Origin of the sequence: Massilia timonae CCUG 45783, from assembly GCF_000315425.1 — a bacterium.
Lineage (GTDB): Bacteria > Pseudomonadota > Gammaproteobacteria > Burkholderiales > Burkholderiaceae_D > Telluria > Telluria timonae.
In genome coordinates this window covers 176,023-286,807 of record NZ_JH992923.1, presented here as the reverse complement: position 1 = coordinate 286,807, position 110,785 = coordinate 176,023, and the positions used below count along the sequence as shown (strand labels likewise).

116 protein-coding genes and 1 tRNA gene (2 of these 117 running past the window's edge) are annotated in these 110,785 nt (G+C 65.5%); 31 read left to right on the top strand and 86 right to left on the bottom strand.

Going from position 1 to position 110,785, the window contains the following annotated elements:
• Positions 1–158, top strand: the end of a protein-coding gene (locus HMPREF9710_RS28515; RefSeq protein ID WP_005666478.1) for a LytTR family DNA-binding domain-containing protein. 163 nt of this gene lie to the left of the window's left edge; the window shows 158 of its 321 coding nt (coding positions 164–321); the start codon falls outside the window, past its left edge; it ends in the stop codon at positions 156–158.
• A gap of 79 nt (positions 159–237) precedes the next feature.
• The gene (locus HMPREF9710_RS11425; RefSeq protein WP_005666476.1) at positions 238–1,458 is read left to right on the top strand and encodes an acyltransferase family protein; all 1,221 of its coding nucleotides are present in this window, start codon (positions 238–240) and stop codon (positions 1,456–1,458) included.
• On the opposite strand, the gene HMPREF9710_RS11420 is transcribed toward HMPREF9710_RS11425, so the two are convergent.
• Positions 1,459–2,046, bottom strand: coding sequence for a phasin family protein (locus tag HMPREF9710_RS11420; protein ID WP_005666475.1), 588 nt, complete (start codon positions 2,044–2,046; stop codon positions 1,459–1,461).
• A gap of 197 nt (positions 2,047–2,243) precedes the next feature.
• Here HMPREF9710_RS11420 and HMPREF9710_RS11415 point away from each other — a divergent pair, with 197 nt between their 5' ends.
• Entirely contained in the window at positions 2,244–3,056 is an 813-nt protein-coding gene (locus HMPREF9710_RS11415; RefSeq protein ID WP_005666473.1) for a hypothetical protein, read from the top strand.
• 48 nt (positions 3,057–3,104) lie between these two features.
• Here the strand turns inward: HMPREF9710_RS11415 and HMPREF9710_RS11410 are convergent, their stop codons facing one another.
• Together HMPREF9710_RS11410 and HMPREF9710_RS11405 are read right to left on the bottom strand one after the other, a co-directional pair.
• Entirely contained in the window at positions 3,105–4,016 is a 912-nt protein-coding gene (locus HMPREF9710_RS11410; protein ID WP_005666472.1) for an ion transporter, read from the bottom strand.
• A 33-nt stretch (positions 4,017–4,049) separates the two neighbouring features.
• A complete protein-coding gene (locus HMPREF9710_RS11405) occupies positions 4,050–4,604 on the bottom strand; it encodes an NADPH-dependent FMN reductase (RefSeq protein WP_005666471.1) in 555 nt (184 codons plus the stop codon).
• 292 nt (positions 4,605–4,896) lie between these two features.
• On the opposite strand from HMPREF9710_RS11405, the gene HMPREF9710_RS11400 reads away from it, so the two are divergent.
• Together HMPREF9710_RS11400 and HMPREF9710_RS11395 are read left to right on the top strand one after the other, a co-directional pair.
• Positions 4,897–5,256 carry an NADH-quinone oxidoreductase subunit A gene (locus HMPREF9710_RS11400; protein ID WP_005666469.1) on the top strand — a complete coding sequence of 120 codons (360 nt, stop codon included), beginning with the start codon at positions 4,897–4,899 and terminating at the stop codon, positions 5,254–5,256.
• Positions 5,257–5,262: 6 nt separating this feature from the next.
• Complete coding sequence (locus HMPREF9710_RS11395) at positions 5,263–5,448, top strand: hypothetical protein (protein ID WP_005666467.1); 186 nt, start codon at positions 5,263–5,265, stop codon at positions 5,446–5,448.
• A gap of 36 nt (positions 5,449–5,484) precedes the next feature.
• On the opposite strand, the gene HMPREF9710_RS11390 is transcribed toward HMPREF9710_RS11395, so the two are convergent.
• The 27 genes from HMPREF9710_RS11390 to HMPREF9710_RS11260 form a co-directional block, all read right to left on the bottom strand.
• Positions 5,485–5,793, bottom strand: coding sequence for a hypothetical protein (locus HMPREF9710_RS11390; RefSeq protein ID WP_005666464.1), 309 nt, complete (start codon positions 5,791–5,793; stop codon positions 5,485–5,487).
• Positions 5,794–5,795: 2 nt separating this feature from the next.
• Positions 5,796–7,076 (bottom strand): MFS transporter, encoded by a 1,281-nt coding sequence (locus tag HMPREF9710_RS11385; protein ID WP_005666463.1) that lies wholly within the window; start codon positions 7,074–7,076, stop codon positions 5,796–5,798.
• A gap of 53 nt (positions 7,077–7,129) precedes the next feature.
• The gene (gene ispF / locus HMPREF9710_RS11380; protein ID WP_005666461.1) at positions 7,130–7,651 is read right to left on the bottom strand and encodes a 2-C-methyl-D-erythritol 2,4-cyclodiphosphate synthase; all 522 of its coding nucleotides are present in this window, start codon (positions 7,649–7,651) and stop codon (positions 7,130–7,132) included.
• 19 nt (positions 7,652–7,670) lie between these two features.
• Positions 7,671–8,408 (bottom strand): 2-C-methyl-D-erythritol 4-phosphate cytidylyltransferase, encoded by a 738-nt coding sequence (gene ispD / locus HMPREF9710_RS11375; protein WP_005666459.1) that lies wholly within the window; start codon positions 8,406–8,408, stop codon positions 7,671–7,673.
• On the bottom strand, positions 8,405–9,118 hold the full coding sequence (locus HMPREF9710_RS11370; RefSeq protein ID WP_040776130.1) for a membrane protein: 714 nt from the start codon (positions 9,116–9,118) through the stop codon (positions 8,405–8,407). Before HMPREF9710_RS11370 ends, ispD begins: the two co-directional genes overlap by 4 nt.
• Before the next feature lie 5 nt (positions 9,119–9,123).
• Positions 9,124–9,681 carry an NUDIX domain-containing protein gene (locus HMPREF9710_RS11365; protein ID WP_040776449.1) on the bottom strand — a complete coding sequence of 186 codons (558 nt, stop codon included), beginning with the start codon at positions 9,679–9,681 and terminating at the stop codon, positions 9,124–9,126.
• 222 nt (positions 9,682–9,903) lie between these two features.
• On the bottom strand, positions 9,904–10,227 hold the full coding sequence (locus HMPREF9710_RS11360; RefSeq protein WP_005666453.1) for a DUF2818 family protein: 324 nt from the start codon (positions 10,225–10,227) through the stop codon (positions 9,904–9,906).
• Positions 10,228–10,237: 10 nt separating this feature from the next.
• A complete protein-coding gene (gene nuoN, locus HMPREF9710_RS11355) occupies positions 10,238–11,752 on the bottom strand; it encodes an NADH-quinone oxidoreductase subunit NuoN (protein ID WP_005666451.1) in 1,515 nt (504 codons plus the stop codon).
• A 6-nt stretch (positions 11,753–11,758) separates the two neighbouring features.
• Positions 11,759–13,261, bottom strand: coding sequence for an NADH-quinone oxidoreductase subunit M (locus tag HMPREF9710_RS11350; RefSeq protein WP_005666449.1), 1,503 nt, complete (start codon positions 13,259–13,261; stop codon positions 11,759–11,761).
• 22 nt (positions 13,262–13,283) lie between these two features.
• Positions 13,284–15,398: an NADH-quinone oxidoreductase subunit L gene (nuoL, locus tag HMPREF9710_RS11345; RefSeq protein WP_005666447.1), complete on the bottom strand. Its 2,115-nt coding sequence runs from the start codon at positions 15,396–15,398 to the stop codon at positions 13,284–13,286.
• A 39-nt stretch (positions 15,399–15,437) separates the two neighbouring features.
• On the bottom strand, positions 15,438–15,746 hold the full coding sequence (nuoK, locus tag HMPREF9710_RS11340; RefSeq protein WP_005666445.1) for an NADH-quinone oxidoreductase subunit NuoK: 309 nt from the start codon (positions 15,744–15,746) through the stop codon (positions 15,438–15,440).
• A complete protein-coding gene (locus HMPREF9710_RS11335; protein ID WP_005666444.1) occupies positions 15,743–16,423 on the bottom strand; it encodes an NADH-quinone oxidoreductase subunit J in 681 nt (226 codons plus the stop codon). Before HMPREF9710_RS11335 ends, nuoK begins: the two co-directional genes overlap by 4 nt.
• Positions 16,424–16,446: 23 nt before the next feature.
• A complete protein-coding gene (nuoI, locus tag HMPREF9710_RS11330; RefSeq protein ID WP_005666441.1) occupies positions 16,447–16,935 on the bottom strand; it encodes an NADH-quinone oxidoreductase subunit NuoI in 489 nt (162 codons plus the stop codon).
• A 10-nt stretch (positions 16,936–16,945) separates the two neighbouring features.
• Positions 16,946–18,037 carry an NADH-quinone oxidoreductase subunit NuoH gene (gene nuoH / locus HMPREF9710_RS11325; protein WP_005666438.1) on the bottom strand — a complete coding sequence of 364 codons (1,092 nt, stop codon included), beginning with the start codon at positions 18,035–18,037 and terminating at the stop codon, positions 16,946–16,948.
• On the bottom strand, positions 18,037–20,379 hold the full coding sequence (gene nuoG, locus HMPREF9710_RS11320) for an NADH-quinone oxidoreductase subunit NuoG (RefSeq protein ID WP_005666436.1): 2,343 nt from the start codon (positions 20,377–20,379) through the stop codon (positions 18,037–18,039). Before nuoG ends, nuoH begins: the two co-directional genes overlap by 1 nt.
• Before the next feature lie 21 nt (positions 20,380–20,400).
• Positions 20,401–21,696: an NADH-quinone oxidoreductase subunit NuoF gene (gene nuoF, locus HMPREF9710_RS11315; RefSeq protein WP_005666435.1), complete on the bottom strand. Its 1,296-nt coding sequence runs from the start codon at positions 21,694–21,696 to the stop codon at positions 20,401–20,403.
• Positions 21,693–22,169: an NADH-quinone oxidoreductase subunit NuoE gene (nuoE, locus tag HMPREF9710_RS11310; RefSeq protein ID WP_005666433.1), complete on the bottom strand. Its 477-nt coding sequence runs from the start codon at positions 22,167–22,169 to the stop codon at positions 21,693–21,695. The genes nuoF and nuoE overlap by 4 nt, the downstream gene beginning before the upstream one ends.
• Before the next feature lie 21 nt (positions 22,170–22,190).
• Positions 22,191–23,444 (bottom strand): NADH-quinone oxidoreductase subunit D, encoded by a 1,254-nt coding sequence (locus tag HMPREF9710_RS11305; protein ID WP_005666431.1) that lies wholly within the window; start codon positions 23,442–23,444, stop codon positions 22,191–22,193.
• Complete coding sequence (locus tag HMPREF9710_RS11300; protein ID WP_005666430.1) at positions 23,444–24,037, bottom strand: NADH-quinone oxidoreductase subunit C; 594 nt, start codon at positions 24,035–24,037, stop codon at positions 23,444–23,446. Before HMPREF9710_RS11300 ends, HMPREF9710_RS11305 begins: the two co-directional genes overlap by 1 nt.
• Positions 24,038–24,055: 18 nt before the next feature.
• Positions 24,056–24,532 (bottom strand): NuoB/complex I 20 kDa subunit family protein, encoded by a 477-nt coding sequence (locus tag HMPREF9710_RS11295; RefSeq protein ID WP_005666428.1) that lies wholly within the window; start codon positions 24,530–24,532, stop codon positions 24,056–24,058.
• A 3-nt stretch (positions 24,533–24,535) separates the two neighbouring features.
• Entirely contained in the window at positions 24,536–24,895 is a 360-nt protein-coding gene (locus tag HMPREF9710_RS11290; RefSeq protein ID WP_005666426.1) for an NADH-quinone oxidoreductase subunit A, read from the bottom strand.
• A 173-nt stretch (positions 24,896–25,068) separates the two neighbouring features.
• Positions 25,069–25,153, bottom strand: a tRNA-Leu gene (locus tag HMPREF9710_RS11285).
• Between the two features lie 301 nt (positions 25,154–25,454).
• Entirely contained in the window at positions 25,455–25,919 is a 465-nt protein-coding gene (secG, locus tag HMPREF9710_RS11280; RefSeq protein ID WP_005666424.1) for a preprotein translocase subunit SecG, read from the bottom strand.
• Between the two features lie 113 nt (positions 25,920–26,032).
• Complete coding sequence (tpiA, locus tag HMPREF9710_RS11275) at positions 26,033–26,779, bottom strand: triose-phosphate isomerase (RefSeq protein WP_005666422.1); 747 nt, start codon at positions 26,777–26,779, stop codon at positions 26,033–26,035.
• A 160-nt stretch (positions 26,780–26,939) separates the two neighbouring features.
• A complete protein-coding gene (locus tag HMPREF9710_RS11270) occupies positions 26,940–27,926 on the bottom strand; it encodes an NAD(P)H-quinone oxidoreductase (RefSeq protein WP_005666421.1) in 987 nt (328 codons plus the stop codon).
• A gap of 72 nt (positions 27,927–27,998) precedes the next feature.
• Positions 27,999–28,949, bottom strand: a complete 951-nt coding sequence (locus HMPREF9710_RS11265; protein WP_005666418.1) for an MYG1 family protein — start codon at positions 28,947–28,949, stop codon at positions 27,999–28,001.
• A 72-nt stretch (positions 28,950–29,021) separates the two neighbouring features.
• The gene (locus tag HMPREF9710_RS11260; RefSeq protein WP_005666413.1) at positions 29,022–29,540 is read right to left on the bottom strand and encodes an Rv1443c family protein; all 519 of its coding nucleotides are present in this window, start codon (positions 29,538–29,540) and stop codon (positions 29,022–29,024) included.
• 241 nt (positions 29,541–29,781) lie between these two features.
• Here HMPREF9710_RS11260 and HMPREF9710_RS11255 point away from each other — a divergent pair, with 241 nt between their 5' ends.
• Complete coding sequence (locus HMPREF9710_RS11255; protein ID WP_005666411.1) at positions 29,782–31,086, top strand: SGNH/GDSL hydrolase family protein; 1,305 nt, start codon at positions 29,782–29,784, stop codon at positions 31,084–31,086.
• A gap of 4 nt (positions 31,087–31,090) precedes the next feature.
• Here the strand turns inward: HMPREF9710_RS11255 and HMPREF9710_RS11250 are convergent, their stop codons facing one another.
• Positions 31,091–31,714: a tetratricopeptide repeat protein gene (locus HMPREF9710_RS11250; RefSeq protein WP_005666409.1), complete on the bottom strand. Its 624-nt coding sequence runs from the start codon at positions 31,712–31,714 to the stop codon at positions 31,091–31,093.
• Between the two features lie 24 nt (positions 31,715–31,738).
• On the bottom strand, positions 31,739–32,527 hold the full coding sequence (locus HMPREF9710_RS11245; protein ID WP_005666407.1) for a GIN domain-containing protein: 789 nt from the start codon (positions 32,525–32,527) through the stop codon (positions 31,739–31,741).
• Positions 32,528–32,803: 276 nt separating this feature from the next.
• Here HMPREF9710_RS11245 and HMPREF9710_RS11240 point away from each other — a divergent pair, with 276 nt between their 5' ends.
• From HMPREF9710_RS11240 to HMPREF9710_RS11230, 3 genes are all read left to right on the top strand, one after another.
• On the top strand, positions 32,804–34,189 hold the full coding sequence (locus HMPREF9710_RS11240; protein WP_229409780.1) for a M16 family metallopeptidase: 1,386 nt from the start codon (positions 32,804–32,806) through the stop codon (positions 34,187–34,189).
• A 10-nt stretch (positions 34,190–34,199) separates the two neighbouring features.
• Positions 34,200–35,609, top strand: coding sequence for a M16 family metallopeptidase (locus tag HMPREF9710_RS11235; protein ID WP_005666403.1), 1,410 nt, complete (start codon positions 34,200–34,202; stop codon positions 35,607–35,609).
• Between the two features lie 118 nt (positions 35,610–35,727).
• Complete coding sequence (locus HMPREF9710_RS11230) at positions 35,728–36,009, top strand: PAAR domain-containing protein (protein ID WP_005666401.1); 282 nt, start codon at positions 35,728–35,730, stop codon at positions 36,007–36,009.
• A 4-nt stretch (positions 36,010–36,013) separates the two neighbouring features.
• On the opposite strand, the gene HMPREF9710_RS11225 is transcribed toward HMPREF9710_RS11230, so the two are convergent.
• Positions 36,014–36,826 (bottom strand): TOBE domain-containing protein, encoded by an 813-nt coding sequence (locus tag HMPREF9710_RS11225; protein WP_005666399.1) that lies wholly within the window; start codon positions 36,824–36,826, stop codon positions 36,014–36,016.
• A gap of 101 nt (positions 36,827–36,927) precedes the next feature.
• Here HMPREF9710_RS11225 and modA point away from each other — a divergent pair, with 101 nt between their 5' ends.
• Genes modA through modC form a run of 3 tightly spaced genes read left to right on the top strand, consistent with a single transcriptional unit; the run spans position 36,928 to position 39,432 of the window.
• Positions 36,928–37,671: a molybdate ABC transporter substrate-binding protein gene (gene modA / locus HMPREF9710_RS11220; RefSeq protein WP_005666397.1), complete on the top strand. Its 744-nt coding sequence runs from the start codon at positions 36,928–36,930 to the stop codon at positions 37,669–37,671.
• Between the two features lie 4 nt (positions 37,672–37,675).
• Positions 37,676–38,359: a molybdate ABC transporter permease subunit gene (gene modB / locus HMPREF9710_RS11215; RefSeq protein ID WP_005666396.1), complete on the top strand. Its 684-nt coding sequence runs from the start codon at positions 37,676–37,678 to the stop codon at positions 38,357–38,359.
• Positions 38,356–39,432 (top strand): molybdenum ABC transporter ATP-binding protein, encoded by a 1,077-nt coding sequence (gene modC, locus HMPREF9710_RS11210; protein ID WP_005666394.1) that lies wholly within the window; start codon positions 38,356–38,358, stop codon positions 39,430–39,432. Before modB ends, modC begins: the two co-directional genes overlap by 4 nt.
• Before the next feature lie 22 nt (positions 39,433–39,454).
• Here the strand turns inward: modC and HMPREF9710_RS11205 are convergent, their stop codons facing one another.
• The 11 genes from HMPREF9710_RS11205 to HMPREF9710_RS11155 form a co-directional block, all read right to left on the bottom strand.
• On the bottom strand, positions 39,455–41,359 hold the full coding sequence (locus HMPREF9710_RS11205; RefSeq protein ID WP_005666392.1) for an ATP-binding response regulator: 1,905 nt from the start codon (positions 41,357–41,359) through the stop codon (positions 39,455–39,457).
• Positions 41,356–42,729 carry an ATP-binding protein gene (locus HMPREF9710_RS11200; RefSeq protein ID WP_229409779.1) on the bottom strand — a complete coding sequence of 458 codons (1,374 nt, stop codon included), beginning with the start codon at positions 42,727–42,729 and terminating at the stop codon, positions 41,356–41,358. Before HMPREF9710_RS11200 ends, HMPREF9710_RS11205 begins: the two co-directional genes overlap by 4 nt.
• Positions 42,730–42,737: 8 nt before the next feature.
• Positions 42,738–43,772 (bottom strand): ATP-binding SpoIIE family protein phosphatase, encoded by a 1,035-nt coding sequence (locus tag HMPREF9710_RS11195; protein ID WP_005666387.1) that lies wholly within the window; start codon positions 43,770–43,772, stop codon positions 42,738–42,740.
• Positions 43,760–44,227 carry an anti-sigma regulatory factor gene (locus HMPREF9710_RS11190; RefSeq protein ID WP_005666385.1) on the bottom strand — a complete coding sequence of 156 codons (468 nt, stop codon included), beginning with the start codon at positions 44,225–44,227 and terminating at the stop codon, positions 43,760–43,762. Before HMPREF9710_RS11190 ends, HMPREF9710_RS11195 begins: the two co-directional genes overlap by 13 nt.
• Positions 44,227–44,583: an STAS domain-containing protein gene (locus HMPREF9710_RS11185; RefSeq protein WP_005666383.1), complete on the bottom strand. Its 357-nt coding sequence runs from the start codon at positions 44,581–44,583 to the stop codon at positions 44,227–44,229. Before HMPREF9710_RS11185 ends, HMPREF9710_RS11190 begins: the two co-directional genes overlap by 1 nt.
• 10 nt (positions 44,584–44,593) lie before the next feature.
• Complete coding sequence (locus tag HMPREF9710_RS11180; RefSeq protein ID WP_005666382.1) at positions 44,594–45,457, bottom strand: STAS domain-containing protein; 864 nt, start codon at positions 45,455–45,457, stop codon at positions 44,594–44,596.
• A 129-nt stretch (positions 45,458–45,586) separates the two neighbouring features.
• Positions 45,587–48,784 (bottom strand): efflux RND transporter permease subunit, encoded by a 3,198-nt coding sequence (locus tag HMPREF9710_RS11175; protein WP_051205102.1) that lies wholly within the window; start codon positions 48,782–48,784, stop codon positions 45,587–45,589.
• Between the two features lie 34 nt (positions 48,785–48,818).
• A complete protein-coding gene (locus tag HMPREF9710_RS11170) occupies positions 48,819–50,009 on the bottom strand; it encodes an efflux RND transporter periplasmic adaptor subunit (RefSeq protein WP_005666377.1) in 1,191 nt (396 codons plus the stop codon).
• Positions 50,006–51,247 (bottom strand): TolC family protein, encoded by a 1,242-nt coding sequence (locus HMPREF9710_RS11165; protein ID WP_005666375.1) that lies wholly within the window; start codon positions 51,245–51,247, stop codon positions 50,006–50,008. Before HMPREF9710_RS11165 ends, HMPREF9710_RS11170 begins: the two co-directional genes overlap by 4 nt.
• Positions 51,248–51,327: 80 nt before the next feature.
• Positions 51,328–51,669: a DUF2946 family protein gene (locus tag HMPREF9710_RS27845; RefSeq protein ID WP_005666373.1), complete on the bottom strand. Its 342-nt coding sequence runs from the start codon at positions 51,667–51,669 to the stop codon at positions 51,328–51,330.
• A gap of 145 nt (positions 51,670–51,814) precedes the next feature.
• Positions 51,815–52,357: a LysR substrate-binding domain-containing protein gene (locus HMPREF9710_RS11155; RefSeq protein WP_267871917.1), complete on the bottom strand. Its 543-nt coding sequence runs from the start codon at positions 52,355–52,357 to the stop codon at positions 51,815–51,817.
• 13 nt (positions 52,358–52,370) lie between these two features.
• Here HMPREF9710_RS11155 and HMPREF9710_RS11150 point away from each other — a divergent pair, with 13 nt between their 5' ends.
• Complete coding sequence (locus HMPREF9710_RS11150; RefSeq protein WP_081589895.1) at positions 52,371–52,970, top strand: SDR family oxidoreductase; 600 nt, start codon at positions 52,371–52,373, stop codon at positions 52,968–52,970.
• Between the two features lie 50 nt (positions 52,971–53,020).
• Here the strand turns inward: HMPREF9710_RS11150 and HMPREF9710_RS11145 are convergent, their stop codons facing one another.
• The 4 genes from HMPREF9710_RS11145 to rpsO form a co-directional block, all read right to left on the bottom strand.
• A complete protein-coding gene (locus HMPREF9710_RS11145) occupies positions 53,021–53,380 on the bottom strand; it encodes a hypothetical protein (protein WP_169331322.1) in 360 nt (119 codons plus the stop codon).
• Positions 53,381–53,403: 23 nt separating this feature from the next.
• Positions 53,404–53,814, bottom strand: a complete 411-nt coding sequence (locus HMPREF9710_RS11140; RefSeq protein WP_005666367.1) for a DUF6973 domain-containing protein — start codon at positions 53,812–53,814, stop codon at positions 53,404–53,406.
• 161 nt (positions 53,815–53,975) lie between these two features.
• Complete coding sequence (gene pnp, locus HMPREF9710_RS11135; protein WP_005666366.1) at positions 53,976–56,078, bottom strand: polyribonucleotide nucleotidyltransferase; 2,103 nt, start codon at positions 56,076–56,078, stop codon at positions 53,976–53,978.
• 176 nt (positions 56,079–56,254) lie between these two features.
• Positions 56,255–56,524, bottom strand: a complete 270-nt coding sequence (gene rpsO, locus HMPREF9710_RS11130; protein ID WP_005666365.1) for a 30S ribosomal protein S15 — start codon at positions 56,522–56,524, stop codon at positions 56,255–56,257.
• A gap of 186 nt (positions 56,525–56,710) precedes the next feature.
• Here rpsO and HMPREF9710_RS11125 point away from each other — a divergent pair, with 186 nt between their 5' ends.
• A complete protein-coding gene (locus HMPREF9710_RS11125; RefSeq protein WP_005666363.1) occupies positions 56,711–57,205 on the top strand; it encodes a hypothetical protein in 495 nt (164 codons plus the stop codon).
• Positions 57,206–57,210: 5 nt separating this feature from the next.
• Positions 57,211–57,696, top strand: a complete 486-nt coding sequence (gene bamE / locus HMPREF9710_RS11120) for an outer membrane protein assembly factor BamE domain-containing protein (RefSeq protein ID WP_005666362.1) — start codon at positions 57,211–57,213, stop codon at positions 57,694–57,696.
• 3 nt (positions 57,697–57,699) lie between these two features.
• Here the strand turns inward: bamE and HMPREF9710_RS11115 are convergent, their stop codons facing one another.
• The 10 genes from HMPREF9710_RS11115 to HMPREF9710_RS11070 all read right to left on the bottom strand — a co-directional run bounded on the left by HMPREF9710_RS11115 (position 57,700) and on the right by HMPREF9710_RS11070 (position 68,056).
• On the bottom strand, positions 57,700–58,620 hold the full coding sequence (locus HMPREF9710_RS11115; RefSeq protein ID WP_005666360.1) for an alpha/beta hydrolase: 921 nt from the start codon (positions 58,618–58,620) through the stop codon (positions 57,700–57,702).
• A 1-nt stretch (position 58,621) separates the two neighbouring features.
• Positions 58,622–59,488: a CDP-diacylglycerol--serine O-phosphatidyltransferase gene (pssA, locus tag HMPREF9710_RS11110; protein ID WP_005666359.1), complete on the bottom strand. Its 867-nt coding sequence runs from the start codon at positions 59,486–59,488 to the stop codon at positions 58,622–58,624.
• A gap of 130 nt (positions 59,489–59,618) precedes the next feature.
• Positions 59,619–60,389 carry an SIMPL domain-containing protein gene (locus tag HMPREF9710_RS11105; protein ID WP_005666357.1) on the bottom strand — a complete coding sequence of 257 codons (771 nt, stop codon included), beginning with the start codon at positions 60,387–60,389 and terminating at the stop codon, positions 59,619–59,621.
• Positions 60,390–60,637: 248 nt separating this feature from the next.
• Positions 60,638–61,654, bottom strand: a complete 1,017-nt coding sequence (gene ilvC, locus HMPREF9710_RS11100; protein ID WP_005666356.1) for a ketol-acid reductoisomerase — start codon at positions 61,652–61,654, stop codon at positions 60,638–60,640.
• A gap of 97 nt (positions 61,655–61,751) precedes the next feature.
• Entirely contained in the window at positions 61,752–62,243 is a 492-nt protein-coding gene (gene ilvN / locus HMPREF9710_RS11095; RefSeq protein WP_005666354.1) for an acetolactate synthase small subunit, read from the bottom strand.
• Positions 62,243–63,970, bottom strand: a complete 1,728-nt coding sequence (locus tag HMPREF9710_RS11090; protein ID WP_005666352.1) for an acetolactate synthase 3 catalytic subunit — start codon at positions 63,968–63,970, stop codon at positions 62,243–62,245. The genes ilvN and HMPREF9710_RS11090 overlap by 1 nt, the downstream gene beginning before the upstream one ends.
• 472 nt (positions 63,971–64,442) lie before the next feature.
• On the bottom strand, positions 64,443–65,318 hold the full coding sequence (locus HMPREF9710_RS11085; protein WP_005666350.1) for an ABC transporter permease: 876 nt from the start codon (positions 65,316–65,318) through the stop codon (positions 64,443–64,445).
• The gene (locus HMPREF9710_RS11080) at positions 65,318–66,157 is read right to left on the bottom strand and encodes an ABC transporter ATP-binding protein (RefSeq protein ID WP_005666349.1); all 840 of its coding nucleotides are present in this window, start codon (positions 66,155–66,157) and stop codon (positions 65,318–65,320) included. The genes HMPREF9710_RS11085 and HMPREF9710_RS11080 overlap by 1 nt, the downstream gene beginning before the upstream one ends.
• Position 66,158: 1 nt before the next feature.
• On the bottom strand, positions 66,159–67,163 hold the full coding sequence (locus tag HMPREF9710_RS11075; RefSeq protein ID WP_005666348.1) for an ABC transporter substrate-binding protein: 1,005 nt from the start codon (positions 67,161–67,163) through the stop codon (positions 66,159–66,161).
• A 17-nt stretch (positions 67,164–67,180) separates the two neighbouring features.
• Positions 67,181–68,056: a TauD/TfdA dioxygenase family protein gene (locus HMPREF9710_RS11070; RefSeq protein ID WP_005666346.1), complete on the bottom strand. Its 876-nt coding sequence runs from the start codon at positions 68,054–68,056 to the stop codon at positions 67,181–67,183.
• Between the two features lie 218 nt (positions 68,057–68,274).
• On the opposite strand from HMPREF9710_RS11070, the gene HMPREF9710_RS11065 reads away from it, so the two are divergent.
• From HMPREF9710_RS11065 to HMPREF9710_RS11045, 5 genes are all read left to right on the top strand, one after another.
• The gene (locus HMPREF9710_RS11065; RefSeq protein ID WP_005666345.1) at positions 68,275–68,847 is read left to right on the top strand and encodes an RNA polymerase sigma factor; all 573 of its coding nucleotides are present in this window, start codon (positions 68,275–68,277) and stop codon (positions 68,845–68,847) included.
• Entirely contained in the window at positions 68,844–69,260 is a 417-nt protein-coding gene (locus HMPREF9710_RS11060; protein ID WP_005666344.1) for a DUF3619 family protein, read from the top strand. Before HMPREF9710_RS11065 ends, HMPREF9710_RS11060 begins: the two co-directional genes overlap by 4 nt.
• A complete protein-coding gene (locus HMPREF9710_RS26565) occupies positions 69,257–70,081 on the top strand; it encodes a DUF3106 domain-containing protein (RefSeq protein WP_005666343.1) in 825 nt (274 codons plus the stop codon). Before HMPREF9710_RS11060 ends, HMPREF9710_RS26565 begins: the two co-directional genes overlap by 4 nt.
• Complete coding sequence (locus tag HMPREF9710_RS11050; protein ID WP_005666341.1) at positions 70,068–70,604, top strand: RDD family protein; 537 nt, start codon at positions 70,068–70,070, stop codon at positions 70,602–70,604. Before HMPREF9710_RS26565 ends, HMPREF9710_RS11050 begins: the two co-directional genes overlap by 14 nt.
• A gap of 91 nt (positions 70,605–70,695) precedes the next feature.
• Entirely contained in the window at positions 70,696–71,697 is a 1,002-nt protein-coding gene (locus tag HMPREF9710_RS11045; RefSeq protein WP_005666340.1) for an SDR family oxidoreductase, read from the top strand.
• Here HMPREF9710_RS11045 and HMPREF9710_RS11040 read toward each other — a convergent pair.
• The 17 genes from HMPREF9710_RS11040 to HMPREF9710_RS10960 all read right to left on the bottom strand — a co-directional run bounded on the left by HMPREF9710_RS11040 (position 71,691) and on the right by HMPREF9710_RS10960 (position 87,428).
• Positions 71,691–73,340 carry a choice-of-anchor I family protein gene (locus HMPREF9710_RS11040; protein ID WP_005666339.1) on the bottom strand — a complete coding sequence of 550 codons (1,650 nt, stop codon included), beginning with the start codon at positions 73,338–73,340 and terminating at the stop codon, positions 71,691–71,693. The genes HMPREF9710_RS11045 and HMPREF9710_RS11040 overlap by 7 nt on opposite strands.
• Positions 73,341–73,407: 67 nt before the next feature.
• Positions 73,408–73,914 (bottom strand): hypothetical protein, encoded by a 507-nt coding sequence (locus tag HMPREF9710_RS11035; RefSeq protein ID WP_005666338.1) that lies wholly within the window; start codon positions 73,912–73,914, stop codon positions 73,408–73,410.
• A 12-nt stretch (positions 73,915–73,926) separates the two neighbouring features.
• Positions 73,927–74,613 (bottom strand): RNA pseudouridine synthase, encoded by a 687-nt coding sequence (locus tag HMPREF9710_RS11030; RefSeq protein ID WP_005666336.1) that lies wholly within the window; start codon positions 74,611–74,613, stop codon positions 73,927–73,929.
• Positions 74,613–75,647, bottom strand: a complete 1,035-nt coding sequence (ltaE, locus tag HMPREF9710_RS11025) for a low-specificity L-threonine aldolase (protein WP_040776425.1) — start codon at positions 75,645–75,647, stop codon at positions 74,613–74,615. The genes HMPREF9710_RS11030 and ltaE overlap by 1 nt, the downstream gene beginning before the upstream one ends.
• A 4-nt stretch (positions 75,648–75,651) precedes the next feature.
• Positions 75,652–76,533: a class I SAM-dependent methyltransferase gene (locus tag HMPREF9710_RS11020; RefSeq protein ID WP_005666333.1), complete on the bottom strand. Its 882-nt coding sequence runs from the start codon at positions 76,531–76,533 to the stop codon at positions 75,652–75,654.
• A gap of 7 nt (positions 76,534–76,540) precedes the next feature.
• The gene (fdx, locus tag HMPREF9710_RS11015; protein ID WP_005666331.1) at positions 76,541–76,882 is read right to left on the bottom strand and encodes an ISC system 2Fe-2S type ferredoxin; all 342 of its coding nucleotides are present in this window, start codon (positions 76,880–76,882) and stop codon (positions 76,541–76,543) included.
• A gap of 77 nt (positions 76,883–76,959) precedes the next feature.
• A complete protein-coding gene (gene hscA, locus HMPREF9710_RS11010) occupies positions 76,960–78,849 on the bottom strand; it encodes a Fe-S protein assembly chaperone HscA (protein WP_005666329.1) in 1,890 nt (629 codons plus the stop codon).
• 74 nt (positions 78,850–78,923) lie between these two features.
• On the bottom strand, positions 78,924–79,439 hold the full coding sequence (hscB, locus tag HMPREF9710_RS11005) for a Fe-S protein assembly co-chaperone HscB (RefSeq protein WP_005666327.1): 516 nt from the start codon (positions 79,437–79,439) through the stop codon (positions 78,924–78,926).
• A gap of 18 nt (positions 79,440–79,457) precedes the next feature.
• Positions 79,458–79,781, bottom strand: a complete 324-nt coding sequence (gene iscA, locus HMPREF9710_RS11000; RefSeq protein ID WP_005666326.1) for an iron-sulfur cluster assembly protein IscA — start codon at positions 79,779–79,781, stop codon at positions 79,458–79,460.
• A 29-nt stretch (positions 79,782–79,810) separates the two neighbouring features.
• Entirely contained in the window at positions 79,811–80,203 is a 393-nt protein-coding gene (iscU, locus tag HMPREF9710_RS10995) for a Fe-S cluster assembly scaffold IscU (RefSeq protein WP_005666324.1), read from the bottom strand.
• A gap of 22 nt (positions 80,204–80,225) precedes the next feature.
• Positions 80,226–81,482 carry an IscS subfamily cysteine desulfurase gene (locus HMPREF9710_RS10990; protein WP_005666322.1) on the bottom strand — a complete coding sequence of 419 codons (1,257 nt, stop codon included), beginning with the start codon at positions 81,480–81,482 and terminating at the stop codon, positions 80,226–80,228.
• Between the two features lie 19 nt (positions 81,483–81,501).
• Positions 81,502–81,978, bottom strand: coding sequence for a Fe-S cluster assembly transcriptional regulator IscR (gene iscR / locus HMPREF9710_RS10985; RefSeq protein WP_005666320.1), 477 nt, complete (start codon positions 81,976–81,978; stop codon positions 81,502–81,504).
• Positions 81,979–82,181: 203 nt separating this feature from the next.
• Complete coding sequence (locus HMPREF9710_RS10980) at positions 82,182–82,964, bottom strand: uracil-DNA glycosylase family protein (protein ID WP_005666319.1); 783 nt, start codon at positions 82,962–82,964, stop codon at positions 82,182–82,184.
• Between the two features lie 175 nt (positions 82,965–83,139).
• On the bottom strand, positions 83,140–84,474 hold the full coding sequence (locus HMPREF9710_RS10975) for an IS4 family transposase (protein ID WP_040775003.1): 1,335 nt from the start codon (positions 84,472–84,474) through the stop codon (positions 83,140–83,142).
• Between the two features lie 85 nt (positions 84,475–84,559).
• Positions 84,560–85,294: a hypothetical protein gene (locus HMPREF9710_RS10970; RefSeq protein WP_005666317.1), complete on the bottom strand. Its 735-nt coding sequence runs from the start codon at positions 85,292–85,294 to the stop codon at positions 84,560–84,562.
• 420 nt (positions 85,295–85,714) lie between these two features.
• A complete protein-coding gene (gene maiA, locus HMPREF9710_RS10965) occupies positions 85,715–86,359 on the bottom strand; it encodes a maleylacetoacetate isomerase (protein WP_005666315.1) in 645 nt (214 codons plus the stop codon).
• Positions 86,360–86,402: 43 nt separating this feature from the next.
• Positions 86,403–87,428, bottom strand: a complete 1,026-nt coding sequence (locus tag HMPREF9710_RS10960; RefSeq protein ID WP_005666314.1) for a fumarylacetoacetate hydrolase family protein — start codon at positions 87,426–87,428, stop codon at positions 86,403–86,405.
• A gap of 96 nt (positions 87,429–87,524) precedes the next feature.
• On the opposite strand from HMPREF9710_RS10960, the gene HMPREF9710_RS10955 reads away from it, so the two are divergent.
• Together HMPREF9710_RS10955 and HMPREF9710_RS10950 are read left to right on the top strand one after the other, a co-directional pair.
• On the top strand, positions 87,525–88,424 hold the full coding sequence (locus HMPREF9710_RS10955) for a LysR family transcriptional regulator (protein WP_005666313.1): 900 nt from the start codon (positions 87,525–87,527) through the stop codon (positions 88,422–88,424).
• Between the two features lie 52 nt (positions 88,425–88,476).
• On the top strand, positions 88,477–89,058 hold the full coding sequence (locus tag HMPREF9710_RS10950) for a gamma-glutamylcyclotransferase (protein ID WP_005666311.1): 582 nt from the start codon (positions 88,477–88,479) through the stop codon (positions 89,056–89,058).
• On the opposite strand, the gene HMPREF9710_RS10945 is transcribed toward HMPREF9710_RS10950, so the two are convergent.
• Positions 89,039–89,605: an AAA family ATPase gene (locus HMPREF9710_RS10945; protein ID WP_229409778.1), complete on the bottom strand. Its 567-nt coding sequence runs from the start codon at positions 89,603–89,605 to the stop codon at positions 89,039–89,041. The two genes, HMPREF9710_RS10950 and HMPREF9710_RS10945, sit on opposite strands and share 20 nt — an antisense overlap.
• Before the next feature lie 186 nt (positions 89,606–89,791).
• Here HMPREF9710_RS10945 and HMPREF9710_RS10940 point away from each other — a divergent pair, with 186 nt between their 5' ends.
• Complete coding sequence (locus HMPREF9710_RS10940; RefSeq protein WP_005666309.1) at positions 89,792–90,409, top strand: DUF5710 domain-containing protein; 618 nt, start codon at positions 89,792–89,794, stop codon at positions 90,407–90,409.
• A gap of 8 nt (positions 90,410–90,417) precedes the next feature.
• On the opposite strand, the gene HMPREF9710_RS10935 is transcribed toward HMPREF9710_RS10940, so the two are convergent.
• The 6 genes from HMPREF9710_RS10935 to HMPREF9710_RS10910 form a co-directional block, all read right to left on the bottom strand.
• The gene (locus tag HMPREF9710_RS10935) at positions 90,418–91,659 is read right to left on the bottom strand and encodes an MFS transporter (RefSeq protein ID WP_307160570.1); all 1,242 of its coding nucleotides are present in this window, start codon (positions 91,657–91,659) and stop codon (positions 90,418–90,420) included.
• Between the two features lie 210 nt (positions 91,660–91,869).
• The gene (locus HMPREF9710_RS10930) at positions 91,870–93,045 is read right to left on the bottom strand and encodes a PA0069 family radical SAM protein (RefSeq protein ID WP_005666306.1); all 1,176 of its coding nucleotides are present in this window, start codon (positions 93,043–93,045) and stop codon (positions 91,870–91,872) included.
• Between the two features lie 58 nt (positions 93,046–93,103).
• On the bottom strand, positions 93,104–93,718 hold the full coding sequence (locus HMPREF9710_RS10925) for a tRNA-uridine aminocarboxypropyltransferase (RefSeq protein ID WP_005666305.1): 615 nt from the start codon (positions 93,716–93,718) through the stop codon (positions 93,104–93,106).
• Positions 93,700–95,082, bottom strand: a complete 1,383-nt coding sequence (locus tag HMPREF9710_RS10920) for an efflux transporter outer membrane subunit (protein WP_005666304.1) — start codon at positions 95,080–95,082, stop codon at positions 93,700–93,702. Before HMPREF9710_RS10920 ends, HMPREF9710_RS10925 begins: the two co-directional genes overlap by 19 nt.
• A complete protein-coding gene (locus HMPREF9710_RS10915) occupies positions 95,079–96,155 on the bottom strand; it encodes an HlyD family secretion protein (RefSeq protein WP_005666303.1) in 1,077 nt (358 codons plus the stop codon). Before HMPREF9710_RS10915 ends, HMPREF9710_RS10920 begins: the two co-directional genes overlap by 4 nt.
• Position 96,156: 1 nt before the next feature.
• Positions 96,157–97,830, bottom strand: a complete 1,674-nt coding sequence (locus HMPREF9710_RS10910) for an MFS transporter (protein WP_005666302.1) — start codon at positions 97,828–97,830, stop codon at positions 96,157–96,159.
• Positions 97,831–98,028: 198 nt separating this feature from the next.
• On the opposite strand from HMPREF9710_RS10910, the gene HMPREF9710_RS10905 reads away from it, so the two are divergent.
• A complete protein-coding gene (locus tag HMPREF9710_RS10905; protein WP_005666301.1) occupies positions 98,029–99,303 on the top strand; it encodes a dienelactone hydrolase family protein in 1,275 nt (424 codons plus the stop codon).
• Positions 99,304–99,467: 164 nt separating this feature from the next.
• On the top strand, positions 99,468–100,661 hold the full coding sequence (locus HMPREF9710_RS10900; RefSeq protein WP_005666300.1) for an esterase/lipase family protein: 1,194 nt from the start codon (positions 99,468–99,470) through the stop codon (positions 100,659–100,661).
• 3 nt (positions 100,662–100,664) lie between these two features.
• Here the strand turns inward: HMPREF9710_RS10900 and HMPREF9710_RS10895 are convergent, their stop codons facing one another.
• Positions 100,665–101,216: a DUF2325 domain-containing protein gene (locus HMPREF9710_RS10895; protein WP_005666299.1), complete on the bottom strand. Its 552-nt coding sequence runs from the start codon at positions 101,214–101,216 to the stop codon at positions 100,665–100,667.
• Between the two features lie 97 nt (positions 101,217–101,313).
• Positions 101,314–103,221 (bottom strand): hybrid sensor histidine kinase/response regulator, encoded by a 1,908-nt coding sequence (locus HMPREF9710_RS10890; RefSeq protein ID WP_040776106.1) that lies wholly within the window; start codon positions 103,219–103,221, stop codon positions 101,314–101,316.
• 237 nt (positions 103,222–103,458) lie between these two features.
• Here HMPREF9710_RS10890 and HMPREF9710_RS10885 point away from each other — a divergent pair, with 237 nt between their 5' ends.
• Positions 103,459–105,702 carry an ATP-binding protein gene (locus tag HMPREF9710_RS10885; RefSeq protein ID WP_005666297.1) on the top strand — a complete coding sequence of 748 codons (2,244 nt, stop codon included), beginning with the start codon at positions 103,459–103,461 and terminating at the stop codon, positions 105,700–105,702.
• A gap of 11 nt (positions 105,703–105,713) precedes the next feature.
• Positions 105,714–106,169, top strand: coding sequence for a response regulator (locus HMPREF9710_RS10880; RefSeq protein ID WP_005666296.1), 456 nt, complete (start codon positions 105,714–105,716; stop codon positions 106,167–106,169).
• Here the strand turns inward: HMPREF9710_RS10880 and HMPREF9710_RS10875 are convergent.
• Complete coding sequence (locus tag HMPREF9710_RS10875; protein ID WP_005666295.1) at positions 106,151–107,800, bottom strand: response regulator; 1,650 nt, start codon at positions 107,798–107,800, stop codon at positions 106,151–106,153. The two genes, HMPREF9710_RS10880 and HMPREF9710_RS10875, sit on opposite strands and share 19 nt — an antisense overlap.
• Before the next feature lie 189 nt (positions 107,801–107,989).
• On the opposite strand from HMPREF9710_RS10875, the gene HMPREF9710_RS10870 reads away from it, so the two are divergent.
• From HMPREF9710_RS10870 to HMPREF9710_RS10855, 4 genes are all read left to right on the top strand, one after another.
• Positions 107,990–108,280, top strand: a complete 291-nt coding sequence (locus HMPREF9710_RS10870; RefSeq protein ID WP_005666294.1) for a hypothetical protein — start codon at positions 107,990–107,992, stop codon at positions 108,278–108,280.
• Positions 108,281–108,340: 60 nt separating this feature from the next.
• A complete protein-coding gene (locus HMPREF9710_RS10865) occupies positions 108,341–108,781 on the top strand; it encodes a YeeE/YedE family protein (protein ID WP_005666293.1) in 441 nt (146 codons plus the stop codon).
• A complete protein-coding gene (locus HMPREF9710_RS10860; RefSeq protein WP_005666292.1) occupies positions 108,778–109,221 on the top strand; it encodes a DUF6691 family protein in 444 nt (147 codons plus the stop codon). The genes HMPREF9710_RS10865 and HMPREF9710_RS10860 overlap by 4 nt, the downstream gene beginning before the upstream one ends.
• A gap of 484 nt (positions 109,222–109,705) precedes the next feature.
• Positions 109,706–110,683: an IS481 family transposase gene (locus tag HMPREF9710_RS10855; RefSeq protein WP_005666291.1), complete on the top strand. Its 978-nt coding sequence runs from the start codon at positions 109,706–109,708 to the stop codon at positions 110,681–110,683.
• Here the strand turns inward: HMPREF9710_RS10855 and HMPREF9710_RS27105 are convergent.
• Positions 110,639–110,785, bottom strand: the 3' portion of a protein-coding gene (locus HMPREF9710_RS27105) for a PAAR domain-containing protein (protein WP_005666290.1). It continues 135 nt past the right edge of the window; only the last 147 of its 282 coding nucleotides appear in the window; the start codon falls outside the window, past its right edge — the gene reads right to left on this strand; the stop codon is at positions 110,639–110,641. The two genes, HMPREF9710_RS10855 and HMPREF9710_RS27105, sit on opposite strands and share 45 nt — an antisense overlap.

The following is a 110,785-nucleotide window of genomic DNA, read 5'->3' as shown; positions in this document are numbered from 1 at the left end:
ACCGGCGCGCGGCGGTGCGCCTGTCGGCCATCGTGCGCATCGAACCGCTCGACAAGGGCGATTGCGAACTGGTGCTGCGCAGCGGCGCGCGGGTGCCATGCAGCCGCCAGCACCGCCCCGCCCTGCTCGCACGCCTGGACCCGGCTCGCCCCACGTAAGGCCCGGTTCGCCCCCTGGCGCTGGCAGCGATCCCGCCTGCGCGCGATGCTGGCGTCTCCATCATCACCAGAGCGCGCCATGCAGCCAACCACTTCCGCCGGCAATCACCGCCTGTATTTCCTCGACTGGGTCCGCATCCTGGCCTTCTTCGTTCTGATCGCCTACCACGTGGGCATGTACTACGTGAGCTGGGGCTGGCACGTGAAGAGTCCGCATGCCGGCGCCGGTCCGGAACCGTTCATGCTGCTGTCCTCGCCGTGGCGCCTGAGCCTGCTGTTCTTCGTGGCCGGCGCGGCCTCGCATTTCTTGCTGCGCAAGATGGCGCCGGGGACCTTCGTGCGCCGGCGCAGCCTGCGCCTGCTGCTGCCGCTGCTGTTCGGCATGCTGGTCATCGTGCCGCCGCAGCCCTGGCTGGAGGTGGTCGAAAAGCTTGGCTACGCCGACGGTTTCATGGCGTTCATGCGCCTGTACCTCGTCGGCTACGGCGGCTTCTGCCAGGACGGCTGCCTGGTCTTGCCGACCTGGAACCACCTGTGGTTCGTCGCCTACCTGTGGGTGTACACGCTGGTGCTGGCCGCCTGCGCGGCATTGCTGGGCAACGCCCGCATCGAGGCGCTGGCCGCGCGCAGCGCCGGCATGGTGCGCGGCTGGCAGCTGATCGCGCTGCCGGCGCTGTTCCTGGCGATCGTGCGCATTTTGCTGGCCGACCGCTTCCCGAGCACCCACGCCCTGGTCGACGACTGGTTCAATCACGCCACCTACCTGCCGATGTTCCTGCTCGGCGCCCTGGTGGCGCGCAGCCGCCCGGTGTGGGAACACATGGAGAGCGTGCGCTGGAGCGCCCTCGGCATTGCGCTGGCCGGATGGGCCGCACTCGTGGCCTGGCACGCCGCCCCGCACCATGAACACAGCGCGCAGATGATGGCGTTCTGGGTCCCCGTGATGCGTTGCGTGTATGCGCTGTGCGCCTGGAGCGCCATCCTCGCCGCCTGCGGTTTCGCGCGCCGCCACCTGGACCGCGACGGGCCGGCGCGCCGCTACCTGACCGATGCGGTGTTCCCGGTCTATATCGCGCACCAGACCCTGATCGTCGTGATGGCCCATGCTTTCAAGCCGCTGGGCCTGGCGCCCGGCGTCGAGGCCCTGCTGCTGATGGTCCTGACCGCGACCGGCAGCTTCGCGCTGTACGAAGCCGTGCGCCGTATGCGCTGGGTGCGCCCGCTGTTCGGCCTGGCGCCAGAGGCGAGAACGGGAGGCATGCCGCCCCTGGCGCACGGCCAGGCGACGGCGCCGCGCTGATCAGTGTGTCGCCAGCGCCTGGCGTCCCTGCTGGCCGGCCTGGAGCGCCTGCGTGGTCTGCTGGGCCGCCTGCTGGCTGGTCTGCTGGGCCGGCTGCGCCGCGCCGTCGGCGCGCGCGTTGCCTGCACCATCGGCGCGCGTGAACGGGTCGGTCATGGTGCGCAGCGCCTCCTGCTGGCTACGAATGCCGCGCTCGGTTTCCTCGGCCGAGGTGCGCGCCACCTCGTCGACCACGGCGCGCGCGGTGCGGGTGGTGGCCTGCACGTGCTGCTCGGCCACGCGCGCCAGCTCGACCTGGGCGTCGGTGGCCAGGCGCGAAACGTGCTGCTGGTAGGCGCGCAGCTTTTCGGTGGCCGGCTGGGCCCGCGCCGAGGCCGCGCCCAGCAGTTCGGACTGGCGGTCGACATTCAGCACGTGCTGGCTGGCCAGCGTGGTCTCCTCGAGCATGGTCTGGGCCAGCTGGATGTTGAGTTCACACATCTGCTGGAAGGAACGGAACAGGGATTTGGACATGTCGTTGACGAAGGCGGTCTGGGCGTCCAGGTGGGTGCGCACGGCCGGCGTCACGGATTGCGGAAACGGATACATGCAAAGCCTCTCTTTGAGTGGAATTGAACGTGAAATGAATGAGTCGCGTGCCTGGGCACGAACAACGAACATTAAAGCGCTACCGTTCCTGCACAGTTGAGGTGCACCAAACGTGCAGGCTCCCTGATATTCGGGCTGGCCCGATCCTTGCATGTCAGAAAGCACCCTGGATTCCAAGGGCTTTGTGGGAGGTAAAGATGATTGGACAGAACGATGTAGTCGAATTCGCGGGCACGCCCGGGCGCACGGTCCGCGTGCTGTGGATCGACAAGCCGCGGGCGCTGGCCTGGACCTATCAACTGGGCAGCCATGCGGCCATGCCCGAGCCGACGCCGCTGGCGGTGCTGGAAGAAGCGCTGGCGTCCGGCCAGGCGCGGCGCCTGCTGGTCGACCCGTTCGCGGCGGCGCCGCCGCGCGAACCGGTGCCGCAGGGCTACCTGAACCTGCAGGCCAAGGCCTGGTCGGCCGTGCGCGCCCTGCACGCCGACCGCCACGCACTGTACGATCCGCGCCAGCGCGCCACGCTGATGGCCGCCTACGCCGCCGCCCACGGCATGTCGAAATCGAGCATCCTGCGCTACCTGCGCCGCTACTGGGAGCGCGGCCAGACGCCCGACGCCCTGCTGCCGGACTACGGCAATTCGGGCGCGCCGGGCCGCACCCGCGCGGTCACGGCCGGCATCAAGCGCGGACGCCCGCGCAAGGGCGTCGGCACCGGCACCAATGCCGACGAGCGGATGCGCGCGATCTTCCGCGCCGCCGCCGCGCGCTATGCGGCCAGCCATGACGGCTTCTCGCGCCGCGCCGCCTATCGCCAGATGCTGGAGGACTTCTTCCAGGACGTCGACGCCGGCGCGCTGCCCAGCTTCGGCCAGTTCAATTACTGGCTCGAGCGCGACGCCGCCGTCCCGCCGCCGGTCACGCTGGCGCGCCCGGCGCCGCCGCGCCCACCGGTGCATGCACCGATGCATGCACCGTCGCGGTTCACGCAGCACGCCGCCATGGCCTGAGCGATCGCGGTGCACCGCACGCCGTCATGGTGCGCGGTGCGCGTAGCGCTACCCTTGCGCCGGCGCCAGCGGCGCGCCGCAATCCTTGCAGAAGTGGGCGCGCGGATCGTGGTCGCCGCTGCCGCAGGCGCCGCACTGGCGCGGCGTGCCGCGCGGGGCGTGGCGCGACATCTTCTGCGACGTCATCTCGGCCGAGACGATCCCCGTGGGCACCGCCAGGATGCCCCAGCCCAGCAGCACCATGAACGAGGCGATCGCCTTGCCCACCGGCGTGTGCGGCACGATGTCGCCGTAGCCGACGGTGGTGATGGTCACCGTGGCCCAGTACATCGACATCGGAATGCTGGTGAAGCCGTTCTCCGGCCCCTCGACCACGTACATCACGGTGCCGAGGATCAGGATCAGCATCAGCACCACCGACAGGAACACCATGATCTTGCGCCGGCTGGCGACCAGGGCTTCGCCCAGGCGCGTGTATTCCTCGATGTACAGGGTCAGCTTGAAGATGCGGAATACGCGCAGCAGGCGCAGGATGCGCACGTCCAGGAACACCTGGCTGCCGGGCAGCAGCAGCGACAGGTAGGTCGGCAGCACCGACACCACGTCGATGATCCCGTAGAAGCTGCGCGCATAGCGCAGCGGGCGCTGCACGCACACCAGGCGCGCGATGTATTCGATCGTAAACAGCAGCGTGAAGCCCCATTCGAGCACCGAGGTCACGCCTGAATACTGGCTGTAGATGGCCGGCACGCTGTCGAGGATCACGACCAGGATGCTGAGCAGGATCAGGATCACCAGCACGATGTCGAAGCGGCGCCCGGCCGGGGTGTCGGTGCCGAAGATGACGTCGAACATGCGCGCGCGCCAGCCGTCCGGCGGTCGGCCCAGCAGCGTGGGCAGGTCGCGCGGCGGCGTCGGCACGAACTTGCTGTCGATCTTGCTGTCGGTCGCGCGGATCATCTGGGGTCGAGTCCCGCCGGCGAAGGCGAACCCTTATCTGGCATGCTGCTCCACCCAGGCGGCAAAGGCGGCCATGAATTTCTGGAAGAAGGCGCGCGACGATTCGTCGACCAGCTCATCCCCCTCGTACTTGCCGGCGACGCCGCCGACATAGGCTTCCGGCGCCGGCATGGTCGGCATGTTCAGGAACGGCAGCATCTGGCGCAGGTGGTGGTTGGCGCCGAAACCGCCCAGCGCGCCCGGCGAGACGCTGACGATGGCGCAGGGCTTGTCGGCGAAGGCCGCCTTGCCGTAGGGGCGCGAGCCGACGTCGATCGCGTTCTTCAACGCGCCCGGCACCGAGCGGTTGTATTCCGGGGTGCAGAACAGGATGCCGTCGGCCTGGCGGATGGCGTCGCGAAAGGCCGCGAACGCGCTTGGGGGCGGATCGGTCTCGTCGTCCTCGTTATACAGCGGCAGGTCGCGCAGCTCGACGATCGCGAGCTCGAGTCCTTGCGGCGCCAGCGCGATCAGGCTATGGGCGACGCGGCGGGTGTACGAGTCCTTGCGCAGGCTGCCGACGAGGACGGCGATTTTTTTCGAGGCCATGATATTCCTTTATGGGATGAGGTCGTTTTGCCAACCTCCGATGATAGCGGCTTTCGTTCGCGCGGTGCGTCGCACACGGAAAACACCTGTAAATACCCTCGTAAACACAGCAACTGCATGGTAACTGCACGGAAATGCCTGGTTGGCAACAGGATCATATCCAGTTAGAATCGGGCCCGACCTTGCCCGTCGGGGCCGCATGCGATGCCGGACCGACACGGCGCAGCGTTCCAGGAAGGAACACCGCACTACCGACTTTATCAACCCACGCGCCTGATCGCGCAGCAGAACCATGAACCTCGAAGAATACTTCCCCGTCCTCATGTTCATCATCATCGGCATCCTGGTCGGTGTCGCGCCCCAGGTCCTGGGCCGCGTCCTGGGGCCGCATCGCCCCGATGAACAGAAGCTGTCCGCCTACGAGTGCGGCTTCGAGGCCTTCGGCGACGCCCGCATGCAGTTCGACGTGCGCTTCTACCTGGTCGCGATCCTGTTCATCCTGTTCGACCTGGAAGTGGCCTTCCTGGTGCCGTGGGCGGTCGTCGTCACCGATATCGGCTCGACCGGTTTCTGGGCCATGATGGTGTTCCTGGGCCTGTTGACCATCGGCCTGGCCTACGAGTGGAAAAAAGGCGCGCTGGACTGGGACTGATCGGCCATGGACGCCATGCTGTTCGTGAACCTGGTGATCGGCATCGGCCTGCTCGACGCCGCCTGGCGCTCGCATAAGAACGCCAGGCCGCGCACGGCGGCGCTGCTGGCGACCATCGCCGGCGCCGGCATCGCCCTGAGCCTGTTCGTGCTGGCCACCGGGACCGGCGTCCCTCCTCCCAGCGTCGACTAGACCGCGACGGCCGCGCTCCGCGGCCTTTTTTTTCGCCTACAGCCGCAGGCGCCGGTACATCTCCAGGAAGCGCTTCACCTGCGGCTTGCTCATGACGGCCACCGGGTCGCCATGCCAGGCATACAGGAAAGGCTCGCCCCCCTGGCGGTCGGAGATGCGCACCGACAGCAGGAAGCGCGTGCCCAGGGGATAGCGCGCCGTATCGAGCAGGCTGCGCGAACACTGCACCCGCATATCGGTCGCGAAGGCTTGCCCCGACACCGGCCGGATGCGCGGCTTGCCGGTGCGCGCATCCAATGCCGATTCGACCGCCACCTCGCGGTAAGCCCAGGCGTCGCGCGCCACGCCTAGGCCCCCGCCAGCTTGGGCGGGCGCACCACCGCCGCTTCGCGGATCGGCAGGTTCACCAGGGCCGCGGCCAGCGCCAGCGCCATGTCTGCATACCACATCCAGCTGTAGTCGCCCGTGTGCACGATGGCCAGGCCGCCCAGCCAGGCGCCGAAGAAGCCGCCGATCTGGTGCGACAGCAGGGTCATGCCGAACAGCGTGGCCAGGTAGCGCACGCCGAACAGCTTGCCGACCAGGCCGGCCGTCGGCGGCACGGTGGCCAGCCAGGTGGCCCCGAGCGCGGCGGCGAACAGGTAGAAGGTCCATGCGGTCTTCGGCGCCAGCAGGTACAAGGCGACCAGCACGGCGCGGCTGGCATAGATCCAGAACAGCAGCGACTTCATGCGGTAGCGCGAAGCCAGCATCCCGGCGCCCAGGCTGCCGGCGATGTTGAACAGGCCGATCAGCGCCAGGGCCGTGGCCGAGACGCTGGCCGGCAGGCCGCACAGCGCGACCTCGCCCGGCAGGTGGGTGACCAGGAAGGCGATGTGGAAGCCGCAGGTGAAGAAGCCCAGGTGCAGGCAGATATAGCTGCGGTCGCGCATGGCCTGGCGCAGCTGCTGGCCGAGCGAGACCGAAGGCGGAGCCGGCTGGGACGCGGCAGGCGCGGCGCCGGCAGGACTGACGGGAGAGGCAGCGGCGGCTTTCCTGCCGCGCAGCGGCCAGGCCAGCGGAATGGTCAGCAAGGTGGCGGCGGCCATGGTGAGCATGGCCCAGATCCAGCCGGCGCCGGCGATGATGGCGCCCATCAGCGGCGCGAACACGAACTGGCCGAAAGAGCCGCCGGCGTTGATGAAACCCGAGGCGAAGGCGCGCCGCTCGGCGGGCAGGCGCTGGGCGGTAGCGCCGATCAGGATCGAGAAGCTGCCGGCGCCGGCCCCGGCCGCCGAGAGAAAGCCCATGGTCAGCAGCAGCGCCCACTGCGAATCGACGAAGGGCGTGGCGGCGGTGCCCGCCGCCAGCATCAGGCCGCCGAGGGCGATCACCCTGCCCGGCCCGTACTTGTCGGCGACGGCGCCGAAGACCGGCTGGGCCGCGCCCCACATCAGCTGGGCCACCGCCATCACGAAACTGATGCTGGCCACGCCGAGCCCGGTCGCGGTGTTCAGCGGCGACAGGAACAGGCCGCTGGTCAGCCGCGCGCCCATCGTGATCATCATGATGGCGCTGGCGACCAGGATCAGGGTCCAGGCCGCGCGCGGAGAGGGATCGAACGGCGGTGTCGGGTTGGCGTTGGTCATCAGGCAATTATAGATTGCCTTTTCGACCTTTGCCGAAGCCCGTCAATACCGCTTCAAGACGCCTCGTTGGCGGCCCGGATCAGCAGCGCGGTCGAGTGCGCCGCCATGCCTTCTTCGCGGCCCAGGTAACCCAGCTTTTCGTTGGTCTTGGCCTTGATGTTCACCTGCTGCGGCGACACGCCCAGGTCTTCGGCGATGCGCGAGACCATCAGCGGGATGTGCGGCGCCATCTTCGGCTGCTGGGCGATGATGGTGGCGTCGATATTGCCGATGGTGTAGCCCGAGTTCAACACCCGGTGCGCGACTTCGCGCAGCAGGGTGCGCGAATCGGCGCCGGCGAACATCGGGTCGGTGTCCGGGAAGTGCTTGCCGATGTCCCCCAGCGCAGCCGCGCCCAGCAGCGAATCGATGATCGCATGCAGCAGCACGTCGGCGTCGGAATGGCCCAGCAGGCCCAGGCGGTGCGGAATGGTGACGCCGCCGACGATCAGCTTGCGGCCTTCGACCAGCGCGTGGTTGTCGTAGCCGGTGCCGATGCGAAACGGAGGATGGGGGTTGTAGGATGCGAGTGCCATGGTGTGTGGTTCGTGTCGGTCAAATGGTGGAATCGAGCGCCAGGTACATCTCGGCGATGCGGATGTCGGATGGCAGCGTGACTTTCAGGTTGCGCGGATGGCCTTCGACCAGTCGCGGGGCCAGGCCCAGCGCCTCGACGGCGCTGGCGTCGTCGGTGATCGCGGCCGGGTCGAGCGCCGCGTCGAGCGCGCGGCACAGCAGCGCGTAGGAAAACATTTGCGGGGTCTGGGCCAGCCACAGCCCGTCGCGCGGGACGGTGGCGACGCCGTCGTCGCCCCGGCGCTTGACGGTATCGACCACCGGCAGCGCCAGCAGGCCGCCGGCCGCGTGGTCGCCGGTCTCGACGATCAGGCGTTCGATCAGCGCGGCGTTCAGCCCCGGCCGGGCGGCGTCGTGCACCAGCACGCGGTCTTGTGCGCCGAGCACGCCGGCCAGCGCATGCAGGCCGTTGCGGATCGACTCCATGCGGGTGGCGCCGCCGCAGCGCAGCACGGTGACCCGGCTGCCCGGCTCCCTTGCGTCGGGCAGCACGCCGTCGATGAAGGGGTCGTCCGCGCTCACCACCACATAGGTGTGGGCGATGAGCGGGCTGGATAGAAACGCGTCGACCGTGTGACGCAGCATGGGCTTGGCGCCGATGGCCAGGTATTGCTTGGGACTGCCGGCCGCCATGCGGGCGCCGACGCCGGCCGCCGGAATGAGGGCGACATGCTGCTGCACTGCCGTGTTCGTTTCGTTTGCTTGTTCGGTGGTCATGAACTGCTTCGTGATGCCTGTCTAAGCAAAGACTGTACCTCACCTGCGCAAACCTTGCCCAGGCGGGCGTATTCCTGCGGCGTATCAATGGCCGCCTGCAATACTTCGACTTTTTCCATCTCACGTTTAATGTAGGGCATCCAGCTGCGGTCGACTTCGCGCTGGAGCAGAGATCGTGCCTGGCCGATCGGCGCATACAACGGCTTGCCGGCGAAGCGCGCCGCCAGGCGGGCGCGCACGATGGCTTCGGCCTTCGGCAGGAAATCCTGGTAGGTCTGCAGGTGGCGCATCTCGTGGGCCAGCACTTCCCGGTACGAACACGATCCCGGCGGAAACTCGCGGCTGACATAGATCACGATCGGCGCGTAATACAGGTTGACGTCCATGCGCGGCGCCACGCATTCGTAGCCGCTGGCCCCGTCCGTCAACATGCGCCCGCCGACCTTGATGCTCACCCGGGCCTCGGTATGCGTCAGGCCCAGCACCCAGGACCCACGGCGCACGCTGCCTTTCAGGCGGGTCAGGTCGAAGTAGGAACGCGTGTTGTCGATGCGGTAGCCTTCGCTGCGGCTGGACAGGACCGAGATCGTCTCGCCGATGGTGTCCTCGCATTGCGCCTGGAACGGGGTGCGGGCCTGGGCTACTGCCGGGGCGGCGGCCAGAATCCCCAACGCGGCCGACAGCAAGGCCAGGCTCCGACACGGCCGCATGATGGTCAGGCAGGCGTCCAGTCGCCGGCCAGGATCTTCTCGAGCCAGAAGGTGCCGATGATCGTTTTCACGTCCGTGATCTCGCCCTTGCGCACCATCTCGAGCAGCTCGGGCACGGTGGCGCTGAAGAGCTCCAGGAATTCGCCCGCGTCGAGCTGCTGTTCGCCCGCGCTCAGGTCTTCGGCCACGAAGATCTCGAGGTGCTCGTCCGAATAGGCGATCGCGTTATGGATGGTGCAGACGAAGCGCCAGCGTCCCGCCGTGTAGCCGGTTTCTTCCCTGAGCTCGCGCTTCGCGCATTCGAGGTGGTCTTCGCCCGGGTCGATCTTCCCGGCCGGGAATTCGATGAAGACCTGCGAGTTCGGATAGCGGAACTGGCGCTCGAGCAGCACCCGGCCGTCGGGCAGCAGCGGCAGGATCACGACCGCACCAGGGTGACGGAAGAACTCGCGCTGGCTCTCCGAGCCGTCCGGCAGGCGGATGCGGTCTTTCTCGACTTTCAGGAAATGGCCGTCGTAGACGACGCCGCCGTCGATGCGGGTTTCTTTCAGATCCGACACTATGGACTCCATACGATACGCAGATAGTGAGAATCATAAGCCAAACGCACTGACAGCGGAGCCTGCACTGCTTCCAGATTCGTTGGCCCAAAAACGTCTTTTTTGGCACTGCAAAAAAAGACTTCCCGCGGAGGCGGGAACCCAAGTGTGCTCGCGTTATCGATACGCTGACAAACTTAGGTTCCCGCCTGCGCGGGAACGACGTGCTTGCTTTACCTAACTAATCTAGCGCCGCTTGCGCATATACCGCAGCACGAAGCCCGGAAACGCCAGCACCAGGAACATGCAGCCGGTGACCGCATAAAACTCCCAGGTCTGCACGAACACCGAACCGATGCGCGATTCCAGCAGCTTGGCGACCAGGCCGACCACGAAGTACAGCACCACCAGCTCGAGCAGGCGCAGCGCGAAGACCTTGTTGCGCGGCTCCCCTGCCCCCTTGCCGCCGGGGACCGGCACGAGCCCGAACAGGCGCTCGTTCACGAACGGCAGATTGGCCCCCGCCAGCGCGAGGGCAATCACCAGCAATGCGGCCAGCGAGCTATCCATATGGCCAGCCTCAGTTCGCCAGGGTCGCCTGCATGGCGCTGTAGCAGATCGCCAGCAGGCCGCCCGGGACGATGCCCAGCACGACGATGGCGACGCCGTTAAGCGACATGATGACGCGCATGTCCGTCGGGGTCGAGATGGCGGCGGTGTCCACCGCTTCGTCGAACCAGATCGTCTTGACGATGCGCAGGTAGTAGAACGCGCCGATCAGCGAGAACATCACGGCCACGACGGCCAGCCACACCATGCCGGCGTTGGCGACGGCCTGGATCACGGCGTACTTGGCGATGAAGCCCACCATCGGCGGCACGCCGGCCAGCGAGAACATCAGGATCGTGGCGACAATCGCGAACCATGGGCTGCGCTTGCCGAGACCCTTGAAGTCGCTGATCAGTTCCGCCTCGTGGCCGGCGCGCGCCAGCATCATGATCAGGCCGAAGGTGCCCACCGTGGTCAGCACGTAGATGATGGTGTAGTACATCGCGGCGCTGTAGGCAGCGGCGGCATTGGTGGTGTCGCCGTCGACGTTGCCGACCACCAGGGCCAGCACCACGAAGCCCATCTGCGCGATGGTCGAATACGCCAACATGCGCTTGATATTGGTCTGCGCGATCGCGGTGACGTTACCGAAGGCCAGCGACAGCACGGCGACCACCAGCAGCATCTGCTGCCAGTCGAAGGCCATCGACGGCAGCGCTTCGGCCAGCAGGCGGATCACGATGGCGAAGGTGGCGATCTTCGGCGCGCCGCCCAGCAGCAGGGTCACGGCGGTCGGCGAACCCTGCACGACGTCCGGCACCCACATGTGGAACGGCACCACGCCCAGCTTGAAAGCCAGGCCGGCCACCACGAACACCAGGCCGAACACCAGGATGGTGCGATTCGCGCCTTCGGCTGCGGTGATCTGGGCGATCGCATTGATGTCGAGCGAACCGGTCGCGCCGTAGATCATCGAGATGCCGTACAGCAGGAAGCCCGATGCCAGGGCGCCGAGGATGAAGTACTTCATCGCGGCTTCGGTCGAGACCGCGTGGTCGCGGCGCAGCGCAACCAGCGCGTACAGCGACAGCGACATCAGTTCCAGGCCCAGGTAGATCGACAGCATGCTGTTACCCGAGATCATGATCATCTGGCCCAGCATCGAGAACAGCGCGAGCGAATAGAACTCGCCGCCCAGGTTACCCGACATCATGCCGCGGTCGCCGGCGTACTGGCGCGAGTAGACGATGGTCATGGCCGTGGCCAGGTAGGTGAACAGCTTGAGCAGGTTCGACATCGGATCCGACACGTACATATGACTGAACGTATAGACAGTCGCGCCGCCGTTGAAGTCGATAAAGGAAAAGATCGCGCAGCCGCCGATCGCCAGCAGCGACAGGCCATAGGTCAGGTTGCGCTTGCCTTCCTTCAGGAACAGGTCGATCAGCAAGATCGCGGACGTCGCGATCAGCAGGAAGATTTCGGCATAGACCGGCGCCAGATTGGTGTCGGCAGCCGATAACAGGGTCGAGTTCATTTCATTCATGGCGTTTTATTGAGGCACTTTGCTGACTGCGACGTGCTGAAGCAGGTCGGTGACCGACACTTGCAGGGTCTCGGCGATCGGCGCCGGGTACAGGCCCATCGCCAGGGTGGCGATTGCCAGCACCGACAGGATGGCGAACTCGCGACCGTTCAGGTCGGTCAGCTCGGCGACTTTCTTGTTGGCGACAGGGCCGAACACGACGCGCTTGACCATCCACAGCGAGTAAGCCGCGCCCAGGATCAGGGCGGTGCCCGATGCGACGCCGGTCCAGAAGTTGAACTCGACCGCGCCCAGGATCACCATGAACTCGCCGATGAAGCCCGAGGTCGCCGGCAGGCCGGCATTGGCCATCGAGAACAGCACGGCGAAGGCGGCGAACTTCGGCATGGTGTTGACCACGCCGCCGTAGTCGGCGATTTCACGCGAGTGCACGCGGTCGTACAGCACGCCGATGCACAGGAACATCGCGCCCGACACGAAGCCGTGCGAGATCGCCTGCATCAGGCCGCCCTGCACGCCCAGGTCGTTGAACATGAAGAAGCCCAGGGTCACGAAGCCCATGTGCGCGATCGACGAATAGGCGACCAGTTTCTTCATGTCTTTCTGCACCAGGGCCACCAGGCCGATGTAGATCACGGCCACCAGCGACAGACCGATGACGACCGGCGCCAGGTATTGCGATGCGTCCGGGGTGATCGGCAGCGAGAACCGCAGGAAACCGTAGGCGCCCAGCTTCAGCATGATCGCGGCCAGCACGACCGAACCGCCGGTCGGCGCTTCGACGTGGGCATCCGGCAGCCAGGTGTGCACCGGCCACATCGGCACTTTCACGGCGAAGGCCATGAAGAAGGCGATGAAGATCAGGATCTGCTCTTTCATCGTCAGCGGCAACTGATGCCAGGCCAGGATGTCGAACGTTTGCGACTGGGTGTACAGGTAGACGATCGCGACCAGGGTCAGCAGCGAACCGAAGAAGGTGTACAGGAAGAACTTGAATGCCGCATACACCCGGTTCGGGCCGCCGAACACGCCGATGATGATGTACATCGGGATCAGGGTGGCTTCGAAGAAGAAGTAGAACAGCAGGCCGTCCAGCGCGCAGAACACGCCGATCATCAGGCCCGACAGGATCAGGAACGAGCCCATGTACTGGGCCACGCGCTCTTCGATCACCTGCCACGCCGCCAGCACCACGATGATGGTGATGAAGGCGGTCAGCGGCACGAACCACAGCGACAGGCCGTCCACGCCGAGGCGGTAGAAGACGTTGAAGCGCTCGATCCAGGCCGCCTGTTCATAGAACTGCATGCCGTGGGCGGCGTTGTCGAAATTGGCGATCAGCGGGATCGTCGGCAGCAGGCTGACGACGGCGCCGACCAGCGACATCATGCGCACCATCCCGGCGTTCTTGTCGCGGCCGATGGCCAGGACCAGCACGCCGAACAGGATCGGGAGCCAGATCGCCAGGCTCAGGTACGGTGGAAACGTAGAAATTGTTGACTGCATCATTTTTCTTTATCTCTGCCTGTGATTAACCGCGCCAGAACGGGAAGAAGTACAGCATCGCTGCCAGTACGCCGACGATCATCACGAACGCATAGTGATAGATGTAACCGGTCTGCGCGCGCTTGGTGATGGTCGAGAACCAGGCCACCAGTTTGGCGCTGCCGTTGACGACCAGGCCGTCGATCAGGCCGCGGTCGCCGACATTCCACAGGCCCTTGCCCACGCCGAGTGCGCCGCCAGCGAAGAACTTCTGGTTGAACGCATCCATGTAGTACTTGTTGTCCAGCAGGGTGTGCAGCGGCTTGAGCTTGGCGTAGAACCAGGCCGGCACGCGCGGATTGACCATATAGCAGTAGTAGGCGGCAACGACGCCTGCCAGTGCCAGCCAGAACGGTGCGGTCTGCAGGCCGTGCAGGGCCATCGCGCCGGCGCCATGGAACATCTCGCCCAGTTCCGCCATCGCAGGGTGAGCAGGATTGACGGTGATCACGCCATCGAAGAAGTTACCGTGCAACATAGGACCGATCGCCAGGTAGCCGACGATGACCGACGGGATCGCCAGCAGGATCAGCGGCAAGGTCACGACCCAAGGCGACTCGTGCGGCTTCTGGCCCGGGGCCAGACCGTGGTGGTGATGGTCGTCGTGCGCGTCTTCCTCATGGTGCGCGCCCGAATCGTGCAGTGCGTGCGGATCGGCGTGGTCGTGCGCGGCGGCTTTGGCATGCGCATGATCGTCATGATGATCGTGTGCATGTGCCTTGCCAAAACGCTCTTCGCCATGGAACACCAGGAAATACATACGGAACGAGTAGAACGCCGTGACGAACACGCCGGCCAGCACCGCGAAGTTGGCGAAGCCCGAGCCCGGCAGGTTACTTGCGTGCACCGCCTCGATGATCGAGTCCTTCGAGTAGAAGCCCGAGAACAATGGGGTACCGATCAGGGCCAGCGAACCGATCAGCGAAGTGATCCAGGTGATCGGCATGTACTTGCGCAGGCCGCCCATGTTGCGCATGTCCTGGTCGTGGTGCATGCCGATGATGACCGAGCCGGCGCCAAGGAACAGCAGCGCCTTGAAGAAGGCGTGGGTCATCAGGTGGAAGGCGGCGACCGAGTAGGCCGACACGCCCAGCGCCACGGTCATGTAACCGAGCTGCGACAAGGTCGAGTAAGCGACCACGCGCTTGATGTCGTTCTGGATGATGCCCAGGAAGCCCATGAACAGCGCGGTGATCGAACCGATGACGATGATGAAGGAGAGTGCGCCATCCGACAGCTCGAACAGCGGCGACATGCGCGACACCATGAAGATGCCGGCGGTAACCATGGTCGCGGCGTGGATCAGTGCCGAGATCGGGGTCGGGCCTTCCATCGAGTCAGGCAGCCACACGTGCAGCGGGAACTGCGCCGACTTGCCCATCGCGCCGATGAACAGGCAGATGCAGGCGGCGGTCAGCAGTGGCCAGTCGGTGCCCGGCACGGTCATGGTGGCCAACTGGTCGGCTTGCGCGAACACTTCGGTGTAGTTCATCGAACCCGACGCGGCCAGCAGCAGGCCGATGCCGAGGATGAAGCCGAAGTCGCCGACACGGTTGACCAGGAAGGCCTTCATGTTGGCGAAGATCGCGGTCGGACGGGTATACCAGAAGCCGATCAGGAGGTACGAGACCAGACCCACCGCTTCCCAGCCGAAGAACAGCTGCAGGAAGTTGTTGGACATGACCAGCATCAGCATCGCGAACGTGAACAGCGAGATGTACGAGAAGAAGCGGTTGTAGCCGTCGTCTTCCGCCATATAGCCGATCGTGTAGATGTGGACCATCAGCGACACCGAGGTCACGACGCACATCATCATCGCGGTCAGGGTGTCGATCTGGAAGCCGACGGCGAGCTTCAGCGTGCCGACCGTCATCCAGGTGTAGATGTCTTCATTCAGCTTGAAGCCGTCGAGCGTGGCCATCAGGGTCTGCACCGAGATGATCAGCGCGATCAGCACGCCCAGGATGGTCGCCGTATGCGACACCTTGCGACCGACCACATTGCCCAGGAACTTGGTACCGAGCAGGCCGGCGATCGCCGAGCCTGCCAGCGGCGCCAGAGGCACCGCCAGTAAGAGTGAGGTTGAAATTTGCCCCGCCATGTTGAACCTTATTCGTTATGTGTTATCGAGACGAGCTCATCAGCCTTTAAGGCTGTCGAGGTCTTCCACGTTGATCGTGTCCAGGTTACGGAACAGGACCACCAGGATTGCCAGGCCGATTGCGGATTCGGCGGCAGCGACGGTCAGGATGAAGAACACGAAAATCTGCCCCGCCGCGTCGCCCAGGTAATGGGAAAACGCGATGAAGTTCAGGTTCACCGCCAGCAGCATCAATTCGATGGCCATCAGCAGGATGATGATGTTTTTCCGGTTCAGGAAGATGCCGACCACCGAGATCGCGAACAGGATCGCGCCCAGGATCAGGTAGTGTGCGAGCGACAAGGTCATTTTGGCTCCTTCGGTTCTGCGGCGGCAGCGGCAGCAGCAGCGGCTGCGGCGGCCTTCTCGACGTTCGCTGCGTCGATGGCGCGCTGGTTGACCGTTTCGACCTTGACGATCTTCAGGCGGTCGTTACGCTTGACGCGAACCGCTTGGCCCGGGTCGATGGCTTTGGTGTCCTTGCGCTTGCGCAGGGTCAGGGCGACGGCGGCGATGATCGCCACCAGCAGCACCACGGCGGCGATCTCGAAGCCGTAGATGTACTTGGTGTAGATCTGCAGGCCCAGTTCCTTGGTGCCGCCAATGTTCAGGGCGGCCGCTTCGGGCGTCTGCTCGAAGTCGACGAAACCGCGCCACAGCACGGCGGCCATCTCCAGCACGATCAGGGCGCCGATGCCGGACGCCAGGGGCAGATAGCCCCAGAAGCCTTCGCGCATGCGGTCGATATTAATGTCGAGCATCATGACGACGAAGAGGAACAGCACCATGACGGCGCCCACATAGACCAGCACCAGCACGATGGCGAGGAATTCGGCCTTCAGCAGCAGCCAGATGCCGGCCGCGTTGAAGAAGGCCAGCACCAGGAACAGCGCGGCGTGGACCGGATTCTTGGCGGTGATGACGCGCAGTGCGGCCAGCACCATGATGGCCGCAAACACGTAGAACAGAACAGTTGTAAATGTCATGACTTACCCAGGACCCTTATGTTTTAGCGGTACTTCGCGTCCGCCTCGCGGGCGGCGGCGATGTCGGCTTCGTAGCGGTCGCCGACGGCGAGCAGCATCTCTTTGGTGTAGTAGAGATCGCCGCGTTTCTCGCCGTGGTATTCCAGCACGTGGGTTTCCACGATCGAGTCGACCGGGCACGATTCTTCGCAGAAGCCGCAGAAGATGCACTTGGTCAGGTCGATGTCGTAGCGCGTGGTGCGGCGGGTGCCGTCATCGCGCTGCGCTGATTCGATCGTGATCGCCATGGCCGGGCACACCGCTTCGCACAGCTTGCAGGCGATGCAGCGCTCTTCCCCGTTGGGGTAGCGACGCAGCGCATGCAGGCCGCGGAAGCGGTTCGACATGGGGGTCTTTTCTTCCGGGTACTGGACCGTGATCTTGCGCGACAGCGCATATTTCCCGGTCAGGGCAAGGCCCTTGATCAACTCGGTCAGCATCAGGCTACCGAGGATTTCTTTCATTCTGGACATTGTGCGTTCCTTACTTCCAAATATTCCACGGCGTCTGCATCCAGACGGCGACGACGACCAGCCAGATCAGGGTCAGCGGGATGAACACTTTCCAGCCCAGGCGCATGATCTGGTCATAGCGGTAGCGTGGGAAGGTACCGCGCACCCAGATGAAGAAGGTCACGAACAGGAAGGCCTTCAGGAACAGCCAGAAGAAGCCGATGAAGCCGCCAATGGTGCCGCCCACTTCGAGGAAGGCGAACGGCGCCGACCAGCCGCCCATGAAGAACAGCGAAGCCAGGGTACCGATCAGGATCATGTTGCCGTATTCGGCCAGCATGAACATCGCGTACGACATGCCCGAGTACTCGACCATGTGGCCGGCCACGATTTCCGATTCGCCTTCGATCACGTCGAACGGGTGACGACCGCACTCGGCCAGGCCCGACACGAGGTAGATGATGAACAGCGGGAACAGCGGCAGCCAGTTCCACGACAGGAAATTGATGCCCATGTCGGCGAACATGCCCACTTGCTGGCCGGCGACGATGCCCGACAGGTTCAGGGTGCCCGACACCATCAGCACGACCACCAGCACGAAGCCCATCGGGATTTCGTACGAGATCATCTGGGCCGAGGCGCGCATCGCGCCCATGAACGAGTACTTCGAGTTCGAGGCCCAGCCGGCGATGATGATGCCGTAGACTTCGACCGAGGTGATCGCCAGCAGCAGCAGCACGCCGGCGTTGACGTCGGCCAGCGCGAACTGCGGGCCGAACGGCACCACCGACCAGGCGGCCAGCGCCGGCATGATGGTCATGATCGGGCCGATGACGAACAGGTTGCGGTTCGCCTTGGCCGGGATCACGATTTCCTTGATCAGCAGCTTCAGGCCGTCGGCCATCGGCTGCAGCAGGCCGCCAGGGCCGACGCGGTTCGGGCCGATACGGATCTGGATCCAGCCGATGAATTTACGTTCCCACAGGGTGGCGTAGGCGATCGCGATCATCAGCGGCGCGACGACGGCGACGATCTTGATGATGGTCCAGACCAGCGGCCAGACCGGGCCGAGCAGGTCGGCGCCGCCGGCGTTGAATGAATCGATGTAACCGGGCGTTGCCATTACTTGCCCTCCCCTGCTTTTTCAACTTGGATGGAACCGAACATGGCGCCCAGGCCGCTCACAGCCGGATGGCCGGCGGCGACACGCACCGCGTTCGACGGCAGCGTCTTGTCGATATTGGCGACCAGGACGGCCGAGCCGCTACCCTGGGTGACCTTGACCTTGTCGCCGGCGTTCACGCCGATCGATTCGGCGACGGCCTTCGACAGGGTCACCAGCGGCGCATTCGCGTCGGCGGTGCGCTGCAGCGGCTCGGAGCGGCGGGCCAGCGCATCGGTGAAGTACACCGGCACGTCGGTCAGGCGCTCGAGCTGACCGGCCGGGGCATAGCTGCCCGCGGTTGGCGCCAGGCTCGCCTTGTTGCTCAGCTTGGCCGACAGGTCGGTATTGCCCTTGCCGAAGGCTTCGTCGCGGATCGATTCCGAGGTCTCGTAGTCGAAGCCGGTCAGGCCCAGCAGGTTGCCCAGCACGCGCAGCACTTTCCAGGCTGGACGCGCGTCGCCCAGCGGACGCACGGTGCCGTTGAAGCTCTGTGCGCGGCCTTCGCAGTTGACAAAAGTGCCCGAGGTTTCCGAGAACGGCGCGATCGGCAGCAGCACGTCGGCGTAGTCCATGCCGTGCTTGAAGGCCGACATCGCGACCACCATTTCGGCCTGCTGCAGCGCGGCGACGGCTTGCTGCGGGTTGGCCGCATCCAGTTCCGGTTCCGCGTTCAGCAGCACATAGGCTTTCTTCGGCGTCGCGAACAGCGATTCCTTCTTGCCCGAGGTGGCGCCCACCAGGTGGCCGCCGACCGAGTTGGCGGCTTCGACCAGGTAGCCGAACGAGCAACCGGTCTGCTCGGCGATCCATTGCGCCGCGGCGTGGATCTTCGAGGCTTGCGGGTGTTGTGCGGCGGCGTTGCCCAGCAGGATCGCGCCCGGCACCTCGACGTCACCGACGACGACCAGCGAGGCGGCGATGGCTTTCGCCTGCTCCGACGCTTCGATGTTCTCGAAGCCGGCCGGGACGGCGATGTTCTTGTCGGCGGCGATGGCGACCACGACTTCCGACAGGGCGACCAGCCAGTCGCTCGGTGCGGCGACCAGCTTGTGAGCGACCTTCATCAGCAGTTCTTCATCGCTGCCACCCAGCACCGACAGACGCAGGCCGGCCTTGGTGGCGGCGCGCAGGCGGGTGGTGGCCAGCGGGTGATCCTTGCGCAGGAAGGAACCGATGACCAGCGCGCGCTTCAGCGTCGACAGTTGCGCGATCGGCATGCCGAGCCATGGGGTCACCTGGCCGTCCAGTGCGAAATCGCTCTGGCGCAGGCGGAAGTCGACGTTCTCCGAACCGAAGCCACGGAAGGCCTTGTTCAGCAGGTACAGTTCTTCCACGGTCGAGTGGGCGGTGGCGACGGCCGCGAGGCTGTCGGCGCCGTGCTCGTGGCGGATATTGCGCAGGCCGTGGGCGACATATTCAAGGGCGGTCGACCACTCGGTCTCGATCCACTTGTTGTCCTGCTTGATCATCGGCTTGGTGAGACGATCGGCATTGTCCAGCGCCTCGTACGAGAAACGCTCCTTGTCCGACAGCCAGCACTCGTTGACCGCTTCGTTCTCGAGCGGCAGCACGCGCATCACCTTGCCGCCCTTGACCTGGACGATCAGGTTGGCGCCCAGCGAATCGTGCGGCGACACCGACTTGCGGCGCTGCAGTTCCCATGGACGTGCCGAGTAGCGGAACGGCTTGCTGGTCAGCGCGCCGACCGGGCACAGGTCGATCATGTTGCCAGACACTTCCGAGTCGACGGTCTTGCCGACGAAGGTGGTGATCTCGGAGTGCTCGCCGCGGCCCAGCATGCCGAATTCCATGACGCCGGCTACTTCCTGGCCGAAACGCACGCAACGGGTGCACTGGATGCAGCGCGACATCTCTTCCATCGAGATCAGCGGACCGGCCTCTTTCGGGGCCACCACGCGTTTTTCTTCTTCGTAGCGCGAGCCGCTCTTGCCGTAGCCGACGGCCAGGTCCTGCAGCTGGCATTCGCCGCCCTGGTCGCAGATCGGGCAATCCAGCGGGTGGTTAATGAGCAGAAATTCCATCACCGACTTCTGCGCCTGCACGGCCTTGTCGCTGTGGCTGCGCACGACCATGCCCGGCGAGACCGGGGTGGCGCAGGCTGGCAGCGGCTTCGGCGCCTTTTCCACTTCGACCAGGCACATGCGGCAGTTCGCGGCGATCGACAATTTCTTGTGATAGCAGAAGTGCGGGATGTAGGTGCCGAGTTTGTTTGCGGCGTCCATCACCATGGAACCTGGTGGGACTTCGACTTTCTTGCCGTCTAATTCGATTTCAACCATTTGATCGTTACCTGACCTGGTTTAAAGGTATGCGGGCACGAGGCAGTGCTTGTGCTCGATGTGATATTCAAATTCCTGGCGGAAGTGCTTGATCATCGCCTGGACCGGCATCGCTGCCGCATCGCCGAGCGCGCAGATGGTGCGGCCCTTGATGTTGTCGGCGATATTGTTCAGCAGGTCCATGTCTTCCGGACGGCCCTGGCCATTCTCGATGCGGTGGACCATGCGGTACATCCAGCCGGTGCCTTCACGGCACGGGGTGCACTGGCCGCACGACTCTTCATAGTAGAAGTACGACAGGCGCAGCAGCGACTTGACCATGCAGCGGGTCTCGTCCATGACGATGACGGCGCCCGAACCCAGCATCGAACCGGCTTTCGCGATCGAATCGTAGTCGAGGTCGGTCTGCATCATGAGGTCGCCCGGCACCACCGGCGCTGACGAACCGCCAGGAATCACGGCCTTGATCTTCTTGCCGCCGCGCATGCCGCCAGCCAGTTCCATCAGGGTCGCGAATGGCGTGCCCAGCGGGACTTCGTAGTTGCCCGGACGCTCGACGTCGCCCGAGATCGAGAAGATCTTGGTGCCGCCGTTGTTCGGTTTGCCCAGCGCCATGTAGTTTTCGGCGCCGATGTTCAGGATGAACGGGACGGCCGCGAAGGTTTCGGTGTTGTTGATCGTGGTCGGCTTGCCATACAGGCCGAATGAAGCCGGGAATGGCGGCTTGAAGCGCGGCTGGCCCTTCTTGCCTTCGAGCGACTCGAGCAACGCGGTTTCTTCGCCGCAGATATAGGCGCCGTAGCCGTGGTGCGCATGCAGCTGGAAGCTGAACTCGCTGCCCATGATGTTATTGCCCAGGAAGCCCGCCGCGCGCGCTTCTTCCAGCGCTTCTTCGAAACGCAGGTAGTCCTGGAAGATCTCGCCGTGGATGTAGTTGTAACCCACGGTGATGCCCATCGCGTAGGCGCCGATGGCCATGCCTTCGATCAGCGCATGCGGGTTGTAGCGGATGATGTCGCGGTCCTTGAACGTGCCCGGCTCGCCTTCGTCGGTATTGCAGACGAGGTATTTCTGGCCCGGGAACTGGCGCGGCATGAAGCTCCACTTCAGGCCGGTCGGGAAGCCGGCGCCGCCGCGGCCACGCAGGCCTGAGGCTTTCATGTCGGCGATGATCTGTTCCGGCGTGATCTTTTCTTCGATGATGCGGCGCAGCGCCGAATAGCCGCCACGCTTGACGTAGTCGGCCAGGTGCCAGTTTTCGCCGTTAAGGTTGGCGAGGATCAGCGGTTTGATGTGACGGTCGTGCAGGCTGGTCATTTCTTGAGTTCCTCTACCAGGGCGTCGATCTTGGCGTCGCTCATGAACGAACACATGCGATGGTTATTCACCAGCATGACCGGCGCGTCGCCGCAGGCGCCCATGCACTCGCCTTCGAGCAGGGTGAACTGGCCGTCTTCGGTGGTGTCGCGGTAGTCGATGCCCAGCTTGTCCTTCAGGAACTGGCCGGCGCGTTCACCGCCCGACAAGGCGCATGGCAGGTTGGTGCACACGGTGATCTTGTGCTTGCCGACCGGCTTGATGTTGAACATATTGTAGAAAGTCGCCACTTCCTGCACGGCGATGGCCGGCATGCCGATGTAGTCGGCGATCTCTTGCATGGTGTCAGGCGACAGCCAGCCCAGTTCGACCTGGGCGTGGGCCAGCGAAGCCATCACGGCCGACTGGCGTTGATCGGCTGGGTACTTGGCCAGCTCGCGATCGATTTTTTGATAGCACTGCGCGGATAACATAGTCTTCTCTCTGCCCTCTTTTTACCGGTCGATACTGCCGAACACGATGTCCTGGGTACCGATGATGGCCACCGCGTCAGCGATCATGTGGCCGCGTGCCATCTCGTCGAGGCTCTGCAGGTGGACGTAGTCCGGAGTGCGGATTTTCAGGCGGTATGGCTTGTTGGCGCCGTCGGAGACGATATAGATGCCGAACTCGCCCTTCGGGTGCTCGACCGCGGCATAGGCCTCGCCCTCGGGGACGTGGAAGCCTTCGGTGAACAGCTTGAAGTGGTGGATCAGCGATTCCATATTGGACTTCATGTCCATCCGGCTTGGCGGCGCGATCTTGTTGTTGTCGATCATCACCGGGCCCGGGTTGGCGCGCAGCCAGGCCAGGCACTGCTTGATGATGCGGTTCGACTGGCGCAGTTCTTCCACGCGCACCAGGTAGCGGTCGTACGAGTCGCCGTTGGTGCCGACCGGGATGTCGAACTCGACCTTGTCGTAGGCGGCGTACGGCTGGTGCTTGCGCAAGTCCCAGGCGATGCCCGAGCCGCGCAGCATGGCGCCGGTGAAGCCCATGGCTTTCGCGTCTTCCGGCGACACCACACCGATGCCGACGGTACGCTGCTTCCAAATCCTGTTATCGGTCAACAGGGTCTCGTATTCGTCGACATAGCCGTCGAAGCGCTTGGTGAAGGCGTCGAGGAAGTCGATGACCGAACCCTGGCGGTGTTCGTTCAGCTCGGCGATCGCCTTGGCGCTCCTGATCGGCGACTGCTTGTGCTGCGGCATGGTGTCCGGCAGGTCGCGATACACGCCGCCCGGACGGTAATAGGCCGCGTGCATGCGCGCGCCCGACACCGCTTCATACACGTCGAACAGGTCTTCGCGGTCGCGGAAGCAGTACAGGAACGGGCCCATCGCGCCGATGTCCAGCGCGTGCGCGCCCAGCCACATCAGGTGGTTCAGGATGCGGGTGATCTCGTCGAACATGGTGCGGATGTACTGGGCGCGGATCGGCGCTTCGATGCCGAGCAGCTTTTCGATCGCCAGCACGTAGCCGTGCTCGTTGCACATCATCGACACGTAGTCGAGGCGGTCCATGTAAGGAACCGACTGGAGGTAGGTGCGGGTTTCGGCCAGCTTCTCGGTACCGCGGTGCAGCAGGCCGATGTGCGGGTCGGCGCGCTGGATCACCTCGCCGTCGAGTTCCAGCACCAGGCGCAGCACGCCGTGCGCTGCCGGGTGCTGCGGACCAAAGTTCAGGGTGTAGTTCTTAAGCTCAGCCATTATTTCGTCCCGTAGGTCTCTTCGCGAATCACGCGCGGGATGTTCTCGCGCGGCTCGATCGTGACGGGTTGGTAGATCACGCGTTTCTGTTCCGGGTCGTAGCGCATTTCGACATAGCCCGAGATCGGGAAGTCCTTGCGGAACGGGTGGCCGATGAAGCCATAGTCGGTCAGGATGCGGCGCAGGTCGCCGTGGCCGTCGAACAGGATGCCGTACATGTCGAACGCTTCGCGCTCGAACCAGTTGGCGGCGCGCCAGATGCCGGTGATCGATTCGACCAGCGGCATGTCGTCGTCCGGGCAGAACACGCGCACGCGGACGCGCCAGTTCTTCGCCAGGGAAAGCAGGTGAACGACGACCGCGAAGCGCGGACCTTCATAGGTGCCTTCGCCATAGGTCGAATAGTCGACGCCGCACAGGTCGATCATCTGTTCGAACGCCAATTGCGGATCGTCGCGCAGGGTGGTCATGGTCTTGATGTAATCAGTTGCCTTGACCACCACCGTCACTTCGCCCAGCGCCGCCGAAATGGCAGCGCCCTCGCCCAGTGCATTTTTCAGGGCGAGTTCAAGGGTCTCGAGTTTTGTCGTCATGGAGTACGCCGTCCGTTTTTAGCGCGCGATGGTATTGGTGCGCTTGATCTTGTTCTGGAGCTGCATGATGCCGTAGAGCAGAGCTTCGGCAGTCGGCGGGCAGCCTGGCACGTACACATCGACCGGGACGATGCGATCGCAGCCGCGCACCACCGAGTAGGAATAGTGGTAGTAGCCGCCGCCGTTGGCACAGGAACCCATCGAGATCACCCAGCGCGGCTCGGCCATCTGGTCGTAGACCTTGCGCAGCGCCGGCGCCATCTTGTTGCACAGAGTGCCGGCGACGATCATCACGTCGGACTGACGCGGCGATGGACGGAACACGATGCCGAAGCGGTCCATGTCGTAGCGGGCCGCGCCCACGTGCATCATCTCGACCGCGCAGCAGGCCAGACCGAACGTCATCGGGAACATCGACCCGGTACGCGCCCAGTTGATCAGCTTGTCGGCTGTGGTGGTGATGAAACCTTCGTTTAATACGCCTTCAATTGCCATGGCTTATTCCCAATCAAGGGCACCTTTCTTCCAGATGTACCAGAAACCGACCACGAACTCGGCGATGAACACCATCATCGTGATGAAACCGGTCCAACCCAGCTCGCGCATCGAGACGCCCCATGGGAAGAAGAATGCCGTTTCCAGATCAAACAAAATGAACAAGATCGCGATCAGGTAGTACCTGACGTCGAACTTCATGCGTGCGTCTTCGAAGGCTTCGAAGCCGCATTCATACGGGGACAGCTTGGCTTCGTCGGGCTTGTGCGGGCCCAGCAGGCGGCCAAGCACCTGCGGGGCGACACCGACGCCGATGCCAACCAGGATAAAGAGAAGAACGGGGAGATAGTTTTCGAGGTTCACAGCTGAAGCTTCCTGAACGATCGGTTAATGAAATGCTGCGTAGGGATGCAGCACCGAATCGTGCGAACCTGGCTTCAAGCCTGCCACCAGGACCGGACGACGATCCTCGTAAAAAAGCCAGCTCAGGCATGAGGAAAAACTCGTGCGCCCTTGCTGGCTTTCTTTCTAAATTTTGGTGCCGACGGCGAGACTCGAACTCGCACAGCTTGCGCCACTACCCCCTCAAGATAGCGTGTCTACCAATTTCACCACGTCGGCTGGAGACCAGTATTTTACCCTGCCTTAGCATTACTTATCAATGCTCAAATTGCGTAATCACAAGGATATTTGCGATTTTTTTGAATCACGTCGCCGATTATTCGATGAGCCGGCAATTACTTGCCCACTCCTGGCGACATTCTTCCCGCAGGTGCGCGATCAATGTCCTAGCCGCACTCACCAGCGGATTCGGCAAGTCCATTCACGCGCCGCAATATTCTACGCCCAAAAAGACAAACGCGCCGATAAACGGCGCGTTTGCATGTTCTTATTGTGGCGCGTTAGCCGCGCCGGGCGATAATCACTTCGCCGGAGCTGCCGGCGCCGGCGCTGCCGGGACCTCGGTTGCCGGCGCGGCCGGGGCCGGGGTGGCTGGAATGGCTGCGGCCGGTGCGGCATTGTTGGCCGGCAGGGTCGGCACGTCGGCCGGCGCGGTCTGGGCCGGTGCGCCGCCAGGGATGCCGGTAGCTGGCGCCTGGCTCGACGGCACGGTCACGCGGCCCATGACGCCGCCGCCGCTTTCGCCGCTGCCGCTGTTGCCGATATAGGCCAGGGCCAGGGTCGAGCCGAAGAAGATGGCGGCCGCCACGGCGGTCGACTTCGACAGGAAGTTCGACGAACCCGAGGCGCCGAACAGGCTGCCCGATGCGCCCGAACCGAAGGCCGCGCCCATGTCGGCGCCCTTACCGTGCTGCATCAGCACCAGGCCGATAATGGCCAGGGCCGAAACAACCTGCACGACGATAATCAAATTGAACCAGATCATTGCAATTCCATTCCAAGTTTAAAACAACGTTTTTAAATTTCTTATATTTTCAAAAGATTCGAAAATTCATGATGCTTTGAAGCAGGTTTTATTCAGCTTGCTTAGCGCTCCGCCTAAGCGGCCCGAATAATCCCGAGAAAATCACTCGACTTTAATGCAGCCCCACCGATCAGGCCGCCATCGATATCCGGCTGCGCCATCAGATCGCCTGCATTCTCCGGCTTCATGCTGCCGCCGTAAAGGATTTGTACGTTTTCGGCCGCCTCGGCGTTGCGGCTGCGCAATTTATCACGCAAGAAGGCATGCACTTCCTGCGCCATCGCCGGCGTCGCCGTCTTGCCGGTGCCGATCGCCCACACCGGCTCGTAGGCCAGCACCAGCTTCGGTACGGCATCCGCGCCCACCACTTCCAGCACCGCGTCGAGCTGGGCGCCGACCACGTCCTGCGTGGCGCCCGCCTCGCGCTGGTCCAGCGTTTCGCCGACGCACACGATCGGGGTCAGGCCGGCATCCAGCGCCGCCCTGGCCTTGCGCGCGACGAGGTCGTTCGATTCGCCATGGTAGGCGCGGCGCTCGGAGTGGCCGACGATCACGTAACGGCAACCGAAATCCTGCAGCATCGAGGAACAGACTTCGCCGGTAAAGGCGCCGCACGGCTCGGTCGCGACGTCTTGCGCGCCCCAGGCCATGGCACTGCCTGCGAGAAGTTGTTCACACTGGAACAGGTAGGGAGCGGGGACGCAGACGGCGCTCGCGGCGCCCGCCTCGTTCAATCCAGCGAGAATACCTTGCAGCAGCTGTGCATTGGCTGCACGGCTGCCGTTCATCTTCCAGTTACCCACGACGAGTTTGGGACGCATACTACCCCATGTCAAATAACCCGCTATTCTAGCGGTCGATCATATGGCGGTCAAACAAAGGCTGAGCTGTTCAGCTCGCTGATTTTTGCCTGGAAACCGCCGCCACTGCGTGCCCGCGAGGCCTTCCTGGCCCGGCCGGCACGCCCCTTTTTCAACTGTGTCAGCCTGGCTGCACCTGCAGCACGATCTTGCCGACGTGGGTGCTCGACTCCATCAGGGCATGCGCCTGAGCCGCCTGCGCCAAGGGGAAGACCTGATGGATCACCGGCTTGATCTTGCCCTGGGCGAACAGCGGCCAGGCGTGCTCGCGCAGCTGGCGCGCGATCGCCGCCTTGAAGTCGACCGGCCGCGGACGCAAGGTCGAGCCGGTGACCGTCAGACGGCGCCGCAGCACCTGCCCCATGTCGAGGTCGGCGCGCGCGCCGCCCAGCAGCGCGATCACGACCAGGCGGCCATCGTCGGCCAGGCAATCGATCTCGCGCGCCACATAATCTCCCGCGACCATGTCCAGAATTACATCGACACCTTTGCCGTTCGTGAGTTCCTTGACCACGGCGACGAAATCCTCGTCGCGGTAATTGATGCCGCGTTCGGCGCCGAGCGCCTCGACGGCGCGGCATTTGTCCGCGCTGCCGGCGGTGGCGAACACACGGTGGCCCAACGCCTTGGCCAGCTGGATCGCGGTCACGCCGATGCCGGAGCTGCCGCCCTGCACCAGCAGGCTCTCGCCCGCGGACAGGCGGGCGCGGTCGAATACATTGCTCCACACCGTGAAATACGTTTCCGGCAAGGTGGCCGCTTCGAGCGCGCTCAGGCCTTGCGGCACCGGCAGGCATTGCGCGAGCGGCGCGGCGCAGTATTCGGCATAGCCGCCGCCCTGCACCAGCGCGCACACCAGGTCGCCCTTCTTGAAATCGCTGCCGTCCAGGTCGCCGTCGACGATCTCGCCCGCCACCTCCAGGCCCGGCAGATCGGAGGCGCCGGGTGGCACCGGGTATTTACCCAGGCGTTGCAGCACGTCGGGCCGGTTGATGCCGGCCGCATGGACCTTGATGAGCACTTCGCCGGCTTTCAGGGCCGGCGTCGGGCGCTCGCACAGTTGCAGGACTTCCGGCTTGCCGGGCTGGGTGATCTCGATGGCGCGCATGGTTGCTCCCGTGTTAGCAAAACCGTAATTGTACGGGAGTCGGGGCCGGCTTGCGCGCCGCCGTGCGCGTTGCTAGGCCCCCTGCTCGACAGCCGCCAGCGCCTGGCGCGCCATGCTGAGGGCGCCGGCATAGGTCCGGGCGGCGGCGATGAAGCGGCCGGTGTGGCAGAACACGGCGTCCTCGACGCCGGTGACGGCCGCCAGCTCGGCTTCGCGCAGGCCGGCCCAGGCTTCCGGCAGGTCGGCCCTGGCGTCGAAGCTCTCGGTGTCGACCGAGACCGTGTGCAGCATGTAGCGCTGTTCGGTCAAGCTGTGGCTGATGACAAACAGCACCTTCGGCATTTCCTTGCGCACCACACTGCTCCAGGGCAGCGCGGCGTTCTTCAGGAACAGGAGCCTGCAGTCTTCGAGCACCTCGGCCTGGCGCACCTGGGTCACGGCCAGCATCGCGCCGACGCGGTAGCGCACGGCGTTGCCCATGATGTCGGTCAGGAACTCGACGGCGCGCATGAACTGGCCCATGCGGTAGACCTCCACCGCCTCGCCATAGCCCAGGCGCTGCTCGTCGAGCCAGCCGGGATTGAAGCCGGACACCACTGCCGACAAGCCATAGCTGCCCGGCGCATTCTTGGCCACGCCGACGTCCGACAGGTCGAGGTATTGCACGATGTCGGCGTCGATCGCGTAGGCGATCTGCTGGGCCGTGTCGTCCGCCAGCCGCTCGCCGGTATGGCGCTCGGCCAGGGCGGCGACGCAGCGCGCGCCATACTCGCGCCAGACCAGGCCGGCGCTGGCATAGGGCACGCCGGATGCGCGGGCGCCGTCGAATTCCTTCTGGTGGTGGTCGAAGCGGCCAGTGGCCGGGTCCCAGACCCCGCCGACGTCGATCGCGAAGTCGGCGGCATCGATCCTGGCCTGTTCGCGGGTGCGGACGACGTCCGCCTCGGGGAACAGCACCTTCAGGACGGCGACCGCCCACGCATCATCCGCGTGGAATTTGCCGCCGTGAGTGGCAATCAACATACATGCTCCAAATGGTCGCCGCGCCATTGCCACTGTATTGACAGGCGCGCGCGAGTGAATCGAAGCCGAAGCCTACCACGCGGACCTGTCCCGGCGCGCCCTTCCATCGCTGTTTTGGGCAATTTCCTGGCTTTGCGCGCCCAGCGCGCGCGCCAGCATCTTGTGCCGGTGCGCGAACAGCAGCTTGACCATGGCGCGCACGACCGGCGTGGCGAAACGGGGAGAAAACGCCAGACGGTCGGTGATCAGGGCGCCGCGGCCGTCGGCCGCCGGCGTGATCACGCGCTCGTGCCGCCAGGTGTGCATCGAGAGCAGTTGCGACTGCTCGACGAAGCGGTGGCCCGGCACGATCTCGGTAAACGTCAGCTTCGACATATCGACCGGAAACAAGCCGAACAGCAAGAACTGGCACCGGCCCAGCGACTTGCCGAGCATCGTATTGGCGCCGATATCCGTCATCCCCTTGGGAAACACGAGCTTCAGCAAAGGCCGCATCTCGGCGCGCACGCTCCGGAGCGAAGTCGACCAGGCCCAGGCTTCCTGGGTCGAGACCGGCACCTGGGTCGTCATCGTCAATTCAACATCCGCCATCGTCATCTCCTCATCGATGTATCCAGCCTCATGCTGGACCGCATCGGCAATCTGCTCAGTTCGCCAGATCGCTTACCGCCAACTTTAGATGGTCGGAATTTTCTTGCTGGAATCGCAATCAAAGTGGCCTTCGATTTCGCGCAACGAACTGGCCGCTTGCCATCTTTTCCACATCGCCCGACAAGACTAGATTGTCATTACGAGCTCATGCGTATCGCATGGGCGCCCGATGGAGCAGCACATGAACCGTTTCCTGTCCGCCCTCGCCGCGGCCGCGCGCCGGCTATTGCCGCAGGTTTACCTCACACCCGCATTGCGCCGCATGCTGCTGGCCAGCGCCATGCTGGCCGCCGCCATCACCCTGGCCGGCCAGCCGGCGGCAGCCCAATCATGGGACACCAGCCACTGGACCGCGAGCTGGGGCGCGGCGCCGGCCGGACCGCCTGCGGACGCCAGCCCGCACACCTTCACTGACCAGACCCTGCGCCTGGTCGTCCAGTCCAGCGTGGGCGGCAACCGTGTGCGCATCCGCCTGTCGAACGAGCTGGGGTTGACGCCGCTGCGGATCGGCGCCGCGCGCATCGGCCTGCGCGCCCAGGGTTCGGACGTGGCGCCCGGCACCGACCGCGCACTGACGTTCGGCGGGCGCGCCGGCGTGACGATCCCGGCCGGCGCGCCGGCGCTGTCCGACCCGGTCGAACTGCACCTGCCGCCGCTCGCCCAGGTGGCCGTCAGCCTGTACCTGCCGGGCGCCGTGCAGGCGCCCACCCTGCACGGCCAGGCGCGCCAGACCAGCTATGTGTCGTCCACCGGCGACCATACCGCCAGCGCCAGCCTGCCGGTCCAGCGCACGATCACGGCCTGGCCTTTCCTGACGGCGCTGGAAGTCGACGGCATGCGCGGCGCCATCGTCGTGCTGGGCGACGCGCTCACCGACGGCGCGCGCAGCACCAGTGACGCCAACCGGCGCTGGACCGACGTGCTGGCGCGGCGCCTGCAGGCCGAGCGCGACGCCGGTGCGCGTCTTGGCGTGATCAACCGGGGCATCGCCGGCAACCGCCTGCTCGGCGACAACCCGGCCAACCCGCTGGCCGGACGCAACGCCCTGGCGCGCTTCGAGCGCGACGTGCTGGCCACGAGCGGCGCGCGCCAGCTGGTGCTGATGGTCGGCATCGAGGATATCGGCAACGGGTCGGCGGCCAATCCGGTCACGCTGGACGACATGGTGGCCGGCTATCGCCAGCTGATCGCGCGCGCCCGCGCCGCGCGCATCGCGGTGATCGGCGCGACGCTGGCGCCGTTCGAAGGCGCGGCGTCGCATTCGATCCAGTATTCGGTCGAAAAGGAAACCTTGCGCCAGGCGGTGAATGCCTGGATCCGCAGCAGCGGCGAGTTCGATGCGGTGTTCGACGCCGACCGCGTGCTGCGCGATCCGGCGCGTCCGAGCCGGCTGTTGCCGGCCTATGACAGCGGCGACCACCTGCACCCGAACGACCGTGGTTACCAGGCGCTGGGCGAGGCGATGCCGCTGCCCAATACCCGCTGAATGCCTACAGGTTGGCGCCGGTCTTCGACGCGACCGGCAGGGCCGTGCCCACTTTCCAGGTGCGCGACAAGGCCTGCGCTTCTTCAACCTGTTCCTGCGTCATTTTCTTGGCGATCGCGGCGCGCTGCTCGACGGCATTGCGGTGGCCGCCGGCCGCGGCCAGGTTGTACAGCATATAGGCCAGCACCGCATCCTGCGGCACGCCGGCCACGCTGTAGCGGTACATCAGCCCGAGCGCGTGCTGGGCGTCGGGGTTGCCCTGCTCGGCCGCCTTGCGGAACCAGCCCACGGCGTGTTTCTGGTCCTGCGGCACGGCATTGCCGGTGTAATACATGGCGCCGACCACGTACTGGGCGTCGGCCTTGCCCTGCTCGGCCGCCTTCAGGTGCCAGGCGAAAGCCTGCTTGTAGTCGCGCGTGACGCCGCGGCCCATGTAATACATCAGGCCCAGCAGGTGCTGGGCGTCGGGATTGCCGGCCTTGGCCAGTGGACTGATTTCTTTCAATGCCAGTGCATAGTTGCGGGCGTTGTAGGCGCTCGCGCCCTCCGCAAAGCCGGCCCGGGCGCTCGTCTGCAGGCCGAGTTGCAGGCCGATGGCAAGCAGCGTCACAAGGAGTATTTTTTTCATGTCTCGTGCACAGAATCTGGATCGTTATTTCCAGTTGACCTTGCCCAGGCCATCGAGGGCGACCTTGCGATTGGCCGGCTTGCCGAACACCGTCACCGATCCCATGCCCGACAGCGCGAGGTTGGCGCTGCGCTGCGCGTTGACGGTGGCGTTGCCGAGACCGGACAAGTCCAGCGTGACCGCCTCGACCGTGCAGGCCTGGGCGTCCAGCCCGCCCAATCCGCCGAGTTCGGCCCTGAGGTTCTTGCTGCGCCCGCTCAGGGTCACGTAGCCGGCCCCGCCCAGGCTCAGGTCGACGTGCTCGCTATTGACGCCCTGGATCTTGAGGTTGCCGACGCCGCCCAGGCTGGCCTTGATGGTGCGGTATTCCGACGATGATACATACATCGAGCCCGCCCCATCGAGATTGATGTTCAGCGTCTCCCCGGCAAACCCGCTGACGACGGTGGAACCGACGCTTTCCGACGACACCGCCTGCAGGTTCGGCAGCACCAGTTCGGCCTGCAGGCCGGACGAACGGCCGAAGCTGAAGCCGGCATTGCGGCCCTCGGTCTCGATGTTCAGGGTATCCCCTTTCTGCGACGTCGTGGTCCGCGACAGCAGGCGCGCATCGCCGGTGAGCACCAGGGCCGGGGTCGCCCCCTGCCGGATCCTCAGGTCCCCCACCCCCTCGAGCTTGACGCGCACCACCCGCGCGTCGATCGGACGGGTCTCGCTGCTCGTCTCCGGCGCGGCCTCGGCGACGCCGATCGCCGCACAGAACAAGGCGCACGGCACGGCAATGGCGGCGCCCAGCTTGATCAGGTGGTTCATCCATTCTCTCCAGTAAATTCTTGCGCCGGCCTCGCGCCGGGACTTGTCATGTTGCAACTATAGCCTGAAAGCCAGGCGGGTCGATGGCCGATGCGACGAACTGCACGAATCGCCGCCCGAAATGCACACGCCGGCGATGGATGCCGTCTGCATGACGTCAGCATAAGATGCGATGGCACAATAAAAAGACCACTTAACAACATGCCATTGCGCTAAGATGAGCCGCCGACGGCTCGCCGCCGTCGTCCTACCATTCATCATGAGGTCTCCATGCGCATGCGCCAATTACCTGTCCTGATGGCCGGGCTCACCCTGTCGATCTCGGCCTTCGCCGCCCCGAGCGACCAGTGGACCCTGCCGGTCAATACCAAGAAGCTCGACAACGGCCTGACCGTCATCGTGTCCGAAGACCGCAGCTCGCCGACCGTCGGCGTCTCGGTCGTGTATCACGTCGGCATGCGCCTCGAGCCGAAGAACCGCACCGGCTTCGCCCACCTGTTCGAACACCTGATGTTCCAGGGCACGCCGAACGCGCCGAAGGGCGTGTTCGACACCACCATCACTGCCGGCGGCGGCTGGAACAACGGCTCGACCCGCCCCGACTTCACCAATTACATCGAGACCGCCCCGGCATCGAGCCTGGAGCCGATCCTGTGGCTGGAAGCGGACCGCATGAAGACGCTGGACTTCAACCCGACCACGCTGAAGAACCAGCAGGACGTGGTCAAGGAAGAGATCCGCGTCAACGTCAAGAACCAGCCCTACGGCGGTTTCATGTGGATCGACATCAGCCAGCACGCCTTCCAGAAATGGGAGAACAACCACGACGGCTACGGCAGCTTCGAAGACCTGGAAAACGCCAGCCTGGACGACGTGCGCGCCTTCCACCGCGACTATTACGGCCCGAACAATGCGGTGCTGGCGATCGCCGGCGACATCACGCCGCAGCAGGGCTTCGCGCTGGCCGAGAAATACTTCGGCGGCATCGCGGCGCGCCCGGTGCCGAAGGGCACCGATTTCTCGGAGCCGCTGAACACCGCCGAAAAACGGCTGGAGCAGAGCGACGCCCTGGCCCAGGTGCCGGCCATCGCGGCGGCCTGGAAGGTGCCGGAACGCGGCAGCCGCGACCAGGCGCCGATCGCGGTGCTGGCCGAGCTGCTGGGCGGCGGCGACGCCTCGCTGTTCTACCAGGGCCTGGTGAAGGGCCGCGAGATCGCCCTCAACGTCGACACCATGTTCGGCCTGACCAGCCCATGGGAATACAACGGCCCGACCCTGATGACCGTGTTCGCGCTGTACAAGCCGGACAGCAGCGCCGACGCCGTGCTCAAGGCGATGGACGAAGAGATCGCCAGGATCGCGAAGGACGGCGTCGACGATGCCACCCTGAAGCGCGTCAAGACGCGCATGCTGGCCGACTGGAACAACAAGCTGGAAAGCTTCGTCAACCGCGCCGACACCCTGGCCAAGCTGCAGACCCTGTGGGGCGACGCCAACGTGGTCAACAAGATCCCGGGCTGGATCGAGGGCGTGACCTCGAACGACATCCAGCGCGCGGTCAAGACCTACCTGGTGCCGGCCAACCGCACCGTCATCGACCGCAAGCCGGCCGCCATGATCGAAGCGGCCAAGACCGCCTCGGCCACCACCAACACCAAATAAGGAGCGCATCATGAACAAACTGATGCTCGCACTTGCCGTTTCTCTCGCATTCGCGCCGGCGGCCCATTCCGCCGACGCCGGGACGCCGTCCGGCATGCCCGCCTACGGCCAGGAAAAATCGATCCCGGCGCCGAAGATCGCCAAGCAGACCCTCTCCAATGGCCTGACCGTGTGGGTCGTGCCGCGCCAGGGCCTGCCGCGCGTGGACTACGTGCTGGCGCTGCGCGGCGCCGGCTTCGCGGCCGACGCGCCGAACCAGAGCGGCTTTGCCGCCATGCTGGCCGGCATGCTCAACGAAGGCACCGCCAAGCGCGACTCGCGCGCCATCGCCGAAGCGGCCCAGGGCATGGGCGGCGAAGTGGCGGCCAGCCCGGCCGCCGACGGCATCATCCTGTCCGCCAACGCCCTCGCCTCGCAGGCGCCGGCCATGCTGAACCTGATGGCCGAGATCGCGCGCCAGCCATCCTTCCCCGAGAACGAAGTGGCGCTGGCCAAGGCCAATGCGCTGCAGTCGCTGCGCGTGTCCGAGACCCAGCCGGGATTCCGCGCCGAGCGCGCGATCAAGAAGGCCGTGTATGCCGACCACCCGTATGGCCGCACCGACCCGACGGTCGAGTCGATCAACGCCGTCAGCGCCGAAATGCTGCGCGCCGAGCACGCGAAGCGCTTCCGTCCCGACCGTGCGCTGCTGGTGGTCACCGGCCGCATCAGCGAGGCTGAGGCCATGAAGCTTGCCAGGGCTGCCTTCGGCGACTGGAAGGCCAGCGGCGCAGCCCTGCCCGACACCCCGGCAGCCAGCGCCGGCGTCAAGCCGGCGCGCATCCTGCTCAAGCGCGACGGCAGCGTGCAGTCGACCTTGCGCCTGGGCAGCCCCGGCATCGCGGCCAGCGCGGCGGACCAGATCCCGCTGCGCCTGACCAGCACCATCCTGGGCGGCGGGTTCTCGAGCCGCATCAACACCAATCTGCGCGAGGAAAAGGGCTATACCTATGGCGCCTCGGCCGGCGCGCGCATGAGCCGCGCGGGCGGCATGATGGTGGGCGGCGCCGACGTGCGCAATGAAGTCACCGGCGCTTCGCTGGAAGAGTACTTCAAGGAATACAAGCGCCTGGGCGCCGAGCTGGTGCCGGCCAAGGAAATGGACATGAACAAGCGCTACGTCGCGGGCGGCTACCTGCTCAGCAACCAGCTGCAGCGTTCGGTCGCCAGTACCCTGGCCGCCAACTGGCTGGTCGGCCTGCCGCCGGAATTTTTGGGCGAATACGTGCCGAAGATCCAGAAGGTCACGCCGGAGCAGGTGCGCACCGTGGCAAGGAAGTATTTCTCGCCCGAGAACCAGTCGATCGTGGTGGTCGGCGATCCGTCCAAGCTCGAGGAACAGCTCAAGCCGTATGGCGCGTTCACCGTGACGGACAAGTAATCCAAAGGCACATCCTGGCCCGAAGGCCCCGCGACCCTCGCGGGGCCTTTTTATGAGTTGTCAAGACCGGCTTCCCGGTCCATCCTTATGCTGCAGCCTTGCATACAAGGAGTGAGACATGGCAACGCGCTACTACATCACGCTTGGCGCCTCGACCACGGCCGGCGGCACCGTGACCTCGGCCAGCTCGCTGCTGGCGCTCGACGGCGTGAAGGTCGCGCTCGAAGGCGACCAGGTGTCCTGTCCCGTCTGCGGAACGACCGGCATCATCGGGCTCGACGGCCCACGCCTGCCGGCGCGCCACGACGGCCGGCAATACGCCCTCGACGGCGACCTGTGCCTGTGCCGCTGCGATCCGCCGCCGCGGCTGGTCGCGGTGCAGCATCTGTGCGGCCAGTAGACGACTAGTCCGGCACGCCCAGGATCACGCTCGAGGCCTTGAACAGCGCGGTTGCCGCCGCGCCCTCGGCCAGTTCGAGCGCATCCACGCTTTCATTGGTGATGGTGGCCGCCACGCTGCCGCCGCCCGCCAGCGCGATCACGACCTCGGAGTTGACCGCGCCGCGCATCAGCCGCGTGACCTGGCCCTGCAGCCGGTTGCGCGCCGACAGCCGCGCGCCGTCGCCGGCCGTCATCACGATCACCGACGACGATTTGACCAGCGCGAAGGCCTGCCGGCCCGGCGCCAGCCCGAGATTCTCCGCGCTCTCGCGCGTGACGATGGCGACGATCGTCTGCCCGCCCGCGATCTCGAGCTCGACCTCGTCGTTGACGGCGCCGCGCGCCACCCGGGCCACCGTGCCGAAGAACTGGTTGCGTGCGCTGGTCCTCATCTTGAACCTCGTAAAAAGTGCCAGGTCGTCGACCACGTCGCCGGCCTGGCGGTTGAGTCGGTCGAGAAAGTCATGGTGCACCTGCTCGATCATCCTGAAATTGTCCACCAGCTGCCGGCCACGCGCCGTGAGCCGCGTACCGCCGCCCCCCTTGCCGCCGGTGACGCGCTCGACCAGCGCCTCGCCCGCGAGATTGTTCATCGTGTCGATCGCATCCCAGGCCGCCTTGTAGCTCAGGCCGACCGCCTTGGCCGCACCGGTAATGGAGCCGAGCTGCCCGATCGCCGCCAGCAGTTCGACCCGGTTGCCGCCGCCGAGGTTCTCGCCGCCGACCGTCATCCAGACCTTGCCGTCGAGGCCGATGCGCTTGTCATCCTTGCTCATCTATTGTCGCCTGCCGTTTCGTTATATACTTAAGTAAATAGCGCTTGCTCATCAGACCAGCAGGCTACCACGATGTTCCCATCCTTATCTGGAGAAATGACATGAAACGCCTTGCCAGCCTGATCGCCATACTGACTGTCATGGGGACGGCGCACGCCGGCGAGGTGCAGGTCGCGGTCGCCGCCAACTTCGCCGGTCCGATGGAAAAGCTGGCCGAGCAATTCCAGCGCGACACCGGCCACAAGGCCGTCGTCGCCACCGGCGCCACCGGCAAGTTCTACGCCCAGATCCGCAACGGGGCGCCGTTCGAGGTGCTGCTGGCGGCCGACGACGACACCCCGGCCAGGCTCGAAACCGAGGGCCACGTCGCGGCCGGCAGCCGCTTCACCTACGCGGTCGGCCGCCTGGTGCTGTGGTCGGCCAGGGGCGGCGTCGTGGATGCCGGCGGTAATGTGCTCAAGACCGGCAGCTACAAGCACCTGGCGATCGCCAATCCGAAGACCGCGCCGTACGGCGCCGCGGCGGTCGCCACCCTGCGCAAGCTTGGCCTGTACGAGAGCGTGCAGCCGCGCATCGTCCAGGGCGAGAACATCGCCCAGGCCTGGCAGTTCGCCAGCACCGGCAATGCCGAACTGGGCTTCGTGGCCCAGGCCCAGGTCTGGCGCGACGGCAAGTTCACGTCGGGTTCGGGCTGGATCGTCCCGGCCACCATGCACGAGCCGATCCGCCAGGACGCGGCGCTGCTGGCCAAGGGCGCCGGCAACCCGGCGGCCCAGGCGCTGCTGCAATACCTGCGCACCGACAAGGCGAAAGCGCTGATCCGCACCTTCGGCTACGAAGTCTGAACGGATGCTGGATGGTTCGGATCTCGCCGCGATCTGGCTGACGCTCAGGCTGGCCACGGTCGTCACCCTGCTGTTGCTGGTCTTCGGCACGCCGCTGGCCTGGTGGCTGGCGCGCACCCAGTCCAGGCTGCGGCACGCGGTCGGGGCGGTGGTCGCGCTGCCGCTGGTGCTGCCGCCGACCGTGATCGGCTTCTACCTGCTGCTGGCGATGGGCCCCGACGGTCCGCTCGGCCAGTTGACCACGGCGCTGGGCCTGGGCACGCTGTCCTTCACCTTCACCGGCCTCGTCATCGGTTCGGTGTTCTATTCGCTGCCCTTCGTGGTGCAGCCGCTGCAGAATGCCTTCGAGGCGGTCGGCACGCGCCCGCTGGAAGTGGCGGCCACGCTGGGCGCCACGCCCTGGGACGCCTTCTGGTCGGTGGTGGTGCCGCTGGCGCGGCCCGGCTTCGTCACCGGCGCCATCCTCGGCTTCGCCCACACCATCGGCGAGTTCGGGGTGGTGCTCATGATCGGCGGGAACATCCCCGACAAGACGCGCGTGGTCTCGACCCAGATCTACGACCACGTGGAAGCGATGGAATACGCGCAGGCCCACTGGCTGGCCGGCGGCATGCTGGTGTTCTCGTTCGTGGTGCTGCTGGTGTTGTACACGCTGTATCCGCAATCTGTCAGGGGGACGCGCCGATGAGCGGCATCCGCATCAAGGCAAGAATCGATCGGGGCGCTTTCACCCTCGACGCCGACCTCGACCTGCCGGACCACGGCGTGAGCGCGCTGTTCGGCCATTCCGGCTCGGGCAAGACCACGCTGCTGCGCATCCTGGCCGGACTGGAACGGGCGCCCGGCGCCGTCATCGCCGTGGGCGACGAAACCTGGCAGGACGATGCGCGCGGCGTGTACGTGCCGACCCACCGGCGCGGCATCGGCTACGTGTTCCAGGAGGCGAGCCTGTTCGACCATCTCGACGTGCGCGCCAACCTGGAGTTCGGCCTCAAGCGCCTGGCGCCGGGCGCGCGCCGCTTCGAGCTCGGGCCCGTGACCGAACTGCTCGGCATCGGACACCTGCTGGACCAGCGCCCGGCCACGCTGTCGGGCGGCGAACGCCAGCGCGCCGCGATCGCGCGCACCCTGCTCGCCTCGCCGCGCCTGCTGCTGATGGACGAGCCGCTGGCGGCGCTGGACATGAAGCGCAAGCAGGAAATCCTGCCCTATCTCGAGCGCCTGCACGACGAGCTGGCGCTGCCGGTGGTCTATGTCAGCCACTCGGCCGACGAAGTGGCGCGCCTGGCCGACTACCTGGTGGTGCTGGAGCAGGGACGGGTGCTGGCCAGCGGACCGCTGGCCGACACGCTCGCGCGGCTCGACCTGGCGGCGAACTTCGAGGACGATGCCGGCGTGATGATCGAGACCGTGCTCGCCGAACGCGACGCCGACGGCCTGTCGCACCTGGCGTTTCCCGGCGGCGTGCTGCTGGTCGGTCGGCGCGACGCCGCCATCGGCAGCCGGGTGCGCTGCCGCATCCATGCGCGCGACGTCAGCCTGGCGCTCGAGCGCCCGCGCGGCAGCAGCATCACCAACATCCTGCCGGCCGTCGTCGATGCGGTGGGTCCGTCCACGACGCCGGGCCAGGTGCTGGTGCGTTTGAAGATCGGCGCGACCGTGCTGCTGGCGCGCATCACCGAGCGCTCGCGGCGCGAGCTGGCGGTGGAGCCGGGATGTGCGCTGTGGGCGCAGGTGAAGGCGGTGGCGCTGCTGGCGTGATCGTCGTTCCCTGCGTGGCGGATCAGCCGCCCCGCAGCGCCGCTTCGAGGTCCGACAACTCGGCCGGCTTGACCAGGTGCGCGTCGAAGCCCGCCTCCTGGGCGCGGCGCCGGTCTTCGGGCGAGCCGTAGCCGGTGTGCGCCACCAGGCGGATGTGCGCCAGCGCCGGATTGCCCTTGATGCGGCGCGCGACCTGGTAGCCGTCCACGCCCGGCAGGCCGATGTCGAGCACGATCACCTGCGGCTTGTGGCGCAGCGCCAGCGTCTCGATCTCGCCGGCGTCGGCCGTGGTGACCGGCTGGTAGCCCATCTCGGCCAGCAGGAAGCCCATCATCTCCATGGCGTCGACGTTATCGTCCACCAGCAGCACGCGCATGCCGGATGCGTTGGCGTCTTCGGCTTCCTGCGGCGCGGCCACGGGCGCGCCGGACGCGGCGCGCAACAGCGGCAGTTCGATCGTGAAGGTGCTGCCCTGGCCGACGCCCGGGCTGGCCGCTTCCAGCCGGCCGCCATGCAGCTCGGCCAGGTGCGACACCAGCGACAGGCCGATGCCCAGCCCCTCCGGCGCGCGGTCCGGCGGCACCGCGGCCTGGGCGAACATGCCGAAGATGCGCGGCAAGTTGTCGGCATCGATGCCGATCCCGTTGTCGCGCACCGAGATGCGCACGCGCTGGCCAGCTCCCTCGCCGCTCACTTCCACGCCCAGGATGATCGCGCCGCCGGCCGGCGTGAACTTGGCCGCATTGTGCAGCAGGTTGCCGACCGACTGGGCCAGGCGCACCGGGTCGCCCGTCACCCACAGGTCTTCCTGCGGCTGGCGCACGTCCAGGCTGTGCTCGCGCGCGGCGATCAGCGGCGCCGCGGTCTCGATCGCCTGCGCGATCACGCCCTTCAGGTCGACCTCTTCGTTGCGCAGCACGATCTTGCCTTCGGAGATGCGCGCCACGTCCAGCAAGTCGTCCACCAGGTGTGCCAGGTGGTCGACCTGGCGCGTGATCACGTCGCGCGCGCGCGCCTGGCGCTCGGCCGCGCCCTCGCCGCTGGCGCCCAGCAGGGCCGCCGCGTTACGGATCGGGCTCAGGGGATTGCGCAGCTCGTGCGCCAGGGTGGCCAGGAACTGGTTCTTGTTGCTGTCGGCGGTGCGCAGCAGCGCTTCCATTTCCTTGCGCGCCGTGATGTCGCTGCTCATGCGCGCCACCCGGTACACCTGGCCGCGGACGTCACGCACCGGGAACAGGCGGTCGCGCACCCAGCGCAGCTGGCCGTCGGCGCCGTGGATGCGGAATTCCTCGTCGTAGTGGGGTTCCTCCGCCAGCCGCTCCCAGCGGGCGGCCAGGCGCGCGCGGTCGTCGGCATGCACGGCCTCGAGCCAGCCGGACGGCTCCTCGCGCAGCGCCTCGGCGCTGCTGCCCCACACCGCGGCATAGGCCGGGCTGACGTAGACCAGCCGGCGGCCCGGCACCGAGAACATCCAGAACACGTCGTCGATATTGTCGGTCAGCTGGCGAAAGCGCTCTTCGCTGTCGCGCAGGTCGACCTGGATGCGGCGCATGCGCAGCAGCGCGTTGACGTTGGCGATCAGTTCATCGGCCTCGATCGGCGCCGCCAGGTAGTTGTCGGCGCCGCCCTCCAGGCCGCGGATCTTGTCGGCGCGGCCGGTCAGCGCGGCCGAGGTCTGCAGCACCAGCACGCTGCTGCTGTCCGATTCGGCCTTGATGCGGCGGCACACCTCGATGCCGTTGATGTCGGGGAGCTTGACGTCGAGCAGCACCAGCGCCGGCAGGTGGCGCTTGACCATCTCGAGCGCATCGGTGCCGTTGGCCGCTTCGATGACGTCGAAGCCGGCGCTCTGCAGGATGCGGGTCTTGGCGTAGCGGGCACCGTCGTTGTCGTCGACGTTGAGAATCTGGGTCGGATGACTATTCATGATGCGGTTCCATCAGGATCCATGGTCGCTTGGGGCGATATATTTGGCAATGTGTTTGGCGGCGTGCGCGGCAGGGTCAGTGTAAACGTCGAGCCCACGCCCAGCGTGCTCGATACGTCGACCCGGCCACCGAGCAGGTCGGCCAGCTTGCGGCACAGGGGGAGGCCAAGTCCGGTGCCCTTGCTGCGGCGCTGCAAGGGGTGCTCGATCTGGCTGAACTCCTCGAAGATCAGCTGCAGGTTGTCGGGACTGATGCCGATGCCGGTGTCGGCCACCGCGAAGGCGATGGTGTCGGCTTCCGGATCGTGCGCGGCGAACACCAGCACCGAACCCTGCTCGGTGAACTTCAGCGCGTTCGAGATGAAGTTGCGCAGGATCTGCGAGATCTTGCCTTCGTCCGAATAAAACGGCTCTTCGATGCCGGACGGCTCGAAGATCAGTTCCACCCGCGCCTCGTCGACCAACGGGCGCAGCATGCCCTTGAGCGCGCGGAACAGGTTCTCGACCACCACCGGCTCGACGTGGGTCTCGACCCGCCCGGCCTCGATCTTGGCCAGGTCGAGCAGGTCGTTGACCAGTTCCGACAGGTCGCTGGCGGCATTGGCGATGAACGTCACCTGCCGTTCCTGTTCCTCGGTCAGGTCGCCGTCCATGCGGTCGAGCAGCAGCTGGGCCAGCGCGCGGATCGACGACAAGGGCGTCCTCAATTCGTGGCTGGTGTTGGACAGGAAGCGCGATTTCATTTCGTCGGCGCGGCGCAGGCGCTCGGCCTTGTCCTCGATCTCGGCGTACAGCGCCACGATGCCGCGGTTGGTGTCTTCCAGCTCGCGCGTCAGCGACAGCAGGTCGTCCTGGCGTTCGCGCAGCTCGGCCAGGGTGGCCAGCAATTCCTGGTTCTGCAGTTGCAGCTCGTGCACCGGGTTCGACACCGGGCTGTCGGCCAGGCGCGCGCCGATCTCGGCCAGGCGGGCCGAAGTGACGTGCTCGTGGCGCGGCAGCGCCTTGCGCACGGTGACGGTGGAGGCGCCGGCATCGCCCGGATCGACCTCGCAGGCATCCATCAGGCGGTGCGCGGTGATGATCGCCAGCTCGCGCAGCGACTCGGTTTCCGGCGCGTCGGCGCTGGGCGGGCGCGTTCCGCCGCTGACCAGCACCTCGAGGTGCTGGCGGCCTTCGTTCTCGCGCAGCTGGAACTGCGCGCGTCCGCCCGGTCCCTGGTGGCAGGCGCCGCGCGCCACTTCCGAGACGGCGGTGCCGATGCGCACCTGGTCCTGCTGCGAAAAGCCCAGCAGCGCCGAGATCTGGCGCGCGCGCTGGCGCACCAGCACCACGTCCTGGTCGCTGTCCAGGCCGACGCTCAGGATGCGCATGGCGCGGCTCATGCGCGCCCCGCCAGACGGCGCACCACCAGCACCATCGCGTCGTCGCGGCCGCGGATGTAGTCGCGCATCAGGATCGCCGCGATCAGGGCCGGGCTGCGGCCCTGCAGGCCCGGGTACTTGTCCAGGTCCCAGCGGGTTTCGATGCCGTCCGAATGCAGGATGCACAGCGCGCCGGGACCGAACGGCACCGCGAACTCCTGCACCTTGCGCACGTTGTGGCCGACGATGCCGTTGTGCGACACCAGCGCGCGGCGTCCATCGTCGATCGCGATCGCGATCGCGCCGATATTGCCGACGCCGGCGAAGCGCAGCTCGTCGGCCGCGAAATCGATGCGCGCCGCGGCCAGCGCAGCGCCGCGCGTGGGCCGCAAGGCCTCGTGCGCCGCATGCACCAGCTCGCCCGCCGCGACCGGACCGCGCTCGCCCAGCGCCCCGATCGCCGCACTGGCCGCGCGCGCCGCGTCCGGACCGTGGCCCAGGCCGTCGGCCGCGAGCAGGGTCGCGCCGCCGCCGCCGCAGGCGACCGCCCAGCCGTCGCCGCACACGTCCTCGCCCCGGATCGGACTCCACAGCGCGCCGACCTCGACCCCGCACGGGTCGGGGCTGGGCACGTCACGCCACAGGCGCATGAAGAAGGCGGCGCCGTCGCCGCGCGTCGAATACACGTCGAATTCGTCGGACAGGCGGTGCAGTGCGCCCAGGCCGGTGCCGGCGGTGCCGGCGGTCGAGACGCCGTCGACCAGGCTGCTGGACAGGTCGGCGATGCCCGGTCCGCGGTCGAGCGCGAGCACGTCGACGCCGATGCCGGCGGGCGACTGCGCCGGGCCGACGTGGATCTGGCCTTCGCCGGCGTGCTTGAGGATATTGGTGGCTGCTTCGGTGATGATCAGGGCCAGCTGGCCGGCGCGGGTCTCGTTGAAACCCAGCGACTCGGCCAGCTTCTGTCCGGCGCGGCGCACGGCGGCGACGTCGCTGGCGTGGGATACGGCGAACACGTGCTGCGGTGACTGGGAACTGATCAGCGCTTCCATTTGACGATCAGCACCGCGGTGCCCTCCTTGGGACGGCTGTCGATGTCGAACTCGTCGACCAGGCGCTTGGAGCCGCCCAGGCCCAGGCCCAATCCGCCTCCGGTAGTAAAGCCATCGCGCAGGGCGCTGTCGATGTCGGGAATGCCCTGCCCGGCATCGACGAACAGCAGGCCGATGCCCTTGCGCAGGCCGTCGTCGAGCGCGTCGAGGTGGACTTCGCCGCCGCCGCCGTACTTGATGGTGTTGCGCGCCAGTTCGCTGGCGGCCGTCACCAGCTTGGTCTGGTCGACCAGCGACAGCGCGAGCGCCACGGCGCGTTCGCGCACCTGCTTGCGCAGGCCCACCACGTCCTCGTCCGAACGCAGCGGCAGGGTCAACCGGCCGGTGCGCTGCTGGCGGTGATGATCGAGCAGATGCGTCTCGAACAGGACGGCATCGGTATGCGCGTCGACCATTATCTGTAGCTCTTTCCGAGCAGGGCCATGCCCTTCTCGACGTTCAGCGCGGTCTTCACGCCATGCAGGGTCAGGCCCAGCTCGACCAGGGTGATCGCCACCGCCGGCTGCATGCCGACCACCACGGTGCGGGCGTCGAGCACGCGCGCCATGGCGGCGGTGTTGCTGATCATGCGGCCGATGAAGGAGTCGACCAGGTCGAGCGCCGAGATGTCGATCAGGACCCCCTTGGCGCCGTCGCTCACGATGCGCTCGGTCAGGTCGTCCTGCAGCTGCATGGCGAGACGGTCATGCATGTCGACCTGGATCGTCACCAGGAGCAGGTCGCCCATGCGCAGGATCGGAATGCGTTCCATGGCGCTGGCCTCAGGCGTGCTTGATGGTGATCGAGGCGCCGGTGCGCTCGAGCGCCACCAGGAAGGCGTCGGCCAGGGTGGCCTTGGTGATCACGTCTTCCAGGTTCACGCCCAGGTGCACGATGGTCTGCGCGATCTGCGGGCGGATGCCGCTGATGATGCAGTCGGCGCCCATCAGGCGCGCGGCGGCGATGGTCTTCATCAGGTGCTGGGCCACCAGGGTGTCGACGGTCGGCACGCCGGTGATGTCGATGATGGCGATCATGGCGCCGGTGTCGACGATCTTTTGCAGGATGTTTTCCATCACCACCTGGGTGCGGGCCGAGTCCAGGGTGCCGATCAGCGGCAGCGCCAGGATGCCGTTCCACAGCTTGACCACCGGCGTGGACAGCTCCAGCAGCTCCTGCTGCTGGCGCACGATGATCTGGTCCTTGGTCTTCTGGAACACCTCGATGGTGTACAGGCCCAGCTTGTCGAGCAGGGTGTTGACGATCCACGATGCCGCGGCCAGGCCTTCGGCGTCGCCGGCGAATGCCGCCTGCAGGCGCGCGAACAGCGGCTGCTTGAGCGAGAACACGAAGGTGGCGGTCTCGCTCGGGGTCGAGCCCGACTTGGCGCGGGTCGACGAGATCTCGGCCAGCAGGTCGCGCAGTTCGTCCCACGAACGGTGGTCGATGTTTTCGAGTTCGCCGCCGCGGGTGGCAGTGGCGAAGGCTTTCAGGAAGTGGTTGCAGTGCGAACGCAGTTGTTCGCGCGCGGCGGCGTTGCTGCGCACGCTCAGCGCTTCGAGCTGGGAGAGCCATTCGGCGCCGATCGCGGCCTCCTGGTCCAGGACTGTCTGGCTGATGCGATCCGCGTAATCCTTCATGCTCATCTGTCTTATCCCTTGAAATGGTGATTGGCGCCGCGCCTGGGGCCGCTTTCCGCCGCCGGCGCGGACAAATTTCTGTTAAACATCCAACTATACCATTTTCATATAGAGCAATACGTGGCGCACGGTTGTCTATGGGATATTTTCACTGTTTCGGCGAAAAAACGCGCGCACGAATGGCAAAGAAGCCCGCGCGGGTCGCGCGCGATGCGTCCATTCATATAAAACCGGCAACAAAAGCAGCGTCAGGACGGTCGACGACAATACCCCGCCAATCACCACCGTGGCCAACGGCCGCTGGACCTCGGCCCCGGTGCCGACCGCCAGCGCCATCGGCACGAAGCCGAGCGAGGCGACCAGCGCCGTCATCAAGACCGGCCGCAGGCGCGCCAGCGCCCCCTGGCGCACCGCGTCCGGCAGCGCCATGCCGTCCTGGCGCAGGCTGCGGATGAAGGAAATCAGCACCAGGCCGTTGAGCACGGCCACTCCGGACAAGGCGATGAAGCCGACCGCCGCCGAAATCGACAACGGGATCCCGCGCGCCCACAGGGCCGCCACGCCGCCGGCCAGGGCGAACGGGATGCCGGTGAACACCAGCAAGCCGTCGCGCACATTGTTGAACACCAGGTAAAGGAGCACGAAAACCAGCAGCAGCGAGGCGGGCACGATCAGGCGCAGGCGCTCGGCGGCCTTGGCGAGGTGCTCGAACTGGCCGCCCCAGGCGATCCAGTAGCCGGGCGCGATGCGCACCTCCCGCGCGATGCGCTCCCGCGCATCGGCGACAAAGGAGCCGATGTCGCGCCCGCGCACGTTGGCGCTGACCACCACCCGGCGCTTGCCCTGCTCGCGACTGAGCTGGTTGGGGCCGGGCGCCACCTCGAAGCTGGCGATCTCGCCCAGGGCGATGAAGCTGCGCATGCCTTCAGCACTGCCGGGCAGCGCCACCGGCAGCCGGCGCAGCGCGTCGATATCTCCGCGCACGGCTTCCGGCAGGCGCACCACGATGTCGAAGCGGCGGTCGCCCTCGAACAGGGTGCCGGCGGCGCGGCCGGCGGTGGCGGTGGCGATCATTTCCTGGACGTCGCCGATGTTCAGGCCCATCCTCGCGGCGCGCTCGCGGTCGACCCGGATCTGCAGCATGGGCAGGCCGCTGGTCTGCTCCACCTGCACCTCGCTGGCGCCCGGCACCCGGCGCAGGGCGGCGGCGATCTCGCTGGCGGTGGCGCCGAGCACGCCCAGGCCGTCGCCGAACAATTTGACGGCGACGTCGCTGCGCACGCCCGAGATCAGTTCGTTCACGCGCAGCTGGATCGGCTGGCTGAATTCGTAGTTGTTGCCGGGCAGGCCTTCGAGCGTCGCGCGGATCGCGCTTTCGACTTCGGCGCGCGAACGCCTCGCGCCTTTTCCAACCCTTGGCCACTCCTTCTCGGGCTTGAAAATGATGTAGCTGTCGGCCACGCTGGGCGGCATCGGATCGGACGCGATCTCGGCGGTGCCGATGCGGGCGAACACGCGCGCGATCTCGGGGAATTCGCGCATCAAGACGGTCTCGATCTGCTGCTGCATCCTGACCGACTGGGTCAGGCTCGTGCCGGGCACGCGCATCGTCAGCACCGCCATGTCGCCCTCGTCGAGATTCGGCGCGAACTCCGTGCCCAGGCGCGTGGCCATCAGGGCGGCAAGCGCGATCACCACCGCCGCGAACACCAGCATCACGGCGCGGTTGGCCAGCGCATAGTCGAGCGCCGGCGCATACCAGCGGCGCGCCGCGCCCATCACGCGGCTTTCCTTTTCCTCGACCGAGCGGCCGATGAACAGCGCCACGGCGGCCGGCACGAAGGTTACCGACAGGATCATCGCGCCCAGCAGCGCGAACACCACGGTGAAGGCCATCGGGTGGAACATCTTGCCCTCGATGCCGGTCAGGGCGAAGATCGGCAGGTAGACGATCATGATGATCAGCTGGCCGTAGATGAGCGGCCGGCGCGCCTCGCGCGCCGCCTCGAACACCTCCGCAAAGCGCTCCTCGCGCGTGAGGATGCGCCCCAGCCGGTGCTGGGCGGCGGCCAGGCGCCGCACGCAGTTCTCGACGATCACCACGGCGCCGTCGACGATGATGCCGAAGTCCAATGCCCCCAGGCTGAGCAGGTTGGCGCTGACCTGGTTAGCCACCATGCCGCTGAAGGTGAACAGCATCGACAAGGGGATCACCATGGCGGTGAGCAGCGCCGCGCGCAGGTTCCCAAGAAAGAAGAACAGCACCGCCACCACCAGGATCGCGCCCTCGACCAGGTTCTTGCGCACCGTGGCGATGGCCCGCTCGACCAGGACGGTTCTATCGTAGACCGTGACGGCCTTGACGCCCTTCGGCAGGCTGCGGTTGATCTCGAGCATGCGCGCGTCGACCGCTTTCGACACCGCGCGGCTGTTCTCGCCGATCAGCATCACCACGGTGCCGAGCACCACCTCCACGCCATTCTCGGTGGCGGCGCCGGTGCGCAGCTCCTGACCGATCGTCACCTCGGCCACGTCGCGCACCCGCACCGGGATGCCGCGGATGCTGGTGACGACGATATTGCCGATGTCGTCGATCGACGCGGCCTGGCCCGGCGCGCGCACCAGGTACTGCTCGCCTTCGCGCTCGATGTAGCCGGCGCCGACGTTGCTGTTGTTGCGCTCCAATGCATTGACGATGTCGGCCAGTTCGAGGCCATACGACGACAGCGTGGCCGTGTTCGGGGCCACCAGGTATTCCTTGTCGAAGCCGCCGATCGAGTTGATCTCTGTGACGCCCGGCACGGTGCGCAACTGCGGCTTGATGATCCAGTCCTGGATCTCGCGCAGGTCAGTGGGCGTATAGGGCGTCCCGTCCGGCTTCTTCGCGCCCGGCTCGGTCTCCACGGTCCACTGGTAGATCTCGGACAGGCCGGTCGCGATCGGACCCAGGGTCGGGATCACGCCGGCCGGCAGCCCTTCGCGCGCATCCTGCAGGCGCTGGCTGACCAGCTGGCGCGCGAAGTGGATGTCGGTGCCCTCCTCGAACACCACCGTCACCTGCGACAGGCCGTAGCGCGACAGGGAGCGGAACTGTTCCAGGTGCGGCAGGCCCGACAGCACCGCCTCGACCGGATAGGTGATGCGCTGTTCGGTTTCGAGCGGAGAGTAGCCCGGCGCCGCGGTATTGATCTGGACCTGGACGTTGGTCACGTCCGGCACCGCGTCGATCGGCAGCCGGCCATAGTTGTAGACGCCGATGCCGGCCATCGCCAGCACGGCCAGCATCACCAGCCAGCGGCGCGCGATGGCGGTCGCGATCAGGCGGTCGAACAGGGTCGACGCTTCGGTCGACGGTTTGGTCGAGGTCTCAATGTTCATGGCTGCCCTCCGCCTTGCCCTGCTCCGCCTTGACCGCGAAGCTGCCGGCAGCCGCATAGGCCTCGCCCGCGCGCAGCCCGGCAGTGATCTCGACGAAGCGCCCATCCGAGCGGCCGGTGGCCACCGGCTGCGCGACAAATCCTTCCTTGACCCGCTTGTAGACAACTTGCCGCCCATCCGCCGTCTGGATCGCCTCGCGCGATACCGCCACCGGCACGTCGTTCGATCCGGTGACGATGTCGATGTTCACCGCCAGCCCCGGCCGCCAGGCCGCGCCCGGATTGTCGAGCACCACGCGCGCCTTGGCCGAGCGCGATTCCTCGCCCACCAGCGAGCTGACGTAGGACACCTTGCCCGGCGCCGTCGTGTTGGAGGCAATCGAGCGAATGACGGCATCGGTGCCGACCCGGACGATCTCGAGGTCGCGCGCCGGCACCACCACGTCGGCCCATACGGTCGACAGGTCGGTGAGGGTGAACACGCGGGTATCGGCGCCGACGACTTCACCCATCGTGATGTGTTTTTCGACGATCACGCCGTCGAACGGCGCCCGGATTCTGAGGAGGTTGGACGAGCCGGCGTCAACGGCGCCGAGCGCCTGCAGCTGCTGGCGCGCGCTCTGGACGGCGATCTGCGCCTCGTTCAGTTCCTGCTCGGCGCGCAGCAAGTCCTGGCGGGGCGAGATCTGCTCTTCCCACAGCATTTTTTCGGACGCATGGACCTTGCGCGCGTATTCCAGCCGGCGCTCGGCCGCCGCCAGCGCGCCGCGTTGTCCCGCCACTTCGGCGCTGGCGACGCTGGCCAGGACCTGGTCCTTGCGCACCTGCTGGCCGAGCGTGGCATTGACCTCGCTGACCGCCCCGGCGGCGCGCGGCGTCACGTGGGCGGTGCGGTCTTCGTTGAGCGCGATCTGGCCCGGCATGCGGATGAAGGTGTCCAGGTGGACCGGGCCGGCGGTGGCGATCGTGATGCCGGCCACGCCGACCTGCTGGTCGGTGAAGCGGATCACGCCGTCGTCCGCGTGCCCTTCTTGACCGTGCTCGTCCGCGTGTTCCCGTTCCTCTTGATGACCGTGTTCCTCGACACCGGCTGGGGAGCGGTCGCGCACCAGCACGATGGCGGCGATCAGAATGGCGATCGCCAGCATGATGGCGATGACCTTGCTTTGCTGCTTGTTCATGGATTCTCCTGGACGGCTGCGTGTCCCAGCAGCCGTGCGATATCGGCCGCCGCGCGATGACTCTCCGCGACGGCGTTCAGGTATTGGTTCTTCGATTGCGCCAGCACGCGCTGGGCATCCAGCACGTCGATCAGGCCGAACTTGCCGAGCTCGAAGCCGCGGTTGGCGGCGCGCTCGGCGTCTTCTGCGCCGGACAATATCTCGGTCGAGATCAGCGCGCATTCGGCCAGCGCCGCCGTGAGCCGCGCATGGGCCTGCGCCAGCTCGGCGCGCAGGCGCACGCCTTCGGCGTCTTGCTGGTCGCGCGCCTTGTCGACCCGGCGCAGCGCATCGAGCACGGCGCCGTCGTTGCGGTTGAACAGCGGCAGCGGCACCGACAGGCCGAGCACTGCGCGGTTGCGGGTATCCGGCCCTTCGCGCTGGGCGCCGACGATCACGTTGACGTCGGGCGTGCGACGCGCGCGTTCGAGCCGGGCCAGCGCCTCGCGCTGGCCGACCTGGGCGCGCGCATGGCGCATCGCCGGCGATCGGTCGAGTTGCGCCAGCAGCTGGTCCAGCGGCGGCGCCGGGGGCAACGCGGCGGTCTGCGGCGCATGGATGCTCAACTGGCGCGCGTCGCCGCCCCACAGGGCAGCCAGGCGGATGCGCGCGCCTTCCAGGTCGCGCCCCGCCTGCAGCGCCTCGATCCGGGCGCTGCCCTGGGCCACGCGGGCGCGGGTCTCCTCGACCGGAGACAAGGTCCCAGCCTCGACCCGCTTGCCGGCGGCGGCCAGCGCGCGACCGGCAAGCTCCACCAGTTCGCGGGCCATGCGTTCACGCTCCTGGGCCGCGACGACGTCGTGGAAGGCGGCGGCGGCATCGGCGCGGACCTTGTCCCGTTCCGCTTCCAGTGCGATGGCGGCAAGCGCGCCTTCCTGGCGCGCCGCCTCGACCCGCGCGGCGCGCTTGCCGCCCAGTTCGATGGGGATGTTCAGGGTGGCGGTCGTGGTGCGGCTATCACCGCCCTCGCCTTCGCGCAGCAGCTCGAGCTCGGGATTGGGCAGCGCCCCGGCCTGGGCCAGCGCGCCCTCTTGCGCCGCCACTTCGCTGCCGGCCGCGCGCAGGGTCGGATTGGCGCGCAGCGCCAGGTCGATGGCCGCTTCCAGGGTCAATGGTGCCGACCATGCCGCGGCCGAAGCGCTGGCAAACCCGCAGGCGAGCGCGAGCGCCGCCAGCAGCGGTGTCAAACGATGTTTCATGATGATGCTCCGAACGGGTGGATGTCCGGCGGGGCAAGCGATGCGCCGCACGAGGCGACGCCGATGAGGTTCCCGCCGCCTTAGGCGCGGCGCGGCCGGTCTGGCGGAGGAATCAGGTCGGGAACGTGGGAAACGTAGCGCCGCAATTCGCCGCGCATGTGCGGGGCGCCCTTGGGCAAGGGGAGATTGGGTTGCGCGGACAGGACCGCGCTGGCCGACAGGTGGTGGCAGGCGTCGCAATCGTCGCAATGCTCGTCCCGGGTTCCATCATCCTGATCCTGGTTGCTCGATGGCGGATGCTTGTGGACGTGGTGCCCCGGATGCATGGTCTGTTCGTCATGACTGCAATACGGAGCGCCGGCGGCCCAGGCGGCCTGGAGTGGCATCATGAGCAGCAGGAGGATCAGGATCAGGCGTCGCATTGCGTCAGGGTGGTCGGGTAGCGCAGGGCCGGTCGGCCAATTTTTGCTACCAGCTATTAAATACCCTGTAGCCGCTACAGGGTCAAGCACATTCGTGCAGTTCGCTGCGATTCCCGCACATCGCATAAGGAATTCGGTCCGAAACTCACGCCGGTGCGTACACCTCTTGCAGCACCTCGATGAAGGCGCGCAGCGCCGCCGGCACATGGCGATGACCGGGATAGTACATCGCCAGCTCGGACGAGGGCTGGCACCAGTCCTGCAGCAAAGGCACCAGGCGACCTTCCTGCAAATGATCGCGCACGGTCGTGTCCGGCACATAGGCGATCCCTCGTCCCGCCAGCGCGGCTTCGGCCATCAGCCCGACCTGGTTCAGGATCAAGGCGCCCGGCACGTCCAGCGCGAAGGCCTGGCCATGGCGCGCGAATTCCCAGCGATAGATCTTCCCGCTCTGCATGCGCATGCGGATGCACTGGTGCTGCCGCAGATCGTCGGGCGTCTGCGGCGTGCCGCGCGCCGCCAGGTAAGCGGGCGATGCGACCGGCATGAAACGCACCGGCGCGCCGAATGGCGCGACATGCATGTCGTGCTTCGTCGGCCGCCTTGCGAAAGCTGCGGCGATGGACGATGGCCACGAAGGCGCGCAGGCTGTCGAGGTCGGGCTGGGGCATTGATGGCGATCCTTCACTAATGCATACGGGATTGGAGTCGTCAGCAATGCGGCCTATGGCCTGTTCGGTGCGGCCGAAGAGCTGACCGACGCGCAGGTGGAGCGCCAGCTCGACACCAATCTGCTCGGATCGATCGGGCTGATCCGCGCCGCCCTGCCCCATCTGCGCAAGCAAGGCGGCGGCCGGGTGATCCAGGTTTCGTCGGAAGGCGGCCAGATGGCTTATCCGAACTTCAGCGTCTATCACGCGACCAAGTGGGGGATCGAAGGGTTCGTGGAATCTGTGGCGCAGGAAGTCGCGCCGTTCGGGATCGAATTCATCCTGGCCGAACCGGGGCCGACGCCGACCAATTTCGCGGCCGGTCTCGACGCCGCGCCGGCGATGGACGAGTATGCCGATACGCCGTCGGGTGGGGTGCGGCGCGCGCTGGCGGACGGCAGTTTCAAGCTCACGGGCGACCCGGTGCGGATGGTGGAGATCATGATCGACTCGGCTGATCAGGCGCCGGCGCCGCGCAGAATTACCTTGGGGTCGACTGCGTACGAGTCGATTCATGCGGCGCTGACCGATCGTCTGGCGCGGCTGACGGCGCAGAAGGAGCTGGCCGTGAGTGCAAATCTGGACACATGACGATGCGGTATCCTATGCGATGGCCCGCTGACGCATGCACGCCTGGCCAGTCACTCTTCGACGGACGGGACCAATCGCAGCTGTTGAATACGGCCTGTCTTCTTGTCCGTCACGAATATCAGCAAGTATCCCTTGCCGTATTCGCTCTCGACATTGGACGGGCCAACGAAATAGGCGAGGTTTTCGTCATAATCGGCATACCCCGTCGATTGCCCCAGCAGTGCCCTGACTTGGTCTGCGCTGAGTTCTTTCACCGGGTGCTGGCGCAGGAAGGAAGCCAGCATCCGGCCACGCCCCAGCCGATCCGCGGCGGCCCATGCCTTCGGCGTGAACTCATCATTGCCGAAGGCCCGGCTTTGTTCTTCCACAGACCTTTGCGTGCAACCTTGCAGGAAAAGGATGGTCAGCACGAGGACGGCTGGGGTTCGCATCGTCACTTCACCTGCAGGGTCTTGAGTTGGCCAGTTTTCAACGCTGCCATACAGCGCCGGCTGAGCGCCTCGTTCGTTTGCTTCGACGCACCAATGTTCAAGCCGATGCTGTTGTTATGCAAATCCATCGCACGTTCCTTCGGCGGGTTCCTTAGGGACGATTCATGCGCCGTCGTGTAAAGGCGCGCTTTGGTAATTCCGATATCGCGTGCCAGTTGTGCAGACCACAAGCAATGGCGAAAAGCGTCCGAATGGTCGTTATGGCCGCTGATCGAAAACAGCCGCCTGGCCTCACTCTGTGCAAATTCGCGCGCCCTCATGATGACAGGCACGTGATGCGGATGCGATCGCAAGTAAGCTCGCTCTTGCTCCGTGAGCTGATTGAACAACGCAAGGGCTGACTGTATCGGCATGGTTTCTCCGGAAGCAGAAAAAATCAGGTTCCATTATTCTCGGGTCCGCATGTTGCAGATTGGGCGTGCGCAATACTGAACGCTGAATGAAAAAACCGCCAGGCTCACGCACTGGCGGTTTTTTCATCGAGCGGCGAACCGCTCACTCGCTTGCAGCTTTATTACTGCGCCGCGCCTTCAACCGGATCAGCCGCCTTCATCGACAGCTTCAGACGACCGCGCTCGTCGGTCTCCAGGACCTTCACGCGCACTTGCTGGCCTTCCTTCAGGTAGTCGGCAACGGCGTTGACACGCTCGTTGGCGATCTGCGAGATGTGCAGCAGGCCGTCTTTACCAGGCATGACTTGCACGATCGCGCCGAAGTCCAGCAGCTTGAGCACGGTGCCGTCGTAGGTCTTGCCCACTTCGACCGATGCGGTCAGTTCTTCGATGCGGCGCTTGGCTTCCTGGCCGGCGGCGGCGTCGACCGACGCGATGGTCACGATGCCTTCGTCGGTGATGTCGATCTGGGTGCCGGTTTCTTCGGTCAGCGCGCGGATCACGGCGCCGCCCTTGCCGATCACGTCACGGATCTTTTCCGGGTTGATGCGGATGGTGATCAGGCGCGGCGCGAAGTCCGACAGCTCGGTCTTCACGGTCGGCATGGCCTTCTGCATCTCGGCCAGGATGTGCTGGCGGCCGTCTTTTGCCTGGGCCAGCGCCACCTGCATGATTTCCTTGGTGATGCCCTGGATCTTGATGTCCATCTGCAGCGCGGTGATGCCCTGCGCGGTGCCGGCCACCTTGAAGTCCATGTCGCCCAGGTGGTCTTCGTCACCCAGGATGTCGGTCAGGACCGCGAACTTGCCGCCTTCCTTGATCAGGCCCATGGCGATGCCGGCCACGTGCGCTTTCATCGGCACGCCGGCGTCCATCAGCGCCAGGCAGCCGCCGCAGACCGACGCCATCGACGACGAACCGTTCGATTCGGTGATTTCCGACACCAGGCGCACCGAGTAGCTGAAGTCTTCTGGGTTGGGCAGTGCGGCGACCAGCGCGCGCTTGGCCAGGCGGCCGTGGCCGACTTCGCGGCGCTTCGGGGTGCCCACGCGACCGGTTTCGCCGGTGGCGAACGGAGGCATGTTGTAGTGCATCATGAAGTCGTCGGTGTACTCGCCCATCAGCGCGTCGATCTTCTGGCTGTCGCGGGCGGTGCCGAGGGTGGCGACCACCAGTGCCTGGGTTTCGCCACGGGTGAACAGGGCCGAGCCGTGGGTGCGCGGCAGGACGCTCGAGCGGATCGAGATCGGACGCACGGTGCGGGTGTCGCGGCCGTCGATGCGTGGCTCGCCGTCCAGGATCTGCGAACGCACGACCTTGGCTTCCATGTCGAACAGGATGTTGCCGACGTCGCCAGCATCGGCGGCGATGCCTTGCGCCGACAGCTCGGCCATCACTTCCGACGACAGCGACTTCAGCTTCTGCTGGCGGGCCGACTTTTCGCGGGTCTGGTAGGCGTCACGGATCTTGGCGCCGGCCAGTTCGCCGACGCGGGCGATCAGTTCTTCGTTCTTTGGCGCCGGCGCCCATTCGACTTCCGGCTTGCCGCCTTCGGCGACCAGGTCGTGGATCGCGTCGATCACGGCCTTCATTTGCTCGTGGCCGAACACGACCGCGCCGAGCATGACTTCTTCGGACAGTTGCTGGGCTTCCGATTCCACCATCAGGACGGCGGTTTCGGTGCCTGCCACGACCAGGTCCATCTGCGAGGTCTTCAGCTCGGTGGTGGTCGGGTTCAGGATGTACTGGCCGTTCGCGTAGCCGACGCGCGCGGCGCCGATCGGACCGGCGAACGGGATGCCGGCGATGCACAGGGCGGCCGAGGCGCCGATCATCGATGGGATGTCCGGATCGATTTCAGGGTTGACCGACAGCACGTGGATGATGACCTGGACTTCGTTCAGGTAGCCTTCCGGGAACAGCGGGCGGATCGGACGGTCGATCAGGCGCGAGGTCAGCGTTTCTTTTTCGGAAGGACGGCCTTCACGCTTGAAGAAACCGCCAGGGATCTTACCCGCAGCGTACGTTTTCTCCATGTAGTCGACGGTCAGCGGGAAGAAATCCTGGCCCGGCTTGGCGTCTTTTTTGGCAACGACGGTTGCCAGGATGACGGTATCCTCGACCGACACGACGACGGCGCCGCTGGCCTGGCGCGCGATTTCACCCGTCTCCAGGGTGACCGTGTGTTGACCGTACTGGAAGGTTTTCGTAACTTTATTAAACATTGGGTAATCCCTTTCATTTTACCGACAGATTTTCAGGAGCTGTCGTTCACCTCTCACCACGGGCCATCAAGAAATGGCCTTGTAACAAACAACAAGACAGCAAAAACGAAAAATGCCCGCGTCAGACAACTGGCGCAGGCATTTTTGACTAAACCGTCTGAAGCAAGAACTTGCGATTACTTACGCAGGCCCAGCTTGGCGATCAGGTCGCGATAACGATTCAGGTCCTTGTTCTTCAGGTAAGCCAGCAGGCTCTTACGGCGGTTGACCATCATGATCAGGCCACGACGCGAGTGGTGATCCTTCTGGTGTGCCTTGAAGTGGCCGTTCAGTTCGTTGATGCGTGCGGTCAGCAGTGCGACCTGGACTTCCGGCGAACCGGTATCGTTCTGGCCACGTGCATTGTCCGCGATGATCGCGGCTTTGTTGATGTTTTCAACCGACATGATGTTACCTTTCACATGCGGTGCAAGAGTCGGAACCCCAGGCACCGTGATTTATCAAATAGCTGTCCGGATTGGACAGACCCGCCAGTATAGTGCAAAACGGCGGCTCGAACCAGTGTTTGCTATCCTTCTTCCGCAGTTGGACAGGCCGTCGCCCAGCTGGCAAGCTCGACACAGGTGACAATCATGAACAAGATGAATACATTTACAACACTGACCGCCATCCTGCTGCTGGCCGGCTGCGCCATGCGCACGGCGCCGACTCCCGGCGACCCGCTGGATGTCGTCCAGTCCAAGATGGGCACCCCCACCGCGGTGTATACCGACGGCGCGGCGCGCACCCTCGAATACGCCACCGGCCCGATGGGCCAGTACACCTGGATGGCGCACCTGGGCCCGGATGGCCGCCTGACCTCGTATGAACAAGTCCTGACGAGCGAGAAGTTCGCCACTGTCAGGATCGACCAGGCGACCAAGGATGACATGCTGCGTACTTTCGGCCATCCGGCCGAGGTTTCGCGCGTCGCCATGCGCGACTACGAGGTGTGGTCGTATCGCTACAAGGAAGCCGGCGTGTGGAACTCGTTGATGCACGTCCACTTCGACGGGCAAGGCGTGGTGCGCCAGATGATGAATGCGTCGGATCCCATGTACAACCCACAGGATCGCGGCATCTGGTGAACACGATGATCAAATTAACTCCACTCATCGCCGCACTGCTGCTGACGGCATGCGCCATGCGCACGCCGCCAAACCCGGGCGACACGCAGGACGTGGTCCAGGCCAAGCTGGGGATGCCAACCGCGGTGTATGCCGATGGCGCGTCCCGTACTCTCGAGTACGCCACCGGCCCCATGGGCCAGTTCACCTGGATGGCGCACCTCGGCCCGGATGGGCGCCTGCTCTCCTACGAGCAGGTGCTCACGAGCGAAAAATTTGCCACGATTAAAATTGATCGAGCGACCAAGGACCAGGTGCTGCGCACCATCGGCCGCCCCGCCGAGCGATCGCAGGTCGCCATGAAGAATTATGAAGTCTGGTCCTATCGCTACAAGGAAGCCGGCGTCTGGAATTCGCTCATGCACGTCCACTTCGACGGGCAAGGCGTCGTGCGGCAGATGATGAATGCGCCCGATCCGATGTACGAACCGCGCGACCGCTTTGGTTTTTGAGCGTTACCTGGCCGGAACGGTGCGGCGACCGCCGTCGCTGCGCACGAAATCCTCGACCGCGTCCAGGCTCGGCGCCAGGCGGCGCAGCGTGGACGACAGCGTGGCGACCAGGGTGGCGTGGTTGACGTTGTCGTAGTACACCTCGCGCACGGGCACGCCGGCACTACGCATCCTGGCCGCGAGCATGCCGGTATTGCGTTCCGGGTTCACCGTCGTGTCGTTGCGGGCGGCGATCAGCAGCGCCGGGGGCGCCCCGGCCGTGACGTGGGCGACCGGCTGCGAGTCGGCCGGCGTATCGGGATAGTGGAACACCGGACGCGTGGTCTCATTCTCGACGGGCAAGAAGTTATACGGACCCGCCATGCCGATCCAGCCGCGCAGGATGCCCGGGCTGCCCCCCTGTTCGCGCAGCCAGCGTGGATCGAGCGCCAGCATCGCCGCGTTATAGGCGCCCGCGCTATGCCCCATGACGAACAGGCGTTTCGGATCGCCGCCATAGGCCGCGATCCGGCGTTCGGTCCAGACGACGGCGCGCGCGCCATCATGCAAAAAGTCGGGATAGCTGGCCTGCGGATACAGGCGATAATCGGGAATCACCACCACGAATCCGCGCTGGGCCAGCGAACGGCCAACGAACGCATAATCGTCGCGCTCTCCACTGACCCAATTGCCGCCGTAGAAGAAGACGATCACCGGCGCCTTGCCTGCGCCAGACGCGGGCCGGTAGATGGACAGCACGTGGCGCGGGTCGGGGCCGAAGGCGGCCGTCGCGACCGAACGCGCCGTCCCGCCGGGCGACACCACATTGACCAGGGTGAGCGGCGAACAGGCGCTCAGGGCGCCGGCCAGGACCAGGACGGCCAGCGCCAGCGCCGCGCCAGCGAGCGTCTTCGTCGAAAGAAAACGGCCGCTATGCACCGGCATGTCAGCGACGGATATCGTCCGGCTCGTCGTCGAGCGGGATGATGCTGACCGGCTTGCCCTTCGCCTTGCGCCAGACATACACGGCATAGCCCGAGAGGCCATACACCACGAAAATCGGCCACAGCACCTTGGGCGGATCGATCGCCAGCAGCGCCAGCACCAGCGCGATCAGGAACACCGCGATGAACGGCACCGACTTCCTGAAGTTGATGTCCTTGAAGCTGTAGAACGGCACGTTGGACACCATGGTCAGGCCGGCGAACACGGCGATACACCACGACACCCAATCCACCTTGCGCGCGCTGACGCTGATGTCGGGGTCGATCATCATCATGATGAAGCCGATCACCAGCGCCGCGGCGGCCGGGCTCGGCAAGCCCTGGAAGAAGCGCTTGTCCACCACCTGGATATTGGTGTTGAAGCGCGCCAGGCGCAACGCCGCGCAGGCGCAGTAGATGAAGGCCGCGATCCAGCCCAGCTTGCCCAGGCCGCGCAGCGACCATTCATAGATTACCAGCGCCGGCGCGGCGCCGAACGAGACCATGTCGGCCAGGCTGTCGAACTGCGCGCCGAACTCGGACTGGGTATTGGTCAGGCGCGCGATGCGCCCGTCCAGGCCGTCGAGGATCATGGCGATGAACACGGCCCAGCAGGCATGCTCGAAACGCTGGTTCATCGCCATGACGATGGCATAGAAGCCGCAGAACAGGGCCGCGGTGGTGAAGGCGTTGGGCAGGAGATAAATGCCGCGGCCACGTTCGCCGACCTGGCGGTCTTCCGCGCGGCGGCCGAAACGCTTTTTCAGGCGGGAGAATCGTGGACCCTTTGGCGTTGTCCCTGGTGTTCTTCTTCGTGGAAAGGTTGGCATAAGGAATCGTATTCAAGGTAGTCGCCGAGCGACAGTTCCCCCACATTATAGAGGTGGGGACACGTGTTAGCGAAACACTACGCTAACCCGACTGGCGATTGCCTGGCGCTTACTTGAACTCAGCCGTCCTTTACTTGAACTTGACCTTGCCCACGACGCGCATCTGCAGTGTGGTTTCGCCCGGTTCGAAGCTCGGTTCGGACATCTCGTCGGCCATCTCGCGCTTAGCGCTGCGCATCATCATGGCCTGCGGCGCGGCGGCATCGCCCGCGTAGTTGCCCGAGCCTTCGAAGTCGACCGTGTCGAGCACGGCGTCGGTCGGCTGGCGGCCCATGGCCTTGGCGATCGAGACGATGCGCTCGTTCAGGTTGCGGTAGGTCGCAGCGATGCGCTGGTCGTCCAGGCGCTTCTCGAGCTCGGGGCTCAAACCGAAGTTGACGCCATTGATCTGCAGCACCTTCTGGGCGGCGGCGGCGGTCTTCGGCAGCGCGGCCAGGTTGGTGGTCTTCACTTCCAGGTACTGGCCGACGCGCCAGGCGATCGGCACCGGCTTGACCGGTTGCTGCGTGGTGCGGCCGACCGGCTGCGGCGGCACTTCCGGATAGACCGGGTAGGTGTAGTAGCCCTGGGTCTTGAGTTCGGCATTCGGATCGGCGCGGCGCACGATCTCGGTGCCCTCCTTCATCTTGCGGTTGACGCGATCGGCGGCGGCGTTCTTGTCCTTGTCATGCTCTTCGACGGCGAAGACGACGGTGGCCTGGTCGTTGGCGTGCTTGACTTCGCCAAAGGCGGGGACCACGACCATGGTGCCGCTGGTAGCCGGCGACGGCAGGTTTTGCGCGTGGGCGGCGCTGAAGGCGAGGACCAGGGCGGCGACGACGAGGGATTTAGAAACGGCCATTTATTGTTCTCCTATAAGTTGCGACAGATGTCTGACAGCACTTATACGATACCAATCGCCAGGATTCCATCGTGATTTTGTAATGGACAGTTGCAAATAAGTAGGTTTGGGGAAGGATTTGTAACAGCCGCAGCCAAAATAAAAGCGGGGTCAGGTCTGACATTCAGACACGACCCCAGCCATGGAAACGCTTAAAGTCGAGACCGTGTCCGAATGTCAGACCTGACCCTCGCTTTACTCCAGGAACATCAGTTCTTCGACTGATCCACCAGCTTGTTCTTGGCGATCCACGGCATCATGCCGCGCAGCTTGGCGCCGACTTCTTCGATCTGGTGCTCCGCGGTCAGGCGGCGGCGCGAGATCAGGGTCGGGGCGCCGGCCTTGTTTTCCAGGATGAAGCTCTTGGCGTATTCGCCGGTCTGGATGTCCTTCAGGCACTGGCGCATGGCGTTCTTGGTATCTTCGGTCACGATGCGCGGGCCGGTCACGTACTCGCCATATTCCGCGTTGTTCGAGATCGAGTAGTTCATGTTGGCGATGCCGCCTTCGTAGATCAGGTCGACGATCAGCTTCAGCTCGTGCAGGCACTCGAAATACGCCATTTCGGGCGCGTAGCCGGCTTCGGTCAGGGTTTCGAAGCCAGCCTTGATCAGCTCGACGGCGCCGCCGCACAGCACGGCCTGCTCGCCGAACAGGTCGGTCTCGGTCTCTTCGCGGAAGTTGGTCTCGATGATGCCGGCGCGACCGCCGCCGTTGGCCATCGCATACGACAGCGCGATGTCGCGCGCCGCGCCCGACTTGTCCTGGTAGACGGCGACCAGGTGCGGCACGCCGCCACCTTGCGTATAGGTGCCGCGCACGGTGTGGCCCGGGGCCTTCGGCGCGACCATGATCACGTCGAGGTCGGCGCGCGGCACCACTTGGCCGTAGTGCACGTTGAAACCGTGGGCGAAGGCCAGCACGGCGCCCTGCTTGGCGTTCGGCGCGACGTTCTTGTTGTAGACCTCGGCGATGTTTTCGTCCGGCAGCAGGATCATGATGACGTCGGCGGCCTTGACCGCCTCGTCGACCTCGGCGACCTTCAGGCCGGCCTGCTCGACCTTGTTCCACGAAGCGCCGCCGCGGCGCAGGCCGACGGTGACGTTGACGCCCGATTCAGAGAGGTTCTGGGCGTGGGCGTGGCCTTGCGAGCCGTAGCCGATGATGGCGACGTTCTTGCCTTTGATGAGGGAGAGGTCGCAGTCTTTGTCGTAGAAAACTTTCATTTGGGTATCCTGTATATAAGTAATGTAGTGGTGTTCGGGCGTAACGCGTCGGCGGCCGAGCCGCCAACCCTACGTCGTTTATTCAGCGTTTTTCTTGTCAGACTTTGAGGATGCGTTCGCCGCGTCCGATGCCCGAGCCGCCGGTACGGACCGTCTCGAGGATGGAAGCCCGGTCGATCGAGTCGATGAAGGCGTCCAGCTTCGACTTGGCGCCGGTGAGCTCGATCGTGTAGGTCTTTTCGGTGACGTCGATGATGCGACCGCGGAAGATGTCGGCGGTGCGCTTCATTTCTTCGCGCTCCTTGCCGACCGCGCGCACCTTGATCAGCATGAGCTCGCGCTCGATGTGCTGGCCTTCGGTCAGGTCGACCACCTTCACCACCTCGATCAGGCGGTTCAGGTGCTTGGTGATCTGCTCGATGATGTCGTCCGAACCCGAAGTGACGATGGTCATGCGCGACAGGGTCGCGTCTTCGGTCGGGGCCACGGTCAGCGTTTCGATGTTGTAGCCGCGCGCCGAGAACAGGCCGACCACGCGCGACAGCGCGCCGGCTTCGTTCTCCAGGAGGACTGAGATAATGTGTCGCATCACAGGTCCTCCGAGCCGAGCAGCATTTCGTTCAGGCCACGGCCCGCCTTGACCATCGGCCAGACGTTCTCGCTCTGGTCGGTGATGAAGTTCATGAAGACCAGGCGGTCCTTCATGGCGAACGCTTCGCGCAGCGAACCCTCGACGTCGCCCGGCTTTTCGATGCGCATGCCGACGTGGCCATAGGCCTCGGCCAGCTTCTCGAAATCGGGCAGCGAATCCATGTACGACTCGGAATAGCGCGAACCGTAGTCGATCTGCTGCCACTGGCGCACCATGCCCAGGAAGCGGTTGTTGAGCAGGATGATCTTCGGCGTCAGGTGGTATTGCTTGCAGGTGGCGAGCTCCTGGATGCACATCTGGATCGAACCCTCGCCGGTGACGCAGGCCACCGTCGCATCCGGATTGGCCATCTGCACGCCCATCGCATACGGCAAGCCGACGCCCATCGTGCCCAGGCCGCCGGAGTTGATCCAGCGCCGCGGCTTGTCGAACTGATAGTACTGCGCGGCCCACATCTGGTGCTGGCCCACGTCCGAGGTGATGAAGGCGTCGCCATCCGTCACGCGGTGCAGCTGCTCGATCACCGCCTGCGGCTTGATGACCGTATCGGAGGTCGGATACTTGAGGCAGTCGCGGCCGCGCCATTCGGCGATCTGTTTCCACCAGCCCTGCAAGGCATTGGTATTGGTCTGGACATTGCCGGCGTCGAGCTGCGACAGCAGTTCGACCAGCACGTCCTTGACGTTGCCGACGATCGGGATGTCGACCCGCACCCGCTTCGAGATCGACGAAGGATCGATGTCGATGTGGATGATCTTGCGCGGATTCGAGGCGAAATGCTTCGGATTGCCGATCACGCGGTCGTCGAAGCGGGAACCGATGGCGATCAGGACGTCGCAGTGCTGCATCGCCATGTTCGCTTCATAGGTGCCGTGCATGCCCGGCATGCCGACGAAATGCGGATCGGACGAACGCGATCCGCCCAGGCCCATCAGCGTGTTCGTGATCGGGAAGCCGGTTTTCTCGACCAGGCGGTTCAGCTCGTCCGAGGCATTGGCCAGGATCACGCCGCCGCCCGCATAGATCATCGGGCGCTCGGCGTTCTGCAGCAGCTGGACCGCCTTGCGGATCTGGCCGGCATGGCCCTTGTCGACCGGACGGTACGAGCGCATCTCGATCTCGCGCGGGTACTCGTACAAGCATTTGTTGACCGTGATGTCCTTCGGAATATCGACCAGCACGGGTCCGGGACGTCCGGTGCGGGCGATGAAGAAGGCTTTCTTGATGGTCGAGGCCAGCTCGCGCACGTCCTTGACCAGGAAGTTGTGCTTGACCACCGGACGCGTGATGCCGACGGTATCGCATTCCTGGAAGGCATCCTGGCCGATCGCGTGGCTGGGCACCTGGCCCGAGATCACGACCATCGGAATCGAATCCATATACGCGGTGGACAGGCCGGTGACGGCATTGGTGACGCCGGGGCCGGAGGTGACCAGGGCGACGCCCACGGTGTTCGAGCTGCGCGAATAGGCGTCGGCGGCGTGCACCGCGGCCTGTTCGTGGCGAACGAGGACGTGCTGGAATTTATCCTGGTTGAAGATGGCGTCGTAGATATAGAGGACCGCGCCGCCCGGGTAACCGAAGACGTGCTTGACGCCCTCTTCTGCCAGACAACGGACCACTATCTCAGCGCCCGTGATCGGGACTGCTGAATCGTTACTCATGTACATTCCTTTCAAAACCCAATGGGAGATTGATCGGATGCCCGTTCCTGACGATATGCGTCTTTGCGCGACAACCCTCAGGCTTGACTACTTTCTGCGTGCACGTCGATGTTTCGGACACCGTAGGGTCCTTACGCACCGGCGCTGGGCGCAACTCGTTGAGCGTGAGTGTTTGTAGCGGTCTTACGCATCTCTCGCGCTTGTGGCGCGGGTCGGAGCAAACTGCCTACAAATGAAAGCGTGTCACAACCGGACTGGGCCTTGTGTGCCGACTCCGGATGACGTAAAAGCCTTGGGGATGCAAAGCGTGAGAGACACCTTACCGCGCCGCACCATTTTGGTCAAGAAGGAAAGATAAAAATCGCTGCATTCCCAAAAGTGGTGCAACAAATTCGGCGAAATCCAAATAATGTGCGCCGTTTTTGCGTGGCGGGTGTGTATCGTAGGGTGGAGGGCGACGCCGCCCACGCATTCAGCGCTGCATGCCCCAGCGCCGCACTGTCACGCGTTCCAATGCCTGGAACACGAAGTGCTCGATCGCCAGCCCGATGAGGATCACGGTCGCCAGCCCCGCGAACACCTTGTCGGTGAACAGCTCATTACGGCTCTGGAAGATATACCACCCCAGCCCGCCCTGCCCCGAGGTGCTGCCGAACACCAGCTCGGCGGCGATCAGGGTGCGCCAGGCGAACGCCCAGCCGATCTTCAGGCCCGACAGGATGGCCGGCAGCGCGGCCGGGATCAGGATCTGCAGCACCATGCGCAAGCCGCCCAGGCCATAGTTGCGGCCGGCCATGCGCAGGGTTTCGGGCACGGCCCGGAAACCCGCGCTGGCATTCAGGGTCAGCGGCCACACCACCGAGTGCACCAGCACCATCAGCAGGCTGCCCTTGCCGAGCCCGAACCACAGCAGCGCCAGCGGCAGCAGCGCGATGGCCGGCAGCGGATTGAACATCGAGGTCAGGGTATCGATCAGCGCGCGGCCGAAGCGGTTCGACACCGCCAGCCAGGTCAGCAGGAATGACCCGGCCACGCCCAGCAGGAAGCCCTGGCTCAGGATCGCCAGCGACACCGACACATAGCCGACCAGCTCGCCCGACAGCATGCCGTCCACGAAGGCGCGACCGGTCTGCAGCGCGCCCGGCAGCAGCAGGTCGTTGTCGAACCAGCGCGCGAGCAGTTCCCACACGACGGCCAGCGCCAGCAGGATGGCGGGTTTTCTCAACCAGCCGAAGCGGTCCAGCGCGAAGGAGACGGAGGGCGCCGCGCCGGGCGCCGGCACGGCAAGGGCCGGCTTGAGCGGCAACACGTATTCGGGACGGATCGGCGGTTCGCGCAAGGTCGTCATCAATGCGCCTCCGCCATGCGATCTGCATCCCGGCGCCCATCCGGCGCTGCATCGCCATCGAACAGCAGGGCATGGATGCGCTGGGTGGCGGCCTGGAATTCCGGGCTGCCGGCGCTTTGCAGGCTGAACTGGTGGCTATTGAGTTCGGCCCGCACCCGGCCCGGATGGGGCGACAGCAGCAGGATGCGGTTGCCCACCACCAGCGCCTCCTCGATCGAGTGGGTCACGAACAGCATGGTGAAGCCGATTTCATCCCACAGCGCCTGCAGCTCTTCCTGCATGCTGCGCCGGGTCAGCGCATCGAGCGCGGCGAACGGCTCGTCCATCAGCAGCACCGCCGGCTGCATCGCCAGCGCGCGGGCAATGGCCACCCGCGCCTTCATGCCGCCCGACAGCGTGTGCGGATAGGCGTCGGCAAAGCGCGCCAGCCCGACCTTGCCCAGCCAGTGACGGGCACGCCGGTCGGCCTCGCCACGCGATACGCCGCCCGCCAGCAGCGGGAACATCACGTTCTGCCGCACCGTCTTCCAGGGCGGCAGCTGGTCGAATTCCTGGAACACGACGATGCGGTCCGGCCCCGGCCCCGTGATCGGCTTGCCGGACAAGCCGAGGCTGCCGGCGCGCGGCGCGATGAAGCCGCCGATCGCTTTCAACAAGGTCGACTTGCCGCAGCCGGACGGCCCCAGCAGCACGAAGCGGTCGCCGCGGTGGACGTCGAAGCTGACGTCGTCCGTGGCGCGCACGATGCCGCGTTCGCTGGCGTACTCGAGCGTGACGTGCTCGGCGCGCAGCAGCGGTTCCTGGGGAACGAGGTTCAGCGATATGACGGGGGTAATCATGTCAGCTCCCGTTGGCGATGACCGGATGCTCGAAGAAGTAATCCTTCCACGAAGCCGGCTTGTTCCTGATGGCGCCGACCTGGTGCAGGAACTGCGCCAGGCCCAGCGTATTCTGCGGCGCCACGCGGAACTGTGTCTTCGGGTCCTTGATCACCTTCAGCAGCAGCGCCCGGTCGATATTGCCCTTGTTGACGCGCAGGTAGGCATCGGCCGCGCCTTCTGGATTGGTCGCAATGTACCGGGACGCCTCGGCCAGCGCATCGAGGAAGGCGCGATACGTTTTTGGATTTTCCTTCACATATTTTTCGGTGGCATACAGCACCGTGCTTGACGCCGGCCCACCCAGCACCTGGTAGGAATCGAGCACGATCTTCGCGTTCGGGTTACCGGCAAGTTCTTGCTCCTGGAATGGCGGCCCGCCGAAGTGGGCGTTCAGTTCGGTCTTGCCGGCGATCAGGGCCGCGGCGGCGTCCGGGTGCGGCACGGTCTGGGTGATCGGGTCGAGTTTCTTGAATTGGGCATTGCCCCACTGCTTGGCGGCGGCCATCTGCAGGATGCGGGCCTGCACCGACACCGTCACCGCCGGCAAGGCGATGCGGTCTTTCGGGCCGAAGTCGGCAATCGTCTTGACCGCCGGATTGGTGCTGACCAGGTAATAGGGGAAGCTGCCCAGCGAGGCCACGCCGCGCACGTTCTGGCGGCCCTTGGTGCGGTCCCAGATCGTCATCAGGGGGCCGACGCCGGCCCCGGCGATATCGATCGAGCCCGACAGCAGCGCATCGTTGATCACGGCGCCGCCGGACAGCTTGACCCAGTCGACGTCGACGTCGACGCCCTGCTTCTTGCCATGCTTTTCGATGAGTTTCTGGTCTTGCGCCACGTTCAGCAGCAGGTAGACCACGCCGAACTGCTCGGCGATGCGGATCTTGCCCTCGGCCTGGGCGAATGATGGTAGCGCCAGGGCCAGCGCCGCGCCGACGGCAAGGAACTTCTTGTGGAGTGTCATGGGTTTCCCGGATTGAGTCAGAACGGAACGTCGCCTTCGATGGTCGTGCGGTACAGCTTGCGGCGCAGGTGGTCGGGACAGCCGGCCGCCAGGTGCATCAGCGAGCGGTTGTCCCAGAACACCATGTCGTGAGGCCGCCACTGATGGCGATAGACATGTTGCGGGCGCGTGCCATGGTCGAACAGCGCGTCGAGCAGTGCGCGGCTGCGCCGCTCGGGCACGCCCAGGATGCGGGTGGTGAAGTGCTCGCTGACGAACAGGGCCTTGCGGCCGGTCTCGGGATGGGTGCGCACCACCGGGTGATTGACCGGCTTGACCTCGTCGATCTGGGCCTGGGTGAGCTGCGGGCGGAACGGGTTTTTCTGGCGCAGCGCTTCATACTTGGCCAGATACCAGTGCTCGGCCTGCAAGCCTTCGACTTCGCGCTTCAGGTCGTCGGGCAAGGCTTCCCAGGCCGTGTGCTGGTTGGCGAACAGGGTGTCGCCGCCTTCGGCCGGCAGCTCTTGCGCATGCAGTATCGAGCCCAGGCTCGGCGTTTCCTTGTACGACAGGTCGGAATGCCAGAAGTGGCCGGCATCGCCCAGGCCGATCGGCTGGCCGTTCTCGCGGATGTTCGAGACGATCAGCACTTCGGGGTGGCCCGTCAGCTGGAAATTGCGCAGCACATGGATCTGCAACTGGCCGAAGCGGCGGCTGAACGCCACCTGCTGGGCCGGCGTGATGTGCTGGTCGCGGAATACCAGCACGTGGTGGTCGAGGTGGGCGCGGTGCAGGCGGCTGAAGTCTTCCGCCCCGAGCGGACGCGACAGGTCGAGGCCGACGACTTCGGCGCCCAGCGGAGCGCCGATGATGGGGTGGACAGCAAATGCTTGACGAGGAATATCGAGCGGCATGGTGGCGGAGGCAGGATGATCGTGTTGACAGCCTAACCACACCCCCATAGGCGAACAACGAATGATTTCGCGTATCTTCATGCAGTTTTTGAACGTTATGTAAATAGCATTGCCGCCTCCCGGCCCTGCGCGTTTACGGTGCAGGCCAGGACGTTTTTTGCTAGGATGCGAAAGTTTTCCCTAAAGCACGAGCAAGACGAGCGCTTCCTTGAACCCGCATGGCCACAGATAAAGAACTCAACGACTTCCTCGCGAATGTCGAACGGCGTGCGTTCAAGCAGGCGGTGTATGCGGTGCGCAAGGACGAGTCGGCGCTGGACATCGTCCAGGACGCCATGATCAAGCTGGCCGAAAAGTATGGCGACAAGCCGGCCGCCGAATTGCCGATGCTGTTCCAGCGCATCCTGCAGACGACCATCCTCGATTACTTCCGCCGCGAAAAAGTGCGCAACACCTGGGTCAGCCTGTTTTCGGGCTTCAGCCGCGGAGAGGGAGGTGACGATGACGACTTTGATATACTTGCCTCATACGAGGCCGAAGAAGGATCGGCCGCCGCAGAGTCGAGTGCGGACCAGATTGAGCGTGAACAAACCTTGCGCTTGATCGAAGAAGAAGTACAAAAGCTCCCAACGCGTCAACGGGAAGCGTTCCTCATGCGTTACTGGCAGGATATGGACGTGGCCGAAACGGCCGAAGCGATGGGATGCTCCGAGGGTAGCGTCAAAACACATTGCTCCCGTGCCACCCACGCCCTCGCCGCAGCGCTCAAGGCCAAGGGAATCACATTATGAATACCGACGACATCAACCTGGCGTACAAAATCCGCCATGCACTGAACGAACAGCTCGACACCTTGCCGGCCTCGACGACCGACCGGCTCGCCGCCGCGCGCGCCGCCGCGCTCGCGCGCAAGAAGGCGGACGCGCCGGTCGAGTATTTCAAGCCAGCCCCTTCCGGCTGGCGCGAGATGCTGGCCGGCTTCGGCAATCTCGTGACGGGTCCGGCCATGTCGCGCCTGGCGGTCGCCGTGCCGATCCTGGCGCTGGTGATCGGCATGGGCGGCGTCTACCAGCACGAACAGCAACAGCAGATCGCCGAGCTGGCCGACATCGACGCGGCCGTTTTGTCCGATGAACTGCCGCTCAATGCGTATCTCGACCCGGGCTTCAGCGCTTACCTGGAGTCGCAGCAGCGCCGGCAATGACGAAGAACGACGCTTCACAGTCTCGCGCATCGAAGCCCGGCGCCGCGAAATCACGGTTCCCCGTCCTGAAAACGGTGGCCGGGGTCCTGGTGGCGGGTGCAATCGCCTGGGTCATCGTCGACCGTTTCGACACCCCGTCCGTCCTGCCGTCGGTGGCCGATGCCGTCGATGGCGAACGCGCGTCGCCCAAAAGCTTCGACAAGCCCCTGTGGAACGAACTGAGCAGCGCCCAGCAAGTGGCGCTGGCGCCGCTGGAACCCGAGTGGAACCAGATGGAAGGACCGCGCAAGCGCAAGTGGATCCAGATGTCGGCCCGCTTCGCCTCGCTGCCCGCGTCCGAGCAGCAGCGCGTGCACGAACGCATGCGCCAGTGGATGAAGCTCACCCCCGCGCAGCGCGAACTCGCGCGCGAGAACTACAGCCGCACCAGCCGCCTGGCCCAGGGCGGCGACAAGGCGGCCGACTGGGAAAACTACAAGCAGCTGTCGGCCGAACAGAAACGCCAGCTGGCCAACAGCCCGGCGGCGACGCGCCACAAGAGCATTCCGGTGGCGCTGCCTGAAGCGCCGATGCTGGTCACGCCGACGCCCTGCCCACCGAACACCACCCGCCGCGGCGCCGAATGCATCCTGATCGGCACGGATACCGTGGTGCCGACCGCGACCGCCAGCGTGCCGCCGCCAGCGCAGCCCGGCGGCGCCGGCCCTGCTCCCGTCGTGACGCCGGGTCCGGCGGTCAGCTCCCCTGGCGCCGATGGCGGCGCGATCGCCGCGCCTGGCGGCCAGCAGGCACCCGCGCAGGCCGCCAATGCAAGCAACTGAGCCGGCCGCCACCAGTCCGGTGCACGCGCCGCCCCAGCCGGCGCCGACCATCAAGCGCCGCGTGACGGTGATGGTCTATGAATTCTTCCTGCTGTTCGCCGTCGAGATGCTGGCAGTGCTGGTCTACCTCCTCCTCACCGGCAACCGCCAGGAGCCGCTGTTCCAGCATGGGCTGAAGCTCTGGCTGTTCCTGGTGACGGGCCTGTACTTCACCTGGTGCTGGCGCGACAGCGGCCACACGCTGGCCATGAAGACCTGGCGCATCAAGGTGGTCCAGGCCGGGCACGCGCGCCTGCCATGGCGCACCGCCATCGCGCGCTACCTGCTGGCCTGGGGCTGGTTCGCGCCGGCGCTGCTCGTGTGCGCCGCGTTCGGCCTGCACGCCAGGGGCGAGATCGCCATCGCGCTGGCGCTCGGCATCGTCCTGTGGGCGCTCACCGCCCTCCTCGACAAGGACCGCCAGTTCCTGCACGACCGCCTGGCCGGCACCCGCCTGGTCCAGCTCCCCAAGATCAAGCGCTGACCGGGCGCGAGCTTGCTGCGCGGCATTCGAACGCGGCGACATCCTGAATCGCGGAATAATCGGCCTTTTCACTGTGAATGAAAGGTCAACGATGAAGCGATCGAATCTCCGCGTGGTGATCATGGGCGCCTCGAGCGGCATCGGCGCCGCGACCGCTGTCGCCTTTGCCCGCGAGGGCGCCGACCTGGTGCTCGGCGCGCGCGGCAAGGAAGGCCTCGACGATGTCGCCCGCCGCTGCTTCCAGGCCGGCGGCCGGGCCGAAACGGTGGTGGTCGACGCGACCGACGCCAGGGCGGTGGACGCCTTCGCGCGCGAAGCGCGGTCCATCCTGGGACAGATCGACCTGTGGTTCAGCAATGTCGGCGCCGGCGTGGTCGGCAAGTACCACGACGTGCCGATGGCCGACCACCGCCAGGTGATCGAGACCAACCTGCTCACCCACATGAACGACGCGCACGCGGTGCTGCCGATCTTCCTGGAGCAGGACCACGGCATCTGGGTCAACATGATCTCGTCCGGCGGCTACGTCGCCGCGCCCTACGCCGCGGCCTACTCGGCCAGCAAGTTCGGCCTGCGCGGCTTTTCCGAAGCCCTGCGCGCGGAGCTCGGCAAGCGGCGCCGCATCCACGTCTGCGACGTGTATCCCACGTTCGTCGACACGCCCGGCTTCAGCCACGCGGCCAACTACACGGGCGCCCACCTCTCCTATCCGCCGGGTGCGCTGGCGCCGGAAACGGTGGCCGATGCCGTCGTCAAGCTGGCCCGCAGCCCGCGCGACACGACCGCGGTCGGCGCGCCCGCCGCCGCCATGAAGGCCACCCGGCTGGCGCCGAACCTCGTCGCGGCCGGCATGAACCGCTTCATGGATGCGTGGGCAAAACGGGCCGAGCGCACGGGCGACACGCGCGGCGCGCTGTACGAACCGCCGCACGGCGCCAGTGGCGTGCATGCGGATGCAAGCCGACTCAATCAGCCACGACCTCAGCCAAAAGCGCAGCCAAGCCAGCCGGCCAACAAGGCGCTGGTGGCCGGCGCGGCGGTGGTCGCCGCCGCGATCGGCATGCAGTTGCTGAGAAAGCGCGCGGATCAGTAAGTCAGGTTGATCTGCATGACGGCGGTGGTGCCGCTGACTTCGTTACCGACGATCAGCAGCGGCTTGCCGTTCGGCGACTTGTACGCCGGGATCAGGGTCAGTCCTTCCGGACCCAGGTCGCTCTTGTCGCCGTCGCGCGTGTTGAGGTAGGTGACGAAGGAAGCCTGGGCCGGCTTGCTCACGTCATACACCATCACGCCGCCGACGCGCTCCAGGCCGATGAAGGCATAGTGCTTGCTGCCGAACTTGCCGACCACGGCGCCTTCCGGCTCCGGGCCCTTCGAAGCGCTGCGGTCTTCCAGGTCGTCGTTGTCGTTGCTGGCGTTGAATTTGACGTTCGGCAGCGCCTTGGTGCGCTGCTCGAATTCGTCGCCCGAGTCGTAGACACGCTTGATGTCGGTGTCCCAGATCGAGAACGAACGGCCGCCGAAGGTGTACAGCTCGGTGCACTGGCCGGCAGCGTTCTTGCCCGTGATGCCGCCGTTCGGCGTGGTCGTGATGCGCAGGCGGCCGAGGTTCGAATCGAAGATCCGGTTGGCCGCATCCGGGAAGACGGCGGGGTCCAGCCCTGCCGTGCAGTGCGCACGCACGCGGCTCTCTTCGTTGAAGCCCGGCCAGTCGGCGCGCGCGTCTCCCTCGTTGGCGGTGATCAGGTAATGCTTGCCGTCCACCGAGTAGCTGGCGATGGCGTCCGGCAGGTACATGCCTTTCACCGGCTGCGGGCCGATCCTGATGGCCGGCGAACCGCTGTTGGTGTTGGCGCCGCCATCTTCGTCCGACGCATCCAGCCCGAAGCCGGCCACACTGTGGTCCTTGAAGCCGAGCGGCTTGACCGCAGTGACTTTGGCCGTCGCCACGTCGACGATGGCGATCGCATTGTTTTCCTGCAGGGTCACCCAGGCGGTGCGGCCGTCGTCGCTGACGGTGATGTATTCCGGCTCGAAGTCCTGGGCGGCGCTGGCGTTCGGCCCATAGATGCGGATGCCCTGCGCGCGCAGCGCGGCTTCCTGGCCATTGAAGGCGCGGAAGTCGGCGGTCGCCACCGAGGGCGCGCCGCCGCGGTTGACGGTGATGACGCTGACCGAGCCTTCCGGGTCCGTCGTGCCGGCCACGCCATAGCCGCTCGGCTCGCCCTCGTTCGCGACCAGCACCTTGCTGCCGTCGGGGGTGAAGGTCAGCATGTCGGGCAGCGCGCCGACCTTCACGCTATTGATCAGTTTCAGGTCGGCCGCATTGTAGAAGGCGACGGTGCCCGGCTGGGTCTTGGGATCCGATTCGATCGCCAGCGCCACCAGGCCGTCGTGCACGGCGACGCTGTTGACCGCCTTGCCCATGCTCGCCACATTGATGGTGCCGATCAGCTTCGGCGTGCCTGGCGCCGCCAGGTCCAGCACATCGACCGTGCCGTTGGCGCCGTTGACGACGAACAGGCGCCGGCTGCCGGCATCGTAGGCCGTGATCTCGGCCGCGCCCACCGCCCCGCCGCTATAGCTGCCGATTTTCTCCAGCGCGAGCGTGGTCGGGGTCGGATCGTCGTCGTCGCCACCGCAGGCCGCGAGCGTGCAGGCCAGCGCGATCGCGCTCAGCATCGGGAGGTAACCCGGAAGGTAACGGGAAGGTGTGGCGGGACGGCGCAGGAACATGGTTGTCGATTTTCAAAAAGTAGAAAATCGACAGCATATGGACGCAAGATGACAGCCGTATGACTTCTCAAGCCCGTTCGACGGCGCGCTGCATCAGCTTGCGCGACCAGGGCAGTAGCTGGAACAGGACGCCGCAGGCCAGCGCCGGCAGGATGAACAGCTCGATCACCATATAGGCGCGGATGATCTTCCATGGATCCGGGTTGTTCGGATCCATCCCGCCCAGCAGGTCGCCGTAGGAATGGCGCGCGATGTAGAGCGTGAGCGCGGTCATCGCCAGCCCGCACAGCAGCGCCGCGCCCGCCCCCAGCAGCACGCGGCGCGGCGTGGTCTGCAGGCGCCGGCGCAGCGGCTCCAGCTTGACGGCCAGCGCCACCAGCAAGCCATGCGCCAGGCCGAGCGCGCCCGCGATCAGGGCGCCGAACAGCAGCGCCGCCAGGTAGAAGGACGGCATGAGCTCGATGCGGCCCTTGGTGAACAGGGTGGCCAGCGTAAATTCGATCACCGGGATCACGGGGCCGAGCAACAGGAAGAACAGGACGCTGGTCGCGACCAGGCGGAAGGAACTTGGCATGGCAGGAATGACTCAGAAGCGCTCGACGTCGCGCAGGTAACGCCAGCCGCCCGGCGGCAGGCTGCCCATGGAAATACGGCCGATGCGCAGGCGGCGCAGCGCGGTGACCTTCAGGCCGACGTCGCCGCACAGGCGCTCGATCTGGCCGCGCTGGATGTTCTTGCCGGCGATGCGCAGGCGGGCTTCGCTTTGCCAGCTGGCGCGGAACATGCGGCCCAGTTTATCAAGGCCGCCGTCGGCGATCTGTCCTTCGACTTCGGCCACGTATTCGTACTCGTTGCGCGGCGCGTCCTCGACGAGTTTGCGCATCACGCGCCAGTCCTGGCTGAACACGACCAGGCCCGAGGCCATCGTTTCGAGCGGCGTCGCCAGCGCCAGCTTGAACAGGTGCCGGCGCAGGAACGGCTTGCCGAAACCATTGTCCAGCACTTGCGTGTCGGCGCCGATCGCGGCCAGCAGCGCGTCCTGTTCGACGCCGGCCGGCTTGTGCAGCAGGATGGTGACCGGCTCGGGCTCGACCGGGGTCGCGCCCGGCAGCAGCGCGACGGTTTGCGCCGGCGTCACGCGGGTGGCCGGGTCCTCAGCCAGCGCGCCATCGACGCTGACCCAGCCGCCGGCGATATACCGTTCTGCCTCGGCGCGCGAGCACCCCGCCACTTCGGCGACGCGCTTGGCCAGGCGAATACCTTCTTCACTCATCAGGCCCGCCAATCCGCAAAGAACGCCGTGAACACCTCGACCGTGCGTTTCACGTCCGCGTTCGAGATGTCGAGGTGAGTCACCAGGCGCATTTTCGGGCCGACCGTGGCGCGGATGCCGGCGCGCGCCAGCGCCTGGCGCAGCGGCGCGCAGGCGGCTGCCGGCACGTCCATCCAGAAGATGTTCGTCTGCGGTGTGCCGACCTTCAGCTGTTCGATCTTCGCCAGGCCCTGCGCCAGTTCCGCCGCGTTGTCATGGTCGTTGGCCAGCAGCGCGACGTTGTGCTCGAGCGCGTAGTGGGCCGCGGCGGCGATCACGCCTGCCTGGCGCATGCCGCCGCCCAGCATCTTGCGCCAGCGCTTGCCCTGCTCGATGAAGGACTTCGGTCCCAGCAGGACCGAGCCGACCGGCGCGCCCAGGCCCTTGGACAGGCAGACCGACACCGTATCGAAACCTTTTACCGCATCGACCAGGCTGATGCCCTGCTTGACGGCGGCGTTGCAGATGCGCGCGCCGTCGAGGTGGGTCGCCAGGCCCTTGTCGTGGGCGAGCGTGGTCGCGGCGGCGACGTATTCCTGGCTCAGCACGCGGCCACCGATGGTGTTTTCCAGCGCCAGCAGACGGGTGCGCGCGAAGTGCATATCGTCCGGCTTGATATAGGCCTCGATATCGGCCAGGGCGATCGAGCCGTCCGGCTGGTTCGCGATCGGCTGCGGCTGGATGCTGCCCAGCACCGCGGCGCCGCCGCCTTCGTACTTGTAGGTGTGCGCTTCCTGGCCGACCAGGTATTCGTCGCCGCGACCGCAATGGGTCATCAGGGCGATCAGGTTGGTCTGGGTGCCGCTCGGCGCGAACATGCCCGCTTCGAAGCCGAACAGCTCGGCCGCGTAGTCCTGCAGGCGGTTGACGGTCGGGTCGTCGCCGTAGACGTCGTCGCCGACCGGGGCGGCCACCATGGTGGCGCGCATCGCAGCGCTCGGCTGGGTCACGGTGTCGCTGCGCAGGTCGATCCAGCGCTGTTGGTCTTGGCTCATCATCTTATTCCGTGGTCTCGGCCTGGGTATAAAAACGGCTCTTCATTTCTTCAAGGCCGACCTCATGCAGCACTTCGTGCAGGCGTTCGCTGGGCCGGCGGCGCGGCAGGTTCTTGTAGGTGGCGACGATCAGCTCGTTCTTCATCGAGTGTTCCCAGCCCACCAGTTCGGTGACCGTGACCTGGTAGCCGTGGGCTTCGAGCTGCAGGCAGCGCAGCACATTGGTGATCTGGCTGCCGAATTCGCGGGTGTGGATCGGATGACGCCAGATCTCGGTCAGCGCGCTGCGCTTGATGTCCTTGCCCTTGTTCTTGCGCAGCACGGACGCGACTTCGGCCTGGCAGCACGGCACCAGCACCATGTGCTTCGCCTTCTTCTTGAGGGCGAAGTCGATGGCGTCGTCGGTGGCGGTATTGCAGGCGTGCAGCGCGGTGACGATGTCGATCGTCTCGGGCAGCTTGCTCGACGTGGTGGACTCGGCCACCGACAGCGGCAGGAACGACATGCCGCTGAATCCGAGGCGCGCGGCCAGTTCAAGCGATTTGCTGACCAGCTCTTCGCGGGTCTCGATGCCGTAGATGTGGCTGCCCTCGCCCTCGGCCTTGACGAACAGGTCGTACAGGATGAAGCCGAGATAGGACTTGCCGGCGCCGTGGTCGACCAGCGAGACGCTGCCTTTTTCGCTCTTGACGTCGCGCAGCAGCGGCTCGATGAAGTTGTACAGGTGGTAGACCTGCTTGAGCTTGCGGCGGCTGTCCTGGTTCAACTTGCCGTCGCGGGTCAGGATGTGCAGCTCCTTGAGCAGCTCGATCGATTGGCCGGGACGAACCTCCGGCGGCAGTTCCTGTGGTGCCGGGACTTTCCTGGCTTGCTCAAGACGCTTCATGGACGGCTCAGTGATTCTTTTCGGCGGCGTGGTTGATCGTGTATTTCGGGATCTCGACCACCAGGTCTTCTTCCGCGACGATCGCCTGGCACGACAGGCGCGAATTCGGCTCCAGGCCCCAGGCCTTGTCGAGCATGTCTTCTTCCTTCTCTTCCTGCTCGTTCAGCGATTCGAAGCCTTCGCGCACGATCACGTGGCAGGTGGTGCAGGCGCAGACGCGGTCGCAGGCGTGCTCGATCTCGATGTCGTTGTCGAGCAGGACGTCGCAGACCGACTTGCCGGCTGGGGCTTCGAGCACGGCGCCGTCCGGGCAGAACACCGGGTGTGGGAGGATGACGATTTGTGGCACTTGGGTTACCTCGGTTGATTGGATAATCCGATTATCCGTTGTTCTTGATATTGCGTACGCGAGCCGTCGGGGGAGGCTCAGACCTCGTCCAGCGACTTGCCCGCCAGCGCCTTGCGCACGCTCTTGTCCATGCGGCGGGCGGCGAATTCCTCGGTGCCCTTGGCCAGCGCCTGCACGGCGGCGTGCAGGGCGTCCTGGCGCTGGCCAGGCGCGGTCGACGCGTCGTTCGACGCCGTCACCGCGTCGCGCACCGCCTGCAGCTGCTGGCCAATCGCGGCCTGCTCTTCCTGCGACAGCAACTCGACGTCAGCGTCCAGCGCCGACTGGGTGGCCAGCAGGATACGCTCGGCCTCGACCTGTTCTTCGCGCAGCGCGCGCATCTGCATGTCGCTGGAGGCCGAGCTGTACGACTCCTGCAGCATGCGCGCCACGTCGTCGTCGCCCAGGCCATAGGATGGCTTGACCGTGATCGACGCTTCCACGCCCGAACGCATCTCGCGCGCCGCCACCGACAGCAGGCCGTCGGCGTCGACCTGGTACGTGACGCGGATGCGCGCCGCGCCGGCCGCCATCGGCGGAATGCCGCGCAGCTCGAAGCGCGCCAGCGAACGGCAGTCGGACACCAGCTCGCGCTCGCCCTGCACCACGTGCACCGCCAGCGCGGTCTGGCCGTCCTTGAAGGTCGTGAATTCCTGGGCGCGCGCCACGGGAATCGTCGAATTGCGCGGGATGATCTTCTCGACCAGGCCGCCCATCGTCTCGATGCCCAGCGACAGCGGAGTCACGTCCAGCAACAGCCAGTCGTCACCCTCGGCGCGGTTGCCGGCCAGCAGATTGGCCTGGATCGCGGCGCCCAGCGCCACCACGCGGTCAGGGTCGATATTGGCGTGCGGGATGGTCTGGAAGAATTCCGAGACCGCGCGGCGCACGTGCGGCATGCGCGTCGCGCCGCCGACCATCACGACGCCGTCGACGTCCTCGACAGTCACGCTCGCATCGCGCATCGCCTTGCGGATCGCGTTCATGGTCTTGCCGACCAGGTGCCTGGTGATCTCGGAGAACACCGCGGCGGTGACCGTCACCTGCACGATCTCGCCCGACTTGAGGATTGCCTCGACCGTCGTTTCTTCATTGGTCGACAGCAGTTCCTTGGCCTGGCGCGCCTTGACCATCAGGGTCGCGGTGTCGTGTTCCGACAGCGGCGCCAGCTTGGCCTGCTCGGTGATCCAGCAGAACAGACGGTGGTCGAAGTCGTCGCCGCCCAGGGCCGAATCGCCGCCGGTCGACAGCACCTCGAACACGCCCTTCGAGAGCTTGAGGATCGAGATGTCGAAAGTGCCGCCGCCCAGGTCATACACGGCATACACCCCCTCCTTGCCATGGTCGAGGCCATAGGCGATGGCGGCGGCGGTCGGCTCGGACAGCAGGCGCAGCACGTTCAGGCCGGCCAGCTGGGCCGCGTCCTTGGTGGCCTGGCGCTGGGCGTCGTCGAAATACGCCGGCACCGTGATCACGGCGCCGACCAGGTCGTCGCCCAGCGAATCCTCGGCGCGCTGGCGCAGCGTGGCCAGGATCTGGGCCGACACCTCGACCGGGCTTTTCACGCCGGCGACGGTGTTCAGCTGGACCATGCCCTCGCCTTCGACGAAGTCGTAGGGCAGGTTCTCGGCGTGGGCGATGTCTTTCAAGCCGCGGCCCATGAAGCGCTTGACCGAGACGATCGTGTTCTTCGGGTCGGTGGTCTGGTGCACGCGCGCCTTGTGGCCGATGTTGGCGTGACCGTTCGGCAGGTACCGCACGATCGACGGCAGCAGCGAACGGCCCTCCTCGTCGCTCAGCACTTCGGGGCTGCCGCTACGGACGGTGGCGACGAGCGAGTTGGTGGTGCCCAGGTCGATGCCCACGGCCAGGCGGTGCTGGTGGGGGGCGGTGGACATGCCGGGTTCGGCGATTTGGAGGAGTGCCATAGTCGTGATACCAATATTGTTTTTCTGCGCCGGGAGCCGAACGGTGGACCGTTCGACCAGCGACCCGCAGCGGATCAGGCGTCGATCGCCTCGAAGGCGTACTGCACTTCGTCGCCGAATTTGTCGAGGAACATCAGGCCGCGCACGCCTTGCGCTGCGCCGCTGAAGTCGCCCGCGTCCAGCTGGCTCGCGACGGCGGCCAGCATGTTCTTGCGCTCGGCGCGCAGCTGCGCTTCCAGGCGATCGAGCGCGATGGCGTCCTTGGCCGCGCGCGCGTCCTCGAGCTCTTCGCGCCATTCCATCTGCTGCATCAGGAAGGCCGGCGGCATGGCCGTATTCGACTCGGTCTGCAGGTCGATGCCGTTCAGTTCGCACAGGTATTGCGCGCGCTTCTGCGGGTTGCGCAGGGTTTGATAAGCCTCGTTGGCGCGAGTCGCCCATTGCATCGCGACGCGCTTTTCGGCGTCGGTCGCGTTGACGAAGCGGTCAGGATGGACGCGACCCTGGACTTCGCGATAGGCGGCGTCGAGGGCGTCCTGGTCGACCTCGAAACGGGCCGGCAGCTGGAACAGGTCGAAGTGATTCTGCATCGGCGTGGATTATCGGCTTTAGATACGGAAGCTCTCGCCGCAGCCGCAGTTGTCCTTGACGTTCGGGTTGTTGAAGCGGAAGCCTTCGTTGAGCCCTTCGCGGGCGAAATCGAGCTCGGTGCCGTCGATATAGGCCAGGCTTTTCGGGTCGACGAAGACCTTGACGCCGTGCGACTCGAACACCGCGTCTTCGGCGGCGCTCTCGTCGACGTACTCGAGCTTGTAGGCCAGGCCGGAGCAGCCGGTGGTGCGCACACCGAAGCGCAAGCCGATGCCCTTGCCCCGGCGTTCGAGGTAACGGTTGACGTGTTTCGCGGCTTTTTCGGTCAGGGTGATTGCCATGTGCTTCTCCAGCTCTGTTCTAAAAATGCTTACGCTGCTGCCTTCTCGTGCTTCGCCTTGTAGTCGGCGACTGCGGCCTTGATCGCGTCTTCGGCCAGGATCGAGCAGTGAATCTTGACCGGCGGCAGGGCCAGTTCTTCGGCGATCTGCGTGTTCTTGATCGCCAGCGCTTCGTCCAGGCTCTTGCCCTTCACCCATTCGGTGATGAGCGAGCTCGATGCGATGGCCGAACCGCAGCCATAGGTCTTGAACTTCGCGTCTTCGATCAGGCCCTGGTCGTTGACCTTGATCTGCAGTTTCATGACGTCGCCGCACGCCGGCGCGCCGACCATGCCGGTGCCGACTGCATCGTCGCCCTTGTCGAAGGCGCCGACGTTGCGCGGGTTTTCGTAGTGGTCCAGTACTTTGTCCGAATATGCCATGGTGATGCTCCTTAATCTTGATTTAGTGGGCTGCCCATTGGATCGAGTTCAGGTCGATCCCCTCTTTGAACATGTCCCACAGCGGCGACAGTTCGCGCAGTTTGCCGACCTTCGATTTCAGCAGGTCGACGGCGAAGTCGATCTCTTCCTCGGTCGTGAAACGGCCGATGGTGAAGCGGATCGAGCTGTGCGCCAGTTCGTCGCTGCGGCCCAGGGCGCGCAGCACGTACGATGGTTCCAGGCTGGCCGAGGTGCAGGCCGAACCGGACGACACGGCGATGTCCTTGACCGCCATGATCAGCGACTCGCCTTCGACATAATTGAACGAGACGTTCAGGTTGTGCGGCACGCGGTGGTCCATGTCGCCATTGATGTAAACTTCTTCGATCTCGAGCAGGCCCTTGGCCAGGCGGTCGCGCAGCGCGCGGATACGCACCAGCTCACCTTCCATCTCTTCCTTCGCCAGGCGGAACGCTTCGCCCATGCCCACCAGCTGGTGGGTCGGCAGGGTGCCCGAGCGCAGGCCGCGCTCGTGGCCGCCGCCGTGCATCTGCGCCTCGAGGCGCACACGCGGCTTGCGGCGCACGTACAGGGCGCCGACGCCTTTCGGGCCATACACCTTGTGCGCGGTGAAGGTCATCAGGTCGACCTTCGATTTTTCGAGGTCGATGACCACCTTGCCGACGGCTTGCGCGGCGTCGCAGTGGAAGATGATGCCCTTCGAGCGGCACAGCGCGGCCAGCTCTTCGATCGGCTGGACCACGCCGATCTCGTTATTGACCAGCATGACCGAGACCAGGATGGTGTCCGGACGCAGCGCGGCTTCCAGCTGCTCCACGGTGATCAGGCCGTTGTCTTGCGGTTCGAGGTAGGTGGCTTCGAAGCCGACGCGCTCGAGTTCGCGCACGGTGTCGAGCACCGATTTATGCTCGGTCTTGACCGTGATGATGTGCTTGCCCTTGGTCTTGTAGAACTGGGCCGCGCCCTTGAGCGCCAGGTTGTTGCTCTCGGTCGCGCCCGAGGTCCAGATGATCTCGCGCGGGTCGGCGCCGACCATGTTCGCGACGTTCTGGCGCGCTTCTTCGACCGCGGCTTCGGCGCTCCAGCCATAGGCGTGGCTGCGCGAGGCCGGGTTGCCGAACTGCTCGCGCAGGAACGGGATCATGGCATCCGCGACGCGTGGATCGACCGGCGTGGTGGCCGAGTAGTCCAGGTAGATCGGGAAATGGGGCGCAGTCGCGAAGCTCTGCTCGGTTTTCTTGTCCAAAGGCGCGTTCATCAATTCACTCCAGTAAGCTTCAGTTTGTTCCGACGGCGGCCGGGGCGCCGCGGTGCACATGCACGACGTTCTGTTCTTTATGGCGCTGCTGGTCGACCAGGTCTTGCAGCGACACCGAATCGAGGTAGTCGACCATTTTTTCGTTCAGCGTGGTCCACAGTTCGTGGGTCATGCAGCGGGCGCCATCGGTATGGGCGCCGTGGCAATTCTCTTTGCCACCGCACTGGGTCGCATCCAGCGGCTCGTCGACGGCGATGATGATGTCGGCCACCGTCACCTTGCCCGCCGGACGGGCCAGGCTGTAGCCGCCACCCGGGCCGCGGATCGATTCGACGATCTCGTGGCGGCGCAGCTTGCCGAACAGCTGCTCCAGGTAGGACAGCGAAATGGCCTGGCGCTGGCTGATGCCCGACAGCGTGACCGGACCATTGCCTTGACGCATGGCAAGATCGATCATCGCGGTAACAGCAAAACGGCCTTTGGTGGTCAGACGCATTACAACCCCGGTTAATGTTAAAATATTCCTCTTGCTCAACTACCTCGCACCACTCTGCAACTTCTCTTGCGGGACCGGCTAAAAACCGGATTAGTTGAACGATTTAGTCAAGTATAGCAAATCGCGGACATCTTGTCTTGGCGGCCCCCAAAAACGGCGGCCGCCCCACTCCCCCTGTCATTTGAACGCCGTCGCGGCGGCCGTTATCGCTTGCGCAACAGCTCCATGGGGCCGAACAGCTGCTGCATCCCCTGGTGACCGATGAAGCTCAGGTTGTAGGGATGCTCGGCCAGCGCCTGCGGGAAGGCGGCCGTCTCGGGCAGCTTTTTCAATTGTTCGGCGATCTTGCCCCACAGAACCAGGGTCGGCGGCTGCGGCCGTTCGGCCAGCGCCGCCAGCACCGTCTGCAGGAAAGGCAGCCAGGCGCGCGCATCGATCGCCGGGGCAACGTGCTTGCGGAACACCAGCGCCGCGTTCAGCAGCAGGAAGCCATGGCCGTGCAAATTGTCCTGCAACTCGGCCAGGGTCTGGATCGTGCCGTCGCGTCCAGCCGCCTGCGCGATCGGCGCCAGCGCCGCGCCGCCGGTCGCATCAAGCTGCAAGCGGCCGCTGGCCACCAGCAGCATCTTCATGAAGTTGCGCAGCGAGGTCGCGCGGTTGACCGGTTTCGACAAGCCGCTCTCGCACCACAACTCCCCTACCGCGCCATCCATGAAACAGACGCCGGTCGCGCTCGCGGCGCGCGGATAAGGGCCTTCGCCGACCAGCACATGGCGGACACGGTCGAGCGGCTGGGCGAAGGCGGCGAACAGGCGGTGTTCGGTGGGCAGGTAGTCGTCGACCGCCAGGGCCGGCAGGTAGCCCGGGTTGGCGCGGGCGACGGCCGCGAGACCGGCCTCCAGGATGGGGCGCCACGAGGCGTCGGCCAGGTCGAGGGCGTGCAGGATCGGAGCGGGGATGGGCGCAGGAGCGGCGGTCGAGGTCATGGCGTACTGGTAAAAGAGACGAGGCCGGATTGTATCCCGCCTCGTCGATCCGGCCCGCCAGCCTGTGGTCAAGCCATCGGCATATGGCGCGAGCGGCGGCGCGCCATCCAGCCCAGCATGCCGAGACCGCCGAACATCAGCGCGACGCTCGACGCACCTCGTTATACACAACTCGTCAGTCTCCAAGTTCGCGTAGTGCTTGAAGGGTGAGAGCTGAGGCGCGCACGTCGCGCAGCCCTTCCCAGAGGGTCTTGGCACCAGGTTCGCCATCACCTTTTCGGCCCAAGAAGCCGCCCGCGCGGGCGATCAAGCGTATTACTTCGTTTAACGCCGGGTTGGGCTGGGGGCGTAATTTGTTGAGCAAGTAGGCGCCGCGTATCTCATCGGGATCAAAGAACAAGTGGGCATCCAGGTTCGGGCAGGTACGGCCCATGCGTACCAGATAGGCAATGCGCCAGGCTACGACCAAGTACAGCGCCAGTGCGCGCTCGATGCGCTCGATCGTGCCCAGCTGAAGTTCCTCGACCTTGCAGCCGTTCTTGAGCACATTGAACAGCATTTCAATTTCCCAGCGGGCGCGATACCAGTCGATCAATTCGGCCACCTCGGCCGCGCTGGTGGCGACCCGGTTCGTCAGCAGGCGCCATTCGATCGGCTTGACGCCGGCCGGAGCGCCGTGTTCACGCGCCACGATGCATGTGGCGGTCACCACCTTGCCCTTGCCCGCGTTCAGTTCGACCCGGCGTGCCCACAGCTGCTGGCGCACGATGCGCGCCTTGGCGCCCGGCCGCGCGGCCAGCGCGAACTCGATTTCCCCCAGCGGCGCGCCTTCCGTGGCATGCGGCCACAGCTTCTCGCTGTTGGGCAAGCAGCGGTTGTGCGCGGCGCGCACCAGCCAGTCCACCGGGCAGTCGAGCTGCTGCGCCCGCGCCATCAAGGGCAGCATGTCCGCCTCGCGGTCGGCCACATACACCAAGCGCGTGGCGGGCAGGCGCGGTGCCAGTTCCGCCAGTCTTTCGTAGCCTTCGATCCAGCGCAGGCTTTCCTTGGGGCCGCCGCGCTGGCCGTTGGTGTCGCGCAGCGCGCGCGCCCACATCCACACGTCCAGGATCCCCAGCGGCTCGCGCGCCGTCGTCACCGCGTAGGTGGGGTGGACGTACATGCCGCGCTGCGCTTCATAGCTGAGCGGTCCGAGGCCGCGCGCCTGCTGTCCGTTAAAGTCCAGTTCGGTCGTGTCCTGCAGACACAGCACCACCGACTGCTCGGCCATTCGCTGTTCCGTTTGCTGCCAGTGCGGCTCCAGGATTGCCCGCCAGTCGACGCCGTCATTGTCGAAGAAGCGATACGCGGCCATCGTCTCACCCCAGCCGTTACAGGCCTTTGGCACGCTCGCCGTCGGTGCCCCCGCCATTGTTTCCATCAGTGTCCTCGCTCGCCGGTTCAGGCGCGCGTCGCCCAGGTCGAGTTGCTCAAACTCCGAATCGGTCCATCCCTTCGATTTGCTCGCCAATTGCGCCACGCAAAAGACGAGAGTAAACGCGATTTTGCAAAGGTTTACAAGGGCGCTGGCAAGTCATTGAAAGTAAACGGGATTTTCAGCCGGCGTGGTGAGGCTGGCGGACTTGTGTATAACGAGGTGCGCTCGACGGCTCCGGCACCTCGGCCGCACCGGCGCTGACCGAAATATTGTCGATCGCGATATCGAAATCGGTGAAGCCGTAGAACCAGCCGGGAACGAGGGTACTGAATACCAGTTCGTCCACGCTCGACAGCACGTCGGCGAAGGTACGGCCGGGCGGCAGGCCCGGTCCCTGGGCGTCATCCGTCGTGCCGTATCCGCCCCAACCGGCCGGCAGGGCCGCCATGGTGGTGTCGGCGATCGTCACCGACAGGTGCTGCCAGCCGAGGGTGGCGTCGATGACGCCCAGGTCGAACCAGACGCTGGAGTAAGGCATGCCCTCCGGCGTATTGTCGTAATCGCGTAATTCGACGACCAGGTTGCGCGAAACCTCCTGGCCAACGTAGCGAATCGAATTGGCGATGATGTCCAGGCCGATGGTCACGCTGCCCAGCTTTGAATAATCCCCCACGTAATTCTGATTGCGGTTGCTGAAACCGATGCCGAAGTTTTCCATCACGGTGTGCAGCGCGGGAGCGCCGTTGCCCAGGCTGGTGTCGATCCATGACCCGCCCACGCCATTGGCAGGCTGCGATCCTTCCCATCCCTGGGCGCCGTTGGAAAAGTCGACGAATGAGCTGGCCGGTGCGGCCTTGACAACGGTCGCGGCCAGAGAAAGCGCCAACACAAACATTAATTTATGCAAGGTCATGATCTTCCCTATGAATATTAAAGAAAAAGGCGAATACCCACCCCTTCCAGCCAGAACCGGAATTGATTTACAGTGCGCCGAATTAAATGCAGGGGGAATGGATGAGTGATTCTAGAGCCGCCATATTCCTCGGTCTACGGCATCTCGGCACTAAATTGTCATAATTATGTAGCAAATTTACTATTGGAAATTTAATTATTCCCCATAGAAATCATTACTGTGATCGGGAATCGATTAATAAAGTTCGGGCGAATAAAGCGTCTTTGTTTAGTAAAATTAATTGGACGTTTAGCGCGTTTATTAAATGAATTGGCGATCCCGAATATGGACAATCCGGAATGTCATGAATATCTGGCGGGGAGAGATGCGGCGATGTGATGGGCGGCGCCGATACCGGGCAGCGTGGCTGCCCGGCGCGATTTACTCGGTATCCGGCTGGTGCGACGGATGCGCCGCCCTGAACGCCGGCAGCTCGATGCACAGCGAGTTGATGCGGTCGATGTTCGGATAGGCCGAGACGTCGATATTGAAGCGCTGCGCATTGAAGACCTGCGGCACCAGGTAGCAGTCGGCGATGGTCGGATGGTCGCCATGGCAGAACGGCCCGGCGCCCGGATCGCGCGCCAGGTGCGCTTCGAGCGACTGGAAGCCTTCGATGATCCAGTGGCGGTACCACTCGGTCTTGGCCTGGTCGGACAGGCCCATGTGCTTGACCAGGTAGCTCAGCACGCGCAGGTTGTTGAGCGGATGGATGTCGCAGCCGATGATCTGGGCCAGCTCGCGCACCCGGCCGCGGCCCGGCGCGTCCTTCGGCAGCAGCGGCGGCTCGGGATGGATCTCGTCGAGGTATTCGATGATCGCCATCGACTGGGTGAGCGTGATGCGGTCGTCCTGGAACGACGGCACCAGCCCGCTCGGGTTGATCTTGCGGTAGTCGTCCTGCAGGTGCTGGCCGCCGTCCTTCAGCAGGTGCACCGGCACCGCGTCGTAGGCCAAGCCCTTCAGGTTGAGCGCAATACGCACCCGGTATGCGGCCGAGCTGCGAAAATAGGTGTAGAGCTTCATCGCTGCCTCACTTGCTGTCTCATTTGCTGTCTCACTTGCTGCCTCATTTGCGCTTTTCCTGATAACGCATCACTTCCTGGTCGATCGCCCCGAAGATGCTGGCGCCATCGCCATCCAGCATCTCGATGCGCACCGTGTCGCCGAATCTTAGGTATGGCGTTTTCGGCTTGCCCTCTTCGATGGTCTCGTACATGCGCACCTCGGCCAGGCAGCAGTAGCCGACGCCGCCGTTCTCGACGCTCGAACCGTGCAGGCTGCCCTGCTTGTTCGACACCGTGCCCGAACCGATGATGCTGCCGGCGCACAGCTCGCGCGTTGCCGCAGCGTGCGCGACCAGCTGAGCGAAGCTGAAGGTCATGTCTTCGCCGGCGTTCGGACGGCCGAAGGCGGCGCCGTTGAGCGTCACCAGCAGCGGCAGGTGAAGCTTGCTGCCCTGCCAGGCGTCGCCCAGCTCGTCCGGCGTGACCGCGACCGGCGAGAAGGCGCTGGCCGGCTTGGACTGGTAGAAGCCGAAGCCCTTGGCCAGTTCGTTCGGGATCAGGTTGCGCAGCGAGACGTCGTTGACCAGCATGACCAGGCGGATCGCGCTCGCCGCCCGCTCCACGCTGGCGCCCATCGGCACGTCGCCCGTGACCACCGCCACCTCGGCCTCGAGATCGATGCCCCAATCTTCGGACAGGGCCGCGATCGGATCGCAGGGGCCGACGAAGGAATCGCCGCCGCCCTGGTACATCAGCGGATCGGTATAGAACGAGGCCGGCACCTCGGCATTGCGCGCCTTGCGCACCAGCTCGACGTGGTTGATGTAGGCCGAGCCGTCGGCCCACTGGTAGGCGCGCGGCAGCGGCGAGTGGCATTCCTGTTCGATGAAGGATTCGGCGCCGTCCGCATTACCATCGTTGAGCTGCTCGTAGACCTTTGCCAGGTGCGGCGCGACCGCGTCCCAGTCGTCCAGCGCGGCCTGCATGGTGCGCGCGATGTCTGGCACGGCTTGATACGTGACCAGGTCGCGGCTGACGACGACCAGGGCGCCGTCGCGGGCGCCGGATTTGAGGGTGGCGAGTTTCATGGGCGTTTCCTTCGATATTGCTGAGTGGCCACCATTACAAATCAAAACCCATTATCATACAAACAGTATTTTCAACCCGATTTATCAGGTTTTCTTATGAATCCCACGCTGCGCCAGATGCGCGCCTTCGTCGCCCTGGCCAAGACCGGCAATTTCACCCTTGCGGCGCAGGCGATCCACGTGACGCAGTCGGCGCTGTCCGGGCTGATCAAGGAGCTCGAACAGACCCTCGGGGCGCGCGTGGTCGACCGCAGCACGCGCCGTATCGTCCTGACCGACATCGGGCGCGAACTGTTCCCCTTATTTAGCCAGATGATCGATGACCTGGACGGTGCGCTGGCTAACGTGGCCGATCACACGCGACTCAAGAAAGGGCTGGTGCGCGTCGCGGCGCCGCAACTAATGTCGTGCACCTTGTTGCCGCAGGCGATCGCGGCCTACCGCGCCGAGCATCCCGCGATCGAGGTGCGCCTGAGCGATACCGAGGTGGAGGGCGTGATCGCGCGCGTATTGTCGGGCGAGGCGGACGTCGGCATCGGCCCCGAGCGGGTGCCGGCGCCGCCGCTGGAGGCGCGCGAACTGTTCGAGATGCCGTTCGCGCTGGTGTTTCCGGAGAATCACCCGCTGGCCGCGCTGCCGCGCCTGACCTGGCAGGACGTGGCGCACCACCCCTTCATTTCGCTGCAGGGCCAGTTCACCGAGCGGCTGCTCGATGACATGCATACCTCGCTGCGCGAGACGCCCATCAAGCCGGCGCACGAGGTGACCTTCATGACCACGGCGCTGGCGATGGTGAGCGCCGGGCTCGGGGTGACGGTCTGCCTGCCGTATGCCGAGCCGCTGGTGAAGCTGCACGGCCTGGTGCTGCGGCCACTGGACGAACCGGTGCTGACGCGGCGTTTCTTCATCTACACCCGCCCCGGCCGCTCGCTGTCGCCGGCGGCCGAGAGTTATATCAATTTCCTGTTTGGATATGTAAAACGGTCGCAACGCTGATGGCGCCTGCCGCGCTACAATGAACGGCATCTGTCTTTGCCCTGCCCTCACGATGTCCCACAATACGATCGCGATCAACCAGCGCATGAACAAGTTCGACGGCCACAAGAGCGTGTGGCTGTTCGGTTACGGTTCGCTGATCTTCAAGGCCGATTTTCCCTATCTCGACCGGCGCCCGGCCCATATCGGCGGCTGGTCGCGGCGTTTCTGGCAAGGCTCGCACGACCATCGCGGCACCGAGACGGCGCCGGGGCGCGTCGTCACCCTGGTGCCCGACGCCGGCGCGCTATGCCACGGCATGGCCTATCTGGTGACGCCGGAAGAATTCGCGCACCTGGATCACCGCGAAAAGAACGGCTACCTGCGCCTGGCGACCGAGATGCACTTCGACGACGGCAGCAGCGACGAAGGGATCGTGTACATCGCCACGCACGAGAACGAGGCTTATCTCGGTCCGGCCGACGAAATCGACATCGCGCGCCAGATCGCCACGGCGCGCGGACCGAGCGGGCCGAACAGCGAATACCTGCTCGGCCTGGCGCAGGCATTGCGCGAACTCGGCAAGCCCGACCCGCACGTGTTCGCGCTCGAGCGGCACCTTGCGGATTTCGGGGTTACGCAGCTGCGCGCTTGAGCTGCCGGTCCTGTTCGATCCGGGACAGGACTTCCATCACCTTCGCGGCGCGCGCTTGAAGCGTGCCCGTCAATACCGTGTATGCAATGCCGCGGCGGTCGAGGTCTTCCAGCACCAGCGTCTGGATGTGAGTGCGCCAGGCGGCGTTCTCGCGCACGCCGGGCTCTTCTTCATACGGGATGTCGTCGGCGCAGACGAAATGGTGCAGGTAGCGCGTGCGGCAATCGTCGGCGTAGCGCAGCAGCGCGGGCGGCGCCGGCTCGGTGACCTGGCCGAAGCACAGGCCGAGCAGCAGCGTGGTGAGCGCATTGGTGTCGACGAAGACCCAGCGGCCGGATGCCTGTCTCACCGCCTCGTCTTCGGCATCGCGGTGGCGTTCGGCGATCTCGACGTAATCGTCGGCAGTGAGCTGGCCCTGTTTTTCTTCCCAGATGAAGCGGCCGATTTCGGGGACGAAGCCAGCGTTGGACTGGCTCGCCAGATGCAGCGCCAACGTCGACTTTCCGGTCGACTCAGCACCGACGAATACCACCTTATTGACTTCCATCGATTTCATATTCCGACGTTCATCTATTCTTCTCGTCTGACGAAAAATCCGTATCTCCGCTACAGATAATGTAGTCTCAACACAACGAATAGGTCAGTGATAGCATGATCCGCAGCCCCCTTGGGTTGCTTAGTGCGGAACATTACGTTGAGAAACCCCTTAACATTCTAACTTGGAAGCTGAGTCATGCGAGTCGATTTACTTGTGCCCTTCTCTGAAAAAGACGATGCCAAGAAGCTCGGTGCACGCTGGGACGTAGCCAACAAAGTTTGGTATGTACCTGACGGCATAAACGCCGAATTATTTTCCCGTTGGATTCCTCAAGCTCCGCAATGGGGTATCCGTTCGAACCGCTATTTCATAGGTCAGACGAAGGAGGCTTGCTGGAAATGCGGCGATCTAACACACGTCTATTGTTTTGTGTTGCCCGAAGGGCATGAGACATTCGAGCCTGACATGGAGGAGGAACTTGGAACACCGTGGCTGAGACACGACTACAGTGCAATTCTTTCCTATGTCAGTGACCTTATTCCAACGGCAACAAGGCACATGCTGTCATTCACATCAAACTTCAGACGCGACTTCAGCAAGACTACCAACAGCTCGTACTGGATGAACCATTGCGAGCACTGCGGCATGAAGCAGGGGGATTTCAATATGTTCTCCGAGCCAGGAGGCGCTTTCTTCCCCGTCGATGAACGAAGCGCTTCTTCGATCACGCTATATGCGATTAACGAGCCTTTCGGCTGCGATGCAAGCGTCGGATATGGCGATAACTTCTTCGAATTCATGCGTCGAGCTTGACTGCTCCATCAATCGAGCGCCCGCTGGCGCGACTCGGTGTCGACGCACAAAACCGCGACCGCCCCCACCAGCAGGAAGCTCGACAACATCACCAGTGCCAGCGTGAAATGCGTGGTCATGACCGGTGCCACGATCGCCGGCGCGAACAGGCCGCCGAAGCGGGCGACGGCACCGGCCACGCCCATGCCGCTGGCGCGCAGCCTGGTCGGATAGACCTCGGGCGTGAACGCATACAGGGCGCCCCAGGTGCCCAGCAGCGCGAAACTCATCAGGAGCGTCGATCCCACCACCAGCGCGGTGGAACTGCCAAGGCTATAACCGAGGCAGCCGATGCTGCTCAGCAGCAGGAAACCGACCAGCGTCGGCTTGCGCCCCCAGCGCTCGACGCCATAGGCGGCCAGCGCGAAGCCGGGCAACTGGACCAGCGCCAGCACGATCAGGAATTCCTGGCCACGCATGAAGCCGAAGCCTTCGGCGCCCAGCTTGATCGGCAGGTAGACGAACACGCCATAATAGGCGATCGAGATCAGCGCCCATGCGAGAAACAGCGAAACGCTGCGGCGGCGCAGGCCGTCCCTGAACAGCGAAAGCAGTGACGACTTCTGGCGGCGCTCGGGCTGCAGCGCCGGGATGTCGACCGCGCGGCCATTGGTCCTGGCCACCCGCCCCAGCACTGCGCGCGCCTCCTCGAGCTTGCCGCTGCGGTGCAGGTACATCGGCGACTCGGGAATATAGAACCGCAGAACCACGCCGACCAGGGCCGGCAAGCCGGTGACGAAGAAGATGACGCGCCAGGCGTCGTCGCCCCACTGCACCGCCCACAGCGCCAGCACCGCCAAGCAGATCGTCCCCAGCGCCCAGAACGACTCGAGCAGCACCAGCCAGCGCCCGCGCCGGTCGCTGGGCAGGAATTCGGCCATCATCGTGTAGTCGACCGGCAGCGTCGCGCCGACGCCAATGCCGGTCAGGAAGCGCAGTGCCAAGAGCCAGGTGAAATCGGGCGCGAATGCGGACGCGACGCCGAAGCAGGCGTCGATCACCACCGCCATCATCAGCACCGGACGCCGGCCGATCCGGTCCGCCAGCCGGCCGAAGACAAAAGCGCCGATCAGCATGCCGACGAAGAACAGCGTTCCCGTCTGCAGGGCTTGCGGCATGGTCAAGCCGAAGGTCTTGGCGATCGATGGCGCGGAAAAGCCGATCGACAGCACCTGCATGGCGTCGGCCAGCCAGACCAGGCCGAAGATCATGAAGATGCGGTACTGGAAGCGGCCGACGCCGGCGGCTTGCAGGCCATGCTCCACCGACGCTGCGACTGCGCCCTGCCCGGCGGGATTCGCGGGATGTCCGCTCTGCGTTGCAGGAACTGAGGTGGCCATAGGATGTAGAAAAGAGCAACAGACGGCATTGTACGCTGGAGTCCGCAAGCGCACGTGCCGGCGTGCCGTCAACCCCGCATCCTAGAACAAATCCAGCTGCCCGGCTCCCTTGGCGTCCCGCTTCTGCATCTGCGGCACCACCAGCGGCCGCCTGAACTGCGACCCATCGAGCCGCCCGAAGCGCCCGCGCAGGTCCGAGAACCCGAGCCGCGCGGACGCCTTCTCGAAGCGCTGCCGGATCAGGTCGGCCCACACGCCCTCGCCTTTCATGCGGGTCGCGAAGTCGCTGTCGTAGTCCTTGCCTCCGCGCATCTCGCGGATGCGGTTCATCACCCGCTGCGCACGGTCCGGGAAGTGCGCCTGCAGCCACTCTTGAAACAGCGGATTCACCTCGTGCGGCAGGCGCAGCACCGTGTAGTGCGCGCCGACCGCGCCGGCGTCGCGCGCCGCTTCCAGGATGCGCTCGATCTCGGGCTCGGTCACGAAGGGGATGATCGGCGCCACGCTGACGCTCACCGGGATGCCGGCTTCGGTGAGCGTGCGGATGGTGCGCAGGCGCCGCATCGGCGCCGCAGCGCGTGGCTCCAGCGTGCGCGAAATCTCGGCGTCGAGCGTGGTGAGCGTGATGGCCGCGCACGCCAGGCCTTTGTCCGCCATCGGCGCCAGGATGTCGATGTCGCGCTCGATCAGCGACGATTTGGTGATCAGGCCGGCCGGATGGCGGCACTCGGCCAGCACTTCGAGCACCGCGCGCGTGAGCTTGCGCTCGCGTTCGCACGGCTGGTAGGCGTCGGTGTTGACGCCGATCGCGATGTGTTCGGGCACGTAGCCGGGCTTCGCCAGCTCGCGCCGCAGCAGTTCGGGCGCGTTGACCTTGGCGAACAGGCGGCTTTCGAAATCGAGTCCCGGCGACAGGCCGAGGTAGCTGTGCGTCGGCCGCGCGAAGCAATAGATGCAGCCGTGCTCGCAGCCACGGTAGGGATTCAGGGAAACGCTGAACGGGATGTCCGGTGATGTATTGCGCGAGAGGATGCTCTTGGCGATCTCGTCGGTGACCACGGTCTTGAACGCCGGCGCATCGTCGTCGTCGATCGCCCAGCCATCGTCGAAGCGCTCGCGGCCGTTGACCTCGTAGCGGCCTTGCAGGTTCGACACCGCACCGCGCCCCTTGCGCGCCAGCGGCGGCGGGGACGGCGCAAGGGCGATATGTCCGTCGTCGAACGGTTGGCGCTGGAGTGGAAAATCGATGGTGCCCATGGCTGGCGCTCCGATACTGTATATTTGTACAGTATATTACGCCGCCCGGGTGCCGAATTCAAGCGCGCACGTACGCTGCCTGTTGTGAAACAAACCCATCGAAGGCGTCCAGCAGCGCCCCGTAGCGCGCGCCATCGCCTTCGAGCTGGCCCAGCGCCTGCGCCGCCGCTTCCAGGCTCGACAGCTGGTGCGGTGCATGCGCCTTGCGGATGCGGTAGTTGGACGGCGCCACGTCGGTCAGCGCCAGCCGCGGCAGCTTCTGCAGCGCCGGATTCAGGTACAGCATCTTGCGGCTCTTGCGCCAGGTGGCGTCGAGCACCACCAGGCGCAGCGAGGACGCGGGCAACGCAGGAAACGGCAGTGGCAGGCTCGGGTCGTCCGGCATGTGCGGATACAGCAGCACCGGCGTGCGTCCGCCGGCATGCAGCAGGCCGTCCAGCACGTCCGCATCGAACGCTTCACCGACCGCCAGCTCGCTGCCCGCCACGCTCAGGTGCAGCAGCCGCCCGCTGTTCTTGGCGTTGCCGACCTCGAGCGGATGCAGCAGGACCAGCAGCGCAGCCTGGGGCGCGACCGGCGCGATCCAGCGGCAGATGCAGGCCGACTGCGCGCGCAGGCACACGGCGCAGACCGGACGTTTTACTGGCGAAACATTCACGGCGCCGGCGTCCATCCACCGCCCAGCGCCCGGTACAGGTCGACGTGGGCCGCCAGCAGGCTGGTGCGCAATTGCAGCGCATTCAGGTCGGCGTTGAAGGCCGTGCGCTGGGCGTCGAGCTCCTCCAGATAAGAAGCGTAACCGTTGCGATAGCGGTTGCCCGCCACCCGCAGCACCTCGCCCGCCGCCCGGCGCCGCGCCTCGGCCTCCACCAGCTGCCGCTGCAAGCCGTCGATCGACGCCAGCGCATTGTCCGTTTCGGCGAATGCGGTGCGCACCACGGTCTCGTAGGTATACACCGCGCGGTCGCGCACCGTGCCCGCGATCTCGGCCTGGGCGCGCAGCCGGCCGGCGTCGAACAGCGGCGCCAGCACGCTGCCGCCGATGCTCCACAACTCGGTCGGAGAGCGCAGCAGCTGCGACAGGCTGTGTCCCTGCGCGCCCAGCGAAGCCGTCAGGCGGATCGACGGCAGCAGCGCATCGCGCGCCACCGCCAGGCTGGCGTCGCTGGCGGCCACCAGGCGCTCGGCCTGGGCGATGTCGGGACGCCGGCGCAGCAGTTCCGACGGCAGCCCCGGCGCCGGCCGCGGTTCGTGCAATGCCTTGAGTTCGGCGCCGCGCGCCACCGGACCGGGGCTGGCGCCGAGCAGCACGTTCAGCGCCTGTTCCTGCAGCGCGATCTGGCGCTCCAGCTGCGGCACGGTGGCGGCGGTCGAGTGCAGCTCGGCCTCGGCCTGCGACATTTCCAGGCGCGAGCTGTAGCCGACCTCGAACTGGTGGCGCGCCAGTTCGAACGAGCGCTCGCGCGATTCCAGGGTCGCCCTGGCCAGCGCCAGCTGGGCGTCCAGGCCGAGCAGGTTCAGGTAGCCGGACGCCGTGTTCGCGGCCACCGCCAGCGCCGCGGCTTCCAATGCCGCTTCCTGCGACAGCGACTCGAAGCGCGCCGCCTCCACGCTGCCGGCGATGCGGCCGAACAGGTCCAGCTCATAACTGGCCTGCACCGCGCCGACCACCGAGGTGGTCTCGACCGGGTCGCCGAACGGGCCGATCGTGCGCGCGCGCGTCGGTCCCAGCGACAGGTTCAATGCCGGCAGCCGCGCGCTGTCGGCCACGCGGACGCGCGCCTGGTATTCCTGCAAGCGCGACCTGGCGATCTTCAGGTCGCCGTTATTGTCGAGCGCGCGCCGCACCAGACCATCGAGCACCGGATCGCCGAAGGCGCGCCACCAGTCGCGCTCGATGGCCGCGTTGGCGCCATCGCTCGCGGTGCGCCAGGCCGGCGGCACGGTGAGCGACGGTTCCGGCGCCGGCTGCGGCGCCATCGCGCAGGCCGACAGCAGCCACGGCAGCGCCGCCAGGACGAGACCACGCCGGCTCACCGCGCGGCTCCGACTTGCGCCGTATCGATCGTGGTCACCACCGACATGCCCGGCCGCAGGCGCGCGGCCAGCGGCTGGTTCGGATCGATGCTGATCCGCACCGGGATGCGTTGGGCGATCTTGACGAAGTTGCCGGTGGCGTTGTCCGGCGCGATCACCGAGAACTCCGAGCCGGTCGCCGGCGAGATGCGTTCGACGTGGCCGCGCAGCCGCGCATTGCCCAGCGCGTCGACGCTGAAGGTCACCGGCTGGCCGACGGCCACGTTGGCCATCTGCGTTTCCTTCATGTTGGCGATGACCCACATCGTGTCCGGCACCAGGGCCGTGAGCTGGGCGCCGGCATTGACGAACGCCCCCAGGCGCACCGTCACCTGGCCCAGTTGGCCGTCGCGCGGCGCGGTGATGCGGGTGTTGGCCAGGTCGATCTCGGCCAGCTTCACCGCGGCTTCGGCATTGGCGACCGCCGCCTCGAGCGCGGCGCGGTTGACGTCGACCGAGCGCAAGTTCTGGCGCGCGATCTCGATCGCGGCGCGCGACTGGTCGCGGCTGGCGCTGGCCTGGGCCTGCGTCGCGCGCGCGGCGTCGAGTTCGCGCGCCGACAGCGAACCGTCGGCGGCCAGCTGTTCCACGCGGCGCAGGTCGGCCTGGGCACGCCGGGCCTGCGCCTCGTTCGACGCCAGCAGCGCCTGGTTCTGGGCGATGGTGGCGCGCGCGCTCGACTGGCTCTGGGCGAAATTGGCGAGCGCCGCCTGGCGGTTGGCCAGTTCGGCGCGTGCCTGCGCCAGGCGCTGGGTGGGAATGCGCTCGTCGATGCGCATCAGCAGTTCGCCCTGTTTGACGTGCTGGAAATCCTGCACCCGCACCTCGACCACGTAGCCGCTCAGCTGCGGACTGATGATCGTCACCTGGCCGCGCACCAGCGCATTCTCGGTGCTCTGCAGGGTGCTGCGAAACGGCGGCAGGTTCCAGGCATACAGCACGATCAACACGCCGACGATGGCGATGGCGCCGAACGCGAGGGCGCTCAGCAGGATGCGTCTGGAACGGTTTGGTACGGTCGATGGTTCTGGCATATCAATCGGTCACGGGGTCGGGTGGGGGTGGGGTTCCCGGCTTGGGCGCGGGGGTCGGCACGGCTTGCACGGCCGGGAAGCAGTGCAGCCACACGGCATGCAGGAAGATCCAGGCCGCGCTCGCCGCGGCCAGGGCGGCCAGCACCAGGAACACGTCGTTATAGGCGAGGATATTGGCTTCGCGCGTCGCGGTCGTCGACAGCGATTGCAGGCTCTGGCGCGTCGCGGCGGCGGGGTCGGCCAGCAGGCGCCCGGCCGCGGCGGCGCCGGACTGGATGCGGCTGGCCACCAGCGGATCCAGGCTCGAGAGGCCCTCGACGATCAGCGACGAATGGTATTTTTCGCGGATCACCTGGAAGGTGCCCACCAGGCTCGAACCGAGCAGGCTGCCCAGGTTCTGCGTGAGGCCGAACAGCACCGAAAAGCTGATCAGGTTCTGCGGATTCGGGATCACGGCGCCGAGCAGCGACACCACCAGGGGGCCGAGGAACAATGTACCGCCGAAGGCGAGCAGGCTCTGGCTCAGGTACATCTGCTCGGGCCGCGTCTGGTTGCTGGCATGGGCGTCGATCCAGGCGCCCAGCGCCATGCACAACAGCGCGATCACCTGCGGCGCCACCAGGTGCTTGACGTTGATGGTCAGCGCCGACACCACGATCCCGGCCACCGTGGCGGCCAGTACGATCGCGTACAGGGTCTGCAGCTGGTCGTTGTCCAGGCCCACGGCGCGCAGGAAGCCGACCGCGCCCACGCTCTGCTCCGACAGCACGATGCGCACCAGCAGCATCGACAGCGCCAGGCGCGCGATATTGCCGCTGGCCAGCCAGCGCAGGTTCAGCAGCGGATTGGCGCGGTTATGCTCGACGCATAGCGCGGCCGCCAGCAGCAGGATCGCGCCGGCCAGCGCCATCCCGATCCAGGCACGCTCGAACCACCACTCCACCCGGCCGAAGCTGATCGCCGCGCACAGCAGCGCCATGCCCGGCGCGAACAGCGCGAAGGTGACGAAGTCGGTCGGCCGGAAGGCCTTGATGTAGTCGCCCGGCGGCAGCTTGAGCAGCAGCACGGCGCCGAGCGACACCAGGGCCAGGCCCAGCTCGAACAGGTACAGGCCGCGCCATTCGGCGATCTGCAGCAGGTCGTTGGAAAAGATGTAGGCCAGCGGCAGCGCCAGCTGGGCCGCCCCCATCGCCAGCGCCACCCCGCGCAGGCGCCATTCCTTCTTGAACCCTTGCAGGATGTAATACAGGCCGAGCGGCGACACCGCCGCCGCCAGCATGCCGTGGGCGGCGCGCACCGCGATCGCCGAAGCGAGGTCGTTGACGAACAGGTGGGCGAAGGTCACCAGCGCATACAGCACCAGGAAGATCTCGGTGAACAGGCGCAGGCCGAACTGTTGCCGGAATTTCACCAGCAGCAGGTTCATCGAGGCGTTGGCCATCACGTAGGCGGCCGGCAACCAGGTGGTTTCGGTGGAATAGGCGCCCAGCACGCCCTGCAGGTGGACCAGGTTGACGGTCACCAGTGCGTTGCCGAGACCGCCCGTAATGGTGATCAGGACACCGACGAACAGGTAGGCGAAACGCAGTGGGGTCGGATGCGCCGGCGTGGACGGCGAGCCGGGCATCATCGGCCTTTCGTCGGGTGCCCACTCGCGCGGCGCATACTTGCTCATGCGTAATTTCCCTTACCACTCATAGGGAGGCGATGATACTCCTTTGTCAAAAAACGCGTCGGATGTCACTTTCGCCACACACAAAAATATACCTGTCGATCTGGTCAACCGGATATTGCTCTCAAGATTTACTCGTCCTAGACTCGGGTTTATGCCGTAAGGAAATTGTTCCGTATGGCAGCATTACCAGAGTCATCCATGTCGAGAACACCGTCCGTCCGCACCCTGATCTCCACTTCGATTGCCGCGCTGGCCATGCTGCCAGCCGTGGCGCACCTGCAGGAACTGCCGGCTGCCGCCCCTGCCCAGCTCGATTACCGCATGAACGAGCACGTCGTCCAGGTGCCCGCCGGCGATGGCGGCGTCACGCTCGAGACCACCGTGTTCCAGCCGGACGGTCCCGGCCCCTTCCCGCTGATCGTCATCAACCATGGCAAGGATCCCGGCCGCCCCAGCCTGCAACCGCGTGACCGCTTCTATTACATGGCCAGCGCCTTCGTGAAGCGCGGCTATGCGGTGATGGTGCCGATGCGCCAGGGCTTTTCGAAGTCGGGCGGCCGCTACCGCGACCATGGCTGCGACATGACGGCCAATGGCTATACGCAAGCCGAAGACATCCGCTCGACCCTTGACTATGCGCGCCGCCAGCCCTGGGTCGATGCTGAGCGCATGGTGGTGGCCGGCCAGTCGTATGGCGGCCTGGCCACGATCGCCCTCGGCACCGAAGACTTGCCGGGCGTGCGCGGCCTGATCAACTTCGCCGGCGGCCTGCGCGACGACAGCGACCGCTGCGCCTGGCGCTCGCAGCTGGTGTCGGCCTTCGCCGAATACGGCGCCAGGGCGAAGGTGCCGAGCCTGTGGATGTATGGCCAGAACGACTCGCTGTTCGGCCCGGAACTGGCCGGACGCATGCACGCCTCCTATGTCCAAGCCGGCGGCCGCGGGCGCCTGGTGGAGTTCCCGTCATTCAAGCGCGATGCCCACGGCATGCTGGCCAGCCGCGACGGCGAGAAGGTGTGGCTGCAAGATACGGAACGGTTCCTGAAAGAGATCGGCATGCCGACCGCGGTCGTGGTCGACGTCCCGCCTCCGCCGAGCCAGCCGCGCACCGATTACGCCGGGGTGGACGACGTCGACGCCGTGCCCTTCCTGTCCGAGCACGGCCGCCGCGCCTACCGCGACTACCTGACCAAGATGACGCCGCGCGCCTTCGCCGTGTCGCCGAGCGGCGGCTGGACCTGGGCCGAGGAAGGCGAAGACCCGGAAGGCCGCGCGCTGGCCACCTGCTCGGCCAAGAGCAAGGATCCGTGCCGCCTGTACTCGGTCGACGACTACGTGGTGTGGACCGACGGCCGCCTGGAGCAGGCCGAGAAGGCTGCCGCCACCGCATCGACCGCGCCGGCGCCGGGCGCCACGCCGGCGACGGCGGTCTCGGAGCCGACCACGTCGGTCGGCAGCACCACGGTGCGCTGACCATGTGAGTAATAAACACAGGGAATTTGACACGGCATTGTCAAGCGGCATGCGCATGTTTCCTTGCGTGAATTTTAATTCCTTCGCCGCGGGTCGACACAGCGCAAACCCGACCGTCGTCCTACCTCCGACAATGTGCTTGACGCATTTATCGGAGAAGCCAGATGGTTCGATTCGCTCGCGCCTGCGCCGCCCTGCTGGTTGCGCTGGGCATGTTCGCCGCTCCCGCCTGCAGCGCGGCGAATAACTATCCCGTCATCCTCGTCCACGGCTTCCTCGGCTTCGGACCCGAGGAATTCCAGCACAGCGGCTTCAATTACTGGGGCGGCTATGGCGACATCGCCTCGCAGATGCAGATCTACCGCGGGCCACGCGCCGTGTTCGCCGCGGCGGTCGGCCCGATCTCGTCCAACTGGGACCGCGCGGCCGACCTGTATGCCCAGATCAAGGGCGGCTGCGTCGACTATGGCAAGGCCCATGTGCGCGACCACGGCTTGCCCGGCCAGGTGCAAAAGCCGCCCGGCAAATGCTGGGCCGCCGACCCGCGCAACAACCCGCAAGACTATCCGCTGGCCCTGTACCCGGCCTGGGACCAGGACCACCCGATCCACATGATCGGGCACAGCCAGGGCGGCACCACGATCCGGGCGCTGATCGAGCTGCTCGAACACGGCTCGCCGCAAGACGAAGGCGACGGCGAACTGTTCAAGGGCGGCAAGGTCGGCTGGATCCGCAGCGTGACCACGATCTCGGCGCCGCACAACGGCACCACCCTCACCGATGCCGTGTTCAACATCCTGCCGGGCATCCGCCTGCCGCTGCGCGACGTGCTCGGGCACCGGGTGGCGGGCTGGGAACTGGCGCCGGACGGGGCGCGCGAATTCAATCTATGGGCGCGCACCTCGCCGCACATCTATTATTTTTCGGTCGGCACGGTAGCCACCGAGGGCGGCGCCTGGTGCTGCAACGGCACCGACCGCGTGGTCGCCCCGGTCCAGACCACGCTGTTCCAGTATGCGCGCGCCGACATGATCCCCTATTTCAAATCCTTTGCCGGCGAGTGGATCGTGCCTTCGGTGGCGCAGCGCGGCATGGGCAGCTATACCCTCGACCTGCCCAACCGCGTGAAGATCGACAGCGACTGGTTCTCGAACGATGGCGTGGTCAACACGATCAGCATGCGCTCGCCGAACGGCCACCCGGCGCGCGACTACGACGGCACGGCCGTGCGCGGGGCCTGGAATTTCCTCGGCAACTACAAGGGCTACGACCACTTCGACATCCTGAACTGGCCCAACCAGGGGCCGTCGGCCGACAAGCTCTATGAGCAGATCAGCGACATCATCTTCGCCTTGTAAGCCTCAGGCGAGGCTCCCGATGCGCACGATGTGCACCCGGTCGGGCTGGTCGACCAGCATGCACACCTTGCCGCTGCGCTTGCAGTGATCCTGCACGCGCCAGTAGTCGCCATGGCTCAGGCAACCGGTCTGGCAGATCACCAGGTCGGCCGCTTCCAGGCTGGCTTCGAGGCTGGCTTCGAGGCTGGCGTCGAGTGCGCGCGGCAAGGCGTCGTCGGCCCGCGCAGCATGGCCGGCCAGTTCGCCTGCATGCAGCCGGCGCGTCAGCTCGTGCACGCGCGCCTGCAAGGCCTCGACCTGGCGGCCCATGGCGGCGCGCCGCTTCAGGCCCGGCGCCGCTTGCTCGAGCGCGGCGCGGTCTTCGCGTTCCCAGGCCAGCGCGCTGAGGCTGCGGATCGCCGCCGCGCGCGTGCGCATTAGCTCGGCATCGAGCCGTCGGATGCGCTCGGCCTGCTCGTGCAACAGGGCCGTGCAGCGCGCCTGGAGTTGGGCATGGGCGCGCAACAGCGTCCCATGCTCGCATAGCAGTCGATCGACGTCCCGTTCGGCCAGCATCGGCACCCCCTGTGAAGAACCACGGCGCACCGCGCGCCGTAGGCGCCATATTAAATGAGAATGATTCTCATTTCAATGCGAACTCTTCGTCAGGCGCCTAGTGCGCGCTGCGCAGGCTCCTGGCCAGGTCTGACAGCCGATATGGCTTGCTGACGAAGGCGAACTCCCCCAGCCGCGAGCGGTCGAGCTTCAATGCCGGCTGCGGATAGCCCGAGGCCAGCATCACCTTCACGTTCGGGTAGTTGTTGCGCGTGTAGGCGGCCAGCTCGATGCCGTTCATCCCGTTCGGCATCACGACGTCGGTAAACAGGATGTCGACGTCGCGGCTGGCCAGCAGGTTCAGGGCGTCGCTGCCGCTGGCGGCGGTCATCACGTCGTAGCCCATGCTCAGGAACAGCGAGGAGGCGACGTCCAGCAGGTCGGGCTCGTCCTCGACGATCAGCACGGTCTCGGCCTCGATCTGCGCCAGGTCGTGCGCGTGCGAGGTCACGGCCGGCAGCCAGATGACGATGCTGGTGCCCTCGCCCACCGTGCTCTCGATGGTCACCTCGCCGCCCGACTGCTTGATGAAGCCGTACACCTGCGACAGCCCCAGGCCGGTGCCCTTGCCGACTTCCTTGGTGGTGAAGAAGGGCTCGAAGGCGCGCGCGATGGTCTCCGGCGTCATGCCGGTGCCGGTGTCGGTCACGCTCAGGCGCAGCCAGAGGCCGGCCGCCAGCGCGGCGTGTTCGCCCTCGGCCAGCACCACACCCACGGTCTCGACCACGATGCGCCCGCCGCCCGGCATGGCGTCGCGCGCATTGACCACCAGGTTCAGCACCGCCGACTCCAGCCGCGCGGCGTCGATCACGGCGTTCGGCGCCCTGGGATCGAGCTTGAGCACGAAGTTGATCGACGAATTGGCGGCGCGCCGCAGCACCGATTCGAAGCCGCTGATGATGCGGTTGACGTTGCGCGTCTCGGGTTCGAGCGGCTGCTGGCGCGCGAAGGCCAGCAGTTGCTGGGTCAGCGTGGCGCCGCGGTCGATCGCGCGCCGCATGCTGTCGAGCGTCTTGGCGTCGCCGCCCGGGCTGCGCTGCATGCTCAGCACCTCGAGGCCGCTCGAGATCACCGACAGCAGGTTGTTGAAGTCGTGCGCGATGCCGCCTGTGAGCTGGCCGATCGACTCCATCTTCTGGGCCTGGAACAGCGCCGCCTGTGCCTTGTCCAGCGCCTCGGCCGCCGCCTTCTTCTCGGTCAGGTCGCGCGTGATCTTGGCATAGCCCAGCAACCGCCCGTCGTCGCCGCGGATGGCGTCGATGACGACGTTGGCCCAGAACCGGGTGCCGTCCTTGCGCACGCGCCAGCCCTCGGCCTCGTAGCGGCCGACGTCGCCGGCCGCCGTCAGCGCGCGCGCCGGCAGGCCGCGCAGGCGGTCTTCGTCGGTGTAGAACAGCGAGAAGTGGTGGCCGACGATGTCGTCCTGGCTGTAGCCCTTGATGCGCTGGGCGCCCAGGTTCCAGTTCGACACCACGCCCTCGGGGGTGAGCATGTAGATCGCGTAGTCGGTCACGCCCTGCACCAGCAGGCGGAAGCGCTGCTCGCTCTCGCGCAGCAGGTCCTCGGCCTGCTTCTTCTCGGTGACGTCGCGCGTGATCTTGGCGAAACCGATCAGCTCGCCGCCGGCATCGCGGATCGGGTCGATCACCACGTGGGCCCAGAAGCGGCCGCCGTCCTTGCGCACGCGCCAGCCTTCGGATTCGTAGCGGCCGTGGCCCAGGGCATGGGCCAGCGCCTGCGCCGGCAGGCCGCTGGCGCGATCCTCGGGCGTGTAGAAACGGGAGAAATGCTGCTGCAGGATCTCGTGCTCGAGGTAGCCCTTGAAACGCTGTGCACCGGCATTCCAGCTGTTGACGTATCCCTGCGGATCGAGCATGTAGATCGCGTAATCGCTGATGCCCGCGATCAGGTACTGAAAACGCTGCTCGTCGGTTAACGGCTGCTTGACGGGTAGTGAGGTGTCCATGGGCAGTGCGACTTCCTGTCTGCTGAGTCCGGTAAAGTGGCCTATCATACATCTGCTTTGCCACAATATGCCACGCAACTGTATGTGCATTAGCAACAATATAGGGTATCAATATGTAACACCTGCGATAACACAAAGCCCAGTAAATCGCGAAATGTGACAAGCAGTATAGAAATTGCAGCAAGCTTTCACGCTACAATAGAGGCTCGTCTCTCCCGCTCGTCAGCACACGGCATCATGACCCAGCCACTCCCCGACCATCTCGACATCGCCGGCTGCGACAAGGAACCCATCCGCACGCCCGGAAGCATCCAGCCGCATGGCTTCATGCTGACCCTGTCGCCTGCCCTCGAGGTGTTGCAGGCCAGCGCCAACCTCGCCCACTGGACCGGCGTCGACGTGCAGGCAGTGCTCGGCCGGCCGCTGGCCGAGGCAATCGGCGAGGCGGCCAGCGAACGTCTGGCGCTGGAGCTGGGCAGCGGCACCCTGGGCCAGCGTCCTGGCTACCTCGGCACCGTCACGCTGGCCAACGGCCGCCATTTCGACGTGCTGGGGCATGCCTGGGACGGGTTGATCATCGCCGAATTCGAAACCGTCGAGCGCGCCCAGCCGGCCGAGTTCCGCCACCTGTATCCATTGATCACCGATTTCCTGGCGCGGGTCAACGAGCACGCCTCGATTCCCGCCCTGTCCGACCTGGCGGCGCGCCATGTGCGCTCGGTGACCGGCTACGGCCGCGTGATGGTCTACCAGTTCGACCCCAGCGGCCATGGCCGCGTGGTGGCCGAGTCGAAGGCGCCCGATTACGATTCCTACCTGGGGCAGTCGTTTCCGGCCAGCGACATCCCGGCCCAGGCGCGCGAGCTGTACACCTTGTCGCCGATCCGCCTGATCCAGGATGCGAACTACGAAGCTGCACCGCTGGTCCCGGGCGCCAATCCGGTCACGGGCAGCCGCAACGACCTGTCGTTCGCCGCCCTGCGCAGCGTCTCGCCGGTGCACCTGCAGTACATGCGCAATATGGGCACGCTGGCCTCGATGTCGGTGTCGCTGATCGTCAAGGGCAAGCTGTGGGGCCTGATCTCCTGCCATAACGCCGAACCCTGCCCGGTGTCGGTCGAGAAGCGCACCGCCTGCGAGCAGCTGGGCCAGATCCTGTCGCTGTGCATCGAGACGCGCGAGGATGGCGCCGAGCTGCAGTTCCGCCTCGACGTGCGCCGCATCATGGTCGAGATGCTGGGCCACCTGACCAAGGGCGCCGACTTCCTCGACAACCTGAGCGGCGTGTTCCCCGAGCTGCTGCGCTTCGCCCGCGCTGGCGGCGTGGCGGTGGTGGTCGACGACCGCATCCTGACCTATGGCGACACGCCGGACGACAAGGCGATCCGCGCCCTGTCGACCTGGCTCGCCGTGCACGGCCATACCGAGCTGTTCCACACGAACCACCTGGCCGGCGCGTACCCGCCGGCGAGCGCGCTGACGGGCGTCGCCAGCGGCCTGCTGGCGCTGCCGATCTCGCGCATCCACCAGCACTACCTGCTGTGGTTCCGCCCAGAACTGGTGCAGACCGTGGAATGGGCCGGCAATCCCCATGAAAAGCAGGCGCCGCCGGGCGCGCCGACCCAGCTTTCACCGCGCCAGAGCTTCGCAGCCTGGCGCGAAACCATCCACGGCCACAGCCTGCCCTGGCACGCGGCCGAGATCGAACTGGCGATCGAGTTCCGCAGCGCCTTGCTCGGCATTGCGCTCGAGCGCGCCGAGCAGATGGCCGAACTGGCCGAGGAACTGACGCGCGCCAACAAGGAACTCGAAGCGTTCTCGTATTCGGTCTCGCACGACCTGCGCGCGCCGCTGCGCCACATCGTCGGCTTCTCCGACCTGCTGATCGAAGCGGCCGGCAGCGAGGACGCCGCCATGCGCGAGCGCTTCCTGAAGAACATCAAGCAGTCGGCGCGCCTGGCCGGCAAGCTGGTCGACGACCTGCTGTCGTTCTCGCAGATGGGCCGCGCGGCCCTGCGTCCGACCCAGGTCGACATGACCGAACTGGTCTCGGGCTGCATCGACAAGCTGGACCTGGAAATCGGCCAGCGCAAGATCGACTGGCACATCGACCGCCTGCCGACCGTGTGCGCCGACCCCAGCTTCCTGCACCTGGCGATGTTCAACCTGCTGTCGAACGCGGTCAAGTTCACCGGCGAGCGCGAGCAGGCCGTGATCCGCGTCTGGCACGAGGACGCTGGCCACGAGTACCTGTTCCACGTGGCCGACAACGGCGCCGGCTTCAATATGGACTACGTACACAAGCTGTTCGGCGTGTTCCAGCGCCTGCACCGCATGGAAGACTTCCAGGGCACCGGCATCGGCCTGGCCAACGTGCGGCGCATCGTCGAGCGCCATAACGGCCGCGTCTGGGCCAACTCGACACCCGGCGAAGGGGCAACGTTCTCCTTCAGCCTTCCAAAACAAGACCCATCTAAATAAGGCGATTTCCCATGCTCAAGCCCATCCTCCTGGTGGAAGACAATCCCCATGACCTGGAGCTGACGCTCATCGCGCTGTCGAAAAGCCAGCTCGCCAACGAAGTCGTGGTGGTGCGCGACGGCGCCGAAGCGCTCGACTACCTGCACCGGCGCGGCGAGTTCGCCGAGCGCCAGCTCGGCAGTCCGGCCGTGATCCTGCTCGACCTCAAGCTGCCCAAGGTCGACGGGCTCGAGGTGCTGAAGGAAATCCGCAACTCCGACGGCCTCAAGTCGGTTCCGGTGGTGATGCTGACCTCGTCCAAGGAAGAACAGGACGTGGTGCGCAGCTACCAGCTGGGCGTGAACGCCTACGTGGTCAAGCCGGTGGACTTCAACGAGTTCGTGCGCGCGATCGGCGACCTCGGCATCTTCTGGGCGGTGCTGAACGAACCGCCGCCAGGCTCGCGCCGCTACATCAAGCCGAAGTGAGTCGGCGCTGACGGCCGGTTCGCGGCGCGCCTGGCGCGCCGCAGCAGGTGGCGGATGCGCGCGCTGAGCGCGTCCGGATGGTAGGGTTTCTGCAGCAGGTGGACCGACGAGTCCAGCTTGCCTTCATGCGCCAGCACGCCCTCGGCATAGCCCGAGGTGTACAGCACCTGGCATTCCGGCAGGTGGCGGCGCACGATCTCGCCCAGCTGCAGGCTGCTGACCGGCCCCGGCATGATCACGTCGGTGAACACCAGGTCGACATGGCGGCCACTCTCGACGATGGCGGCCGCCTCGGCCGCATCGCCGGCTTCCAGCACCTCGTAGCCCAGCGCCGACAGGATGCCGCAGGTCGACGAGCGCACCTCTTCTTCGTCCTCGACCACGAGGATGGTCTCCAGCCCGCCGGCCAGCGGCAGGTGCGACGCGTGCTCCTCGCTTGCCGCCGGCGCAGAACTGCTGCGCGGCAGGTAGATGCGTACGCTGCTGCCCTTGCCCTCCTCGCTGTGCAGCACGATCTCGCCGCCCGACTGCTTCACGAAACCGTAGGCCATCGACAGGCCCAGCCCCGTCCCCTGCCCGGTCGGCTTGGTGGTGAAGAAGGGCTCGAAGGCGCGCCGCAGCACATCGGGCGGCATGCCCTTGCCGGTATCGGCGATCTCGAGCATCACGTAGTCGCCCTCCGGCACCTCGGCCGGCAGCTCGTCGCCGGCGCCGACGTTGGCCCCGCGGATGGTGAGCGTGCCGCCGTCGGGCATGGCGTCGCGCGCATTGATGACCAGGTTCAGCAGCACGTTGTTGAGCTGGTTCGGGTCGATCATGGTGCTGCCGAGGCCATGCGCGATCTCGGTGCGCACCAGGGTGCTGGCGCCGAGCACGCGGCGCGCCATATCGTCCATTTCGCGCAGCAGGTGACCGGGATCGATCACCACCGATTGCAGCGGCTGGCGGCGCGCGAAGGCAAGCAGGTGCGCGGCCAGCTTGGCGCCGCGCTCGACGCCCGACAACGCCATCTCGACCCGGCTGAGGGCGGCATCGTTCAGGTTGCCGACCAGCTTGAGCAGCTGCAGGTTGCCGCCGATGATCTGCAGCACGTTGTTGAAATCGTGGGCGACGCCGCCGGTGAGCTGGCCGATCGCTTCCATCTTCTGCGCCTGCTGCAGGGCCGACTGGCTGGCGGCCAGCTCTTCCTGGCTGCGGCGCAGCGAAGCGAAGGCCTGGTCGCGCTCGCGCCGCGCGATGCAGGCGCCGCTGTGGTGGCGCACGCGCGCCACCAGCTCGCGCGGATCGGGCCACTTGACCATGTAGTCGCTGGCGCCGACGGCGAAGGCCTTGGCCTTGATGTCGGGATCGTCCTCGGACGAGAGCAGGATGACCGGGATGTCTTCGGTGTCGGGATGGGCGCGCAGGCGGGCGATTACCGCAAAGCCGTCGAGGCCGCCGGGCATGCGCAGGTCGACCAGCACCACGGTCGCGTCGACCTCGCGCGCCACCTGGACGGCGCGTTCCGGGCTGGATTCGTACATCAGCTGGTGACCGGCACAACCCTTCAGGCCGTGGGCAATGATGTCCTGGGCAAACGATTCATCGTCGATCAACAGCACGGAACAGCGGGTGGAGTCGTCTTCGATCATGCAACGGCGTCGCTTTCAGGGCTGGTGGAACGTTATTGCAAACTTGTAAGGGTTAATTTTACCTCAATGCCATTTAACAAGAGGGAGTTATCCCTGTTTTCCTTATTGAAATTAGCGGGACAAGTCTTGCGCAGCTATTGATTACGCACCATATCTCATAGAGCAAGCAAAAACAACCCGGAGTGATACGTGGTCGATAACCTCTGCCCGCTGTGCGGACGCATCCTGGGAACGGTCAATATCGACCGCCATCACCTGATCCCGAAGACCTTCAAGGGCAAGGAACAGTTCGCGATCCACAAGATCTGCCACCGCAAGATTCACTCGGCGCTCACCGAGCGCGAGCTGCTGCAGAGCTACCATACCTGGGACGCGCTGCGCGGGCACGAAGAGATCGCAGCCTTCATCGCCTGGGTGGCGAAAAAGCCGCCGGATTTCTATACGCGTACTTACACATCCAATAAGAAAAAGAGCCGCTGAGCGATAGGCTGCCAACAACTTTGGCGCGCGTTCGCGGTCCAAGGTGGAGTGGAGGACGCGATGAACGTCGACTGGGTCAATTTTACGCCGTGGCCGGCGCTGGCCGGCGGACTGCTGATCGGCGTCGCGGCAGGCGGCCTGCTGCTGTTCAACGGGCGCATCGCCGGCGTCAGCGGCATTCTGGGAGGCCTGCTGCGTCCAGCGCCCGGCGAGAGCGGCTGGCGCCTGGCGTTTCTCGCCGGCCTGGCCGGCGCACCGCTGCTCTACACCCTGGTGGCGGCGCTGCCGCAAGTCGAGGTCGATGCGGGCTGGCCGGCCCTGATCGTATCCGGCCTGCTGGTCGGCATCGGCACCCGCTACGGCGGCGGCTGCACCAGCGGCCACGGCGTGTGCGGCATGGCGCGCGGCTCACCACGCTCGCTGGCGGCGACCGTGGCCTTCATGGGCGCCGGCTTCGCCATCGTCTACTTGCTGCGCCATGTGTTCGGGAGCGTCGCATGAAAATCCTGTTCGCCTTATGGGCCGGCCTGCTGTTCGGGACCGGGCTGATTCTCTCCGAAATGACCAATCCGGCGAAAGTGCTGGCCTTCCTCGACCTGGCCGGCGCCTGGGATCCGTCCCTGGGCATCGTCATGGGCGGCGCGCTGCTGGCTGCGATGCCGGCGTATGCGCTCGCGCGGCGCCGGCGGCGCTCCTTGCTGGGAGAGCCGCTGCAGTTGCCGACCGCAACGCGGATCGACCGCCGGCTGCTGGCGGGCAGCCTGGTATTCGGCGCCGGTTGGGGACTGGCCGGGTATTGTCCCGGGCCGGCGGTGGCGTCGATTCTGGTGGGCGGGGGCAAACCGCTGCTGTTCTTCCTGGCGATGGTGGCGGGGATGGGTGTGTTCGAACTGCTGGGACGGCGCGGAAAACGCGATGAGAAACAGCGCGCGGCGGCGTGAGCATACTGCAAAAGCAAAAAGGGCCGCATTCGCATGCGGCCCTTCCTATTCTGGCCCCCTGCCCTGACTCGAACCAGGGACCTGCGGATTGATAGTCGCAGGGGCAAGGTAGAAAATGTTTTTATGTGACGGCGGCATTAACGGGCCTGTGCCTTTCTGAAGCACGCATAAAATGGGCAACCAAGGCCCTTGCACTGCTCACATGTACGAACAGTGCGGGCGATCTATTTGGGCGAGCCGCTCGTGCCCCTCTGTCGGTTCATCGTCCGCCTACATCCACGTGGAAGTAGATGCAGCGCTGTGAAGGTGGGACATCGTTGTCGCTGCAACAGGATCAGTCAATAGAACTGATTAGGTGTTTAGTGCCGTGCGATCATATTCCTCGTCGTAGCTGGCCTTTATTCCGAGCAAAGGCTATGCTGAACGAGTTGATTGCTGGGTTCAGCAATCCCGGAATTTCAAAGCACCAGGAGCAATTTGCAGCATGAGTTCACGCATTCACCCGCAAGCCCGAACTACACCGAAAACGCGCCAAGAGATCAAGGACTCGGGCCTGTCAGATCGCCAGGCGGCCAAGGTCTTCAATGTCAGCCGGGCTACCGCCAAGAAGTGGCTCAAGCGTGATGATGTACAGGACCGTTCCCACCGTGCCCATGTCCTCAAGACCACCCTGAGCGCAGCGCAGGAAGCGATCGTGCTTGCGCTGCGCCAGTCGCTTTATTTGCCATTGGACGATCTTCTCTTCGTCACCAAGCAGTACATCAATCCTGACGTCTCTCGCTCAGGTCTTGCCCGCCTTTTGAAGCGCGAGGGCATGTCACGTCTTGAAGATGTCATCCCGAAAGCTGAAGGCGAAACGATCGCGCCGAAAAAGACGTTCAAGGATTACGAACCAGGCTTCGTTCACATCGATATCAAATACTTGCCCCAGATGCCTGACGAAACCTCGCGTCGCTATCTGTTCGTCGCGATCGACCGGGCCACGCGATGGGTTTTCATGCACATCTATGGCGACATGACGGACAAGAGCAGCGTCGATTTCCTGCGTCGGCTCAAGCTTGCTTCACCGATCAAGATCAGCAAGATACTGACAGATAACGGCTCTCAGTTCACTGACCGCTTCGCTACCAAGGACAAGAAGCCGAGCGGCAACCATGCCTTCGATGTGGCTTGTACCGCACTGCCGGCAGAGCATCGCCTGGCACCGCCACGGCACCCGCAAACGAATGGCATGGTAGAGCGCTTCAACGGACGAATCAACGAACTGCTACAGCAAACCCGTTTCGACAGCAGGGCTGATCTGGAGGCGACCTTGATGAACTACTTGAAGCTCTACAACCATCATATTCCGCAACGCGCCATCGACAGCAAAACACCAATTCTGGCGCTCAAAGAATGGCAGAAAAAGCGCCCCGAATTATTTGTCAAACGGGTTTATGAACAGGCGGGACTTGACAATTAGGCGGGCTCCGCACTCGGTAACATCTCCATCGTAGGCGTATGGCTTGCCTTTGTGCTTTGCACCGGCACCATCCGGTTTAATCGCAAATTTCCCTTTGCATGC

Bases quoted from the DNA above. Each gene is read 5' to 3' on its own strand.
- HMPREF9710_RS11425 (WP_005666476.1), top strand. From the start codon at position 238: ATGCAGCCAACCACTTCCGCCGGCAATCACCGCCTGTATTTCCTCGAC.
- HMPREF9710_RS11420 (WP_005666475.1), bottom strand. From the start codon at position 2,046: ATGTATCCGTTTCCGCAATCCGTGACGCCGGCCGTGCGCACCCACCTG.
- HMPREF9710_RS11415 (WP_005666473.1), top strand. From the start codon at position 2,244: ATGATTGGACAGAACGATGTAGTCGAATTCGCGGGCACGCCCGGGCGC.
- HMPREF9710_RS11410 (WP_005666472.1), bottom strand. From the start codon at position 4,016: ATGATCCGCGCGACCGACAGCAAGATCGACAGCAAGTTCGTGCCGACG.
- HMPREF9710_RS11405 (WP_005666471.1), bottom strand. From the start codon at position 4,604: ATGGCCTCGAAAAAAATCGCCGTCCTCGTCGGCAGCCTGCGCAAGGAC.
- HMPREF9710_RS11400 (WP_005666469.1), top strand. From the start codon at position 4,897: ATGAACCTCGAAGAATACTTCCCCGTCCTCATGTTCATCATCATCGGC.
- HMPREF9710_RS11395 (WP_005666467.1), top strand. From the start codon at position 5,263: ATGGACGCCATGCTGTTCGTGAACCTGGTGATCGGCATCGGCCTGCTC.
- HMPREF9710_RS11385 (WP_005666463.1), bottom strand. From the start codon at position 7,076: ATGACCAACGCCAACCCGACACCGCCGTTCGATCCCTCTCCGCGCGCG.
- ispF (WP_005666461.1), bottom strand. From the start codon at position 7,651: ATGGCACTCGCATCCTACAACCCCCATCCTCCGTTTCGCATCGGCACC.
- ispD (WP_005666459.1), bottom strand. From the start codon at position 8,408: ATGACCACCGAACAAGCAAACGAAACGAACACGGCAGTGCAGCAGCAT.
- HMPREF9710_RS11370 (WP_040776130.1), bottom strand. From the start codon at position 9,118: ATGCGGCCGTGTCGGAGCCTGGCCTTGCTGTCGGCCGCGTTGGGGATT.
- HMPREF9710_RS11360 (WP_005666453.1), bottom strand. From the start codon at position 10,227: ATGGATAGCTCGCTGGCCGCATTGCTGGTGATTGCCCTCGCGCTGGCG.
- nuoN (WP_005666451.1), bottom strand. From the start codon at position 11,752: ATGAATGAAATGAACTCGACCCTGTTATCGGCTGCCGACACCAATCTG.
- HMPREF9710_RS11350 (WP_005666449.1), bottom strand. From the start codon at position 13,261: ATGATGCAGTCAACAATTTCTACGTTTCCACCGTACCTGAGCCTGGCG.
- nuoL (WP_005666447.1), bottom strand. From the start codon at position 15,398: ATGGCGGGGCAAATTTCAACCTCACTCTTACTGGCGGTGCCTCTGGCG.
- nuoK (WP_005666445.1), bottom strand. From the start codon at position 15,746: ATGACCTTGTCGCTCGCACACTACCTGATCCTGGGCGCGATCCTGTTC.
- HMPREF9710_RS11335 (WP_005666444.1), bottom strand. From the start codon at position 16,423: ATGACATTTACAACTGTTCTGTTCTACGTGTTTGCGGCCATCATGGTG.
- nuoI (WP_005666441.1), bottom strand. From the start codon at position 16,935: ATGTCCAGAATGAAAGAAATCCTCGGTAGCCTGATGCTGACCGAGTTG.
- nuoH (WP_005666438.1), bottom strand. From the start codon at position 18,037: ATGGCAACGCCCGGTTACATCGATTCATTCAACGCCGGCGGCGCCGAC.
- nuoG (WP_005666436.1), bottom strand. From the start codon at position 20,379: ATGGTTGAAATCGAATTAGACGGCAAGAAAGTCGAAGTCCCACCAGGT.
- nuoF (WP_005666435.1), bottom strand. From the start codon at position 21,696: ATGACCAGCCTGCACGACCGTCACATCAAACCGCTGATCCTCGCCAAC.
- nuoE (WP_005666433.1), bottom strand. From the start codon at position 22,169: ATGTTATCCGCGCAGTGCTATCAAAAAATCGATCGCGAGCTGGCCAAG.
- HMPREF9710_RS11305 (WP_005666431.1), bottom strand. From the start codon at position 23,444: ATGGCTGAGCTTAAGAACTACACCCTGAACTTTGGTCCGCAGCACCCG.
- HMPREF9710_RS11300 (WP_005666430.1), bottom strand. From the start codon at position 24,037: ATGACGACAAAACTCGAGACCCTTGAACTCGCCCTGAAAAATGCACTG.
- HMPREF9710_RS11295 (WP_005666428.1), bottom strand. From the start codon at position 24,532: ATGGCAATTGAAGGCGTATTAAACGAAGGTTTCATCACCACCACAGCC.
- secG (WP_005666424.1), bottom strand. From the start codon at position 25,919: ATGATCTGGTTCAATTTGATTATCGTCGTGCAGGTTGTTTCGGCCCTG.
- tpiA (WP_005666422.1), bottom strand. From the start codon at position 26,779: ATGCGTCCCAAACTCGTCGTGGGTAACTGGAAGATGAACGGCAGCCGT.
- HMPREF9710_RS11270 (WP_005666421.1), bottom strand. From the start codon at position 27,926: ATGCGCGCCATCGAGATCACCCAGCCCGGCAAGCCGGAAGTCCTGCAA.
- HMPREF9710_RS11265 (WP_005666418.1), bottom strand. From the start codon at position 28,949: ATGTTGATTGCCACTCACGGCGGCAAATTCCACGCGGATGATGCGTGG.
- HMPREF9710_RS11260 (WP_005666413.1), bottom strand. From the start codon at position 29,540: ATGGCGGATGTTGAATTGACGATGACGACCCAGGTGCCGGTCTCGACC.
- HMPREF9710_RS11255 (WP_005666411.1), top strand. From the start codon at position 29,782: ATGAACCGTTTCCTGTCCGCCCTCGCCGCGGCCGCGCGCCGGCTATTG.
- HMPREF9710_RS11250 (WP_005666409.1), bottom strand. From the start codon at position 31,714: ATGAAAAAAATACTCCTTGTGACGCTGCTTGCCATCGGCCTGCAACTC.
- HMPREF9710_RS11245 (WP_005666407.1), bottom strand. From the start codon at position 32,527: ATGAACCACCTGATCAAGCTGGGCGCCGCCATTGCCGTGCCGTGCGCC.
- HMPREF9710_RS11240 (WP_229409780.1), top strand. From the start codon at position 32,804: ATGCGCCAATTACCTGTCCTGATGGCCGGGCTCACCCTGTCGATCTCG.
- HMPREF9710_RS11235 (WP_005666403.1), top strand. From the start codon at position 34,200: ATGAACAAACTGATGCTCGCACTTGCCGTTTCTCTCGCATTCGCGCCG.
- HMPREF9710_RS11230 (WP_005666401.1), top strand. From the start codon at position 35,728: ATGGCAACGCGCTACTACATCACGCTTGGCGCCTCGACCACGGCCGGC.
- HMPREF9710_RS11225 (WP_005666399.1), bottom strand. From the start codon at position 36,826: ATGAGCAAGGATGACAAGCGCATCGGCCTCGACGGCAAGGTCTGGATG.
- modA (WP_005666397.1), top strand. From the start codon at position 36,928: ATGAAACGCCTTGCCAGCCTGATCGCCATACTGACTGTCATGGGGACG.
- modB (WP_005666396.1), top strand. From the start codon at position 37,676: ATGCTGGATGGTTCGGATCTCGCCGCGATCTGGCTGACGCTCAGGCTG.
- modC (WP_005666394.1), top strand. From the start codon at position 38,356: ATGAGCGGCATCCGCATCAAGGCAAGAATCGATCGGGGCGCTTTCACC.
- HMPREF9710_RS11205 (WP_005666392.1), bottom strand. From the start codon at position 41,359: ATGAATAGTCATCCGACCCAGATTCTCAACGTCGACGACAACGACGGT.
- HMPREF9710_RS11200 (WP_229409779.1), bottom strand. From the start codon at position 42,729: ATGCGCATCCTGAGCGTCGGCCTGGACAGCGACCAGGACGTGGTGCTG.
- HMPREF9710_RS11195 (WP_005666387.1), bottom strand. From the start codon at position 43,772: ATGGAAGCGCTGATCAGTTCCCAGTCACCGCAGCACGTGTTCGCCGTA.
- HMPREF9710_RS11190 (WP_005666385.1), bottom strand. From the start codon at position 44,227: ATGGTCGACGCGCATACCGATGCCGTCCTGTTCGAGACGCATCTGCTC.
- HMPREF9710_RS11185 (WP_005666383.1), bottom strand. From the start codon at position 44,583: ATGGAACGCATTCCGATCCTGCGCATGGGCGACCTGCTCCTGGTGACG.
- HMPREF9710_RS11180 (WP_005666382.1), bottom strand. From the start codon at position 45,457: ATGAGCATGAAGGATTACGCGGATCGCATCAGCCAGACAGTCCTGGAC.
- HMPREF9710_RS11170 (WP_005666377.1), bottom strand. From the start codon at position 50,009: ATGAACAAGCAGCAAAGCAAGGTCATCGCCATCATGCTGGCGATCGCC.
- HMPREF9710_RS11165 (WP_005666375.1), bottom strand. From the start codon at position 51,247: ATGAAACATCGTTTGACACCGCTGCTGGCGGCGCTCGCGCTCGCCTGC.
- HMPREF9710_RS27845 (WP_005666373.1), bottom strand. From the start codon at position 51,669: ATGCGACGCCTGATCCTGATCCTCCTGCTGCTCATGATGCCACTCCAG.
- HMPREF9710_RS11140 (WP_005666367.1), bottom strand. From the start codon at position 53,814: ATGCCGATACAGTCAGCCCTTGCGTTGTTCAATCAGCTCACGGAGCAA.
- pnp (WP_005666366.1), bottom strand. From the start codon at position 56,078: ATGTTTAATAAAGTTACGAAAACCTTCCAGTACGGTCAACACACGGTC.
- rpsO (WP_005666365.1), bottom strand. From the start codon at position 56,524: ATGTCGGTTGAAAACATCAACAAAGCCGCGATCATCGCGGACAATGCA.
- HMPREF9710_RS11125 (WP_005666363.1), top strand. From the start codon at position 56,711: ATGAACAAGATGAATACATTTACAACACTGACCGCCATCCTGCTGCTG.
- bamE (WP_005666362.1), top strand. From the start codon at position 57,211: ATGATCAAATTAACTCCACTCATCGCCGCACTGCTGCTGACGGCATGC.
- HMPREF9710_RS11115 (WP_005666360.1), bottom strand. From the start codon at position 58,620: ATGCCGGTGCATAGCGGCCGTTTTCTTTCGACGAAGACGCTCGCTGGC.
- pssA (WP_005666359.1), bottom strand. From the start codon at position 59,488: ATGCCAACCTTTCCACGAAGAAGAACACCAGGGACAACGCCAAAGGGT.
- HMPREF9710_RS11105 (WP_005666357.1), bottom strand. From the start codon at position 60,389: ATGGCCGTTTCTAAATCCCTCGTCGTCGCCGCCCTGGTCCTCGCCTTC.
- ilvC (WP_005666356.1), bottom strand. From the start codon at position 61,654: ATGAAAGTTTTCTACGACAAAGACTGCGACCTCTCCCTCATCAAAGGC.
- ilvN (WP_005666354.1), bottom strand. From the start codon at position 62,243: ATGCGACACATTATCTCAGTCCTCCTGGAGAACGAAGCCGGCGCGCTG.
- HMPREF9710_RS11090 (WP_005666352.1), bottom strand. From the start codon at position 63,970: ATGAGTAACGATTCAGCAGTCCCGATCACGGGCGCTGAGATAGTGGTC.
- HMPREF9710_RS11085 (WP_005666350.1), bottom strand. From the start codon at position 65,318: ATGACGACCTTGCGCGAACCGCCGATCCGTCCCGAATACGTGTTGCCG.
- HMPREF9710_RS11080 (WP_005666349.1), bottom strand. From the start codon at position 66,157: ATGATTACCCCCGTCATATCGCTGAACCTCGTTCCCCAGGAACCGCTG.
- HMPREF9710_RS11075 (WP_005666348.1), bottom strand. From the start codon at position 67,163: ATGACACTCCACAAGAAGTTCCTTGCCGTCGGCGCGGCGCTGGCCCTG.
- HMPREF9710_RS11070 (WP_005666346.1), bottom strand. From the start codon at position 68,056: ATGCCGCTCGATATTCCTCGTCAAGCATTTGCTGTCCACCCCATCATC.
- HMPREF9710_RS11065 (WP_005666345.1), top strand. From the start codon at position 68,275: ATGGCCACAGATAAAGAACTCAACGACTTCCTCGCGAATGTCGAACGG.
- HMPREF9710_RS11060 (WP_005666344.1), top strand. From the start codon at position 68,844: ATGAATACCGACGACATCAACCTGGCGTACAAAATCCGCCATGCACTG.
- HMPREF9710_RS26565 (WP_005666343.1), top strand. From the start codon at position 69,257: ATGACGAAGAACGACGCTTCACAGTCTCGCGCATCGAAGCCCGGCGCC.
- HMPREF9710_RS11050 (WP_005666341.1), top strand. From the start codon at position 70,068: ATGCAAGCAACTGAGCCGGCCGCCACCAGTCCGGTGCACGCGCCGCCC.
- HMPREF9710_RS11045 (WP_005666340.1), top strand. From the start codon at position 70,696: ATGAAGCGATCGAATCTCCGCGTGGTGATCATGGGCGCCTCGAGCGGC.
- HMPREF9710_RS11040 (WP_005666339.1), bottom strand. From the start codon at position 73,340: ATGTTCCTGCGCCGTCCCGCCACACCTTCCCGTTACCTTCCGGGTTAC.
- HMPREF9710_RS11035 (WP_005666338.1), bottom strand. From the start codon at position 73,914: ATGCCAAGTTCCTTCCGCCTGGTCGCGACCAGCGTCCTGTTCTTCCTG.
- HMPREF9710_RS11030 (WP_005666336.1), bottom strand. From the start codon at position 74,613: ATGAGTGAAGAAGGTATTCGCCTGGCCAAGCGCGTCGCCGAAGTGGCG.
- ltaE (WP_040776425.1), bottom strand. From the start codon at position 75,647: ATGAGCCAAGACCAACAGCGCTGGATCGACCTGCGCAGCGACACCGTG.
- HMPREF9710_RS11020 (WP_005666333.1), bottom strand. From the start codon at position 76,533: ATGAAGCGTCTTGAGCAAGCCAGGAAAGTCCCGGCACCACAGGAACTG.
- hscA (WP_005666329.1), bottom strand. From the start codon at position 78,849: ATGGCACTCCTCCAAATCGCCGAACCCGGCATGTCCACCGCCCCCCAC.
- hscB (WP_005666327.1), bottom strand. From the start codon at position 79,439: ATGCAGAATCACTTCGACCTGTTCCAGCTGCCGGCCCGTTTCGAGGTC.
- iscA (WP_005666326.1), bottom strand. From the start codon at position 79,781: ATGGCAATCACCCTGACCGAAAAAGCCGCGAAACACGTCAACCGTTAC.
- iscU (WP_005666324.1), bottom strand. From the start codon at position 80,203: ATGGCATATTCGGACAAAGTACTGGACCACTACGAAAACCCGCGCAAC.
- HMPREF9710_RS10990 (WP_005666322.1), bottom strand. From the start codon at position 81,482: ATGAACGCGCCTTTGGACAAGAAAACCGAGCAGAGCTTCGCGACTGCG.
- iscR (WP_005666320.1), bottom strand. From the start codon at position 81,978: ATGCGTCTGACCACCAAAGGCCGTTTTGCTGTTACCGCGATGATCGAT.
- HMPREF9710_RS10980 (WP_005666319.1), bottom strand. From the start codon at position 82,964: ATGACCTCGACCGCCGCTCCTGCGCCCATCCCCGCTCCGATCCTGCAC.
- HMPREF9710_RS10970 (WP_005666317.1), bottom strand. From the start codon at position 85,294: ATGACCTTGCATAAATTAATGTTTGTGTTGGCGCTTTCTCTGGCCGCG.
- maiA (WP_005666315.1), bottom strand. From the start codon at position 86,359: ATGAAGCTCTACACCTATTTTCGCAGCTCGGCCGCATACCGGGTGCGT.
- HMPREF9710_RS10960 (WP_005666314.1), bottom strand. From the start codon at position 87,428: ATGAAACTCGCCACCCTCAAATCCGGCGCCCGCGACGGCGCCCTGGTC.
- HMPREF9710_RS10955 (WP_005666313.1), top strand. From the start codon at position 87,525: ATGAATCCCACGCTGCGCCAGATGCGCGCCTTCGTCGCCCTGGCCAAG.
- HMPREF9710_RS10950 (WP_005666311.1), top strand. From the start codon at position 88,477: ATGTCCCACAATACGATCGCGATCAACCAGCGCATGAACAAGTTCGAC.
- HMPREF9710_RS10945 (WP_229409778.1), bottom strand. From the start codon at position 89,605: ATGGAAGTCAATAAGGTGGTATTCGTCGGTGCTGAGTCGACCGGAAAG.
- HMPREF9710_RS10940 (WP_005666309.1), top strand. From the start codon at position 89,792: ATGCGAGTCGATTTACTTGTGCCCTTCTCTGAAAAAGACGATGCCAAG.
- HMPREF9710_RS10935 (WP_307160570.1), bottom strand. From the start codon at position 91,659: ATGATCTTCGGCCTGGTCTGGCTGGCCGACGCCATGCAGGTGCTGTCG.
- HMPREF9710_RS10930 (WP_005666306.1), bottom strand. From the start codon at position 93,045: ATGGGCACCATCGATTTTCCACTCCAGCGCCAACCGTTCGACGACGGA.
- HMPREF9710_RS10925 (WP_005666305.1), bottom strand. From the start codon at position 93,718: ATGGACGCCGGCGCCGTGAATGTTTCGCCAGTAAAACGTCCGGTCTGC.
- HMPREF9710_RS10915 (WP_005666303.1), bottom strand. From the start codon at position 96,155: ATGCCAGAACCATCGACCGTACCAAACCGTTCCAGACGCATCCTGCTG.
- HMPREF9710_RS10910 (WP_005666302.1), bottom strand. From the start codon at position 97,830: ATGAGCAAGTATGCGCCGCGCGAGTGGGCACCCGACGAAAGGCCGATG.
- HMPREF9710_RS10905 (WP_005666301.1), top strand. From the start codon at position 98,029: ATGTCGAGAACACCGTCCGTCCGCACCCTGATCTCCACTTCGATTGCC.
- HMPREF9710_RS10900 (WP_005666300.1), top strand. From the start codon at position 99,468: ATGGTTCGATTCGCTCGCGCCTGCGCCGCCCTGCTGGTTGCGCTGGGC.
- HMPREF9710_RS10895 (WP_005666299.1), bottom strand. From the start codon at position 101,216: ATGCTGGCCGAACGGGACGTCGATCGACTGCTATGCGAGCATGGGACG.
- HMPREF9710_RS10890 (WP_040776106.1), bottom strand. From the start codon at position 103,221: ATGGACACCTCACTACCCGTCAAGCAGCCGTTAACCGACGAGCAGCGT.
- HMPREF9710_RS10885 (WP_005666297.1), top strand. From the start codon at position 103,459: ATGACCCAGCCACTCCCCGACCATCTCGACATCGCCGGCTGCGACAAG.
- HMPREF9710_RS10880 (WP_005666296.1), top strand. From the start codon at position 105,714: ATGCTCAAGCCCATCCTCCTGGTGGAAGACAATCCCCATGACCTGGAG.
- HMPREF9710_RS10875 (WP_005666295.1), bottom strand. From the start codon at position 107,800: ATGATCGAAGACGACTCCACCCGCTGTTCCGTGCTGTTGATCGACGAT.
- HMPREF9710_RS10865 (WP_005666293.1), top strand. From the start codon at position 108,341: ATGAACGTCGACTGGGTCAATTTTACGCCGTGGCCGGCGCTGGCCGGC.
- HMPREF9710_RS10860 (WP_005666292.1), top strand. From the start codon at position 108,778: ATGAAAATCCTGTTCGCCTTATGGGCCGGCCTGCTGTTCGGGACCGGG.
- HMPREF9710_RS10855 (WP_005666291.1), top strand. From the start codon at position 109,706: ATGAGTTCACGCATTCACCCGCAAGCCCGAACTACACCGAAAACGCGC.